The 114611-nt window shown below is 59.0% G+C and carries 117 protein-coding genes, 3 tRNA genes and 1 pseudogene (1 of these 121 cut by a window edge); 31 read left to right on the top strand and 90 right to left on the bottom strand.

Annotated elements, in window-relative coordinates; translation table 11 throughout:
* Positions 1–679: the 5' portion of an IMP dehydrogenase gene (guaB, locus tag EDF61_RS07145; RefSeq protein ID WP_105657608.1), read on the bottom strand. 827 nt of this gene lie to the left of the window's left edge; only the first 679 of its 1506 coding nucleotides appear in the window; its start codon is at positions 677–679; its stop codon lies beyond the left edge, outside the window.
* Positions 680–800: 121 nt separating this feature from the next.
* Positions 801–2954 carry an acyltransferase family protein gene (locus EDF61_RS07140; protein WP_133833649.1) on the bottom strand — a complete coding sequence of 718 codons (2154 nt, stop codon included), beginning with the start codon at positions 2952–2954 and terminating at the stop codon, positions 801–803.
* A 298-nt stretch (positions 2955–3252) separates the two neighbouring features.
* Here EDF61_RS07140 and EDF61_RS07135 point away from each other — a divergent pair, with 298 nt between their 5' ends.
* Positions 3253–3855 carry a TetR/AcrR family transcriptional regulator gene (locus tag EDF61_RS07135; RefSeq protein WP_286172141.1) on the top strand — a complete coding sequence of 201 codons (603 nt, stop codon included), beginning with the start codon at positions 3253–3255 and terminating at the stop codon, positions 3853–3855.
* Between the two features lie 40 nt (positions 3856–3895).
* Here the strand turns inward: EDF61_RS07135 and EDF61_RS07130 are convergent, their stop codons facing one another.
* From EDF61_RS07130 to EDF61_RS07115, 4 genes are all read right to left on the bottom strand, one after another.
* Complete coding sequence (locus tag EDF61_RS07130; RefSeq protein ID WP_133833648.1) at positions 3896–4897, bottom strand: NADP-dependent oxidoreductase; 1002 nt, start codon at positions 4895–4897, stop codon at positions 3896–3898.
* Positions 4898–5104: 207 nt separating this feature from the next.
* The gene (groL, locus tag EDF61_RS07125; RefSeq protein WP_105657612.1) at positions 5105–6706 is read right to left on the bottom strand and encodes a chaperonin GroEL; all 1602 of its coding nucleotides are present in this window, start codon (positions 6704–6706) and stop codon (positions 5105–5107) included.
* A gap of 33 nt (positions 6707–6739) precedes the next feature.
* Positions 6740–7036 (bottom strand): co-chaperone GroES, encoded by a 297-nt coding sequence (gene groES, locus EDF61_RS07120; protein ID WP_133833647.1) that lies wholly within the window; start codon positions 7034–7036, stop codon positions 6740–6742.
* 204 nt (positions 7037–7240) lie between these two features.
* The gene (locus tag EDF61_RS07115; protein ID WP_388022673.1) at positions 7241–8782 is read right to left on the bottom strand and encodes an amino acid permease; all 1542 of its coding nucleotides are present in this window, start codon (positions 8780–8782) and stop codon (positions 7241–7243) included.
* 455 nt (positions 8783–9237) lie between these two features.
* Between EDF61_RS07115 and EDF61_RS07110 the strand changes: the two genes are divergently transcribed.
* Together EDF61_RS07110 and EDF61_RS07105 are read left to right on the top strand one after the other, a co-directional pair.
* Positions 9238–10479, top strand: coding sequence for a class I SAM-dependent methyltransferase (locus EDF61_RS07110; RefSeq protein WP_133833646.1), 1242 nt, complete (start codon positions 9238–9240; stop codon positions 10477–10479).
* 155 nt (positions 10480–10634) lie between these two features.
* Positions 10635–11777 carry a glutamate--cysteine ligase gene (locus EDF61_RS07105; RefSeq protein WP_105657616.1) on the top strand — a complete coding sequence of 381 codons (1143 nt, stop codon included), beginning with the start codon at positions 10635–10637 and terminating at the stop codon, positions 11775–11777.
* Between the two features lie 27 nt (positions 11778–11804).
* Here the strand turns inward: EDF61_RS07105 and EDF61_RS07100 are convergent, their stop codons facing one another.
* From EDF61_RS07100 to EDF61_RS07055, 10 genes are all read right to left on the bottom strand, one after another.
* Positions 11805–12479: a FadR/GntR family transcriptional regulator gene (locus EDF61_RS07100; protein WP_133833645.1), complete on the bottom strand. Its 675-nt coding sequence runs from the start codon at positions 12477–12479 to the stop codon at positions 11805–11807.
* Positions 12476–13747 (bottom strand): MFS transporter, encoded by a 1272-nt coding sequence (locus EDF61_RS07095; protein ID WP_105657618.1) that lies wholly within the window; start codon positions 13745–13747, stop codon positions 12476–12478. Before EDF61_RS07095 ends, EDF61_RS07100 begins: the two co-directional genes overlap by 4 nt.
* A 214-nt stretch (positions 13748–13961) precedes the next feature.
* Positions 13962–15542, bottom strand: a complete 1581-nt coding sequence (locus EDF61_RS07090) for a glycoside hydrolase family 32 protein (RefSeq protein WP_181148848.1) — start codon at positions 15540–15542, stop codon at positions 13962–13964.
* 8 nt (positions 15543–15550) lie between these two features.
* Complete coding sequence (locus EDF61_RS07085; RefSeq protein ID WP_105657619.1) at positions 15551–16498, bottom strand: ABC transporter ATP-binding protein; 948 nt, start codon at positions 16496–16498, stop codon at positions 15551–15553.
* A complete protein-coding gene (locus EDF61_RS07080) occupies positions 16495–17412 on the bottom strand; it encodes an ABC transporter ATP-binding protein (RefSeq protein ID WP_105657620.1) in 918 nt (305 codons plus the stop codon). Before EDF61_RS07080 ends, EDF61_RS07085 begins: the two co-directional genes overlap by 4 nt.
* Complete coding sequence (locus EDF61_RS07075; protein ID WP_105657621.1) at positions 17409–18383, bottom strand: ABC transporter permease; 975 nt, start codon at positions 18381–18383, stop codon at positions 17409–17411. The genes EDF61_RS07080 and EDF61_RS07075 overlap by 4 nt, the downstream gene beginning before the upstream one ends.
* 5 nt (positions 18384–18388) lie before the next feature.
* Complete coding sequence (locus EDF61_RS07070) at positions 18389–19366, bottom strand: ABC transporter permease (RefSeq protein ID WP_105657622.1); 978 nt, start codon at positions 19364–19366, stop codon at positions 18389–18391.
* A 73-nt stretch (positions 19367–19439) separates the two neighbouring features.
* Positions 19440–21116 carry an ABC transporter substrate-binding protein gene (locus EDF61_RS07065; RefSeq protein WP_105657623.1) on the bottom strand — a complete coding sequence of 559 codons (1677 nt, stop codon included), beginning with the start codon at positions 21114–21116 and terminating at the stop codon, positions 19440–19442.
* A gap of 44 nt (positions 21117–21160) precedes the next feature.
* Positions 21161–22186 (bottom strand): LacI family DNA-binding transcriptional regulator, encoded by a 1026-nt coding sequence (locus tag EDF61_RS07060; protein ID WP_105657624.1) that lies wholly within the window; start codon positions 22184–22186, stop codon positions 21161–21163.
* A 370-nt stretch (positions 22187–22556) separates the two neighbouring features.
* Entirely contained in the window at positions 22557–23585 is a 1029-nt protein-coding gene (locus EDF61_RS07055) for a LacI family DNA-binding transcriptional regulator (RefSeq protein ID WP_286134199.1), read from the bottom strand.
* A gap of 122 nt (positions 23586–23707) precedes the next feature.
* Between EDF61_RS07055 and EDF61_RS07050 the strand changes: the two genes are divergently transcribed.
* The 6 genes from EDF61_RS07050 to EDF61_RS07025 all read left to right on the top strand — a co-directional run bounded on the left by EDF61_RS07050 (position 23708) and on the right by EDF61_RS07025 (position 29655).
* The gene (locus tag EDF61_RS07050; protein WP_286134200.1) at positions 23708–25180 is read left to right on the top strand and encodes a glycoside hydrolase family 32 protein; all 1473 of its coding nucleotides are present in this window, start codon (positions 23708–23710) and stop codon (positions 25178–25180) included.
* Positions 25177–26082, top strand: coding sequence for a carbohydrate kinase family protein (locus EDF61_RS07045; protein WP_105657627.1), 906 nt, complete (start codon positions 25177–25179; stop codon positions 26080–26082). Before EDF61_RS07050 ends, EDF61_RS07045 begins: the two co-directional genes overlap by 4 nt.
* 39 nt (positions 26083–26121) lie before the next feature.
* Positions 26122–27420 carry an MFS transporter gene (locus EDF61_RS07040; RefSeq protein ID WP_133833644.1) on the top strand — a complete coding sequence of 433 codons (1299 nt, stop codon included), beginning with the start codon at positions 26122–26124 and terminating at the stop codon, positions 27418–27420.
* Between the two features lie 234 nt (positions 27421–27654).
* The gene (locus EDF61_RS07035) at positions 27655–28827 is read left to right on the top strand and encodes a metallophosphoesterase family protein (protein WP_133833643.1); all 1173 of its coding nucleotides are present in this window, start codon (positions 27655–27657) and stop codon (positions 28825–28827) included.
* 200 nt (positions 28828–29027) lie between these two features.
* On the top strand, positions 29028–29432 hold the full coding sequence (locus EDF61_RS07030) for a hypothetical protein (protein WP_133833642.1): 405 nt from the start codon (positions 29028–29030) through the stop codon (positions 29430–29432).
* Between the two features lie 28 nt (positions 29433–29460).
* A complete protein-coding gene (locus EDF61_RS07025) occupies positions 29461–29655 on the top strand; it encodes a hypothetical protein (protein ID WP_133833641.1) in 195 nt (64 codons plus the stop codon).
* Between the two features lie 397 nt (positions 29656–30052).
* Here the strand turns inward: EDF61_RS07025 and tsaD are convergent, their stop codons facing one another.
* The 7 genes from tsaD to coaA all read right to left on the bottom strand — a co-directional run bounded on the left by tsaD (position 30053) and on the right by coaA (position 35671).
* On the bottom strand, positions 30053–31132 hold the full coding sequence (gene tsaD / locus EDF61_RS07020) for a tRNA (adenosine(37)-N6)-threonylcarbamoyltransferase complex transferase subunit TsaD (protein WP_133833640.1): 1080 nt from the start codon (positions 31130–31132) through the stop codon (positions 30053–30055).
* Positions 31129–31620: a ribosomal protein S18-alanine N-acetyltransferase gene (gene rimI / locus EDF61_RS07015; protein WP_133833639.1), complete on the bottom strand. Its 492-nt coding sequence runs from the start codon at positions 31618–31620 to the stop codon at positions 31129–31131. Before rimI ends, tsaD begins: the two co-directional genes overlap by 4 nt.
* Complete coding sequence (tsaB, locus tag EDF61_RS07010; protein WP_133833638.1) at positions 31617–32294, bottom strand: tRNA (adenosine(37)-N6)-threonylcarbamoyltransferase complex dimerization subunit type 1 TsaB; 678 nt, start codon at positions 32292–32294, stop codon at positions 31617–31619. Before tsaB ends, rimI begins: the two co-directional genes overlap by 4 nt.
* Positions 32287–32865 (bottom strand): tRNA (adenosine(37)-N6)-threonylcarbamoyltransferase complex ATPase subunit type 1 TsaE, encoded by a 579-nt coding sequence (tsaE, locus tag EDF61_RS07005; protein ID WP_133833637.1) that lies wholly within the window; start codon positions 32863–32865, stop codon positions 32287–32289. Before tsaE ends, tsaB begins: the two co-directional genes overlap by 8 nt.
* Positions 32858–34057 (bottom strand): alanine racemase, encoded by a 1200-nt coding sequence (alr, locus tag EDF61_RS07000; RefSeq protein WP_133833636.1) that lies wholly within the window; start codon positions 34055–34057, stop codon positions 32858–32860. Before alr ends, tsaE begins: the two co-directional genes overlap by 8 nt.
* Positions 34058–34202: 145 nt before the next feature.
* Complete coding sequence (gene mscL, locus EDF61_RS06995) at positions 34203–34601, bottom strand: large conductance mechanosensitive channel protein MscL (protein ID WP_105657635.1); 399 nt, start codon at positions 34599–34601, stop codon at positions 34203–34205.
* A gap of 110 nt (positions 34602–34711) precedes the next feature.
* Positions 34712–35671: a type I pantothenate kinase gene (coaA, locus tag EDF61_RS06990; RefSeq protein WP_105657688.1), complete on the bottom strand. Its 960-nt coding sequence runs from the start codon at positions 35669–35671 to the stop codon at positions 34712–34714.
* A gap of 166 nt (positions 35672–35837) precedes the next feature.
* Here coaA and glmS point away from each other — a divergent pair, with 166 nt between their 5' ends.
* The 3 genes from glmS to EDF61_RS06975 all read left to right on the top strand — a co-directional run bounded on the left by glmS (position 35838) and on the right by EDF61_RS06975 (position 39757).
* Positions 35838–37709, top strand: coding sequence for a glutamine--fructose-6-phosphate transaminase (isomerizing) (gene glmS, locus EDF61_RS06985; RefSeq protein WP_133833635.1), 1872 nt, complete (start codon positions 35838–35840; stop codon positions 37707–37709).
* 87 nt (positions 37710–37796) lie between these two features.
* Positions 37797–38147 carry a holo-ACP synthase gene (locus EDF61_RS06980; protein ID WP_105657637.1) on the top strand — a complete coding sequence of 117 codons (351 nt, stop codon included), beginning with the start codon at positions 37797–37799 and terminating at the stop codon, positions 38145–38147.
* A gap of 161 nt (positions 38148–38308) precedes the next feature.
* Positions 38309–39757, top strand: coding sequence for an NAD(P)H-hydrate dehydratase (locus tag EDF61_RS06975; RefSeq protein WP_166650718.1), 1449 nt, complete (start codon positions 38309–38311; stop codon positions 39755–39757).
* A gap of 13 nt (positions 39758–39770) precedes the next feature.
* Here EDF61_RS06975 and EDF61_RS06970 read toward each other — a convergent pair whose 3' ends face one another.
* The 6 genes from EDF61_RS06970 to truA form a co-directional block, all read right to left on the bottom strand.
* The gene (locus tag EDF61_RS06970; RefSeq protein ID WP_133833634.1) at positions 39771–40490 is read right to left on the bottom strand and encodes an SDR family NAD(P)-dependent oxidoreductase; all 720 of its coding nucleotides are present in this window, start codon (positions 40488–40490) and stop codon (positions 39771–39773) included.
* A gap of 46 nt (positions 40491–40536) precedes the next feature.
* The gene (locus EDF61_RS06965) at positions 40537–41910 is read right to left on the bottom strand and encodes a UDP-glucose dehydrogenase family protein (protein ID WP_133833633.1); all 1374 of its coding nucleotides are present in this window, start codon (positions 41908–41910) and stop codon (positions 40537–40539) included.
* A 148-nt stretch (positions 41911–42058) separates the two neighbouring features.
* Entirely contained in the window at positions 42059–43405 is a 1347-nt protein-coding gene (glmM, locus tag EDF61_RS06960; RefSeq protein WP_105657641.1) for a phosphoglucosamine mutase, read from the bottom strand.
* 169 nt (positions 43406–43574) lie between these two features.
* The gene (rpsI, locus tag EDF61_RS06955; protein ID WP_060702200.1) at positions 43575–44075 is read right to left on the bottom strand and encodes a 30S ribosomal protein S9; all 501 of its coding nucleotides are present in this window, start codon (positions 44073–44075) and stop codon (positions 43575–43577) included.
* A gap of 38 nt (positions 44076–44113) precedes the next feature.
* The gene (gene rplM, locus EDF61_RS06950) at positions 44114–44557 is read right to left on the bottom strand and encodes a 50S ribosomal protein L13 (protein ID WP_105657642.1); all 444 of its coding nucleotides are present in this window, start codon (positions 44555–44557) and stop codon (positions 44114–44116) included.
* Between the two features lie 325 nt (positions 44558–44882).
* Positions 44883–45818 (bottom strand): tRNA pseudouridine(38-40) synthase TruA, encoded by a 936-nt coding sequence (gene truA / locus EDF61_RS06945; RefSeq protein ID WP_286172137.1) that lies wholly within the window; start codon positions 45816–45818, stop codon positions 44883–44885.
* A gap of 168 nt (positions 45819–45986) precedes the next feature.
* Here truA and EDF61_RS06940 point away from each other — a divergent pair, with 168 nt between their 5' ends.
* A complete protein-coding gene (locus EDF61_RS06940; RefSeq protein ID WP_133833632.1) occupies positions 45987–46439 on the top strand; it encodes a hypothetical protein in 453 nt (150 codons plus the stop codon).
* Between the two features lie 127 nt (positions 46440–46566).
* Positions 46567–47007 (top strand): hypothetical protein, encoded by a 441-nt coding sequence (locus tag EDF61_RS06935; RefSeq protein WP_133833631.1) that lies wholly within the window; start codon positions 46567–46569, stop codon positions 47005–47007.
* Positions 47008–47172: 165 nt separating this feature from the next.
* Here EDF61_RS06935 and rplQ read toward each other — a convergent pair.
* From rplQ to EDF61_RS06835, 20 genes and pseudogenes are all read right to left on the bottom strand, one after another.
* A pseudogene (gene rplQ / locus EDF61_RS06930) lies at positions 47173–47613 on the bottom strand (50S ribosomal protein L17); the annotation flags it as partial.
* A gap of 82 nt (positions 47614–47695) precedes the next feature.
* Positions 47696–48697, bottom strand: a complete 1002-nt coding sequence (locus EDF61_RS06925) for a DNA-directed RNA polymerase subunit alpha (protein WP_105657647.1) — start codon at positions 48695–48697, stop codon at positions 47696–47698.
* A gap of 170 nt (positions 48698–48867) precedes the next feature.
* Positions 48868–49269: a 30S ribosomal protein S11 gene (gene rpsK, locus EDF61_RS06920; protein ID WP_038992179.1), complete on the bottom strand. Its 402-nt coding sequence runs from the start codon at positions 49267–49269 to the stop codon at positions 48868–48870.
* Positions 49270–49312: 43 nt separating this feature from the next.
* Complete coding sequence (rpsM, locus tag EDF61_RS06915; protein ID WP_105657648.1) at positions 49313–49687, bottom strand: 30S ribosomal protein S13; 375 nt, start codon at positions 49685–49687, stop codon at positions 49313–49315.
* A gap of 148 nt (positions 49688–49835) precedes the next feature.
* Positions 49836–49949 (bottom strand): 50S ribosomal protein L36, encoded by a 114-nt coding sequence (rpmJ, locus tag EDF61_RS06910; protein ID WP_013349661.1) that lies wholly within the window; start codon positions 49947–49949, stop codon positions 49836–49838.
* Positions 49950–50074: 125 nt separating this feature from the next.
* A complete protein-coding gene (gene infA, locus EDF61_RS06905; protein WP_013349662.1) occupies positions 50075–50296 on the bottom strand; it encodes a translation initiation factor IF-1 in 222 nt (73 codons plus the stop codon).
* A gap of 230 nt (positions 50297–50526) precedes the next feature.
* Complete coding sequence (map, locus tag EDF61_RS06900; RefSeq protein ID WP_133833629.1) at positions 50527–51360, bottom strand: type I methionyl aminopeptidase; 834 nt, start codon at positions 51358–51360, stop codon at positions 50527–50529.
* Between the two features lie 145 nt (positions 51361–51505).
* Complete coding sequence (locus EDF61_RS06895) at positions 51506–52078, bottom strand: adenylate kinase (protein WP_105657650.1); 573 nt, start codon at positions 52076–52078, stop codon at positions 51506–51508.
* Positions 52075–53379, bottom strand: a complete 1305-nt coding sequence (secY, locus tag EDF61_RS06890) for a preprotein translocase subunit SecY (protein ID WP_105657651.1) — start codon at positions 53377–53379, stop codon at positions 52075–52077. The genes EDF61_RS06895 and secY overlap by 4 nt, the downstream gene beginning before the upstream one ends.
* Positions 53380–53635: 256 nt before the next feature.
* Positions 53636–54088 carry a 50S ribosomal protein L15 gene (gene rplO, locus EDF61_RS06885; protein WP_105657652.1) on the bottom strand — a complete coding sequence of 151 codons (453 nt, stop codon included), beginning with the start codon at positions 54086–54088 and terminating at the stop codon, positions 53636–53638.
* A 2-nt stretch (positions 54089–54090) separates the two neighbouring features.
* Positions 54091–54297 (bottom strand): 50S ribosomal protein L30, encoded by a 207-nt coding sequence (gene rpmD, locus EDF61_RS06880; RefSeq protein ID WP_073705901.1) that lies wholly within the window; start codon positions 54295–54297, stop codon positions 54091–54093.
* Positions 54298–54300: 3 nt separating this feature from the next.
* Positions 54301–54978 carry a 30S ribosomal protein S5 gene (gene rpsE, locus EDF61_RS06875; RefSeq protein ID WP_181148849.1) on the bottom strand — a complete coding sequence of 226 codons (678 nt, stop codon included), beginning with the start codon at positions 54976–54978 and terminating at the stop codon, positions 54301–54303.
* A 29-nt stretch (positions 54979–55007) separates the two neighbouring features.
* The gene (gene rplR, locus EDF61_RS06870) at positions 55008–55379 is read right to left on the bottom strand and encodes a 50S ribosomal protein L18 (protein WP_105657654.1); all 372 of its coding nucleotides are present in this window, start codon (positions 55377–55379) and stop codon (positions 55008–55010) included.
* Positions 55380–55381: 2 nt separating this feature from the next.
* Positions 55382–55918 (bottom strand): 50S ribosomal protein L6, encoded by a 537-nt coding sequence (rplF, locus tag EDF61_RS06865; RefSeq protein WP_105657655.1) that lies wholly within the window; start codon positions 55916–55918, stop codon positions 55382–55384.
* Between the two features lie 20 nt (positions 55919–55938).
* Positions 55939–56337: a 30S ribosomal protein S8 gene (gene rpsH / locus EDF61_RS06860; RefSeq protein WP_013349671.1), complete on the bottom strand. Its 399-nt coding sequence runs from the start codon at positions 56335–56337 to the stop codon at positions 55939–55941.
* A 57-nt stretch (positions 56338–56394) separates the two neighbouring features.
* Positions 56395–56964 carry a 50S ribosomal protein L5 gene (rplE, locus tag EDF61_RS06855; RefSeq protein WP_038992189.1) on the bottom strand — a complete coding sequence of 190 codons (570 nt, stop codon included), beginning with the start codon at positions 56962–56964 and terminating at the stop codon, positions 56395–56397.
* On the bottom strand, positions 56964–57308 hold the full coding sequence (gene rplX, locus EDF61_RS06850) for a 50S ribosomal protein L24 (protein WP_013349673.1): 345 nt from the start codon (positions 57306–57308) through the stop codon (positions 56964–56966). Before rplX ends, rplE begins: the two co-directional genes overlap by 1 nt.
* Positions 57309–57310: 2 nt before the next feature.
* Positions 57311–57682: a 50S ribosomal protein L14 gene (gene rplN, locus EDF61_RS06845; protein WP_013349674.1), complete on the bottom strand. Its 372-nt coding sequence runs from the start codon at positions 57680–57682 to the stop codon at positions 57311–57313.
* Between the two features lie 512 nt (positions 57683–58194).
* On the bottom strand, positions 58195–59112 hold the full coding sequence (locus EDF61_RS06840; RefSeq protein ID WP_166650717.1) for an endonuclease/exonuclease/phosphatase family protein: 918 nt from the start codon (positions 59110–59112) through the stop codon (positions 58195–58197).
* 145 nt (positions 59113–59257) lie between these two features.
* Complete coding sequence (locus EDF61_RS06835) at positions 59258–59761, bottom strand: VOC family protein (protein ID WP_133833627.1); 504 nt, start codon at positions 59759–59761, stop codon at positions 59258–59260.
* A 72-nt stretch (positions 59762–59833) separates the two neighbouring features.
* Here EDF61_RS06835 and EDF61_RS06830 point away from each other — a divergent pair, with 72 nt between their 5' ends.
* Positions 59834–60622, top strand: a complete 789-nt coding sequence (locus EDF61_RS06830) for a helix-turn-helix domain-containing protein (RefSeq protein ID WP_133833626.1) — start codon at positions 59834–59836, stop codon at positions 60620–60622.
* Here EDF61_RS06830 and EDF61_RS06825 read toward each other — a convergent pair.
* From EDF61_RS06825 to rpoB, 19 genes are all read right to left on the bottom strand, one after another.
* Complete coding sequence (locus EDF61_RS06825) at positions 60619–61038, bottom strand: RidA family protein (RefSeq protein WP_402695896.1); 420 nt, start codon at positions 61036–61038, stop codon at positions 60619–60621. The genes EDF61_RS06830 and EDF61_RS06825 overlap by 4 nt on opposite strands.
* Positions 61039–61137: 99 nt before the next feature.
* Positions 61138–61425, bottom strand: coding sequence for a 30S ribosomal protein S17 (gene rpsQ, locus EDF61_RS06820; RefSeq protein ID WP_105657660.1), 288 nt, complete (start codon positions 61423–61425; stop codon positions 61138–61140).
* Positions 61425–61688 carry a 50S ribosomal protein L29 gene (gene rpmC / locus EDF61_RS06815; protein WP_105657661.1) on the bottom strand — a complete coding sequence of 88 codons (264 nt, stop codon included), beginning with the start codon at positions 61686–61688 and terminating at the stop codon, positions 61425–61427. The genes rpsQ and rpmC overlap by 1 nt, the downstream gene beginning before the upstream one ends.
* Before the next feature lie 2 nt (positions 61689–61690).
* Entirely contained in the window at positions 61691–62107 is a 417-nt protein-coding gene (gene rplP / locus EDF61_RS06810; RefSeq protein WP_105657662.1) for a 50S ribosomal protein L16, read from the bottom strand.
* The gene (gene rpsC / locus EDF61_RS06805; RefSeq protein ID WP_013349682.1) at positions 62108–62890 is read right to left on the bottom strand and encodes a 30S ribosomal protein S3; all 783 of its coding nucleotides are present in this window, start codon (positions 62888–62890) and stop codon (positions 62108–62110) included.
* Complete coding sequence (gene rplV / locus EDF61_RS06800) at positions 62891–63256, bottom strand: 50S ribosomal protein L22 (protein WP_013349683.1); 366 nt, start codon at positions 63254–63256, stop codon at positions 62891–62893.
* Between the two features lie 59 nt (positions 63257–63315).
* Positions 63316–63597 (bottom strand): 30S ribosomal protein S19, encoded by a 282-nt coding sequence (rpsS, locus tag EDF61_RS06795; protein WP_013349684.1) that lies wholly within the window; start codon positions 63595–63597, stop codon positions 63316–63318.
* 12 nt (positions 63598–63609) lie between these two features.
* Positions 63610–64449, bottom strand: a complete 840-nt coding sequence (gene rplB / locus EDF61_RS06790) for a 50S ribosomal protein L2 (protein WP_105657663.1) — start codon at positions 64447–64449, stop codon at positions 63610–63612.
* Between the two features lie 31 nt (positions 64450–64480).
* A complete protein-coding gene (rplW, locus tag EDF61_RS06785) occupies positions 64481–64783 on the bottom strand; it encodes a 50S ribosomal protein L23 (RefSeq protein ID WP_013349686.1) in 303 nt (100 codons plus the stop codon).
* Complete coding sequence (gene rplD / locus EDF61_RS06780; protein WP_105657664.1) at positions 64780–65382, bottom strand: 50S ribosomal protein L4; 603 nt, start codon at positions 65380–65382, stop codon at positions 64780–64782. Before rplD ends, rplW begins: the two co-directional genes overlap by 4 nt.
* Before the next feature lie 4 nt (positions 65383–65386).
* Complete coding sequence (gene rplC, locus EDF61_RS06775) at positions 65387–66037, bottom strand: 50S ribosomal protein L3 (protein WP_013349688.1); 651 nt, start codon at positions 66035–66037, stop codon at positions 65387–65389.
* 20 nt (positions 66038–66057) lie between these two features.
* On the bottom strand, positions 66058–66366 hold the full coding sequence (gene rpsJ / locus EDF61_RS06770) for a 30S ribosomal protein S10 (RefSeq protein ID WP_013349689.1): 309 nt from the start codon (positions 66364–66366) through the stop codon (positions 66058–66060).
* A gap of 398 nt (positions 66367–66764) precedes the next feature.
* Positions 66765–70511 (bottom strand): hypothetical protein, encoded by a 3747-nt coding sequence (locus EDF61_RS06765; RefSeq protein ID WP_133833625.1) that lies wholly within the window; start codon positions 70509–70511, stop codon positions 66765–66767.
* 153 nt (positions 70512–70664) lie between these two features.
* On the bottom strand, positions 70665–71855 hold the full coding sequence (tuf, locus tag EDF61_RS06760; RefSeq protein WP_105657666.1) for an elongation factor Tu: 1191 nt from the start codon (positions 71853–71855) through the stop codon (positions 70665–70667).
* Positions 71856–72097: 242 nt separating this feature from the next.
* The gene (gene fusA / locus EDF61_RS06755) at positions 72098–74212 is read right to left on the bottom strand and encodes an elongation factor G (RefSeq protein WP_133833624.1); all 2115 of its coding nucleotides are present in this window, start codon (positions 74210–74212) and stop codon (positions 72098–72100) included.
* 69 nt (positions 74213–74281) lie between these two features.
* The gene (gene rpsG / locus EDF61_RS06750; protein WP_096256908.1) at positions 74282–74752 is read right to left on the bottom strand and encodes a 30S ribosomal protein S7; all 471 of its coding nucleotides are present in this window, start codon (positions 74750–74752) and stop codon (positions 74282–74284) included.
* Positions 74752–75126, bottom strand: a complete 375-nt coding sequence (gene rpsL, locus EDF61_RS06745; protein WP_013349694.1) for a 30S ribosomal protein S12 — start codon at positions 75124–75126, stop codon at positions 74752–74754. Before rpsL ends, rpsG begins: the two co-directional genes overlap by 1 nt.
* A gap of 592 nt (positions 75127–75718) precedes the next feature.
* Complete coding sequence (locus EDF61_RS06740) at positions 75719–79609, bottom strand: DNA-directed RNA polymerase subunit beta' (RefSeq protein ID WP_105657668.1); 3891 nt, start codon at positions 79607–79609, stop codon at positions 75719–75721.
* A 97-nt stretch (positions 79610–79706) separates the two neighbouring features.
* Positions 79707–83213: a DNA-directed RNA polymerase subunit beta gene (rpoB, locus tag EDF61_RS06735; protein WP_105657689.1), complete on the bottom strand. Its 3507-nt coding sequence runs from the start codon at positions 83211–83213 to the stop codon at positions 79707–79709.
* A gap of 614 nt (positions 83214–83827) precedes the next feature.
* On the opposite strand from rpoB, the gene EDF61_RS06730 reads away from it, so the two are divergent.
* Positions 83828–84325 (top strand): aminoacyl-tRNA deacylase, encoded by a 498-nt coding sequence (locus tag EDF61_RS06730; RefSeq protein WP_133833623.1) that lies wholly within the window; start codon positions 83828–83830, stop codon positions 84323–84325.
* On the opposite strand, the gene EDF61_RS06725 is transcribed toward EDF61_RS06730, so the two are convergent.
* The 8 genes from EDF61_RS06725 to EDF61_RS06690 all read right to left on the bottom strand — a co-directional run bounded on the left by EDF61_RS06725 (position 84279) and on the right by EDF61_RS06690 (position 89902).
* Positions 84279–85448: an acyltransferase family protein gene (locus EDF61_RS06725; RefSeq protein ID WP_133833622.1), complete on the bottom strand. Its 1170-nt coding sequence runs from the start codon at positions 85446–85448 to the stop codon at positions 84279–84281. The two genes, EDF61_RS06730 and EDF61_RS06725, sit on opposite strands and share 47 nt — an antisense overlap.
* 147 nt (positions 85449–85595) lie before the next feature.
* Complete coding sequence (gene rplL, locus EDF61_RS06720; RefSeq protein ID WP_133833621.1) at positions 85596–85970, bottom strand: 50S ribosomal protein L7/L12; 375 nt, start codon at positions 85968–85970, stop codon at positions 85596–85598.
* A gap of 73 nt (positions 85971–86043) precedes the next feature.
* Positions 86044–86565 carry a 50S ribosomal protein L10 gene (gene rplJ / locus EDF61_RS06715; RefSeq protein ID WP_105657672.1) on the bottom strand — a complete coding sequence of 174 codons (522 nt, stop codon included), beginning with the start codon at positions 86563–86565 and terminating at the stop codon, positions 86044–86046.
* A 557-nt stretch (positions 86566–87122) separates the two neighbouring features.
* Positions 87123–87827 (bottom strand): 50S ribosomal protein L1, encoded by a 705-nt coding sequence (rplA, locus tag EDF61_RS06710; RefSeq protein WP_105661540.1) that lies wholly within the window; start codon positions 87825–87827, stop codon positions 87123–87125.
* A 135-nt stretch (positions 87828–87962) separates the two neighbouring features.
* Positions 87963–88394, bottom strand: a complete 432-nt coding sequence (gene rplK / locus EDF61_RS06705) for a 50S ribosomal protein L11 (protein WP_105657674.1) — start codon at positions 88392–88394, stop codon at positions 87963–87965.
* A gap of 130 nt (positions 88395–88524) precedes the next feature.
* Positions 88525–89394 carry a transcription termination/antitermination protein NusG gene (nusG, locus tag EDF61_RS06700; protein WP_208294233.1) on the bottom strand — a complete coding sequence of 290 codons (870 nt, stop codon included), beginning with the start codon at positions 89392–89394 and terminating at the stop codon, positions 88525–88527.
* A 72-nt stretch (positions 89395–89466) separates the two neighbouring features.
* Positions 89467–89715, bottom strand: coding sequence for a preprotein translocase subunit SecE (gene secE, locus EDF61_RS06695; protein WP_038992215.1), 249 nt, complete (start codon positions 89713–89715; stop codon positions 89467–89469).
* A gap of 114 nt (positions 89716–89829) precedes the next feature.
* Positions 89830–89902, bottom strand: a tRNA-Trp gene (locus EDF61_RS06690).
* Positions 89903–90170: 268 nt separating this feature from the next.
* Between EDF61_RS06690 and EDF61_RS06685 the strand changes: the two genes are divergently transcribed.
* Positions 90171–91370, top strand: a complete 1200-nt coding sequence (locus EDF61_RS06685) for a pyridoxal phosphate-dependent aminotransferase (protein WP_105661541.1) — start codon at positions 90171–90173, stop codon at positions 91368–91370.
* Between the two features lie 74 nt (positions 91371–91444).
* Here EDF61_RS06685 and EDF61_RS06680 read toward each other — a convergent pair whose 3' ends face one another.
* The gene (locus EDF61_RS06680; protein WP_133833619.1) at positions 91445–92113 is read right to left on the bottom strand and encodes a LuxR C-terminal-related transcriptional regulator; all 669 of its coding nucleotides are present in this window, start codon (positions 92111–92113) and stop codon (positions 91445–91447) included.
* Positions 92114–92117: 4 nt separating this feature from the next.
* Positions 92118–93371, bottom strand: coding sequence for an ATP-binding protein (locus EDF61_RS06675; protein WP_133833618.1), 1254 nt, complete (start codon positions 93369–93371; stop codon positions 92118–92120).
* A 126-nt stretch (positions 93372–93497) separates the two neighbouring features.
* Here EDF61_RS06675 and EDF61_RS06670 point away from each other — a divergent pair, with 126 nt between their 5' ends.
* From EDF61_RS06670 to EDF61_RS06655, 4 genes are all read left to right on the top strand, one after another.
* Complete coding sequence (locus EDF61_RS06670; protein ID WP_133833617.1) at positions 93498–94820, top strand: PspC domain-containing protein; 1323 nt, start codon at positions 93498–93500, stop codon at positions 94818–94820.
* A gap of 12 nt (positions 94821–94832) precedes the next feature.
* Positions 94833–95081 (top strand): hypothetical protein, encoded by a 249-nt coding sequence (locus EDF61_RS06665; protein ID WP_133833616.1) that lies wholly within the window; start codon positions 94833–94835, stop codon positions 95079–95081.
* 35 nt (positions 95082–95116) lie between these two features.
* The gene (locus EDF61_RS06660) at positions 95117–95359 is read left to right on the top strand and encodes a PspC domain-containing protein (RefSeq protein WP_105656871.1); all 243 of its coding nucleotides are present in this window, start codon (positions 95117–95119) and stop codon (positions 95357–95359) included.
* A 254-nt stretch (positions 95360–95613) separates the two neighbouring features.
* On the top strand, positions 95614–96642 hold the full coding sequence (locus EDF61_RS06655) for a 6-phosphofructokinase (protein ID WP_105656872.1): 1029 nt from the start codon (positions 95614–95616) through the stop codon (positions 96640–96642).
* 74 nt (positions 96643–96716) lie between these two features.
* Here EDF61_RS06655 and ygfZ read toward each other — a convergent pair whose 3' ends face one another.
* From ygfZ to EDF61_RS06640, 3 genes are all read right to left on the bottom strand, one after another.
* Positions 96717–97799 carry a CAF17-like 4Fe-4S cluster assembly/insertion protein YgfZ gene (gene ygfZ / locus EDF61_RS06650; RefSeq protein ID WP_133833615.1) on the bottom strand — a complete coding sequence of 361 codons (1083 nt, stop codon included), beginning with the start codon at positions 97797–97799 and terminating at the stop codon, positions 96717–96719.
* 2 nt (positions 97800–97801) lie between these two features.
* Complete coding sequence (locus EDF61_RS06645) at positions 97802–98416, bottom strand: heme-binding beta-barrel domain-containing protein (RefSeq protein ID WP_133833614.1); 615 nt, start codon at positions 98414–98416, stop codon at positions 97802–97804.
* Positions 98417–98682: 266 nt separating this feature from the next.
* Entirely contained in the window at positions 98683–99351 is a 669-nt protein-coding gene (locus tag EDF61_RS06640; RefSeq protein WP_105661542.1) for a hypothetical protein, read from the bottom strand.
* A 198-nt stretch (positions 99352–99549) separates the two neighbouring features.
* Between EDF61_RS06640 and EDF61_RS06635 the strand changes: the two genes are divergently transcribed.
* The 9 genes from EDF61_RS06635 (at position 99550) to asd (ending at position 107961) form a co-directional block, all read left to right on the top strand.
* On the top strand, positions 99550–100218 hold the full coding sequence (locus EDF61_RS06635; protein ID WP_105656876.1) for a winged helix-turn-helix domain-containing protein: 669 nt from the start codon (positions 99550–99552) through the stop codon (positions 100216–100218).
* A 52-nt stretch (positions 100219–100270) separates the two neighbouring features.
* Positions 100271–101227 carry a mycothiol synthase gene (mshD, locus tag EDF61_RS06630; RefSeq protein ID WP_133833613.1) on the top strand — a complete coding sequence of 319 codons (957 nt, stop codon included), beginning with the start codon at positions 100271–100273 and terminating at the stop codon, positions 101225–101227.
* Between the two features lie 84 nt (positions 101228–101311).
* Positions 101312–103528, top strand: coding sequence for an RNA degradosome polyphosphate kinase (locus tag EDF61_RS06625; RefSeq protein WP_133833612.1), 2217 nt, complete (start codon positions 101312–101314; stop codon positions 103526–103528).
* Positions 103528–104535, top strand: a complete 1008-nt coding sequence (locus EDF61_RS06620; RefSeq protein WP_133833611.1) for an NUDIX hydrolase — start codon at positions 103528–103530, stop codon at positions 104533–104535. Before EDF61_RS06625 ends, EDF61_RS06620 begins: the two co-directional genes overlap by 1 nt.
* A gap of 139 nt (positions 104536–104674) precedes the next feature.
* Positions 104675–105004, top strand: coding sequence for a GNAT family N-acetyltransferase (locus tag EDF61_RS06615; protein ID WP_105656880.1), 330 nt, complete (start codon positions 104675–104677; stop codon positions 105002–105004).
* Positions 105005–105113: 109 nt separating this feature from the next.
* Entirely contained in the window at positions 105114–105923 is an 810-nt protein-coding gene (locus EDF61_RS06610; RefSeq protein WP_105657074.1) for a thymidylate synthase, read from the top strand.
* Positions 105920–106495: a dihydrofolate reductase gene (locus tag EDF61_RS06605; RefSeq protein ID WP_105656881.1), complete on the top strand. Its 576-nt coding sequence runs from the start codon at positions 105920–105922 to the stop codon at positions 106493–106495. The genes EDF61_RS06610 and EDF61_RS06605 overlap by 4 nt, the downstream gene beginning before the upstream one ends.
* Before the next feature lie 7 nt (positions 106496–106502).
* Entirely contained in the window at positions 106503–106730 is a 228-nt protein-coding gene (locus EDF61_RS06600; protein WP_105656882.1) for an NF038396 family protein, read from the top strand.
* A gap of 112 nt (positions 106731–106842) precedes the next feature.
* Positions 106843–107961 (top strand): aspartate-semialdehyde dehydrogenase, encoded by a 1119-nt coding sequence (asd, locus tag EDF61_RS06595; RefSeq protein WP_133833610.1) that lies wholly within the window; start codon positions 106843–106845, stop codon positions 107959–107961.
* An 81-nt stretch (positions 107962–108042) separates the two neighbouring features.
* Here the strand turns inward: asd and EDF61_RS06590 are convergent, their stop codons facing one another.
* The 7 genes from EDF61_RS06590 to EDF61_RS06560 form a co-directional block, all read right to left on the bottom strand.
* Positions 108043–108558: a GNAT family N-acetyltransferase gene (locus EDF61_RS06590; RefSeq protein ID WP_286172136.1), complete on the bottom strand. Its 516-nt coding sequence runs from the start codon at positions 108556–108558 to the stop codon at positions 108043–108045.
* Positions 108559–108610: 52 nt separating this feature from the next.
* Entirely contained in the window at positions 108611–109672 is a 1062-nt protein-coding gene (locus EDF61_RS06585; RefSeq protein WP_133833608.1) for a UDP-N-acetylmuramate dehydrogenase, read from the bottom strand.
* Between the two features lie 52 nt (positions 109673–109724).
* The gene (locus tag EDF61_RS06580) at positions 109725–110924 is read right to left on the bottom strand and encodes an MFS transporter (protein ID WP_105656886.1); all 1200 of its coding nucleotides are present in this window, start codon (positions 110922–110924) and stop codon (positions 109725–109727) included.
* A 2-nt stretch (positions 110925–110926) separates the two neighbouring features.
* A complete protein-coding gene (locus tag EDF61_RS06575; RefSeq protein ID WP_133833607.1) occupies positions 110927–111367 on the bottom strand; it encodes a MaoC family dehydratase in 441 nt (146 codons plus the stop codon).
* 2 nt (positions 111368–111369) lie between these two features.
* On the bottom strand, positions 111370–111816 hold the full coding sequence (locus EDF61_RS06570; protein ID WP_105656888.1) for a MaoC family dehydratase N-terminal domain-containing protein: 447 nt from the start codon (positions 111814–111816) through the stop codon (positions 111370–111372).
* A gap of 101 nt (positions 111817–111917) precedes the next feature.
* On the bottom strand, positions 111918–112193 hold the full coding sequence (locus EDF61_RS06565; RefSeq protein WP_133833606.1) for a hypothetical protein: 276 nt from the start codon (positions 112191–112193) through the stop codon (positions 111918–111920).
* Positions 112194–112280: 87 nt separating this feature from the next.
* Complete coding sequence (locus EDF61_RS06560) at positions 112281–113222, bottom strand: DUF2797 domain-containing protein (protein WP_286172134.1); 942 nt, start codon at positions 113220–113222, stop codon at positions 112281–112283.
* A gap of 241 nt (positions 113223–113463) precedes the next feature.
* Here EDF61_RS06560 and EDF61_RS06555 point away from each other — a divergent pair, with 241 nt between their 5' ends.
* Entirely contained in the window at positions 113464–114240 is a 777-nt protein-coding gene (locus tag EDF61_RS06555; protein ID WP_286134123.1) for a GTP pyrophosphokinase, read from the top strand.
* 82 nt (positions 114241–114322) lie between these two features.
* On the opposite strand, the gene EDF61_RS06550 is transcribed toward EDF61_RS06555, so the two are convergent.
* Both EDF61_RS06550 and EDF61_RS06545 read right to left on the bottom strand, forming a co-directional pair.
* Positions 114323–114399: transfer RNA gene (locus EDF61_RS06550), tRNA-Met, on the bottom strand.
* 47 nt (positions 114400–114446) lie between these two features.
* Positions 114447–114518 (bottom strand) — tRNA-Thr (locus EDF61_RS06545).
* Positions 114519–114611: the final 93 nt, after the last annotated feature.

Raw genomic sequence — 114611 nt, 5'->3', positions numbered from 1 at the left:
CTGCAACACGCAGACGGCCTTCGTCGTCCTTGGTCGCCAGAGGATACTGCTCGGCCTTGTCGAAGTCCTTGACGGTGATCAAGCCGGTGAGCTTGCCGTCGTTATCGATGAGTGGAAGCTTCTCGATGCGGTTCTTGGACAGGAGCTCGATTACCTTCTCTGGAGCTACACCGTCATGAGCGGTCACCAGCGGCATGCCGGTCATCACTTCGTAGACCTTGGTGGTCATGTAGCGTTCGCGAGGAACAAAGCGGGTGTCGCGGTTGGTGATGATGCCCAACAGCTTGCGGTTCTCATCTACCACTGGCAGACCGGAGACGCGGTACTGAGCGCACAGCTCATCCCATTCAGCCAAGGTGGCACCCGGGTGCACAGTGACTGGGTCGGTGATCATGCCCGACTCGCTGCGCTTAACCTGGTCAACCTGCTTGGCCTGGGACTCAATGGAAAGGTTGCGGTGGATCACGCCGATACCGCCCTGGCGTGCCAGCGCGATTGCCATGGGTGCTTCGGTCACCGTGTCCATTGCAGCGGAGCTGATGGGCACCTGGATGTTGATGCGCTTGGTGAAGCGGGTGGTGGTGTCCGCCTCCGAAGGAATCACATCCGTCGGGCCAGGCAACAGCAGAACGTCGTCGTAGGTGAGTCCTTCAAAGGCAAAGGGGTTGAACTCAGTCACGGGGGAACCTTTCGGGGCGACAGCGGAGGTTGATTAAATGGTAGAGCTCTTTTGGCGTTCCGGTTATTCCTTCGTGGCGCACTGTGTTCAACCTCATGCCCCATCCCGCATCAGGGGTGATTTATTCCCAGTTTGTTGCTTCCTTGAAAGAAGAAGCGAACTGGCGCTTGGCACTGAGCACGAAGGTCTTGGACAGGTGCGAATCATCCAGGTACGTCAAGACGTTGCCAATGACAGCTTTGCAGACCCCCTCGGGGCAGAGCAACCCCGTCATGTCCAGGGAAACAACCTGGTCGCCATAATCATTGGAATCCAGGAATTGCTCCACTGGATTCACGCTGTTCAAGACGTAGCCGGCCGAACCATCGCAGTTGGCAGGAAGTCCCTTGTTCGAATCCACGCATTCCGGAATGGAGTAGGTATAGCGCGGGGTATCGCGCATCGCGATGACCCGGCTTCCGGCATCGAGCAGCGGCTGGATCATCTCGGCGTAGTTGTCCACCAGGATCTCCTGCTCCCCCGGGCTGCGAAGCATGTCATCAGGGTCCGCTACGGTCTTGCTGGCCGTGGTCAGCACCATCTGCGGAGCCAGGTCCGCTACATATTCCTGCGCCGCGTCCTGGAAGCCGGAGCAGGCTTCTTCCACGCGGTCCGCATCGGAGCCGTAGCGGCAACCCGGTTCGTACACCAGGATCCAGCTGCCGCCAGCTTCCTCGATCATTGCCGAAGCCGCCGCGGACCAGTGCTGTATGTGCGAATCGCCCAGCAGTACCAGGTCCGGCGCTCCCCCGTCGAAAGTGCCGCCCTGCTCGCAGAAGTGGATGCGCTCGTCATCTGGAGCGTTCGCCCCTTCGCAGACATCGCCGGGAGTCTGCCATTCGCTATCCAGTTCGGTCGCCAGCGGCAGGGTCAAAGCCGCAGGTGACGGATCCCAGTCATCTTCGGCGTTGGCCCCGGGGTTGTCGGTGGCGGTCTGCGCCGCGGCCATGGCCCTGCGGTGCTCGACGTTGTTCTCCCAGGCCATCACCGGAAGGCTGGCTACGCCAAGCCCCACAGCGACCACGGCAAACTGGGCAATGAGCTTGAACCCGGTTTGCGGAATCAGGCGCGAGAAGCTGGCACTGGCTTGCCAGGCGATGGCCGGTTTCTCGACGAACTTGGTGGTGGCCCATGAAGCGAGGATCGAGGCAAGAATCAAGACACTGCCGGCAGCGAAGGAGGCCTTCTCGTTCCCGGAGACCTCAAGGTAGAAGACCAGCAACGGCCAGTGCCACAGGTACATGCCGTAGGACAGGTCGCCCAGCTTTACCAGCGGGGGCAAGGAAAGCAGGCCCGACGGGTTGGCCCAGCTGCGCGGTGCCGGAGCCGAGATCACCAAGGCGGCGGCGACCGTGGGCACCAAAGCCATGAAGCCCGGGAACTGCCCCTGCACATCCAGTACGGCGCCACTGCCTATGACGGTGGCCAGGCCGGCCCAGCCTCCGATGCGGCGGATCTTCTCGGGCAGGCTGGAGAGCCACGGCAATGCCAAGGCGAGCAGCGAACCGAGGGCGAATTCCCATAGGCGCGCGCCCGTGTGGAAGTAGGCCACCTGCTGGTTGGTGGCGGTGATGTGAATGGAATACGCGAGCGAGCCGAGGAAGATGGCTCCGAAGGCGCCGCCTGCTACGGCGGCGAAGCTGTGCCGGGAGAAGAGCTTCTTCCAGAGCAGTGCGCTGCCGGCAAGAACCAGCGGCCAGATGATGAAGATCTGTCCCTGGACAGACAGGGACCAGAAGTGCTGCAGCGGCGAGGCGGCGGCTGTGTTGAAGGCGTAGTAGTCCACCTGGTGATCCGAGAGGTACCAGTTCTGCCAGTAGAACAGCGCGGCATTGGACTGGTCGATCAGCTCCAGCCAGCGCGTACTAGGCAGGATGATCCATGCCGCGATGACCACGCCAATGATGACTACCGCCGCTTGCGGTATCAGGCGCGAGAATCGATGCAGCCAGCCGTCGAGCAGAGGCGGGCGCTGCCCGCGGGCGATGCGCCGTGCGGTGGAAGAAGTGAGGAAGAAGGCGGAGAGCATCAAGAAGATGTCCACACCGCCGGAGACCCGGGAGAACCAGATGTGATAGCACATCACCAGCAGGACTGCGAGGGCGCGAAGTCCCTGCAAATCAACTCGGAAACCGGCACGCTGGGTGCTTGTCCGAGACTGATCCAAGGTATGGCTCACTGGCTGCGCTTTCTTCGGGGACAGGTAATTGTCCTCGGCGTTTTCTACTTGATTCACGTCAGACAACCAACCATCTTATCAATTCGCCATGGCCACACCGTGCGAGTTGACGCTGCTGCCGCTGTAAAGCAGCGTATATAGATTGACCGTATTGGCCTGACCTGCTCAGGATTAGCTGTCGAAATTCGAGAACTGGCGCAAAGTTCCACGGCGGTTTGCCGCCCAGCCATCGTCGGCACGGCGGCAAATTGTTGCTTGGCCAGGTGAGCGAAGTCAATCCGCGCATTCTGAAACAACAGCTTTCTTGATTAGACTCATGAATAACTCTGATCAGTTCTAGCCGAGGGGCTCCCGGGTGACGTCTTCAACTCCTATGCCAGGACGACGCGAACGCAACAAGCAGGCGAAGCTTGAACGGATCATCTCCGCGGCCAGCGAACTCTTCGCGGCACACGGTGTCGATGAGGTCACCACGCAGCAGATCGCCGACGCGGCGGATATCGGAACCGGAACCCTTTTCCTCTACGCCAAGTCCAAATCCGAGCTGCTGCTCATGGTGCAGAACCACCGCTACGAACGCTCCTTGGAGCAAGGCATCGAGGCCTCTAAATCAGCAAAGACCGCGCTGGAGGCAACCATGGCCCTTTTGGTACCGATCATCGACTGCAATCGGAAGCATGTCGACAACGGGCGCTTTTATCTGCGCGAAATGGTTTTTGGCGATTCGGCGGAACCGCATCATGCCGAAGCCCTGCGCATAGCGGCGTTGACCGAACAGGCGATTGCCGAGCTCCTGGGCACGCATAGGAATCTGGAGGCGCCGGAGGCAGCCACGATTGCGCGGGCCATCACTTCCATCCAGTTCCTGGCGATGGCTACTGCTGCGGACCCGGCACTGGCCACAGCTGAAGTCGCCCGGGGCATCCGCGCTCAGATTGCTGCATTCCTCCCCCACTGACGAGCAAAGCGCGCCCACCGCCCAGGCGAACGCGCTCGCTTTACTTCTGCTGCATGGTGATGACGGTCTTGCCGCGCCGGCCACCAGCCTCCATCGATTCAAGGGCCTCTGCAGTTTGCGCAAAACCGAAGACCTGGCCCACCACGGGCGTCAGGACCCCGGAGTCCACCAGTTCGGCAATGCCTCGCAGCTGCTGGCCGCTGGGCTTCATGAAGAGGAACTCGTACCCGACACCCAGCTTCTTGGCCTTCTTGAGAACTGACCGGCTTAGCGCGCGGACCGCCAAGCCCATCACCGGATTCAGCCCTGCTTCCTTGGCGAATGCCGGAGTCGGCGGACCCGAGATGCCGATGACCTTCCCTCCAGGGCGCAGAACTCCCAGCGACTTGGCAAGCGTTTCGCCGCCCAGGCTGTCAAGCACCAGGTCATAGCCCGAGATACTTACCTGGAAATCCTCGGTCTTGTAGTCGATGACTTCATCGGCTCCGAGATCCTGCAAGAATTCGGCGTTCGTCGCCGACGCTGTTGTCGCGACGTAAGCGCCCAGGTGCTTGGCCAGCTGGATGGCGATGGTTCCGACGCCGCCAGCGCCAGCGTGGATGAGTACTCGCTGCCCCGGCTGCAGATTTCCCCGCTCAACTAGTGCCTGCCACGCAGTCAGTGCAACCAGGGGCAGCGAGGCCGCTTGCACCAGGTCGATGGAGACAGGTGCCTTCGCAATATCCATTTCATTCACGGCCATGCGCTGGGCGAAAGCTCCGATCCGATGATCTCGAGGGCGGGCAAAAATCTGGTCCCCTACCGTAAAGCCGCGGACTCCTGAGCCGAGCCCGATCACGGTCCCTGCGACGTCGTGGCCGAGAACCAGCGGCATCTTGTAGGGCAGGATTGCCTTGAATTCGCCTGCGCGGATCTTCTCGTCAAGCTGGTTGACGCCAGCGGCCGCAATCTCGATGAGTACCTCCCGCTCCCCCAACTCAGGTTCAGCGACCTCGGCCTGCACCAGGGCACCCTTGTAGTTTTCGAGAACGAACGCGTGCATGGAAGATCTCCTGTACGGATATGAAATGGGCATCAATCTTTGACTGAGTTCAATTATGAGCGCACTCATTTATCGTGTCAATGAGCTGGGTCACCCCGGGTGGATCGTTTTCTGAGAACAAAAAGCCGCCGCTGGATCCAGGAGATAAATCCTGGATCCAACGGCGGCTTTCGCTCACGAAGCAATGCTTCGGTGACGGGCTAAACCCTAGTGGCCGTGCGCCTCTTCAGCTTCTTCAGCCTTCTCTGCCACCAAGGTCTCGGTGGTCAGAACCAAGGCCGCGATCGATGCTGCGTTGCGCAGTGCCGAGCGGGTTACCTTGACTGGGTCGATGACGCCTGCGTGCAGCAGGTTCTCGTAGACACCGGTCTTGGCGTTGAAGCCTTCGTTGGCTGGGGACTCCGCCACCTTGGAAGCAACTACCGCACCGTCGAAGCCGGCGTTGGTAGCGATCCAGAAGAGCGGCTGCACCAGCGCGCGGCGGACAATCGCAACGCCTGCTGCTACGTCGCCTTCGGTGGCTGCGATGCGGGCATCGGTATCCAGCGAAGCCAGCGCGTCGACCAGGGCGGTACCGCCGCCGGCAACGATGCCCTCTTCCAGGGCAGCACGGGTGGAGGACACAGCATCCTCGATGCGGTGCTTGCGTTCCTTCAGCTCGACCTCGGTGGAAGCGCCCACCTTGATCACGCCGATGCCGCCGGACAGCTTGGCCAGGCGCTCGGACAGCTTCTCGCGGTCCCACTCCGAATCGGTGCGGTTCAGCTCAGCCTTCAGCTGGGCTACGCGCTCTGCGACATCTTCCTCGGTGCCAGCGCCATCAACGATGGTGGTGGAATCCTTGGTGATGGTCACGCGGCGTGCCGAGCCGAGTACCTCGGTGCCAACCTGGTCCAGGGACAGGCCCAGTTCCGGGGAGACAACCTGGGCACCGGTGAGGATAGCCAGATCCTGCATCATTGCCTTGCGGCGGTCGCCGAAGCCTGGAGCCTTGACGGCTACCACGTTCAGCAGGCCGCGCAGCTTGTTGACCACCAGGGTGGAAAGGGCTTCGCCCTCGACATCCTCGGCGATGATCAGCAGCGGCTTCTTCGCTTCCAGGACCTTTTCCAGCAGTGGCAGGAATTCTGCCACGGTGGAGATCTTGGCTGGGTTGATCAGGATCAGTGCGTCTTCCAGGACAACTTCCTGGCGCTCCTGGTCGGTGATGAACTGTGGCGAGAGGTAGCCCTTGTCGAACTGCATGCCTTCGGTCAGGACCAGCTCGGTAGCGGTAGTCGAGGACTCCTCGATGGTGATCACGCCATCGGTGCCCACGGTCTTGAAGGCCTTGGCCAGCAATTCGCCGATTTCATCCGACTGCGCGGAGATCGCGGCTACGTTAGCAACCTTGTCCTCTACGGCAACGGCGTTAGCGGCCAATGCGTCCGAAACGATCTCCACAGCCAGTTCAATGCCCTTGCGGACATCGCCCGGAGCGGCGCCTGCGGCGACGTTCTTCAGGCCTTCCTTGACCAGGGCCTGAGCGAGCACGGTGGCGGTGGTGGTGCCGTCGCCTGCTACGTCATTGGTCTTGGTGGCTACTTCCTTGGCCAGCTGCGCGCCAAGGTTCTCGTATGGATCTTCCAGATCGATCTCACGCGCAATGGTGACACCGTCATTGGTGATGGTCGGGGCGCCCCAGGTCTTGGCAAGCACCACATTGCGGCCGAGTGGGCCGAGGGTGACCTTCACCGTGTTTGCGAGCTTATCAATGCCCGCTTCGAGGGCGCGTCGCGCTTCCTCGTTGAATGCTAGCTGCTTAGCCATGCATTTTCTCCTGAAACTTTAGAGAGGTTGGCGTTACTTTACGACGACTGCCAGTACGTCGCGAGCCGAGAGCACCAGGTACTCTTCGTTGCCGACCTTGACCTCGGTTCCGCCGTACTTCGAGTACAGGACTACGTCGCCTTCTGCAACGTCCAGGGGAATGCGGTTGCCGTTGTCATCGATGCGGCCTGGGCCTACGGCGACTACGGCGCCTTCCTGTGGTTTTTCCTTAGCGGAGTCTGGGATGACCAGGCCCGAAGCGGTGGTGGTTACGGCTTCGACCTGCTTGATGACAATGCGGTCTTCGAGCGGCTTGATGGAGACAGACATGGTCTCTCCTTTTCGTGTATGAACCAATGGTTGTAGGGGTGCGCCCTATGGCATTGGACCAACCGTCGTCGCGGTGCCAGTTGGTGGTATCCAGTCAGGCGGTGTGTAACGCTGCAAGCTGCAGATGCAACTTCCATCGTGACACCCACACATGACTTTAGGACGAGCTTTAGCACTCGGTCAAGGCGAGTGCTAATCATTGCCCTACTTCTTCACACCGGTTCGCGCAGAGCGCACAGCCGCGGACTCTTCGATATCCTCCGGAGCGTCCAGATCCATCTCGGTGAGCTTGACCATCTTGGACTTGGTCACCATGCGGTGCACCAGCCACAGTCCGAGGAACAGCGGCAGCCCGATATAGGCCGAGAGCACTTCCAGCCCGTGGCCGGCCAGCACCGCTTGGTAGTTCTGACCGACGATCACGGCAATCAGCATCAGGAAGGCCACGATGGGTCCTAGCGGGAAGAGCGGGGCCAAGTAGGGCAGGTCCTTCACGCTGTAGCCCTGGGCGAGATAACCGCGGCGGAAGCGGTAGTGGGATACGGCAATACCCACCCAGACGATGAACCCGCACAGCCCCGAGACATTCAGCAGCCAGGTATAGGCCGCACCCTGGCCCACCAGGGCGGTGAGGAACCCGAAGAGGCCTACCGCAGCGGTGGCCAGCAGAGCCATGATCGGCACGCCGCTGGAGTTGGTGCGCCCGAAGATCTTCGGAGCCTTGCCATCGTGGGCCATGGAGTAGAGCATGCGGGTTGAGGCGTAGAGCCCCGAGTTGCCAGCCGAGAGGATGGCGGTGAGAATGACCGCGTTCATGGCAGCAGCGGCAAAAGCGATGCCGGCCCGCTCGAAGACCAGGGTGAAGGGCGAGGAAGCCACGTCGGCTTCGCCGCTGGCCAGCAGGCTCGGGTCGGTGAACGGAATCAGGCAGCCGATGATGAAGATGGCACCGATGTAGAAGAGCATGATGCGCCAGAACACCCGGCGGATGGCCTTGGGCACTTCGCGGCGCGGATCCTTGGCTTCGCCTGCGGCGACACCCACCAGCTCGGTGCCCTGGAAGGAGAATCCGGCAATCATGAAGACCGAGACGATGGACAGCCAGCCGCCATGGAAGACATCCTTGCCTTCGCGCCAGTTGGCCAGCGGATCGGTGTGCGCGCCGAGCACCCCGAAGATCATCAGCACGCCGGCGGCCAGGAAGGCGATGACGGTGACCACCTTGATCATGGCCAGCCAGAACTCGCCTTCGCCGAAGGCCTTGGCGGACAAAGCATTCAAGGCGGTCAAGGCCACCAGGAAAGAGCCGGCCCAGACCCAACCGGGGACATCAGGCAACCAGAAGCTCATCACGATGCCAGCGGCCACCAGTTCCGCTGCAACAGTGATGGCCCAGTTGAACCAGTAGTTCCAGCCGATGGCGAAGCCGAAGGAGGGGGAAACGAAGCGGGTAGCGAAGGTCTGGAAGGATCCGGCCACCGGGATCTTCGCGGTCATCTCGCCCAGGGACTGCATGAGCAGGTACACCATGAGACCCACCGCGGCGTAGGCCAGCAGCGCGCCGCCGGGACCCGCCTGGGCAATAGTGCCGCCGGAGGCCACGAACAGCCCGGTGCCGATGGAACCGCCAATGGCGATCATCTGCAGGTGGCGGCTGCTCATGCCGCGCTTGAGCTGGTTCTGCACCAGGGGTGCGGGATCCACGGCCTTTGGACCGGTTGTCGACGTCACTGTCGTTCGCTGCATAGGTTTCATCACAGGTGCCATACAACACCAGTTCCACAGGGGAATGCGACGTGGATCACTTCAGGTCTTGCGGAGGACATGCAGCCGCTCGCAGCAAGCGGGGCGACTTGGTCCAGCGAACCGCTTCCTAGTGGCGGAGAACTGTAAAACAGCGATAGGGCTACTCGTTAGCCAGATGATCCAATTAGCAACAAGCATTACTCTCTCTAACGAAATCAATGCCTATGAGATAGCGATACTTAGTCTTTTCGTTTCAGGGCTTCACATCTCCCGGCTTCGAACTGCTCTTGGCGCAACTGCTGGGCGGCCGGATCCCGGAGCTTGGCGAAGCCCGCTTGGCGATTCTGTGAATTCTGAATGTGACGCGTTTTTGTCACATAGATCACTGGCCCTGCGGGCTGGGCACACCGAGAGGGCCAGTCTGTTCCAAGACGCATCAACGATAGTCTTGGATCATGGCCCAGGCTTCAAATGACTCTACGCTCAATGAACAATTCGCCGCCCTGCTTTCGGAAGACGGCTGGAAGCTGCTTTCCACCATCGACCCGTCCATGGTGGCCACCAAGGATGCTGCTTGGTCGCTGAATGAGAAGCTGCGCAAGGAAGGCCACGACGCCCAGGTGGTTCGCGCCGTCATGGCGCAGGCCGAGCTGCGTTTCCGGGCGAGGGTGAAATTCGGCCCCTTTGCAGACTCGTTGATCTTGACCCCGGCCGGACTGGAGCAGGCCACGCGCCTGACCATCGCCGGGCTGCATGCCCGCCGCTACACCAATGCCGGTTCCACCCACGTCGCAGACCTCGGATGCGGCATCGGCACCGACTCCATTGCGCTGGCCAGCGCTGGCCTGCAGGTCACCGCAGTAGAGCTGGATGAAACCACCGCGGCAGCCACAACCTTGAACCTGATGCCCTTCGACAATGCCACCGTGATCCACGGCAGCGCCGAGGACACCGATCTGACCGGGATTGACGGCGTCTGGCTGGATCCAGCCCGGCGTACCGACGTGAAGGGAAGCACCCGCCGACTCTTCGACCCCGAGGCGTTTTCCCCGCCCCTGTCTTTCGTGGAGAAGCTGGTGGACTCCGGGCTGGACGTCGGAGTGAAACTCGGTCCGGGCCTGCCCCATGAAGCGATTCCGGCGAACGCCGAGGCTGTCTGGATTTCGGACCACGGCTCGGTCATCGAGGCCTGCCTCTGGTTCGGCAAGCTCAAGCGCAAGGACATCGCCCGTGCCGCGCTGGTCATCGACAAGGACGGCGCCCACGAGTTGGCCAGTGCAGCTGCCGCGGCAAATGATCAGCCAGCCCCGGTAGGCGAATTGGAAGCGCACATCTACGAACCCGATGGCGCAGTGATCCGTTCCCACCTGATCTCGACCTTGCTGGAGCGCACTGGCGGCCACCTGCTCGATGAGCACATCGCCTACTTCACCCATAACCAGCAGATTTCCACGCCGTTTGCCCGCGGATACAAAGTCATGGCAGTGCATGACTACAACGTGAAGAAGCTGCGCAGCTGGGTGAAATCCAACGGCATCGGCACATTGGATATCAAGAAGCGCGGAGTCGACGTCACGCCCGAAGAATTGCGCCGCATTTTGCTGGCAGGCTCCCCCAAGAGCGCCAAGAACAAGGCAACGCTGATCCTGGCTCGCCTCGGCGACAAACGCGTAGCTTTCGAGGTCATCCCGCACTAGTCTGGGGTGACGCAGGTCCCACCGGAGCATTGTCCCGGCAGGAGCGGCGCAATACATACAATGAGTATGGAGAAACATCGAGGAATCGGTGGACGCTCCATCCACTTTGTTCGGCTCCGGAGCATTCCGTCCGAGACGTCATCAATAGGAGCGCCGTGCAGAAAATCGAGTTCGCCCACTCTTCCCAATCCACTATCGGTGTCGAATGGGAAATCGCCTTGGTCAATCGCGAAAGTGCGGACTTGTGCTCGGTTGCCGAGAGTATCCTTGACCAGCTCAAGGATGAGGCCGGTCTTGACCGCGAAGATGAGCATCCGACAGTGAAGCCGGAATTGTTGATGAATACCGTGGAGGTGGTCACCGGTGTCCATACCAACGTGGCAGACGCGGCTGAGGAACTGCGCACCAACGTGCGCATGCTCAACGAGGTCGCCGGAAACCACGGCGTGGACCTGTATTCCGCGGGCTCCCATCCTTTTGCCGCGCCGACCTTGCAGCCGGTGACGGACAAGGACCGCTATGCCAAGCTGATTGACCGCACCCAGTGGTGGGGCCGCCAGATGGTGATCTACGGCGTGCACGTGCACGTGGGCTTGGACGATCGCGAAAAAGCGCTTCCAATCACTGACGGTTTGATCAACTACCAGCCGCATTTCCAAGCACTCAGCGCCTCCTCCCCGTACTGGGGCGGGGAAGACACCGGCTACGCTTCGCAGCGTTCGCTGATGTTCCAGCAGCTGCCAGCTGCCGGGATCCCCTTCCACTTCGATTCATGGTCCGAATACGAATCCCACGTTGCAGACATGCTGCATACCGGGGTTATTGATGATGTCTCCGAGATCCGCTGGGATGTGCGTCCGGTACCTCGTTTGGGCACCGTGGAAATGCGCATCTGCGATGGCGTGAGCTCTCTGGATGACATTGCCGCTTTTACCGCACTGACCCAGTGCCTGGTGCACGACATGTCGCTATCCATCGAAGCCGGCTACAAGATTCCTGTTATGCCGGCCTGGTTCCGAGTGGAGAACAAGTGGCGCGCCGCCCGCTACGGGCTGGATGCCATCATCATCCTCAACGCCCAAGGCGACGAGATGCTGGTGACCGACCACCTGCGCTCAGAGGTCAAGCGCCTGGCACCGATTGCCGAGCAGCTGGGATGCGCCGAGGAACTGCAGGGCATAATCCGTTTGATCGAACGCGGGGCGGAATACCAGTTGCAGCGCAATACCTTTGCGGCTTCGGGCGGGGACTTCAAGGCAGTGGTGCAGGAAAACGTCCGGCGCATGAAGGCTGTTTAGTCCGGGCAGCGCCCTCGAAGTCAGGAATTAAGGCATCCAGCTCATGCAGTAATCAAGATTCTTGATAACAGTTCGAGCTGCTGCTTCGGGATCGCCTGCTTCGATTGCGTCTACCAGTGATTCGTGGCCCTCGTGCAGGCAGCCATCGAATCCGTCGGAAAGCCTCTGGACCATCTTGGTTCCGTGGAAAACATCCCCGAAGCTCTCATAGATCTCATGCATCAGCGGAACACGGGAAGCCCGCGCCACTTCCAGATGGAATTTCCAGTCGGCTTTCGCCCACGCAGGATAATCCCGGTTTCCCCATGCTTCGCTTCGCTGGCCCAGCAACGCGCGCAACTGTTCGACTACTTTTGCATCAGCGGCTTTGGCAGCGAGCCGGGCCGACTGGGTATCCAGGGCGAATCGCACCTGGAGCACGTCCTGGTCGGAGTGGTCTCGGTACACCCGTTGGGCGGTGCCGCTGATCTCGCTGGTCGCGCGCACGTAGGTGCCATCTCCACGGCGGACCTCGAAGATCCCCGTGCTGGCCAGCGCCTTGATGGCTTCGCGCAAGGTCCCGCGGGAGACGCCCATTTCCGCCATCAGCTCGGGTTCAGCCGGAACGCGGTCCCCCACCTTCCAGCGGCCCTTCGCTACGGCGCTCTGCAGCTTCGCCACAACCTCTTCGGACAAGGGCGGACGCAATGGGGTCTTGCTCATGGCCGCTCCGCTTCAGCCGAGCCGTCCACTTCGATCAACGGATGCGAATCGGCTTCGGTACGCAGGCCGCCCAGCTTGTAGCAGAACAGAAGCTGCACCACAGCGAAGGCGAGGATGATCACCAAGCCAACCGTCCAAGATCCCAATGCGCCCTGCATGAGCCCCAGGGCGAAGGGTCCAATGGCTGCAATCAGGTAGCCGACAGATTGGGCCACCGTGGACATTGCTGTCGTTTCTTCTGCGCTGCCGCCACTGCGGCTGAGCATGAGCATCACCAGCGGGAACACCCCGAAGCCCAGGCCAATGAAGACCGAGCTGATCAAGGACAGTTCTACCGGCAAGAGCAGCAGAGCGATAAAACCGAGTACCGAGCAGCTGGTAGTCAGCACGAAGGCACTGCGCAGCAGGGCCGGCTTCGAAGCCATCCAGAGCATGATCATGACTGCCGGGATGCTGACTCCCTGCACGATGCCCAGCATCAAGCCGGCATCAACTGGCTCCAGCCCGCGCGAAATGAGGATATGCGGCAACCAGCTGACCACGGTATAGACCAGCAGCGACTGGATGCCGAAAACAGTGGTGAACAGCAAGCCCTTGCGCGTGGCCAGTAGCGGCCATGGAGAAACATGCGTGCCCTTCTGAACAGCGGAACGCTTCCCGGAGATGGACAGCGGCACAAAGACCAGCAAAGCCAGGCCGGCGGGAATCGCCCACAAAGCCAATGCCGTCGTCGGCGAACCCGCCTTCACCGCCAGCGGGACGCTGATTGCGGAGGCCAGCGTCGCGCCGATGGACATGGTGGTCGTGTAGGCCGCGGTCATCGACGCGGCGCGGTTCCCGTGGTGCTCTCGAATAAATGAGGGCATGGCCACATTGCAGATGGCCAAGCCGCACATGCCTACCACGGTGCCGGCCAGCAAGGCCCAAGTTGAATCGACAATGCGCAAGGCCAGCCCAGCGGTGAGCAGCAGCAAGGACAGGGCGATGCCCAGTTCCAGTCCGGTCCTGCCGATCACCAAGCTCGTTGCCGCGCCAGCCACGGCAAAGCACAAAACTGGGATCGTCGGCAGCAGCGAAGCGATGAACGTGCCGTACCCCATCATCTCCTGCAGGTCATGGAAGAGCGGAGATGCCGAGGCAATACCCATGCGCAGGTTCAGCCCGACGAGGATCACCGCCGCAACTGCCAGTGCGCTTGCCCGCCAGGGATGCTTGGCGGCTTTGCTGGCAGGAGGCGGGGCCGCGGATTCTGATGCGTTGTCGATCACGTTTAAACATTAGACGTTTGATGTTTCACGCGGCGAATCCTGTGATCCAGCGCACCAGAACCTCGCGGCGTGCCCGCTTCTGTCCGCCAAGTACTGCTGCTCGGGGCCGAACTCCGGCTACGTCGTGCACTTGGCAAGCACCGCAGGATGGCCCGCGACCCGATTTACCCCAAGCCACCCTCGGGCTTCCTGGATCCTGGCAGCAGCCAGCCTCCTATGCGAAGCCCAGCTCGCGCGCCGTGAGATTCTTGTATGACGCTTTCCCGCCGGAGACAAAGAGCTTGATCCCGGCATCAGTGGACAGCGGGAACACGCGATGAGAGTGGACGAGCCGCCCGTCGCCGAAGAACACCTCGACGCTAGAGCGATCCACCAGGATGCGCACGTCGAGTTTCCCGCTCGGTACCTCCAATGGGCTCTTGGATTCGCCCTTATCCCCCGGATGGAAGCCCGGCTTGCGATTCACATAGGCGAACCCGCCGGCCAAATAGAGCCCGGTTGCCACATGGCGCGTTCCGGATACGGCCCGGCACAGCTCGAAACCGATGTTTTCCGGCGGGTTGGCCGGGTCCCACTGCAATTCGCACTGCAGCACATAAGCACTGCTGGAGAACGGGAGAATCTTCTCCCCCGAAACCACAGGGCTGCCGAACTTGGTGGTTGCACGGGCTAGCCTGTCCAGCTGCGCCACCGGAACAGAAGCGAGGTAATTGCCATTCGGTCCGGCAACCATCCGCACCTCGCGCACAATCATGTCGTCTCCGTTGTAGCCATCGGTGGCCATGCTCGGAGCATTATGCGGATAATCCCAGAAGTTGTTCCAGCCAATGGCGCGGCGCATTCCGGGATTTTCGCTGCCATCGGCGTGGTGGTCCGGATAGGTCACCGCGCCGTAGAAGTCGAAGCCCCAATCCAGCCATTGCGGCTCGGCTTGCGAAGCAGTGAAGGCCTTTCCGTCGAAGTCGCCAATCCAGTAGGCGTAGGTAGCGGGCAAATCGCGGGGCTTGCCGTTAGCGCTGGTTCCCAGCACCCAATGCCTGGAGCCATCCGAAGCCTGGATCTGGAAGAGATCTGGGCATTCAAGAATGCCCAGAGTGGTGCGCACGAATTCGCTGGTTCTCGTCCACTGCTTCAGATCCGCCGAAGCATAGATTCCGATGCGGTCTCCCTCGGCATTGAGCAGGACCCACTGAGAGCTCTGCTCATGCCAGATCACCTTCGGGTCGCGGAAGGCATCGGTGCCCGGGTTGGCCAGAACCGGTTCGGTCCCTCCGGGTTTGAAGCTGCGTCCCTTGTCGGTGGAGTACCAGAGGTACTGGGCCTGCACGCCATTGGGGGCTTGGGTGACCAAAGCAATCAACGTGCCCTTCCCGTATCCTGCGGTGTTTTGCTGGTCGATGACAATTGATCCGGACCAGCAGTCCCCGTTGGGGCTCTCATGCTTGCTGATAGCTACGCCGCGGTCAGTGAAATTGACGTGGTCAGTGGTACTCGCCATGCGCCAGCTGGTCCCAATGCCGCCGAGAATGTAGTCCTCGTTGTAGAGGTAGTAGTACAGGTATTCGCCATCAAGATACACCGGACGCTGCGGGTCGTTCTTCCAATTGTCGGGGACGCTGAAGTGGTAGCTGGGACGGTAGCTCATGGCCGGGGAAACGCCCTTCTTGGTCTTGGAGCTGCCTGCGGGAGCGGCATGGGCTGCATCTGGGCCAACCCCGGCCAGCCCCAAAGCGGTGGCTGCAGCCAGGGTTTTGACAACATTTCTCCGGGAGGCGCTGCCGTAGGCGGCATTCATATCCAGATTCAATTCATTTCGCTTTCGCCGGCCAGCACCCAGTGCTGGCGTGATTCATCGATCATGTGCTTTTTCAGGGTGGTGCTGGCCGACCAGCGGTGGATCTGTTCACGCAGGGCCGCGCGCTTCGACGCATCCTGGCTGCTGTCGCGGTCCGGGTCGGGTACCGCGCCCACCAGCAGCCGGGTGTATGGATGCCGGGGATTGTCCAGCAGCTGCACGGACTCGCCCGACTCGACTATTCGCCCCTCGTTAAGTACCGCGATCCGGTCCGAGAGATAGCGGGCGGATGCCAAGTCGTGGGTGACATAGAGGATGCAGATCCCATGCTCATCGCGCAGCTTGTGCAGCAGATTCAGCACGCCGATCCGCACCGAGACATCCAGCATGGAGGTCGGCTCATCGGCCAGGATGACTTTCGGCTTGGCTGCCAGCACGCGGGCGATTGCAATGCGCTGGCGCTGTCCGCCGGAGAGCTCGTGCGGGAATGAGGACAACACATCCGGGCTCAGCCCGACGGTGGACACCAGCTTGGCCATTTCTGCGCGCTTGGACTTGATGCTTGGCTGGTGCAGCGCCAAGGCGCGTTCCAGGATGTGCTCCACTCGGAAGGCCGGGTTCAACGAACCGAAAGGGTCTTGGAACACCATTTGCACTTCGCTGCGGTAGTTCCGGGCCGCTGATCCCTTGAGCCCGGATATGTCCTTTCCATTGACCAGCATTTCCCCGGAATCCGGTGCCTCAAGCAATGCCAAGCAGCGGGCCAACGTCGATTTACCGGAACCTGATTCGCCCACCAGCGCCACGATTTCACCGCGGTGCAGATCCAGGTCGATACCCCTCAGGGCCGGAACCTTCGTGCGACGGAACAGTGCGGTGCTGGTGAAAGATTTGCTCAGCGAACGGATACGCACCACTGGCACCATAGAGGCATGCTTGGCAGCTGTCGAGGTCATGGCAGTTCTCCTTGAGTGAGGACCGGGGCTTGGGTCGGGGCGACCCAATGGCCTTCGCCTACCTGCCTAAGGTCCTTGATGTTGGTGAATCTGGTGCCTTCGGCCAAGCCGGTGAGCTTGACTTTCGGTCCGTGCAGGGGCGGGAACGCCCCGAGCAGCGCCTGCGTATAGGGGTGCTTCGAACCATGGCGCAACGACGGCGCCGGTGCCAGCTCCACGATGCGCCCTCCGTACATGATGCCAATGCGATCGGAGAGCTCAAGCATCAGCGACATGTCATGGGTGATGAACAGGATGGCGAATCCGAGTTCGCTTTGCAGTTCCCTGATCTGCTCCAGGATTTCTTGCTGAACCACTACGTCCAGCGCCGTGGTGGGCTCATCCAGGATCAGCAACCGCGGGTTCAGCGCACAGGCCATGGCAATGACAATGCGCTGGCGCTGTCCGCCTGAAAGCTGGTGCGGATAGGCCCGCAATCGCGCCGGATCGATGCGCACCATGGTGAGCAGCTCTTCGGCGCGCTGCACCGCGGCAGCACGGGTGCCGCCACGGTGCGTGCGGATCACGTCGACAAACTGCTCGCCAATTCGGGTGACCGGGTTCAATGAGTTCATCGCCGACTGGAATACCATGGCGACGTTGTTCCAGCGCCAGGCGCGCAGTTCCGCTTCGTCCATGCCCAGCACATCTTGGCCTTCAAAGAGGATCTTGCCGTGGGTGATCCGCGCAGGATCTTTCAGCAAGCGCATGATCGAGTTGGCAATGGTGGACTTGCCGCAGCCGGACTCCCCCGCCAAACCGAAGATTTCACCGGAGTGGATGGCGAAGCTGACCCGGTCAGCGCCGCGCACAGCTCTCTCGTCGCTGACGTACTCGACGGTCAGGTCCTGGACTTCCAATACCGGGACGCTCATTTTTCTTCCTTTCGCACCACGGTAGTCGCCGCGGTGCTTTTCGTTGCATGCTTCGGGCGGCGCAGGCGCGGATTGGTGATTTCATCCACCGCGTAGTTGCACAGGGCCAAGGCGAAGGCGACCAAGGCGATGGCCAGGCCCGATGGCACGAAAATCCACCATTGGCCCAGCATCAGCGATCCGTCGCTGGTCGCCCAGAACAGGTTGGTACCCCAGGAGATGGTGTTCACGTCGCCCAAGCCCAGGAATTCAAGCCCAGCCTGTGCGCCGATGGAGCCGATGATGCAGCCAAGCAGCGTGGTCATGACGACCGAGGCCATATTGGGGAGCATTTCGCGGACCATGATGCGCAGCGGGCGCTCGCCCGATACCAAAGCCGCGGCAACATAGTCTTTTCCGCGGATGGACATGGCCTGGGAACGCATGACGCGTGCGCTGCCTGCCCATCCGGTAATCATCAGCACCACGATCACCGTGCCAAGACCAGGCGGCATGAATGCCGCCAGGATCACCAGCAACGGCAGGCCGGGCACCAGCAGGAAGACGTTGGTAACCAGGGAGAGCACCTCGTCCAGGCCGCGGCCGAAGTAGGCCCCGCTCAACCCGACCAGCACGCCGACAATGGTGGAGAGGATGCCGGCGGCGAAGCCGACGAAGAGCGACGAGCGGGCACCCCACAGGGTCAGCCCCAAAACGTCTTGGCCCTTGCTGGTGGTACCCAGCCAATGCTCCATGCTTGGTGCGCTGGCACCGGCCGAGGTAATCCGCGACGGATCCCCGGGGAAGAGCGCCGGGGCAAGCAAGGCCAGGATGATAAAGGCAAGCAGGATGCTGAGCCCAGCCACGGCCTTGCCGTTGCGGAGCAAAGTCCGCAGCAACCGGGTAGCACTGACTCTGGCACGCGCGGAGCCGCTTTCCTCCGCTGGTTGCGAGGCAGCCAGAGTCTGTGGATCTGTAGCATTCTGGGTCATGGCGATCAGCCTTTCCGCACGCGAGGGTCGAGTCGGACGTAGACAAGGTCTACGAGGAAGTTGGCTATCAGCACCGCGGCAGTAATGGTCAGGAACATGCCCTGCATCAGCGGGTAGTCAAGGCCTTGGACAGCGCCGAGCAGCTGGTAGCCGACGCCTGGGTAGGCGAATACCACTTCGGTCAGCAGTGCGCCGCCGACGATGAAGCCGATGCTCATGCCCATGCTGGTGACCGATGGCAGCATCGCGTTGCGTGCCGCGTAGTTCAGCATGATGCGGTGCGGTCGCAGCCCCTTGGCCTCGGCCATCAAAATATAGTCTTCGGAGTTGGTGGCAATCATGGTGTTGCGCATGCCCAGCATCCAGCCGCCCAGGGAAACCAGCACGATGGTCAGCGCGGGCAGGACCAGGTGCGCTGCAACGTCCAGGATGAATTCGAGATTGAATCCGGGAACCAGGCCTACGGAGAAGGCATGGCGCATCGGGGCGACGCCCATGTTGATGCCGAAGATGTACAAGGCCCCCATGGCTAGCCAGAAATACGGGAAAGAACCGATGAACACCAGCAGCGGTGGAGCAACCGAGTCCAAGAAGCCGCCACGGCGCCAGGCGGCAAGGATGCCCAGGAGGTTTCCGAGGATCACGGCGAAAATCAATGAAGTCAGTCCCAGCAGCAAGGTCCACGGCAGCTGCGAGGCGATGACCTCGGAGACTGGAGTGGGGAAACGGGAAATCGACATCCCAAAGTCGCCGGTCAAGACACGGCTAAGATAGCCAAAGTATTCGGGGATGATGGGGCCGCCGTCCACTCCCATCAGGGTTCGAAGTGCTTCGACTTGTTGTGGCTCAAGCCGTTGCTGCGAGCGGGACAGCATGCGGGTGACGGGATCGCCTGGCATCAGCCGCGGTAGAAGGAAATTCAGGGTGATTGACGCCCAGAAGGCTAGGAGATAAAAGCCCAAGCGCCGTAGGAGGAAACTCATGTTGTGTGTCCTTGGCTAAGGATCGCAACGCAGCGGGCGGACGGTATCCGCCCGCTGCGAAGGGAAAATGTTGCTAGTTCGCTGGTTCCAGGCTGGTGAGCACCAGAACGGTGGTCGGGGCCCGGTTGCTCAACGTGGCATACGGGTTATCTTCGGTTGGCCAACCCACGAAGTTCTCAGTGGTGTAGGCACCCCATTCCGGGCCGGCGAATAGCGGTACTACCGGTGCCAGTTCGCTGTAGCGAGCCTGCAGGTCGTTAACGATCTGCTTCTGTTCTCCCTCATCGCCGGCAGCCACGAACTTGTTCAACAGCTCATCTGCTTTTTTATCGCTGAACCGGTGGTAGTTGTCAAAGGTCTGCTTGCCCACGGGCTTGACGTTCTGGCTGCCCATGAGGTTGAGGTAGTACTGGTAAGGAGTCGGAGCGTTAGCGGTCCAAACGATTCCGGTGTCGAATTCACCGGTTTCGTAGCTTGCGGTCACCGCGGCCCAATCCGGCGAATCAACAGTGGCCTTGATGCCCACGTCCTGGAGGTTTTGGGCGATGATATTCGCTACCGAAAGCCAATCCGAGGAGGTTGAACCCACGGAGATATCGAAGGTGAATGGCTTGCCAGCGGCGGTGGTGCGCTGCCCCTGTGCATTCTCCTTGAAGCCTGCTTCATCAAGAAGCTTCTTTGCGCCTTCCACATCCCGCGTGGTCCAGTCGCACTGTTCGACGACCGCAGTGTCGCGCCACTTGTCATAGTTGCCGGACAGTCCGGTGCAGTCCGCTGGTTTGGCGTAGTCGGACATGCCGACCTTGACAACCTGTTCGCGGTCTACGGCCATGCTCAACGCCTTGCGTACGCGAACATCCGAGAATTCTTTCTTGGTAGTGTTCAGCTGCCAGTTGATTTCGGCGCCAGTGGTCGGGAACCAGAAATGACGGTGCTCCGGATCCTTGTCCACGTAGGTCGATTGGATATCCGGCATGTAGGTTTGCGTCCAGTCAACATCGCCGGAGATGGCGGCGAGGTTGGCTCCGTCGTTGCCGGCGAAAGCGAGCATGCGGATGCCGCCGATATTCTGCTTCTCGGGTTGCCAATAGTATGGGTTCTTGCCCAATTCGAAGGACTGCGCCTGGAAATTGGCTACTTCGGTGTATGGTCCGGTGCCTACCGGTTTCGGGTTCTCTTCATTTCCGGGCTTGTCGAACTTGGACCAGATGTGGGCCGGGACAATCACCTGCTGGCCCAGTTCGTAGAGGGCCGGGGTGAATGCCTGCTTGAAGTGGAACTCGATGGTCGAGTCATCGAGAGTCTTGATGGACTTCAGGTAGTCATAGCCGCCGAGCAGTTCCTTTTGCAGTTCAACTGAGAGCTTGACGTCCTTGGACGTCAGCGGGGTGCCATCGGAGAATCTAACGCCCGGACGCAGATTGAAGGCCAGCGACTTTCCGTCTTTGCCTGCACTCCACTCCGTGGCCAGCCAAGGCACGGTGTCGCCGCCTGCCGGGTTGTAGACCAGCATGGATTCGTAAATGGACTGCCCGGTCATTGGCGCAGCATTGGGCGAGAAGGGGTTGAAGTTTTTTGAGAAGGTTCCCATGTCCTCGCGCGGAATGGTCAGGAACGCGGCGTTGGCTGATCCGTCGCCCCCTTCAGTTCCGCCTGGATTCGATGCGACGCATCCGCTCAAGGCGAGGGTGCCGGCCACAGCGGTCGCGGCCACGGCAAGGTGCGCGCGACGTAAGTATTTGATTATCATTGAAGTTCCTCATCCATTCATGTGATGTGTAGCGGAGGGGAAGTTCATCTGCGGCCGTGCATGGCCACAGACGAACGAATGCGTGGGGGGCAGCCGATGGTAATTTGGCGATTCTCGATCGGCGAGCCCTCTACCATTTGATTCAATAGGGACACCCCCGCCATGCCCAGTTCTTCGAAGGGCAAGGCAATGGTTGTCAGCTTTGGCCGCATATGCGGTGCCAGAATTTCCTGATCATCGAATCCGACGATTGAAATGTCTTTTCCCACCTGCAATCCGCGTTCCTTGATTGCGTCATAGGCGCCCATGGCGATCCGGTCATTTCCGCAAAAAATTGCGGTAGGCGGATCCAGTTGGCTTAGCAGCGTTTGCGTACCGTGGTACCCGCTGTCGGCAGTTCCATCACCAGGCACGATCCGGGAATCATCGAATTCAATTCCGTGATCGCGCAGGGCCTGCTTCATACCGGCTTGGCGTCCGATTTGCGCAGGAATTCCTGTTTTGAGAGTGATGTGCCCGATGCTGGTGTGCCCGGCCTTGGCCAGGATTTCAGCGGCAGCGTATCCGCCGCCGAATTCATCCGGAACAATTGATGGCAATTGGCCTCCGGCGTCGAAGCAGTTGACCAGTACGCAGGGAACTGATTTTGCATTTTCCGGCACCGTGATTTGGCGGTGCCAGGAAGTCGCGATGATCAATCCGCCAACCTGCTGTTCAAGCAGCTTCTCAACGGCGAGGTTGTCCATGCCTGGATCATCGTCGCTGGGTGCGATAAGGAGGAAGTTGCCGTCTTTCCATGCTGCCTGCTGCGCTCCCTTGATCACGTCAGTGGCAAAGGGCGAGGTGGCAATTTCGGTCACCAGCCCGAACCAGGAGCTGCGTTTGCTGGCCAAGGTTCGTGCGGCTGCGTTGGGGCGGTAGCCCAGTTCGCGCGCCGTTTGGTTGATTCGTTCTCTTGTGGTTTCGGGGATGCTTGATTCCATCCGGCCGTTGAGTACGAATGAGACGGTTGTTCGGCTCACCCCGGCTGCTTTGGCAACGTCGGCCATGGTCACTGACTGCTGAGACATGCCCCTCCTCCCCTTCGAGATCAGTGCGTTTCGCGTCGTGCCAACGGTTTGCTAACACGATTCAGTAACGCGCGTTACTACGCTGTGAAATAAGGTAACCTACATCACTTACGGCTGTCAAGGAAGAAGTTTTGCGGCAGTGAAAATCATTGACAGGATCGATTCCTGACCGTCAAGGCCATGGATCCAAGACATGGGAATCCCTTGCTTCATTCAGCTGAGTAGGGCAAATGGGGCACGATGCCACAGGGCAGAGGCGTAATCAGCACCCCGAAGCATGGCAGCCATTCCCCGAAATGGCACTGGTAGACACAAAGGAAATCGTGGAAATCAGGTTCGCGGAACCGGCCGGCTCGGTTGCGCCCGCGAGTCAGCGGGATTTCATGGACTCGCGCTCGATGAGCGGCATGTCGATCTGATGCTCCCCGGGCTCCAGCTTTCCATCGAGCAGAAGCTCAACGGCCAGAGCACCCATCCCCTCATATGGAAGTCGAATAGAGGTCAATTGCGGGCGAAGGTAGCTGGCAATGATCTCGTCATCGAAAGACAGCACGGACAGGTCCGTTCCTGGCTTCAGGCCATTTTCGGCGAGCGCTTGGAAGACACCCATGGCCACGCGGTCATTGGCGCAAATGATGGCGTCAGGGTTGTACCCGTCGGCTAGCATCCGGATTGTTGCTTCATATCCGTCGGTGGGGTTCCAGTCGTCGAGCACCCAGTGGCCCAGTACTTCGAGGTTTGATTCCGCCAAGGCTCTGCGCAGGGAGCCGAAGCGGCGAGAGATACTTGGATAGGTTCGCGGATCCTTTTCGGCGTTTTCAAGTTCACCGATGACCGCAACACTCTTCGCCCCGGATTCGATAACCCTCTGCACGGCTTTAGCCCCCGAATCCATCTCATTGGGAAGCACTGCGACGCAAGGGCTGTCGTCAATGCCGTTGACCAGCACGGTGGGCAATCCAGTTTTCGGGATCTTCAAATCACGTTGGCGAGAATCCATGAACCCAAGAATCAGCCCGTCAACGTCCCGGTGGGTCATCTGCGTTATTGCTTCAGCCATTTGTTCTGGCTTGCCGAAGGTCTCAGCAATGAGCACCGTATGGTCTCGCTCTTCCGCTGCGCGCAGGATGCCGGTGATCATTTCGGAAGCAAAACGAGTCACGGTAACTTGATCAGAGATGAACCCCAGGGTGCGCGTCTTCCCGCTTCGCAAGGATTGGGCTGCCGCATTTGGCCGGTAACCCAGTTTCTTGGCGGCCGCGCGCACTCGTTCCGTGGCTTCGGCGGACAGTCGCGTGCCCGGCTTATTGTTCAGGATCATGCTGACGGCAGCCTTGGACATCCCCGAAGCTTCTGAAACGTCAGCAATTGTTATCCGCTTGGCTTTAGGCGATTCCACATTTCCCTCTTGAGACAGTTCGAATGCAATTATTCGACCCTAGCCTATTGCAGTGATTCGGCCACGCTGTTAGAGTCTTGTGCTAAATCCATTTAGCCAACTCATATCGAAGGATGGCAGCGTTGCCCGAAACTCAACAGGTCGCGGTGAAGCGACCACAGCTACATTTCACTGCGAAGAAAAACTGGATCAATGACCCCAATGGATTGTTCTTTGACGGAAAGCAATACCACCTGTACTTCCAGCACAATCCTCACGGCGTAGGCCACGGATTCATGTCTTGGGGCCACGCGGTCAGCACCGATCTGGTGAACTGGGAAGAACTTCCTATCGCGATTCTGCACGGCGACATGGCTGATATCTTCTCCGGCTCCATCGTGGTGGACCACGAAAATACCAGCGGCTTCGGCGACGGCACGGTTGCGCCGGTCGTTGCCATCTACACCGCGGCAGCCAAGGATGAGACCAACCAGTCCCAAGCCATCGCCTACTCGCTGGATGGTGGAATCACTTTCACCAAATACGGGCAGAATCCAGTTCTGGATCGAGGGTCCAAGGACTTCCGCGACCCAAAGGTCATCCGATACGAATCCGAGCAGGGTTCCTTCTGGGTCATGGTTGCTGTTGAAGCCATTGATCGCCGAGTGATGATCTACCGTTCTGAGAACCTCAAGGACTGGACCGAGCTCTCCAGCTTCGGACCCCAGGCTGCTGTTGCCGGAATCTGGGAATGCCCAGATCTATTCCAGCTACCAGTTGCCGGCACAGACCAGCTGAAGTGGGTTCTAATTGTTTCGCTGAACCCAGGCGGCGTGGCCGGCGGCTCAGGTACCCAGTACTTCATTGGTGAATTCAACGGCACCACCTTCACTCCTGATGAGACTCAGGAAACTTGGGATAGCTTCGGATACGAATCCTTGAAGCAGGGCGACTGGCTGGACTGGGGACGCGACTTCTATGCAGGTGTCAGCTTCCACGGCTTGCCACTAGACGAGCAAACTCTCATTGCCTGGATGAGCAACTGGGACTACGCCCGCGAGCTCCCCCACGACGGATGGCGCGGATCCATGAGCGCCGCACGCCGGCTGGATTTGGTGAAAGACTCCAACGGCAAGTTGGACATTCGCCAGCGCATTCTCGGATTGCCAAAAGCCGACGTTGCATCAAGCAAGGCCAACGCTGGCGAAAATCGTATTGAGCTGGGCTCCCCCGCTCTGGTTGAACTGACGTTTGCTACCAGCCCAACCGAACCAGCAGTCCTTTCCTTATTCCGCGCCGATGACACTCTTATCAGCGAACTCACCGTTGAATCCGCATTGATTCAGCACCGCCGCGAAGCAGGCAAGGTAGACCACGAGCTCTACGCCTCCAACCAGCGCATGCCTCTGCCCGCTGGTTCGGATGAACTAGATGTGAAAGTTCTCGTGGATCACGGATCTATCGAAATCCTAGCTGCTGGTGGTCGACGTTCCCTTACGGATCAGCTCACCGGTGAGGCAGCGCTGGCCTACGCGACCTTGCGCGTCGCAACTGGTGCGAATGCGTCTTTCAAAGTTCAAGAACTCTCTGATAACGCACTGGAGCCCAAGGCATGAGCCGCATTAGCGTAATGGGCGAATCCCTCGTCGACGTTGTTGAAGAAACTGCGCATCCTGGCGGATCACCGCTGAATGTCGCCGTCGGGCTTGCCCGGCTGGGACATGATGTTCAGTTCTATACGGAATTCGGTCAGGATTCCTACGGCATTCAAATTGCGGAGCACCTGGATCAGGCGGGAGTGCATGTTGCCGCCGGCTCAGTAACTGGGCATCCCACGTCCGTAGCCCAGGTAGTGATGGATGAGCACTTCAATGCTCGTTACACCTTCGACATCCACCAGCAGATTCCTGCTGTCCCCGCTGATGATTCCAGCGAATTGCTGCACACCGGTTCCATCGCTGCTTGGATTGAACCCTCGGGTCAAATCATTGTCGATGCTTTCAAGAATGCATCAGACGATTCACTTCGAAGCTATGACCCTAACCTCCGTCCGGATCTTGTCGAGGACAGGGACTCGGCTTTGCAACGCATTGAGCTGCTGATGGGCCTGAGCCACATCGTGAAGCTCAGCGACGTTGATGGTCAGTGGCTATACCCAGGCCTAGAGCCATGGGAGGTTCTGAAGCACGTAGCCAGCCTCGGCCCAGCCTTGGCGGTGATGACTCAGGGCGGCGATGGTTGCGTGGCGCTTTCCTCGGGACGGCAATTTGATGTCGCTGCCTCTCCCACCAATCTTGTGGACACCATAGGTGCCGGGGACGCCTTCATGTCCGGGCTGCTCTTTGGAGTGCTGGCTAATCCAGAATTCGCTCAAGCTCTTCGTCACGGCGCAACGGCTAAGTCTCAAGATGTTGAAGAGGCACTTCGTCAGGCCTTAACCTCAGCTGCACTGACAGTGGCACAAGCCGGAGCCAATCCCCCGTGGATTAAAGACTTCTCCCTCGCAATCGCTCAGTAACTACGCTTCGCAGCGTTCACGAAAGAATCCAGGACAAAGATGGCTGGCATTACGACTACTTACAAGAATCCTATTTACCTCCAGAGTTCCTTCTCGATGCTCCTGTTCTTCGCATCGTGGGGCATCTGGTGGTCCTTCTTCCAGATCTGGCTCACCAGCGAATCAGCAGGTCTAGGGCTCACCGGGGCACAGGTCGGCACGCTCTACTCGGTAAACTCGCTGGCAACGCTGATCCTGATGTTTGCCTACGGGGCCATTCAGGATCGGCTTGGCGACAGAAAGCATCTGGCCACCATTCTTGCCTCGGTGACCGCCCTGATCGGGCCATTCTGCACGTGGGTCTACCAGCCACTATTGCAGTCCCAGTTCATGGCCGGCGTGCTCATTGGCGCCATTGTCTTGTCAACTGGTTTCCTAGCCGGAGTTGGGCTATTTGAAGCCTTGACCGAACGCTACAGCCGCCGTTTCAACTTTGAATACGGGCAGGCCCGCATGTGGGGGTCCTTTGGCTACGCTCTGGTCGCATTGGCGGCCGGCTTCCTGTTCACTATCAACCCCATGCTGAACTTCTGGATCGGGTCCGTTCTGGGCCTGGCCCATCTCCTGCTGCTGGTGCTGGGCCGTACCAATAGACAGCCAGTGATCGCCGCCGGTTCCGGCAGGAAAATTCTTTCCCCCGCAACTACACCGACAATTCGTGAAATGTTCAGGCTATTCCGGCTGCCGAGTCTCTGGCTGATCATCTTGTTCGTCATGCTCTCTTGGACGTTCTACACCGTCTTCGACCAGCAGATGTTCCCCGAGTTCTACACCGGCCTATTTGAATCACCCGAGACCGGACAGCGGGTATACGGAATCTTGAACTCAGTTCAGGTGTTCGTTGAAGCGGCCATGCTTGGCATCATCCCCCTGGTCATGCGCCGGATAGGCATTCGTTCAGCATTGCTACTGGGAGTGGCCATCATGTTTGTCCGCATCATCGGCTGCGCTCTGGTTGACGATCCGGTGCTGGTCTCGGCAATCAAGATGTTGCATGCCATTGAGACACCGCTATTCATCTTGCCGATCTTCCGTTACTTCACGCTGCACTTCAATCCGGCACTGTCGGCAACCCTATACATGGTTGGGTTCCAAGTATCGGCACAGATTGGCAACGTCATTCTGTCCACTCCCCTCGGTGCGCTCCATGACCGTATGGGCTACCAGCAGACCTTCATCGTGATTTCTCTAGTTGTGCTATTAGCTGGGATCTACGGATTCTTCGCTCTCAAAAAAGATGATCAGCAGGTAGATGGTGACCCGTTCATGCGTCATTCAAAAGCTGCCATGAACTCATAGCTGACTATTAGGCGAAGCGGGGTGGGATGTTGTCGAATTCGACGACATCCCACCCCGCTCTCGTTTGAGTAAGGAATGTCAAAAATGCGCAACTTCTGCATTGGGTTTATTTATGTTGCACACCTATTGTCGATGACTTAATTTCATCATTTCGTCACTCTGGATTCCTACGATCTAAACATTGTCGCCACGATAATTACACGGCGAATCACAGAATCATTTTGAAAGGTCTCCATGAAAACATCGTCTTCTGTTCCACGTCGCGGGATATTGGTTGCCGGCACCGCAGCCGCTATCACCGGACTCTTCGCCGCCAACAGCGCCACTGCATCCCCAGCACCGGCTGAGAATCCGGGAACGGCTCCCAGGCCAAAACTGAAATTCGCGGCAGATGGCAAGTTCAAGATCGTTCAGTTCAATGACACCCAGGATGGACCGCGCACCGATCGTCGCACCATTGAGCTGATGGAGAAGGTTCTGGATGCCGAGAAGCCCGGCTTCGCCCTGATCAACGGCGATGTAATCAATGGCTCCTCTCAAACAGTTACCGAAGTCAAGCAGGCTATCAACAACGTCGTGCAGCCGATGGAGTCCCGCGGTATCCCTTGGGCACTTACCTTCGGCAATCACGATGAAGATTCAATGCCCAATGGCACAGGCATGGACGAGGCAAAGATCCTGAACTTCATCCGAGGCTATGAGTTCAATGCCAACTCGAAGAATGACAAGATTGTTGGCGAATCGAATTCCCAGTTGCTGATCGCTTCCTCGAAGAGCGCCAAACCTGTCTTTGGCATCTGGCTGCTTGATTCGAACCGCTACGCTCCAAAGACTGTTGGCGGCCAGGACTTCGAGGGCCTCATGTCCTACGACTGGATCCGTCCCGAGCAGATCGCTTGGTATCGCGAGGCTTCCATAGCCACCGAAAACCGCTACGGCAAGGTTCAGTCGCTAATGTTCTTCCACATACCACTGTGGGAGCACAACCACATGTGGTACGGCGCCCAGTTCACCTCGAACGACGCTGACCACGAGAAGGCCATCAAGAAGCACTCTATCGTCGGAGTGAAGAACGAGGGCGTCTACACCGGCGCATTCAATTCCGGCATGTTCGCCGCGCTGCAGGAACGCGGAGATGTCCGGGGCGTGTACTGCGGCCACGACCACATCAACACCTACATGGGTGACTACTACGGCATCGAGCTCGGCTACGGTCCAGGTACCGGTTTCGGCACCTACGGCCTCGGTGGGACCGAGAACCATCACCTACGCGGCGCCCGGGTCTTCGAACTCGACGAGAACAAGAACAGCGTTTACGCCGGAACCCGCACCGTGTTCGCCAAGGATCTGGGTATCGACATGGGTACTCAGGGACAACCGATCGAAGGGCCACTGCCGCTTCCATAGCCAAGACAAGTTCTGAGCAAGACGAAACCGACCGACGAATGAGCGATTTCGTCTTGCCCAGACTTTTTTACCGCAGCGAAACTGGTAACGGCAAATTATCGAACAGCTGGAAACCATGGCTGGCGTATTTGTAAAGCGTTCCAGACCTTCTACGAAGACGCCTCCATCCACGAGGAATCCAACCCGGCATCATCTTCGACATGATCATGAAACCGGACTCGATGGGGAGCTACAGCGACAAGGACGTGGACCAGGTCGCCATGAAGTGGGTAGCCCAACACAACCACAAGGGCTCGGACTCACACCTGCAACCTCCCATCGACGTATTCCACGACCGCCGCAGGAATGCCACGCAGGATAACAACACTCTGGAACCGGAACAACCAGTCGAATTCCGCAAAACCGCGGGCGCCTTCAACAAGTCCTACGACTTCTTCTCGCAGGTCATCGACTACGGCAGCACCCGAATCGAGAAATTCGCGATCTACCTGAAGCTACTGGCCAAGGCACTGCAGACCACAGCCACCGGCAACAGCTTGGACCTTTCCGATGCGGCGCTCACCCACTATGCCCTGAGGTGCAAGAAGCACAGGACCTGGAGCTAGTGGGTGGGCAAGGCAAGGGAATCGAGAGGTGACTGCAGCCGATTCGGGCGTTGTGCGGGAGACGACCCTACGCACTTTCGACGGACAGATTAAGCAGATCAACGAGCTATTCGAAGACACCGGAATCAGCGACGACGACCAAATCAATGCCGTCGAATCGATCATGTGCACGCCGAACCACACGAGCAGTTACAACGTGAAGCGATTGCAAATGGACCGATAGATTTCAGTTCATCGCCAAGTCTTCCCGAGACTATTGACAAGATCACCTACACCTCGGGAGAAGGACGCAAAAGGCAATCAATGCCTAGCTAGAGGTGGATGCCCCGGACGAGATAGTTCATTTTCTTCTTGCGACTGGTTTGCAAGATCGGGCTAGGAAGCCTTCGCAACGTGATGCTATGACGAATCATTACCCTGAGACACATAGACGTACATAGGTGCAAGAGGTCTTGCTGTTCGCTTTTCCACTCAGTGGCTCATGACCCCGTTAGGAGTTTTGTTTAGTCTTGGACCGACAGATCTTGACTACGAATGCCGATTAGGATGGACAACCCTAGAAATTAGTTTGGGGTCCACCGCCTGTACGTGGTGGCCCCAAACTGAGGTTGCCCAGGTGTCTAGCTTCGAGAATTCAAAACGATGTTCGTTACCGGCTGCGAAGAGTCGGTTGCGAATTCCAGCCCAGACGGAGAAACGCCATCAGCAACCAGCTGCGCGCCGAGAGCTGCAACCATTCCGCCGTTGTCCGTGCACAAGCTAAACGGAGGAACCACCAAGGCTATGCCCGCAGAAGCACATCGGGCCGCCAGAAGTTCACGCAGTCGAGTATTCGCCGCCACTCCCCCGCCCAGAAGCAGAGTCTTCAGTCCCTGTTCCTGCATCGCCCGGACTGCCTTCGACGTGATCACGTCAACGACTGCTTCCTGGAATGACGCAGCAATATCAGCGACAGGAATTTCTTCTCCGTTGGCCTCGAAGTGCTCGACGCAGCGGGCTACAGCAGTCTTCAGTCCTGAGAACGAGAAGTTGTTGCGGTGCTTGCCAGGATTCTCGGCACTGCCCACGAACTTCGGCAGCGACAAGCCGCGAGGGAATCGGAATGCCTTTCGGTCTCCATCCTTAGCCGCCTTGTCGATAGCCGGACCACCTGGATACCCGAGACCCAGCAAACGAGCAGTCTTGTCATAGGCTTCACCGGCTGCATCATCAATCGTGGAGCCCAACAGCTGCACGTCGTTAGTCAGCGAAGTGACCTTCAAGATTTCGGTGTGCCCCCCTGAGACCAGCAGTGCCCCGAAAGTTGGCGGCAATACGGTTCCTTCGAGAACGCCAACACCTACGTGAGCAACCAAGTGGTTGATCCCGTACAACGGCTTCCCTGTAGCCAACGCCAGAGCCTTGGCTGCCGAAACTCCAACCATCAGAGCACCGGCCAGGCCTGGACCGCTGGTCACGGCAATGGCGTCAATGTCATCAAGAGTCAGTTCCGCGGTGTCCAGAGCTGACTGCAGGGTGGGCACAAAGGCTTCCAGGTGTGCACGCGCTGCGATCTCTGGAATCACTCCTCCAAAGCGTACGTGCTCATCCATGGAACTGGAGACAGCGTTAGCAAGCAGCCTATTGCCGCGCACGATGCCCACGCCGGTTTCATCGCAGGAAGACTCGATGCCCAGTACTACGGGTTCTGTGTTGCTCATGCGTTGCGTTCTTCCTCTTGTCCTTGCTGGACATCCAGCGGCAGTCTCATAATAAGCGCGTCTACCCCGCCCTTGTAGTAGCCCTTGCGACGGTGAATGGTAGTGAATCCCATGGATTCATACAGACCAATGGCACCGGGGTTATCAAAGCGAACTTCGAGCATCACATCCAATGCATTCTTCTCGCCTGCGGTCTGGATGAGCAATGCCAAAAGCTTGCGTCCCAAGCCTCGCCCTTGGTAGTCCGGGTGCATGGCAATAGTTTGCACATCGGCAATCGGCAAGACCACGCAGAGGCCGGCATAGCCGACAACTCGACCAGCGTCCGCATAGACCCAGTAGGTGCGGGTATCACTCTGAGCTAGCTCGGATTCAAAACCTGCCAGCGGCCACGCGTCTTCTGGAAACAGCTGCTGTTCCAGCTCGTGGACAGCCGGCAGATCTTCTGCGGCCATGCGGCGCAAAGTGATCTGATTTGCTTCACTCATGATTTGGTCTGCTTCATGAATGCCGGAACCTGCGCGTCGGATTCACGCAGGTACTGTGGCGAAGTATCAGAAAGATCCTTGCCCGCTGCCAGTTCATTCATGCCACGGCGGGCAAGATGGCCGGCGTTTGCAATCCATTCAAAGGACTCAGGCATTGGCTGGGAGCCTGCCTCTTCAAGTTGTTCAGCGTAGATCCCGGCACCAACGCCGTAGACCGGCAATGCCGGAAGCGCTGAAGCTGCGGAAACGTGCGGGCCATCCACCATGGTGCCGTCTTGGTCATATCGAGCCCAGTACACTTCCTTGCGACGTGCATCGGAAGCCACAACGAATTCAGCCGGAACCTGACTTGAGTCAAGCGCCTGTTCGGCGAGCGCGTGCAATGACATCACACCGTACACGGGGATTTGCCATACGAAGCCGAAGGTTCGTGCGGCAACCAGTCCCACGCGCAGGCCAGTGAATGGGCCTGGGCCTACGCCGACAATAATGCCGGCGAGGTCTTGGCCTTTCTGTCCATGAGCGTCCAAGAGTTCCTTGACGTATGCCGACAGGGTTTCGGTCTGGTCGTTCCCCTTGGATGAAACCCGCTGGTCGACAACTGAACAGGTGGCTTTGTCAACCAGTGCCACCGATGCGTTGGCGGAGGTGTCGATAGCTAAGTAGTTAGGCATGCTTCTCTTCCGTGTGCTGCGCAGTTACTGCAGACAGCAAAGTGTCTTTCAACTGGGCAAAGGTGTCCTCGTCCCAGCGCGGGCCGATCCCCTTCAGGCTGAACAACCGCGGCTCGTCCAGCTCTTCCTCCGATTCTTCCCACGGGTTGGCACTCGGTGCGGCCAGGGCTTCGCGGTCCAGCTGGATTTCCAGACGCGAGTCCGTGAGATGTTCCACCTTGCCCAGCCCCCACTCCACAACGGTGACTGAATCAGCCAGCGTTGATTCGAGATCCAGGGTGTCCACGTCGTCGTGGCCCTTCAAGCGGTAGGCATCCACGTGGATCAGTCCGGGGCCATCGCCTAGCGCCGGGTGCTGGCGGGCCAAAACGAATGTAGGCGAGATGATTCCCTCGCGTACATTCAGTCCCACGCCCAGCGACTGAGTCAGAGTCGTCTTACCAGCGCCCAAGGCCCCTGTAAGAATCACCAAGTCTCCGGCTTTGAGCTGGGTACCAAGAGCTTCCCCCAGCGCTTCGGTAACAGTGAGGTCATCTAGTTGGCAGGAGAATTCCCGCACCGGGTTACTCACCGGCTTCACCCCAGCTGCCTTCGATGTAGTAGCGGGGCACGCGCGGAGAAATGCGGGTTACCACTTCGTAGTTGATGGTGTTCGCCGCATAGGCCCAAGTGTTCACCGACTGCCCGCCTTTACCGAAGATAATCGCCTCGGCGCCGAGGAAGTCCTCAGGCTTGATGTCCGCGCCCAGATCAATGACGCACTGGTCCATGGCGATGCGTCCGCGTACCGGGTAGGTGCGTCCGTTAACTGTTACCGGCGCACCTGTTGCGATGCGCGGCAAACCGTCTGCATAGCCCATGGGGATCAGCCCGAGGTAGGTCTCCGCTTCAGTCTTGTAATTCAGGCCGTAGGACACGCCCTGCCCCGGATGGACCTTCTTGACGTTAGCCACGCGGGTCTTCACTGTCATGGCTGGACGCAGGCCGAAACTTTCTGGCGAGTCGGTTTCAAAGGGGCTCAGGCCATACAGGCCCAACCCCAAGCGCACCATGTCGTGGTGCGAATCAGGTCGCGAAAGGATACCCGGCGTATTGGCGATATGGCGCACTTCAAGATCGAAGCCGGCTGCTTCTACCAGTTCTATGGCCTTGTTGAAGATTTCCAGCTGCTCGTCCGTTTCGGGCCGCTCTGGCTCATCTGCGACCGCGAGGTGGGAGAAGATGCCAACTACGCGCAGCAGTCCTTCTTCTTGGAAGTCGCTGGCGCGGTTCAACAGATCAGGCAGGGCATCCATAGTGGAGCCATTGCGGCCAAGTCCTGTGTCCACCTTGATGTGGATACGTGCCGGTGTCTGCACGGCACGTGCTGCGGCGGCAACGTATTCCAGCTCCCAGCCTGAGACTCCCAGATCAAGACCGGCATCAATGGCGGCCTCGAATGGGGTGTCCTCGGTGTGCAGCCAGGCCATCATGGGAGCATCGATGCCCGCTTCACGCAGGGCGAGAGCTTCCGTGGCATGGGCGCACCCGATCCAGCGGGCGCCGCCCTCCAAGGCGGCCTTGGCTACGGGGATAGCTCCATGGCCGTAGGCGTCTGCTTTGACGACGGCCATAACTGCAGCTGGGGCTACAACATCAGAAATCTGCTTGACGTTGTTGCGGATGGCCGACAAGTCAATGACTGCACGACGTTCAAATCCGATAGCCTGTGCACCGCTGGTGCTGTTTGTCAGGTTGCTTTCTTCAAGCGCTTCAGAGTTCACCTAATCATCTTCGCACTTTTCGGTTCCGCTTGCCTTGTCCACCCGTGCGCAGTTCGGCACATAGCGCGAGTTAAAGTCGGAAGGGGCGGACCCAAGCAACTGTGTTGCTTGGGTCCGCCCCTTGGAGACGGATATTTGTCAGGGCTTAGCGCAGAGTCTTCAGCTCGTCGCGGATCTGGGCGAGCAGCTCCAGCTGTGGATCTACTTCTTCCTCTGGCTCTTCTGCACCGGCAGCGCGGCGTGCAGCCAGTCGCTCGTTGAGCTTGGTCATTGGCAGAACCAGCGCGAAGTAGACAGCTGCAGCAATCAACAGGAAGTTGACCAGTGCAGTCAGGAAGACACCGAACTTGATGTCAACGCCGTCAATGGTTAGCAACAAGAAGCTGTCGAAGTTTGGAGATCCAACCAGGGCGGCGATCAATGGCATCAGCACATTATCGACCAAGGCGGTGACTACGGCGCCGAAGGCAGCGCCGATAACAACAGCAACGGCCAGATCGACAACGTTGCCCTTCATAATAAAATCGCGGAAACCTTTTAGCATGGTTAGAGCATACACAGGAAAATCACAGCACGACTACGAATTTGGGCTCCGATCTGCAATAGTTCGGCAAACTCACAGAAATCGTTTGCTTAAATATCAGCTGAAGAAGCCTAGATTTTCCTCAATAGCATCCTGCGCACCGAGTGATCCGCCGCCTTGCGCAGTACTAATTGCGCCCGCCCACGCGTAGGCAAGACGTTTTCCCTGAGGTTCGGCTCGTTAATGCGCTTCCAGATACCGTGAGCAGTTTCCCGTGCCTCGACATCAGTGAGCTGGGCATAGCGGTGGAAATAGCTGGCAGGGTCGGAGAAGGCACCGGAGCGCAGACGCATGAACCGCTTGATGTACCACTCTTCGATATCCGCGGTACGCGCATCCACGTAGACGGAGAAGTCGAAGAAGTCGCTCAGGGCCAGGCCCACGGTCCCATCGGAACGGGTTCGAGCAGGCTGCAATACGTTCAGTCCCTCGACAATCAATACCTGCGGTGAGCGGATTACGTTGCGCTCCCCCGGGATGATGTCGTAGGTCAGGTGCGAGTAGACCGGAGCACTTACTTCTGGGGCACCAGACTTTACCGCCGAGACAAAGCGCAGCAGCGCCCGCCGGTCATAGGATTCGGGGAACCCTTTGCGGTGCATGATCCCGCGGCGCTCAAGCTCGGCATTCGGGTACAAGAAGCCATCAGTGGTTATGAGCTGGACATCAGGCGTATGCGGCCAGCGGCGCAGCATTTCCTGCAGTACACGAGCAGTTGTGGACTTTCCCACGGCAACCGAGCCGGCGACGCCGATGACAAAAGGCGTGCGGCTGGTCTGCTCGCCCAAGAAGGTAGTGGTTGCCTGATGCGTCGCGCCGGCACCCTCGACATAAAGCGACAGCAGGCGGCTCAGTGGCAGGTAGACGTCCCGGACCTCTTGCAAGTCCAGCTGGTCGCCGAGGCCGCGTAGCCGCTCAATGTCCGAATAATTCAGCGGCTGTTCCATTTGATTGGACAGGCGCGCCCATGTCTCGCGCTCCAGTTCAACGAAAGGCGAGATAGGCGTTTCAAGTGTTCCGTGTGGTTCCACGAGGGTAAATTCTGCCAAGAATATGCTCCACATCCCAATTAACAACATCAACAAGGCAATTGGATTAGTCAAAAAACAGCCGACTGGTGATCTAAGACATAGGTAATTTTGAGTGCTCCGACACGATTATTCCCATCGATAGGCATTGAACCGGTAGGATTTTCCCATGTGCGGAATTGTTGGATATGCAGGAACCTCGAGCCAGGTCGCCGATCATGGCGCCCTCGACGTTCTAATTGAAGGTTTGCGTCGGTTGGAATACCGCGGCTACGACTCGGCTGGTGTCGCTGTTGTTGCCGATGGCGCCATTCATTCTCGTAAGAAGGCCGGCAAGCTGGTCAATCTGGAAAATGAAATTGCCGAGTCCCCATTGCCTAAGTCGATGACCGGCATTGGGCATACCCGTTGGGCAACCCACGGTGGTCCGAGCGATCAGAACGCTCACCCACACCTGGCCGATGGTGGCAAGCTTGCCATGATCCACAACGGAATTATTGAAAACTTCGCCGGCATCAAGGCCGGCTTGGCAGCCGAGGGCGTTGAATTCCTCTCGGATACCGATACCGAGGTTGCCGCAGCTCTGCTGGGTAAGCTCTACAGCTCCGAGGCCGAAGGCGATTTGACCCGCGCCATGCAGCTTGCTGTTCAGCAGCTCGAAGGTGCTTTCACCCTCTTGGCAGTTCACCAGGACCACCCAGGTGTTGTCGTTGCGGCTCGCCGCAACTCCCCTCTGGTTCTCGGTCTGGGCGATGGCGAAAACTTCCTGGGTTCGGATGTCTCCGGCTTCATCGACTTCACCCGTCGTGCCGTAGAGCTGGGCCAGGACCAGATCGTAACCATCACCCCGGATAACCATTCCATCACCGACTTCGACGGCAACCCGGCCGAAGGCAATGAATTCACCGTTGACTGGGATGCAGCCAGCGCTGAAAAGGGCGGCTTCCCATCCTTCATGGAGAAGGAAATCTTCGACCAGCCTGCAGCTGTTGCCGACACCCTGCTGGGCCGCTCGGACGCTGATGGCCGACTGACCCTGGACGAACTGCGTATCGCTCCAGAGGAACTGGCCGAAATCTCCAAGATTGTTGTTCTTGCTTGCGGCACCTCGGCATATGCCGGCTCCGTGGCCAAGTACGCTATCGAGTCCTGGTGCCGTATCCCGGTAGAAGTTGAGCTCTCCCACGAGTTCCGCTACCGCGAGCCAATCGTGGACGAAAAGACCCTGATCGTTTCGATCTCCCAGTCCGGCGAAACCATGGACACCTTGATGGCTGTGCGTTACGCCAAGGAGCAGGGCGCCAAGACCATGTCGATCTGCAACACCAACGGATCGACCATCCCACGCGAATCGGATGCGGTGCTGTACACCCACGCTGGTCCGGAAATTGCTGTGGCTTCCACCAAGGCATTCCTGGCACAGATCACCGCAACCTACCTGCTGGGCCTGTACCTGGCGCAGCTGCGCGGCAACCTGTTCCAGGGCCAGATCAAGGACATCCTTGCCGACCTGGGCAAGATCCCTTCCAAGATCCAGGACGTCCTGGACCGCGCGGAAGAGATCAAGGATCTGGCACGCAACATGTCAGATGCCAACTCCGTGCTGTTCCTGGGCCGCCACGTAGGCTACCCGGTAGCAATGGAAGGCGCCTTGAAGCTCAAGGAAATCGCCTACATCCATGCTGAAGGCTTCGCCGCTGGCGAGCTGAAGCACGGCCCTATCGCCCTGATCGACGATGGCCAGCCAGTGTTCGTCGTAGTTCCTTCCCCTCGTGGTCGCGACTCGCTGCACTCCAAGGTTGTCTCCAATATCCAGGAAGTGCGCGCCCGTGGCGCTAAGACCCTGGTTATTGCCGAAGATGGCGATGCTGCGGTCAAGGACTTCTCCGAGTGGGTCTTCTACGTGCCAGAAACCCCAACCCTGCTGATGCCTCTGCTGGCCACCGTGCCACTGCAAATCTTCGCTTGCGAACTGGCATCCGCCAAGGGCTTCGATGTCGACCAGCCACGCAACTTGGCCAAGTCGGTGACCGTGGAGTAATCCACCGAGCACCAGAATTGCGGGCATTCCCTTTCCGAGAATGCCCGCAATTTTTATGCCCTGCAAGCACTGGATAAACTGATAGGCATGATTGCAGGAATTGGAGTGGACATCGTTGATGTGCCGCGTTTTGGCCGCCAGCTCGAGAAGACTCCACGCTTGCGTGAACGGCTCTTCACCGAAGAAGAGCGGGGCCTGCCCCTGCGATCCCTGGCGGCCCGCTTCGCGGCCAAGGAAGCCATCGCCAAGGCACTGGGAGCTCCTGCGGGCATGAACTGGCAGGACTGCACTATCCGCAAAGATGAAGCCGGTGATCCCCAGGTTCACAACACTGGTTCAGTGGCCGCTGCCAGCGAGCTGCGTGGCATCAAATCATGGCATCTGACCATGTCCCACGATGGAGATATGGCTATCGCAATGGTGGTTGCAGAACGCTAGGCACCAACGCCACGACGAAAGAATAACGACACGCATCTCATTAAATAGGGCATCGCACAGGTGCCTTGAGTATTGTTTGTCTTATGATTCCTGTCTACAGTGTTGCGCAAATTCGTGCGGTTGAAGCCCAGGAGAACTCCAAGCGGGGCGAGACCAGCTTAATGAAGCAAGCAGCCGCCCATTTGGCTTCAACGGCAGTCGCCATGCTAACCGAGAATTCCAGCGCCGATCCGGCTTTCGTGGTGGCGCTTATCGGCCCGGGCAACAACGGTGGAGATGGCTTGTATGCACTGGCAGAGCTCCAACTGCAGAAGATTTCCACTCTGGCTCTGCAGTGCCACGAACAGATCCATGCCGAAGGTGCTGCAGCATATCAAGCTGCCGGCGGTACCGTGCTGGACCTCTCCGACGGTCAAGGCGAATTAGCTAATGCCTCGCTCATTATTGACGCCATCTACGGCCTTGGATACCGTGCCGGCTCTGATTTGCCGAAGCTTCCTGCTGGCGCACGGGTGCTGGCATGCGATATTCCTTCAGGCCTGGATCCTGAAACGGGCGTTGCGCAGGACTCTGTTCTTCGCGCAGAACGCACGGTAACTTTCGGTGCCATGAAATCCGGTCTTCTGTCTGTAGACGGACCGCTGGTTACCGGTGACATTACCGTGGCAGATCTCGAATTCGACTTTTCTTCCGTCCAAGCTGGAACGCAGCTTGTGGACGAGGTGGCCACTCGCGAGCTGCTGGACCAGCACCGCTCTTGGAGGGATGCCGGACGGCACAAGTACCAGCGTGGAGTCCTGGGACTCATCGCCGGTTCCGGCCTTTATCCCGGAGCTGCTCAGCTGACCGCCAAGGCCGCTGTAGCCTGCGGCGTCGGATTGCTTCGCACCCACGTGCCAGAATCCATTCAGCCGCTCATGGCCGTCGCCGTGCCGGAGTCCGTGCCACTGGATGATGAGCAGATCAAGGAAGCGCTGTCTTCCTCCCGCCGTCAGATTCACGGCAAGGGCGCCAAGATCAAGGCTTGGGCCATTGGCCCGGGCTTGGATGGACGCACTCCCCCGACTGGCGCCATCGCTGATGTCTTTGCCAGCCCGCAGCCGGCCGTAATTGACGCGTCCGGATTGGAAGTCGTTCCTGCCGGCCCAAGCGAGCAGCCTCGCGTGCTGACGCCTCATGCCAAGGAACTGCGCATGCTGCTCAGCCGCGCTGGAGTGAAGATCACTCCCGATGAGATTTCCCAAGACCCGATTCGCTGGACCCGGTGGGCCGCCCTGGCATACAACGCCGTGGTCCTGCTCAAGGGACCAACCAGCTACATTGTGGCCCCCAATGGCGACAGCCTGATGGTGAGCCACTCGGCACCAGAATTGGCCACTGCAGGCAGCGGCGATGTCCTGACCGGCATCCTGGGCTACATGCTCTCCGACAGCTCGCTCACGGGCACCGAAGGCCTGCGAACCGTGCCTAACCGCCGCATGATGGAACTGACCGCGTGTGCCGCTTACATTCATGGCCACCTGGGCCGGGTGACCGCTTCAGAGGGAACTGTCAATGCTTCGCGCCTGATCGAGAACCTGCCTAAGGTCATGAAGCAGTTCGGCTTCTAGGCTCTGGGTCCCTCTAGAGGCCGCCAGAAACTTTGAGAACGCTGCCGGTGGTGTAGGCGGCTTCGCTAGACAATAGCCAAGCCACCGCACCGGCTACTTCTGTCGGCTTGCCTGCGCGTCCCATCGGGATCGTCTCGGCGATTTGCGCAGGGCGCTGTGGATCCTTATGGAATTCAGTCCAAAGCGTTCCCGGGCTAACCGCATTCACTCGGATGCCGTCCTTAGCCAGTTCCTTGGACAGTCCCACTGTCAAGGCTTCTACTCCGGCCTTGGCTGCAGCGTAATGCACGTACGTGAAGGGGCTTCCGGATTCAGCCGCCACCGATGAAATGTTCACGATTGCACCACCGCCATGTGACTGGAGCAGGGGCAGCGCATATTTAATGCAGGTAATTGGGCCCAGAAGATTCACGTTCAGATCCGCGGCGATATCGGTCAACTCGTTGTCTGCCAGATTTCCGATGGCCGTCGCTGATCCCGCGTTGTTTACCAGTCCTTCAAGTTCACCAATGTCCTTCACTCGGGCGAAGAACCTTGCCACTGATTCTTCATTGGCGCAGTCGATCTGCAGGACATGGCAAATAGCGCCGAGCTCACGGACTTTATCTGCCACTGCCTGCGCCGATTTCTCATCCTGCCTGTAGCCGATGATCAAGTTGCGGTCGGTGGCTAGACGCACCGCAATCGCGGCTCCTAAGCCACGACCACCGCCGGTGACCACAGTGTATGCCATGCGGCTCCCCCTCTCTTGCAGTTGCGGTCGCGTACCGCAGCTAGCTTCAGGAAGCCTGTACCGGAATCGAGGTAGTTGCCGGAGCCATGTTGCCCAGCTCGAAGTATTCACCCGGACCGGTAACAGTCCAGCCCTGATTCCGCCATTCAGGGCGGTCCAGGACGTTGCGCCCGTCAATCAGCTGCTTGTTGGCCACTACGTCTTCCAGATCCGACGGATTCAGTTCGCGGAATTCATTCCATTCGGTCAGCACCAAGGTCAGGTCCGCATCCTTCGCCGCTTCCTTGAAGGAATCAACGTAGTTCAAGCGCGGGAAGCGGCCGGCAGCGTTGGCGTTGCCTTCTGGGTCGTAGACCGAGACTTCAGCGCCCTCGTTGTACAGGCGGACGGCGATATCCAGTGCTGGCGAGTCCCGCACATCATCGCTGTTCGGCTTGAAGGTCACGCCAAGTACGCAAACATGCTTGCCTGCCAGCTCATTGCCCAGCATGTGCGAGGCCAGCGAGACCACGCGGTCACGGCGGCGCAAATTGATCTGGTCGACTTCAGCCAAGAAGCCCATGGTCTGGCTCAGGCCAAGTTCGCTGACGCGTGCTTGGAGGGCTCGAATGTCCTTGGGCAGGCAACCGCCGCCGAAGCCCACTCCAGCGTTCAGGAAGCGGCGTCCAATGCGCTTATCGTGGCCAATGGCGTCGGCAAGGACCTTGATGTCGCCGCCTACGGTTTCAGTCACCTCGGCAAAGGCGTTGATGAAAGAAATCTTGGTAGCCAGGAAGGCGTTGGCTGCAACCTTGACCAGTTCTGCAGTCTCCAGGTCCGTGGCGATCTCCGGAGTATCCAAGGCAAGGATCGGTGCATAGACTTTGCGCAGCAGTTCCAGTCCGCGTTCATGCTCCAGGCCGTAGACCAGGCGATCGGGGCGCAGGGTATCCTGGACGGCGAAGCCTTCTCGAAGGAACTCCGGATTCCATGCCAGCGCGATGCTGCTTCCGTTCTTGGCGTCTTGGGCAATTTTCTCGCTCAGCCGGCGTGCGGTGCATACCGGCACGGTGGACTTGCCGACAATCAGCGCTTCGCCGGTGATGTGCTCCAGCAGCGAATCCACGGCACCGTCTACGTAGGACATGTCTGCGGATTGCGAGTCGGCGCGCTGCGGGGTGCCCACGGTGATGAAGTGGATATCCGCGCCGGCAGCGACTTCTGCGTAGCTGTCGGTGAAGCGCAGGCGTCCGGAGGCCACATGCTTGCGCAGCAGTTCTGGCAGGCCTGGCTCGTGGAAGGGCAGAACGCCAGCGGCCAGTGCTTCCAGCTTGGCTTTGTCTACGTCCAGTCCAATGACTTCATAGCCCAGTTCAGCCATGCAGGCGGCATGGGTTGCACCGAGGTAGCCGGTGCCGATCACGCTGATGCGTAAAGTCACGAAAGTCCTTCTCTCCGAGAACGCGAACCGATATCAGTTTCTATTAGTTAGCATGCCACACCCCCGCAGCGTGTTCCGGCGTGGAACGCGCTGCGGGGGTGTGAGTTTTCTTGATATTTACGTGTTGGTTGCTGGGAAGCCACTGGGCCTAGAGGGCCAGATGCTCCTTGACCGATCCTGCCAGGGCTTCGGCTTCGGCCTGGGCCTGCTCGTGGGTAGCTGCCTCGACCATGACGCGAACTACTGGCTCGGTCCCCGATGGACGCAGCAGCACACGGCCGGTGGTGCCCAAGCGTGCCTCAGCAGCGGCAATTGCCCGCTGCAGCGGTTCGCATTCTGGAACGCTGGCCTTGTCTACGCCGCGTACGTTGATCAGGACCTGTGGCAGGACGGTCAGCACGGCAGCAAGTTCCTTCAGGGTCTTGCCGGTAGCCTTCACGCGGGCCGCAATCATCAGGCCGGTCAGCACGCCGTCGCCGGTGGTGGCGTGCTTGGAGAAGATCACGTGGCCGGATTGCTCGCCACCCAGGGAGTAATCGCCTTCGCGCATGCCTTCGAGCACGTAGCGGTCACCCACGCCGGTCTGCTTAACAGTGATGCCTGCTGCTTCCATGGCCAGGGTCAGGCCGAGGTTGCTCATCACGGTGGCAACCAGGGTGTTGTCCTTGAGTTCGCCGCGGTCCTTCATGTCCAGTGCCATGACGGCCATGATCTGGTCACCGTCGACGACGGTGCCTTCATGGTCTACTGCAAGACAGCGGTCAGCGTCGCCGTCGTGCGCGATGCCCAGGTCCGCGCCGTGCTCCAGCACAGCGGCCTGCAGCTTCTCCAGGTGGGTGGAGCCGTAGCCGTCATTGATGTTGATGCCGTCTGGATCTGCGCCAATCACGACGATCTCGGCGCCGGCAGCCTTGAACACCTCTGGGGAGCAGCCCGAAGCAGCGCCGTGGGCGCAGTCCAGAACTACCTTCATGCCATCCAGCCGGTTGGGCAGGGCCTGCAGCAGGTGCATGATGTAGCGGTCCTCAGCGTCGGCGAAACGCGAGACTCGACCTACCTCACCGCCGGTTGGGCGTGGCTTTGGCATCTTCAAGCAGGCTTCGATGGCATCTTCCAGCGCATCGTCCAGCTTCTTGCCGCCACGGGCTAAGAACTTAATACCGTTATCCGGAGCCGCGTTGTGCGAGGCGGAGATCATGACACCGAAATCGGCGTTCAGGTCCCCTACCAGGAATGCCGCCGCAGGAGTCGGCAGCGTGCCGGCATCCATGACGTCTACGCCGGAGGCGGCCAGGCCGGCCTCAATTGCGGCAGACAGGAAGTCACCACTGATGCGCGGGTCCTTGGCAACCACAGCGACCGGCTTGTAGCCGTCCTCTGGCTGGCTCAAGCCCAGCACCACCGATGCCGCCTGCGCCAGTTCCAGCGCGAGCTCGGGAGTTAACAGTTCGTTTGCTTTTCCTCGGACCCCATCGGTCCCAAATAACCTTGCCATCGCCTTCAATCATATGCCCTCTGCATTGATTTATACGGCTTAAAGTCCCGCATTGGCAGTGAGATGAGAAAAGATTACTGGGATCTTGCAGTCTTCGGCGTTAAAAGGCCAAAGGCCCCGGCGTCCTTTGCAGGATGCCAGGGCCTTTGGAAAGACCTTGAAGCAAGGTTTAGCGCTTCGAGAACTGCGAAGCCTTACGTGCCTTCTTCAGACCAGCCTTCTTGCGCTCGATGACGCGTGCGTCACGAGTCAAGTAGCCAGCCTTCTTCAGGGTGGCGCGGTTTGCATCGCGATCGATCTCGTTCAGCGAGCGAGCGATACCCAAACGCAGTGCACCGGCCTGGCCGGAAATGCCGCCACCGTTGATACGAGCGATAACGTCGTAAGCACCCTCAAGACCAAGGATCTTGAAAGGCTCGTTGACGTCCTGCTGGTGCAGCTTGTTAGGGAAGAAGTTCTCCAGGGTGCGACCGTTAACGGTCCACTTGCCGGTGCCTGGTACCAGGCGAACGCGGGCGATAGCCTGCTTGCGACGGCCAACTGCTGCACCTGGAACGGTAAGCGGAGCGCGCTCGGTTTCGGCAACTACAGCCGAAGCAGAGGTCTCGGTGGTGTAAGTCGAAGGGGTCTCGCCTTCGAATTCAGTGGTTTCTTCAGCGTTCTGAGCCACGATAATCTCCTATTAAGTATTTCTTCTCGGGGCCAGGACTACTGAGCGACCTGGGTGATTTCCAGTGCCTTTGGCGACTGAGCAGCGTGTGGGTGCTCGGCGCCGCGGTAGACCTTCAGCTTCGACAGCTGGGCATCGGAAAGCTTGTTCTTAGGCAGCATGCCCTTGATGGCCTTCTCAACAGCCAGTACTGGGTTCTTTTCCAGCAGGTCTGCGTAGTTGATGCTCTTCAGGCCACCTGGGAAACCGGAGTGGCGGTAAGCGCGCTTGTTCAGCAGCTTCTTACCGGTCAGTGCAACCTTGTCTGCATTGATGATGATGACATGGTCGCCCATGTCCATGTGTGCAGCATAGGTTGGCTTGTGCTTGCCGCGCAGCAGGGTTGCGGCCTGGACGGCGAGACGGCCGAGTACTACGTCGGTGGCGTCAATGACAAACCACTGACGAGTCTGGTCAGCCGGCTTTGGGGTGTACGTACGCACAGTAATTGCCTTACGTTGATTCGTTTCTGGTCAAACAGTCGCTTGGCTGAAGGCGGTGAGATCCCCCAGTGACAGGCACTGTCGTGTTGTTCTTGTGTTTAGACCAGTACGCCAGGTGAGGACTGATGATAACCGGCCGTCCATATATTGTTCGCACACCCAGCAGACCAGCGACTATGCAACTAAGCCGTCACGCTTGGGCGTGTAGTGTCGAACGTGGACATACACAACTCATAAAAGTTTAGCGGATTAAAGTGTTTCCGGCCAAAAAAGCATGTACGTCGTGAGCAACAACACCCTTAAGATCCCGGGGATTATCGGCTAATCAGCTTTCCATGCAGGCTTCGTCAACCTCAGCTTCGGTTCGCCGTGCGCGGGTCAGGAGTGCTCGTTCCGCCAGTTCTTCAACCTCTGGGTAGTAGACCTCTTCGAGGACCAGGGCCCGCGGGTGCGAAAGCTTGGTCTTGGAGTCGCGGACCATCTGTTCCAGCCGCTGGGCCAGGAACCCCGGTTGCTCACGCCCGTCCCCCACCATCATCGCGGCACCGATTAGCGCACGGACCATGTTGTGGCAGAAGGCATCGGCCTTCAAATGGGCCAGTACCAAGCCGTCGGCTCCACGGGTGAAGGTGAATTCCTGCAGGGTACGAATGGTCGTGGCATGCGGACGGGGCTTGCAGTAGGTCAAGAAGTCGTGGCGGCCCAGCACGCTTTGCGCCTCGCGATTCATCGCCTCGACATCCAGCTCTTCACGGTGCCACGTGGTCAGGTGCCGGGTCAGTGGATCCCAGCGCTGCTGCCCATCGGCAATCCGGTAGGAGTAGCGGCGGGCCAGCGCGGAGAAGCGGGCATCGAAGCCTTCTGGTGCGCGTTCGGCTTCATGCACCCAAACGGCACCATCTTGACGGCCAAGGATGCCGTTGATGCGGCGTACGAGCGCAGGACCGGGAGCCAAGGGCGCCTTGCGTGGCAGTCCCGCGTATTCTTCCTCGGTCAAATCGAAGTGCACCACCTGGTGGCGGGCATGCACACCTGCATCGGTGCGTCCGGCAACAACCACGCGCACGCGGCGCCGGATCATCATTTCCAGGGCCTCTTCAACCAGCTGCTGCACGCCCAAGACATTGGGCTGGCGAGCCCAACCGCTATAGGCGGCACCGTCGTATCCGAGCACCATGCGCATGCGGATCCATGCTGGTGCTGCAGTGGCCCCCAATGCGGTGGTGCCCATTGGATCGATGCTTTCTGGCTGAGTACTCATGTATTCAATTATGCGTAAGCAGACGTGCAACCGTCGAATCAAGTGCCCGCCTTCACGCCGTTATCCACAGGCGCCAAAACGAGAGCTGCTGCCGGGAGTAGCCTATGTGCATTCCACGGACCTGCCGCGCAGGCGGCTGGTTCACTAGCAACGTTCTAAGGTCTCGCCATGTTCAGGAATGCAGTTAGCTTTATCGCGATATCCGCTGCTGTCCCGCTCTGCTTAAGTGGTTGCAGTTCGGGACAGCTGAGCACAAAGCAATCATGCGCCCTCATTAATGAACCGGCCGTAGAGCATTTCATCGAGGAAAAGTGGGCGCTGGCATATATGGGAATTCTTGCGCAGAATTCACAACCTGCGATTGAGGCTTTGGAAACAGCCATCGGCATCTACCGGGAAGTCTCCGAGCAAACTGGCAATAGGCACTTGCGCACTGCATTGCGGTCCGAAATCGAAAACTACCAAGACTTCATTGACCTCATTGCCAATCGCTCCTTTGACGATCCAACGCTCGCGTCAGACGTTGAGGCAGCCGAGGGCGGACTGCAAGATCGATACACCGACTATGTGCGTGAAACGTGCCCAGCTTCCGCTTCTGAACCTGATCCGTCCGCTTCTTAGGAAACCGCTGCTTGCCGATCCGCTCATGTCATACACTGCCTGCAATAACTCCTGATTATAGAATAAACAGGTACTTATCGGTGCCTCACGTGCTGGGCCATCGGATCATCATCGTCTAAGGATCTCCATGTTGAAAAAGTTCGCGGCATCTGCCGCTGCGCTCACCCTTGCATCTGTCATGCTCACTGGTTGCAGTGCAGGCAAACTGTCCACCGAGGAAACCTGCGTTTACATCAACGACCAGGTGGCTGAACGCGGACTGCAGAAGAAGGCGGAGGACTCCAGCGCTGAGCTCTTGGCTGGCGATACATCGGCTTATGCCGAGATCATGAACGAGTTTGATTCCATCCTGGGCGAAGCCGCTGAGAACACGAAGGACAACAAGCTTGCCACGTCCTTGAATGCGGCATCGGAGCAGACCAAGAAAATGGCTGGCCTGATGGCTGAGGGCAACAGCAGCAACATGATGGAAATTTCGCAGAAGATCGCCGAACTGGATACGGCTGAGGCTTCCGAGGCTACCGAATACCTGAATACGGCTTGCCCGGACATGGATTCGTTCAGCTAGGCAATTCCAAGATGCGGATGCCCCTGCCCTCCAACTGACGGGCAAGATCACCCGCGTCTTCACGCAAACAGGCATAAAAAAGATTCCCGTTGGTTCCTTGCGGATCCAACGGGAATCTTTTTCGCCTTTGCAGGCGAGAGAGCATTAGCTCGAAGGGGCTTAGGCCTCTTCGGTCTCAGCAGCCTTCTCGGTAGCCTTGGTGGCTTCCTTGACGACAGCCTGCTTTGGCGAAACTGGCTCCATCACGAGCTCGATAACAGCCATAGGAGCGTTGTCGCCCTTGCGGTTACCGATCTTGGTGATGCGGGTGTAGCCACCCTCGCGGTTTGCCATTGCTGGTGCGATGTTCTCGAACAGTTCGTGAACGATCGACTTGTTGGTGCGCGAACGCGAAGCGATGACGGCCTGGACGCGGCGACGCGAAGCCAGGTCTCCGCGCTTAGCGAAGGTGATCAGGCGCTCTGCGTGTGGACGCAGACGCTTGGCACGGGTCAGGGTGGTGGTGATCTTCTTGTTCTCGAAGAGCTGTGCCGACATGTTAGCGAAAATCAATCGCTCATGTGCTGCACTGCCGCCGAGACGCGGACCCTTGGTAGGGGTAGGCATTGTGGTTCTCCTAGATGAATAACCCGTACTGGACGAATATTTCGTTCAGTCGGATGAAGTAGTGTGTCGCTAGACGCGGGTCTTACAGACCTTCGTCGTATTCGTCGCCATCGTCGATGGCGCTACGAGCGGCCAGATCGAAGCCTGGAGGGGAATCCTTCAGGGCCAGACCCAGTTCAACCAGCTTGGCCTTGACTTCGTCAATGGACTTCGCACCGAAGTTGCGGATGTCCATCAAGTCGGCCTCGGAGCGGGTTACGAGTTCACCCACAGAGTGGATGCCCTCACGCTTCAAGCAGTTGTACGAACGAACGGTGAGTTCCAGATCCTCGATCGGCAGCGCCATGTCAGCAGCCATAGCTGCATCGGTTGGCGATGGACCGATTTCGATACCTTCAGCCTGAGTGTTCAGTTCGCGGAACAAACCGAACAGCTCAACCAGGGTGGTACCTGCGGATGCAACTGCATCGCGCGGGGTGATCGATTCCTTGGTCTCCACGTCAACGATCAAACGATCGAAGTCGGTGCGCTGCTCGACACGGGTTGCTTCCACGCGGAAGGTCACCTTCAACACTGGGGAGTAGATCGAATCAACTGGGATTCGACCGATCTCGCCATCAATGTTCTTGTTCTGAGCGGCAGACACATAGCCACGGCCGCGCTCAATGGTCAGTTCCATGTCGAACTTGCCATTGGCGTTGAGGGTGGCGATGTGCAGATCAGGGTTGTGGAACTCCACACCTGCTGGAGGGGTGATGTCCGCTGCAGTAACGATGCCCGGGCCCTGCTTGCGCAGGTAGGCAACGACTGGCTCGTCGTGCTCGGAAGATACTGACAGGTTCTTGATGTTCAAGACCAGTTCGGTGACATCTTCCTTGACACCGGCTACGGTGGTGAACTCATGCAGTACACCGTCAATTCGAACACTGGTGACAGAAGCACCAGGAATCGAAGAGAGCAGGGTACGGCGGAGCGAGTTACCAAGGGTGTAGCCAAAGCCTGGCTCCAGTGGTTCGATAACGAACCGGGAGCGGTTTTCGGCAACTACTTCTTCGGTCAGGGTTGGGCGCTGCGTAATGAGCACTTACATTTCCTTTCAGCGAGCGTCCGCTATATGACGCCTCACGGGGGTGGAAACGACGGTAGCCTGAGGTGGCCGTTCGTCTTTTTGCAGGCTAATAAGTCCAAGACAGTCACCGGAGCACCCACGAGTGAATGCTTCGGTGACTTCTTAGGCTAAGCCTAGCGAATCAATTAGACGCGGCGACGCTTCGATGGGCGGCAACCGTTGTGAGCGCTTGGGGAAACATCCTGGATGGATCCAACCTCAAGGCCAGCAGCCTGCAGCGAACGGATCGCGGTTTCGCGTCCCGAGCCTGGGCCCTTGACGAAAACGTCAACCTTGCGCATGCCGTGCTCCTGAGCGCGCTTTGCAGCGGACTCAGCAGCCATCTGGGCAGCGTATGGGGTCGACTTGCGCGAACCCTTCATGCCTACCTCGCCGGCCGAAGCCCACGAGATAACAGCGCCAGTCGGATCGGTGATCGATACGATGGTGTTGTTGAAGGTGCTCTTGATATGCGCCTGTCCCTGCGCAATATTCTTTTTGTCCTTGCGACGCGGCTTACGTACCGCTCCACGAGTCTTTGGGGGCATTTCTTCTCCTACGAAAAAAGTATTTGAACTAGATCGCTAAGATTTAGCGAGTCTTCTTCTTACCTGCGACGGTACGCTTCGGGCCCTTACGGGTACGTGCGTTGGTCTTGGTGCGCTGACCGCGGACCGGCAGGCCCTTACGGTGACGAATACCTTCGTAGGATCCGATCTCAACCTTGCGGCGAATGTCAGCCTGAACCTCACGGCGCAGGTCACCTTCAACCTTGTAGGTGCCTTCGACGAAGTCGCGCAGCTGCACGAGCTGGTCATCGGTGAGATCCTTGACGCGAGTGTCCGGGCTGATGCCGGTCGCTGCGATGGTCTCTTCTGCACGGGTCTTGCCCACGCCGTAGATGTAAGTCAGCGCGATAATTACGCGCTTCTCGCGTGGAATGTCCACGCCTGCTAAACGAGCCAAGTGGCTACCTTTCAACGAACGGAGGTCTGGAGCAGTACCTTCCGTGATTGCTCACGGCCCCGGCCTCCGAATCCGGGGGTACACCAGGACTTTCGTCCTAGCTGATACTGCCTAATTGACTACGCGTGGGAATCCCGTAAAAACGGAATTAGCCCTGACGCTGCTTGTGGCGTGGGTTCTCGCAGATCACCATGACCACGCCGTTACGACGGATCACCTTGCACTTGTCGCAGATCGGCTTCACGCTAGGGTTAACCTTCAAGGCTTTGTCCTTTTGCGGTTGCAGTTAAATGTGGAGCAGTAAAAAGCTTTGCCCAAGAACATCATTCAGCGGCCGTAGCACAAGATTGCGCTGCGCACGCTGGGAAAGTCTTGGATTCTGCAGATTTACTTGTAGCGGTAAACGATGCGACCTCGGTTGAGGTCGTATGGGCTCATTTCAACCTGCACTCGGTCCTCTGGGAGGATTCGAATGTAGTGCTGACGCATCTTACCCGAGATAGTGGCGAGCACTACGTGTCCATTCGGCAGCTCCACGCGGAACATCGCGTTCGGCAGTGCTTCCGAGACGGTGCCCTCTACCTGGATGACGCCTTCCTTCTTGCCCATTTTCCCCGCTAACTTTTTTTGTTGGCAATTTCCACCAACAAGTAATTGGTTCTGGTCCTTGATCCCTGTACCGAAAACCCGAGGGTTTTAGGCGCAATTAAATCAGGAACCAACAAACAACGATACGGCATTAGTCCACACAGTGCCAATCGTTCATTGACATTTAAAATGTTAGATCCAGCACGCCACAGCCATGTGGCGTACTGGATCCGATGATTTCCAGGCTGGTGCTAGCCCTGGATCGGCGATGGGGTCACGCCGAATGGGGCCAGTCCGGCCGCTCCCCCATCGTGCGCGGTCAATACCCAGATGCCGCCCATGTGGAATGCCACGGTGTGCTCCCACTGCGAGGCGTTGGACTTGTCGTTGGTGACAACAGTCCAGTCGTCTTCCAGCACGGAGGTTTCGATGCCACCGCGAACCAGCATTGGCTCGATGGCCAAGCACATGCCCGGCTTGATGCGTGGGCCGCGGTGCCCCGAGTTGTAGTTCAGCACATCCGGTGCCATGTGCATCTGCGAACCGATGCCATGGCCGCAGTAATCCTCGAGGATGCCCAGCTCGTCGCCTGGCTGGCTGGTGACGAAGTCATCGATGGCCTGGCCGATCTGGCCGATGAAGCGTGCGTTGGCCGCCGCGGCGATGCCGGCCCACATGGCCTGCTCGGTGATGTCGCTCAGGCGCTGGTCAGCTGGGTCGATGTTCTCGCCCACCAGCACGGTGCGTGCCGAGTCGGAGTGCCAGCCGTCGATGATGGCGCCGCCATCGATCTTCAGCACGTCGCCGTCCCTCAGCTCGTAGTCCGATGGGAAGCCGTGGACTACCTCGTGATTGACCGAAGCGCAGATGTTCGCTGGGAAGCCATGGTAGCCAAGGAAGTTGCTGGTCGCGTTGTGGCGTTCGAGCACCTTGCCAAAGGCCTGGTTGATCTCTTCGGTCCGCACCCCGGGCCGAGCCATCGCAACGGCTTCGTCCAGCGCTTCAGCCAGCACCAATCCGGCCTGGCGCATCTTCAGGATCTCGGAGTTGGATTTGTACTCGATTTTCGGCTGTCCTAAAGCCAATGTGATTCCCCTGCCTCAAAGTGTGATGTCCTTGCCGTGTGCCGCTGCCGGCAACCGCAAGGTCCATCAATGCAAAAAGTGCGCAGGGACCGGGCTGCAACATCCATTGTTGCTGCACGGTCCCTGCGCGTTGTAACGCTTGTGTCTAGGCGTTGACGTTCAACGCTGCAAGAACACGCTCGGTGACTTCGTCGATAGCGCCCAGGCCGTCGACCTTGCGCACGATGCCGCGTTCCTCGTAGCGCTCCACAACGACGCGGGTCTCGTCGTTGTACAGGCCCAGGCGGTGGCGGATGACCTCTTCGGTGTCATCGGCGCGGCCTTCGATCTGCGCACGCTTCAGCAGACGGGCTACCAGCTCGTCGTCATCAGCGGTCAGCTGCAGCACTGCGTCCAGGGCGATGCCCTTGTTGGCCAGCATCGCATCCAGCGCGTCCACCTGCGCACTGGTGCGCGGGTAGCCATCGAGCAGGAAGCCCTTGGCGACGTCGTCCTGGTTCAGGCGGTCTTCAACCATGTTGTTGGTGACCGAATCAGGGACAAAGTCTCCGTTGTCAATGTACTTGCTGGCTTCGAGACCCAGCGGGGTTCCGCCCTTGACGTTGGCACGGAAGATGTCGCCGGTCGAGATGGCGACAATGTCCAAGCGCTCGGAGATCTTTACGGCCTGGGTGCCTTTGCCGGCACCGGGTGGTCCAATAATAAGCAGTCGACTCATCGCAGAAGCCCTTCATAGTTCCGTTGCTGCATTTGAGCATTGATTTGCTTGACGGTTTCCAAACCCACACCAACCATAATCAGGATCGATGTACCGCCAAATGGGAAGCTTTGGTCAGCGTTGAACAGCACGAAGGCAATCAGCGGGATCAACGCAACGAACGCAAGGTACAACGCGCCCGGGAAGGTAATACGGGAAATCACGTACTGCAGGTAATCGGCGGTCGGACGACCAGCACGAATGCCCGGAATGAATCCGCCGTACTTCTTCATGTTGTCGGCGACCTCTTCAGGGTTGAAGGTAATCGCAACATAGAAGTAGGTGAAGCCGATGATCATCAAGGTGTACACCAGCATGTACCACGGCGATGAAGTTGCCGAGTGCTCCTGCAGCCACATCGCCCACTGGGGCAAGGTGCCGTCATCGTTCTGGTTGAACTGAACGATCATCTGCGGCAAAGCCAGGATGGAGCTGGCGAAGATCACTGGGATCACGTTCGCCATATTCAGCTTCAATGGAATATAGGTGGAGGTGCCGCCCACGGTGCGGCGTCCCACGGTGCGCTTGGCGTACTGCACCGGAACACGTCGCTGGGACTGCTCGACGAAGACCACCAGGGCTACAATCAACAAGCCCACCAGCAGCACGCCAATGAAGGTCATGATGCCCTGCGCCTGGAAGATGGCGCCCATCGAGGATGGGAAGCCCGAAGCGATGGAGATGAAGATCAGGATGGACATGCCGTTGCCGATGCCGCGCTCGGTGATCAACTCGCCCATCCACATGATCAGGCCGGTGCCTGCGGTAAGGGTGATGATCATCAGCAGGATGACAATCAACGAGTCATCCGGGACCAGCGGAAGGGTGCAGCTTGGGAACAGGCTGCCGGTACGGGCCAGGGTGACCAAGGTGGTTCCCTGAAGCAGTGCCAAGGCGATGGTCAGGTAACGCGTGTATTGCGTCATCTTGGCCTGGCCGGCCTGGCCTTCCTTGTGCAGGGCCTCGAAGTGCGGGATCACCACACGCAGCAACTGGACGATAATTGCCGCAGTAATGTACGGCATGATTCCCATTGCGAAAACCGAGACCTGCAACAGGGCGCCGCCGCTGAACAGGTTCACGAATGAATAAAGTCCACCGGTGGTTTCACCCATTGCCAGACACTGCTGAACGTTGCTGTAATCAATGCCCGGAGCGGGAATGAATACACCGACACGATAGATCGCAATGATCCCAAGCGTGAACAGCAACTTGTTGCGCAGATCAGGCGTCCGAAAAACTCGGGCTATGGCGCTGAACAAGCGTCCTCCTGAAGTAAGTGCTTGAGCCTGAGGAAGAGATTCTTCCCAGACCTAACGATTCTAGCGGTCTGTTAGGCAATCCTGCCAAATGCGCCACACGAAATGCACACAAATGTTTGCAGGAATGATCCTAAACCGACTAATCAGCCAAGCAATTATAAGAAATCTTAGAATGTTTCGCCGAGAGAAAAAGAAAGTCCCGGTTCACGTTGATTGCTCAACGCGAACCGGGACCATTCAAAGGCTTGACCCTGTATTAGAGGGTGTTTGCCGAGCCGCCAGCAGCAGCGATCTTCTCGGAAGCGGAAGTCGAGAAGGCGTTAACCTTCACGTCAACCTTAACCGTGATGTCGCCGGTGCCCAGCACCTTGACAGGCTGGTTCTTGCGAACGGCGCCCTTGGCAACCAGTGCCTCGACGGTGACTTCGCCACCTTCTGGGAACAGTTCCGAGATCTTGTCCAGGTTTACAACCTGGAACTCGACGCGGAATGGGTTCTTGAAGCCGCGCAGCTTTGGCAGACGCATGTGCAGCGGAAGCTGACCACCTGCGAAGCCTGCCTTCACCTGGTAACGAGCCTTGGTACCCTTGGTACCGCGACCTGCGGTCTTACCCTTGGAGCCCTCACCGCGACCCACGCGGGTCTTAGCGGTCTTGGCACCCTCAGCTGGGCGCAGGTGGTGAACCTTAAGTGCTTTTTCTTCAGCCATCTCTACTTCGCCTCCTCGACCTTCAGCAGGTGTGGGACCTTGTTGACCATGCCAACAGTCACAGGATCGGCGGTGCGAACAACGGTGTGACCGATGCGCTTCAGACCCAGCGAGCGAACAACGTCGCGCTGGCTCTGGTTTCCACCAATGATGGACTTGACCTGGGTGATTGCCAGCTTGGCATCGCTTGGAACAATGTTCTTAGCCATTGATTAAGCACCTGCCTTCTGGGCCTGGATGTGACGCAGCATTGCTGCTGGTGCAACCTCGTCCAGCGGAAGACCGCGGCGAGCTGCAACAGCTTCAGGCTCTTCCAGAGCCTTCAGTGCAGCAATGGTGCCCTGAACGATGTTGATCTGGTTCTGCGAACCCATCGACTTCGACAGGATGTCGTGGATGCCTGCGCACTCCAACACGGCGCGCACTGGGCCACCGGCGATAACACCGGTACCAGGAGCTGCTGGACGGAGCAAGACAACGCCAGCGGCGGCCTCACCCTTGACCAGGTGTGGAATGGTGGTGCCAACGCGTGGAACGCGGAAGAAGGACTTCTTGGCCTCTTCTACGCCCTTTGCGATAGCAGCAGGAACTTCCTTGGCCTTACCGTAGCCAACGCCGACCATACCGTTGCCGTCGCCAACGACCACAAGTGCGGTGAAGCTGAAGCGACGACCACCCTTGACGACCTTGGAGACGCGGTTGATAGCTACAACGCGCTCAAGGAACTTGTCCTTGTCTTCGTTGCGGCTATCCTTCTGGTCACGACCACGACCGCGGCCTTCGCCACGTCCACGGCCTTCACCACGACCGCGGCCTTCGCCGCGACGGGATCCTGCGTTCTCGGTAGCGGGAGCCGATGCAGTCTCGACTGCTTCAGTAGCTTCAGACACCTGAGTTTCCTTCTTGTTAGTTGCTTCGCTCACAGTGCCAGCCCACCTTCACGTGCGCCGTCAGCAACAGCAGCCACGCGACCGTGGTACTTGTTGCCACCGCGGTCGAAGACAACTGCTTCGATGCCAGCAGCCTTGGCGCGCTCTGCAACGAGCTCACCAATGCGCTTGGACTTTGCGGTCTTGTCGGCATCGCTTGCGCGAAGATCTGCTTCCATGGTCGATGCGCTGGCCAGGGTGATACCCTGCGAGTCGTCTACGATCTGTACGAAGATGTGACGAGCCGAGCGGTTGACAACCAGGCGTGGACGAACGGAGGTACCAACGATGTGCTTGCGCAAACGCTGATGACGACGACCGCGCTGAGCGGACTTGCTCTTGCCCTTGATTCCGATAGCCATGATTACTTACCAGCCTTTCCGACCTTGCGGCGGATGATCTCGCCAGCGTAGCGAATGCCCTTGCCCTTGTAAGGCTCGGTCTTGCGCAGCTTGCGGATGTTAGCGGCAACTTCACCGACGTGCTGCTTGTCGATACCGGCAACGGTGATCTTGTTGTTGCCCTCGACCGAGAAGGTGATGCCTTCAACGGCAGCAACCTTCACTGGGTGCGAGTAGCCCAGAGCAAGCTCCAGCTCGGCACCCTTAGCCTGTACGCGGTAACCGGTACCGTGGATTTCGAGCTTCTTCTCGTAACCATCGGTTACACCAGTGATCATGTTGCTGATCAAGGTACGGGTCAGACCGTGCAGCGAACGAGCCTCGCGGGAGTCGTTCGGGCGGCTGACGGTAACAGTGTTCTCGTCCTTGGCAACGGTGATTGGAGCCTTAACGGTGATCGAAAGTTCACCCTTAGGACCCTTGACGGCGACCAGCTGGCCGTCGACGTTCAACTCAACGTTGGCAGGTACGGAAATCGGAAGACGTCCAATACGTGACATTGTATGTTTCCCCTTTCCCGTTACCAGACGTAGGCGAGGACTTCCCCACCCACGCCCTTCTTTGCAGCCTGACGGTCAGTAAGCAGACCGGAGGAGGTGGACAGGATAGCGATACCAAGACCACCGAGCACGTGAGGCAGGTTGGTGGACTTTGCGTAAACGCGAAGACCTGGCTTGGAGATACGGCGTACGCCAGCGATCGAACGCTCGCGCGATGGGCCGTACTTCAAAGTGATAGTCAGAGTCTTGCCGACTTCTGCTGCAACTTCCTCGAACGAGGCGATGTAGCCCTGTTCCTTGAGGATGTTAGCAATGCGCACTTTCAGCTTGCTCGACGGCATCGACACAGTGTCGTGGTAAGCCGAGTTGGCGTTGCGCAGACGAGTCAGCATATCTGCGACTGGATCTGTCATAGACATGTGGGCTTCAGCCCTTCCTCGTTACGGTTTCCTTAGCGGACCTGTAACGTAGTGAGATTAGTTGTTGGTCTTGAATGGGAAGCCCAGAGCCTTAAGCAAGGCACGGCCTTCGTCATCAGTCTTGGCGGTGGTAACGACAGTGATGTCCATACCACGTACGCGGTCAACCTTGTCCACATCGATTTCATGGAACATCGACTGTTCGGTCAGACCGAAAGTGTAGTTGCCATTGCCATCGAACTGGCGGTCGCTCAAGCCGCGGAAGTCGCGGATACGAGGCAGTGCCAGGGTGATCAGGCGGTCGACGAATTCCCACATGCGATCGTTACGCAGGGTGGTGTGGGTACCGATTGGCATGCCTTCGCGCAGCTTGAACTGTGCGATCGACTTGCGGGCCTTGGTAACCACTGGCTTCTGACCGGTAATTGCGGTCAGGTCGCGTACGGCGCCTTCAATGAGCTTCGAGTCCTTGGCTGCTTCGCCAACACCCATGTTCACGACAACCTTGGTCAGGGATGGTACCTGCATTGGGTTGGCGTAGTTGAACTGCTCCTGCAGGGCAGGGCGGATGTCAGCTGCGTACTTAGCCTTCAGACGTGGCTGGATCTTGGTGGCTGCTTCAGTCATTACAGATCCTTTCCGGAAGCCTTGGCGTAACGAACGCGTACAGTCTTGGACACGCCGTTCTTTTCTACGGTTTCCTCGCGGAAGCCGACGCGGGTTGGCTTCTTGGTCTCTGGGTCAACCACTGCAACGTTGGAAACGTGCACTGGAGCCTCAACAACCTCGATGCCGCCGGTGGTCGAACCGGATTCGGTCTGACCTGCCTTGGTGTGCTTGGTGACGCGGTTAACGCCTTCGACCAGCACGCGGTTGGACTCGGTAATGACCTTCAGGACCTTGCCCTGCAAGCCACGTTCCTTGCCAGCGATGACCTGAACCAGGTCACCCTTCTTGATCTTTGCGCCCATGGTTACAGCACCTCCGGAGCCAGCGAAACGATCTTCATGAACTTCTTGTCACGAAGCTCGCGGCCCACTGGGCCGAAAATACGAGTACCACGAGGATCGGCAGCGTCACCCTTGAGGATAACTGCAGCGTTCTCGTCGAACTTGATGTAGGAACCGTCTGCACGACGGATTTCCTTCTTGGTGCGAACGACGACTGCCTTTACGACGTCGCCCTTCTTTACGTTGCCGCCAGGAATTGCATCCTTGACGGTAGCGACAATGGTGTCGCCAATGCTTGCGTAGCGACGCTTCGAGCCACCAAGAACACGAATGGTAAGGATTTCCTTAGCACCAGTGTTATCGGCAACCTTAAGTCGCGACTCCTGCTGAATCACTTCTTACTCCTGTCGTCTCGCTGGTTCTCATGAATGAGCCTTGCGGAACGGATATGGTCTCCACGATACGTATCGCTTACCCCCACTGGCGCGGGCGCACCGAATGCTGATCCCAAATGCCGGCAGGGCCGAGGCGTAAAATATCGAGGCTGCACTTGCGCGGCCAAACGGATTTGGACCGCACTGCATTATGTCGAAGGTGGATAGTCCCCGGGCATGATGCGCACAGATTCTTAAGTCTAGCCTAGAGTGGCGCGAATCCGAAATGGTGTGGTAAGAGAAAAGCGAGCGTCGTTCGTCACACCTTGGACACCGCAGATTCGCTGAATTTCGGGGTTTTGGTGCTGCCATCCAGTTGGGCAACTGGTCGCTTGCGGCGGCATCAGGGTGCCATTCGAGGTCGCCCATGCGCCGCCGTGGATGAAAAGCGGCTGAATCGCCAAAAGTGAAATTATTTTTCGGTCAGCCCTGGGCAGCTCCAGCATCCGGCCGTCACCGGCAGGAATCATTGCTCAGCGACGGAATTCGACCGTGGCGCTCACCGCAAGATGATCCGAGCCGTCGATGATGTGAGAAGAAGAGCCCGTGATGGACAGGCCCTTCGCCACGATATGGTCAATGCCGATCAATGGCGGGAAGCTTCGGCCGGCTGGCCAGGTCGCGCGGGGCCAGACTCCATCAGCCTGCGCATACCCGTCCCCCAGGGCACGGAATCCTGGATGGGAGCGAACGGAGTTGAAGTCGCCAGCAAGGATAACGGGATGATCCCGCTGCTGATTCGACCAGTCGATGACTGCTTCCAAGCCCTGGCTCCATCGTTGCGCATCGCCAACCGGCGGATAGACATGGATGCCGGCCACTCGCACGACCCCACCGGGTGCCTGCACATCGGCAACCGGCAAGGAGTACCAACCGGTGTCCGCTGAATCCAGATCGGTGGAGCGTTCCTGCAATGGGTACTTTGAGAAAATCACGGTATCCCGTTCTCCCCCGGCGGGTGCCTCTTGGCTCCGATAGCCAAATCCATCCAGCGCGTCCAGCGCTGCGAGCTGCTGGTGCATTGGTTCGCTGGTTTCAACAAGGACGAGAATCTGCGGATCCGTGTCCCTGATCAGTTCAGCTAGCTGCGCCGGGTTCGCTCCTGCCTTCAAGGCATTGAACGATAGGAGAACCAGCTCGGAGCTGCCGTTTCCGGTCTGGCCAGCGGGAGAGCTCCATTGCACGTTGGGCAGTGCACCGCAGAGCAGGAACACCAGCACGAACCCGCTGATGAGCCATTGCTTGCGCAGTAGCCCGATAACCAGAACCACTGCCGGGAAGAACAACAGATATGGTTGGAATGCCTGAACCTTGGGAATCAATCCTGCACCGGGGAAACCCAGATACGGGAGAATGCCAATAGCTAGGGAAGCAACAAGAAGCGTACCCATAGGCCATCCCAGGGATGGTTTTCGGGCACGCGTCATCGTCATCATCATCCGAGCCTATTCGAAGCAGACGACAATTCCGGCAAGGACACTTCCGCCTAGGTACGATAGCGGCTCGATGCGATTGCGACTGCCCTTGGCTTCTTCATCACTGCTGCGAGGCCCACTGCGCGACGCGCTGGGCGCTCTCTTCCAGCGACAGGTCTTCCACCCTGGACATGATGGACCAGCGCACACCGAAGGGATCCAGAATCGAAGCGAAGCGGTCACCCGAGACGAAGTTGCCCAGTGGTTCTCGGATACTGGAACCGGCAGCCTCGGCCCTGGCCACCACCTCATCTGCGTTTTCGCAGTAGAAACCCAAGGAATAGCAGGCATTCGGCGCAGCTGGCGGGCTGACTAGTCCGTAGGCCGGCGAAGGTTCCCCGATCTGCAAACGGCCATTGCCGAATGCAATTTCTGCATGCACGACAACGCCTCCCATTTCGGTGGAATCTACCACTGTCGCACCGAATACTTCTTCATAGAATCCCAGCGCTGCCCTTGTGTTGGGCACAGTCAAGAATGGCGTCAGACTGGTGAATCCATGAGGGACACCGGCAGTTGTATGCATTCCCGTCACACCTTGCGTGACTTCATCTTGATTTTCCATGTCCCTAGGCTAAGCCTGTGTGGCACGCTGGTTCTTGTAGATATGCGACAACCCGCACGGGTGGTAGAGGCCATGGAATCAGCACCGGATCCGCGAGGCGTTCTCTATCCTGCCCGGCTATCGGCAATCGAGCGATTCTCCCCCGGTCCAGGACTGCAGGAATTGGTCTCCTGGTTTTGGCTGGTGGATTGGAACATCGCGCCCGGACGTACCTCACGGCAACAACTCCTGCCCTTTCCGCAAATGAATCTGGTCATTGAGCCAGAAGGCATTACGCTATCCGGCCCGGCCAGCGGCGCTTCGCACCGCGACCTGTCCGGGAGCAGTTGGGCAGTCTCCGCCTTGTTGCGCCCAGCGGCTGCGCAGGCTCTCAATGTGTCCCCCGCAGAGTTGCTGGACCAGGAAATCCAGTTCAGCGCACCTGGGCTGCTGGCCTCGATAACAAGGATGAAGACTCAACCAGGCCACGGGAACTCCGGTTCGGCCTGTGCCGAGCTCTTCGATTCGTGGCTCACCGCTCACCTTCCAGCAGCCACAAGTTCTGGCCTCCAAGCTAATAAGCTGCTCGACACCGTCGCAGCGGAGCGCGGAATCGTAAGGGTCTCCCAACTGGCCCATCGCTTGTCGCTCAGTACACGCAGTCTGCAACGGATTTCGGAAAGGTATTTGGGACTGGCTCCGCTGGCGGTGATTCGGCGGTACCGTTTGCAAGAGGCTGCTCATCGGCTGCGCGCAGACACTGCAGTTTCTATCGCTGGCATCGCAGCGGAAATGGGGTATGCGGATCAAGCCCATCTAGCGGCAGACTTCCGCAAAGTCTTGGGCTACTCCCCTGTTACCTATCGAAAGGGCAGAGCCTAGTCTGGCAGTACTGCCGCCACGGCACTGATTTCAACCAGCGCACCTGGCACACCGAGCTTCGCGACGAAGGCTGCAGACACCAGGGGTGGTTCAGTGGCTGCCAACTGTTCACCTATGGCTCCATAGACGCTGTTGACGTCGGTTCCTTCCACCAGCAGCACGTTCCACTGCACTACATCCTGGAATCCCGCGCTGGCCGCCGCCAGTGCGAGCTTGGAGTTTCCCAGTGCCTTGGTCGCCTGCGTTGCGGCATCCCCGGCTCCGATCAGCTGCCCTGTGCCGTCTACGGCGTTCTGCCCGCCAACATAGATAGTCGTGGCACCCGGCGGGACGATGGCTACGTGGCTGAAAGCTGGAGAGTTGACAAGGCCAGCGGGACGCAGTTTCCTGATCTGTTCCATAGTCCAGTGTGGCATTTTATTCACTGCTTTTTAAGACAGAAATGCCCCGAACTCTTCTTGCGAAGTGTTCGGGGCATTCTCCAATCACGAGATCCGTGAAATCGGAGCGAAAGCTTACTTAGCCTTCTCCACGATCTCAACGAGACGCCAGCGCTTGTCAGCAGACAGCGGGCGGGTCTCAGCGATGACAACCAAGTCGCCGATGCCGGCGTCGTTGTTCTCGTCGTGAGCCTTCACGTTCTTGTTGCGACGCATGACCTTGCCGTAAAGGGCGTGCTTAACACGGTCCTCAACGTCTACGACGATGGTCTTCTGCATCTTGTCAGATACCACGTAACCACGGAGGGTCTTGCGGTCGTTACGCTCGGTAGCGTTATCCACACCGTTCTCCTTCTCGCTCATTACTTGGAATCCTTCTTGGTTTCTTCAACCGGAACAACGACATCCTGACGAATGCCCAGCTCGCGCTCGCGCAGCACAGTGTAAATGCGTGCAATATCGCGCTTGATGGTCTTCAGGTTCCCGTGGGAATCCAGCTGGCCGGTAGCCGACTGGAAACGCAGGTTGAACAGTTCTGCCTTGGCCTTCTTCAATTCCTCGTTCAAACGAGCGGTATCGAAGCCGTCCAGGGACTCAATGCTAAGGTCTTTCGAGCCGATAGACATCCCTATTCACCACCTTCACGACGCACGATGCGTGCCTTCATTGGCAGCTTGTGGATTGCAAGACGCAATGCCTCTTTAGCTACCTCTTCACTGACGCCACCGAGTTCAAACATGACTCGTCCTGGCTTTACGTTGGCGACCCACCACTCCGGCGAACCCTTACCGGAACCCATGCGGGTTTCGGCAGGCTTCTTGGTAAGCGGACGGTCTGGGTAGATGTTGATCCAGACCTTACCGCCACGCTTGATGTAACGGGTCATGGCGATACGAGCGGCTTCGATCTGACGGTTAGTCACGTAAGCCGGGGTCAACGCCTGGATGCCGTACTCACCGAAAGCAACGGTGGTACCGCCCTTGGCAGCACCCGAACGCTTTGGGTGGTGCTGCTTGCGGAACTTCACACGACGTGGGATAAGCATTTAAGCCTGTCCTCCTTCCGCAGCCGGAGCTGCAGCGCCCTTGCGATCGTTACGACGACGGCGTTCGCCGCCACGTGGACGGTCGTTGCCGCCACCGCGGCCGCCACGAGCTGGAGCAGCAGCTTGCTGTGCAGCCAGTTCCTTGGCGGTTACGTCACCCTTGTAGATCCAGACCTTCACGCCGATACGGCCGAAGGTGGTCTTGGCTTCGAACTTGCCGAAGTCGATGTTCGCGCGCAGGGTGTGCAGTGGCACACGGCCTTCGCGGTAGAACTCCTTGCGGGACATTTCTGCGCCGCCAAGTCGACCGGAGCACTGAACGCGGATGCCCTTGGCACCAGCGCGCATTGCCGACTGCATTGCCTTCTTCATCGCACGGCGGAAAGCCACGCGGGAAGCAAGCTGCTCGGCGATGCCCTGGGCGACCAGCATGGCCTCCATGTCAGGGTTCTTGACCTCGAGGATGTTCAGCTGAACCTGCTTCTTGGTGAGCTTTTCCAGCTCGCCACGAATACGGTCAGCTTCTGCACCGCGACGACCAATGACGATACCTGGACGTGCAGTGTGGATATCCACACGTACGCGGTCACGGGTACGCTCGATCTCGACGCGGGCGATGCCAGCGCGATCCATGCCGTTAGACAGCAGGGCGCGGATCTGGACATCTTCCTTCACGTAGTCAGCGTAACGCTGGCCTGGCTTGCTGGAATCAGCGAACCAGTGGGAAACGTGATCGGTGGTGATGCCGAGACGGAAACCGTTCGGGTTAATCTTCTGTCCCATTTAGTTCTCCCCACCCTTCTGCGTGGTTGAAACAACCACAGTCACGTGGCTGGTGCGCTTCTTGATCTGGAATGCGCGACCCTGTGCACGCGGCTGGAACCGCTTCATGGTCGGACCTTCGTCAACAAACGCTTCGCTGATAAACAGCTCGTCCTCATTGAATGCTTCACCTGCGCGGTCCGCGGCGGCACGGGCGTTAGCCACTGCCGATGCGACAACCTTGTATACCGGCTCCGAAGCTGCCTGTGGGGCAAACTTCAAGATGGCCAGTGCTTCGTTGGTCTGCAGACCACGAACAAGGTTGACGACGCGCCGGGCCTTCATAGGCGTTACGCGGATGTGACGCGCAATTGCCTTGGCTTCCATTGCTATCCTTCTCTCGTCTATCGAAGAAGTGCTAAGCGATACTAGTACCCTTGCGGGGCCTAGCGGCGCTTGCCCTTCTTGTCGTCCTTCACGTGGCCACGGAACGTACGGGTTGGGGCAAACTCTCCGAGCTTGTGTCCAACCATCGATTCGGTTACGAACACAGGAATGTGCTTGCGACCGTCGTGTACGGCGATGGTGTGTCCCAGCATGTCCGGGATGATCATCGAACGGCGGGACCACGTCTTGATGACGTTCTTGGTGCCCTTATCGTTTTCAGCAACGACCTTTAGGAACAGGTGCTGATCGACGAAGGGGCCTTTCTTCAGGCTGCGTGGCATGTTTCCAGGCTCCTATCGCTTGTTCTTGCCGGTCTTGCGGCGACGCACAATGAGCTTGTCGCTTTCCTTGTTTGGACGACGGGTGCGTCCCTCACGCTTACCGTTAGGGTTGACCGGGTGACGACCACCGGAGGTCTTGCCCTCACCGCCACCATGTGGGTGGTCAACTGGGTTCATGACAACACCGCGAACGGTTGGGCGTACGCCCTTCCAGCGCATACGGCCGGCCTTGCCCCAGTTGATGTTGATCTGCTCAGCGTTGCCAACTTCGCCGATGGTTGCGCGGCAGCGCACATCAACGTTGCGGATTTCACCCGAAGGCAAACGCAGCTGGGCGTAGCGGCCCTCACGGGCTACCAGCTGGATCGATGCACCAGCGGAACGAGCCATCTTAGCGCCGCCGCCTGGGCGAAGCTCAACAGCGTGAATCACGGTACCAACCGGGATGTTACGCAGTGGCAGGTTGTTGCCTGGCTTGATGTCGGCGCTTGCGCCGGCCTCAATTGGGTCACCCTGCTTGAGGTTGTTCGGTGCGATGATGTAGCGCTTGGTGCCGTCCACGTAGTGGAGCAGTGCGATACGAGCGGTACGGTTCGGGTCGTACTCGATGTGAGCGACCTTTGCCGGAACGCCGTCCTTGTCGTGACGACGGAAGTCGATAACACGGTAGGCGCGCTTGTGTCCGCCACCCTTGTGACGGGTGGTGATCTTACCGGTGTTGTTACGGCCGCCTGACTTGGTCAGGGGACGAACCAACGACTTTTCCGGAGTCGATCGGGTGATTTCTGCGAAGTCGGCTACCGACGAGCCGCGAAGGCCCGGGGTAGTCGGCTTGTACTTACGAATTCCCATTATTAATATTCCTCGTTAAAGTGGTCTCCGCTTAGGAAAGCGGACCGCCGAAGATGTCAATCGAGCCGTCCTTCAAGGTGATGATGGCGCGCTTGGTGCTCTTGCGCGATCCCCACCCGAAGCGGGTGCGCTTGCGCTTACCAGCTCGGTTGATGGTGTTTACGGAGTCAACCTTGACGTTGAAGATCGCTTCAACGGCGTACTTGATTTCCGACTTGTTGGAGCTTGGTGCCACCTCGAAGGTGTACTGACCTTGATCGATCAGACCGTAGCTCTTTTCCGATACGACAGGTGCGATGACCACGTCGTGTGGAGCCTTTGAGAACGCGCTCACTTGGCTTCCTCCTTCTGGACCAGGGCATCGAAGGCAGCCTTGGTGAAGACTACGTCATCCGAAACCAGAACATCGTAGGTGTTCAGCTGGTCGACGTACAGAACGTGCACATTGACGAGGTTGCGAACCGAAAGGGCTGCAACATCGTTGGCGCGATCGATGACGACAAGCAGGTTCTTGCGCTCGGTGAGCGAACGCAAGGTAGCCAGAGCATCCTTGGTCGAAGGCGTTTCGCCAGCAACCAAGTTCTCAATCACGTGAACGCGATCGAAGCGTGCGCGATCAGACAGGGCGCCGCGCAGTGCAGCAGCCTTCATCTTCTTCGGGGTACGCTGCGAGTAATCACGTGGGGTTGGACCGTGGACAATGCCACCGCCGGTCATGTGCGGAGCACGGATCGAACCCTGACGGGCGCGGCCGGTACCCTTCTGCTTGAACGGCTTGCGACCTGCACCCGAAACCTCGGAGCGGTCCTTGGTCTTGTGGGTACCCTGGCGGGCAGCAGCAAGCTGTGCAACGACAACCTGGTGCAGCAGCGGGACGTTGGTCTGTACGTCGAAGATCTCTGCAGGCAGTTCGACGTTAAGTGCCTTAGTCATTTACTTATGCTCCCTTCACGGCGTTGCGTACGAGAACGACGCGGCCGCGGGCGCCTGGAACGGCACCCTTGATCAGCAGGAGGTTCTTCTCAGCGTCGATAGCGTGAATGGTCAGGTTCTGAGTGGTAACACGCTCAGCACCCATGCGACCAGCCATCTTCTGTCCACGGAAAACGCGACCTGGGGTCGATGCGCCGCCGATGGAACCTGGCTTACGGTGGTTCTTGTGAGCACCGTGCGATGCGCCAACACCGTGGAAGTTGTGACGCTTCATAACGCCGGCGAAGCCCTTACCCTTCGAGGTGCCTACGACGTCGACCTTCTGGCCGGCTTCGAAGACCTCTACGGAAAGTTCCTGGCCTGCGGTGTACTCGGCAGCGTCTGCAGTGCGCAGTTCTACCAAGTGGCGACGTGGGGTGACGCCAGCAGCCTCGAAGTGACCAGCCAGTGGCTTGGTGACCTTGCGAGGATCGATCTGGCCGTAGCCGATCTGAACTGCGGTGTAGCCATCGCGCTCTTCGTTGATGAGCTTGGTGACAACGTTGCTATCAGCCTGCACGACGGTGACAGGGATCAGGTTGTTGTTCGAATCCCAAACCTGGGTCATGCCGAGCTTCGTGCCCAGCAGGCCCTTGAAATTACGGGTTGCGGTCATAGTTTTCTCGCCACCTCCCCTTAAAGCTTGATTTCGATGTTGACATCCGCTGGCAGGTCGAGACGCATCAGCGAATCAACAGCCTTCGGGGTCGGATCAACGATGTCGATCAGACGCTTGTGCGTGCGCATTTCGAAGTGCTCACGGCTGTCCTTGTACTTGTGTGGCGAACGGATAACGCAGTACACGTTCTTCTCCGTTGGCAGCGGCACTGGGCCGACTACGGTTGCGCCTGCGCGCGTGACCGTCTCAACGATCTTCCGGGCCGAAACGTCAATGACCTCGTGGTCATACGACTTCAGCCGGATGCGGATTTTCTGTCCCGCCATGGCGTCATGCCTCTTTCTGTTAGCACTATCTAAAGTTTCTGTGCCTATATACGGGTCCTTGCAGACCGGCACGCCTTGCTCTGCGGCTGAATCCGGATCAGATCCGGGTTCCTCACCCGCAGGAGGCTCCGACCCCCGCGTTCGGGCGTGTCGTGAAATTTTCAGTCACAACACTCCCACAAAGTTTTCACTTTATCGAAGGGCCTTATAGTTTGAAGCAGTCGTATCGATCCCGAACCCCAGGCATTATCCTGCGTGAGAGTCGATCCCGGTCGTTCAAACCAGACCGGTTACCCCATAAATGGGGACCGGGTTGCATTGAAGCAACTTATTTAGTCTGACAGGTCGGCAACGATCGCGCAAATCTTTTATGCCTATCCGCGCCCGTGATCTTGCCCTCACACCTGGCGCGGCCCGTCCTGCCCGGACGGCTCCTGCCCCGCGGGGATCGGTGGATCAACAGGGTTTTGCGGCCTCACCGGCAGCGAATTCTGCTTGTCGACCTTCACCAGCTTGAAGACCGCGGCCGCAATCAGCCCCAAGCCAATGACCACCAGCCAGAGGAATGCCAAATCGCGCAGGAACCACAAGACTGCCAAGGTGATAGCCGCCGCACCCCACCAAATGAACAGCCGCTCCCCCAGCTTCAAGCCCCAGGCCACCAATCCACCGAAGAAGACCAGGCCGATCGCCTGCGCAACACCATTGGATTGGACCAGTGCGGCGAGCAAGGCCAGGCTGCCGGCCACCGAGGCGGCCAGCAGGTATGTCCTCTCCAATCGCGCGTTGGCCCTGATGTTGCGCCACGCGACCAGCACTACTGCAACAATGCAGGCGTAGGCCGCCAGGTTGCTGGCCCGCGGTGTGCCAAGGATCTGGGCATAGCTGCCCAGCGCCAGCAGCGCTCCCACGAGGATGAAGCCGTCCACCGCGTAGGGCACCAGCCGCCGCGGAAGTTCAAAGAGCCGCACCAGCACCGTAACGCCGAAGACCAGCAGCGCTCCGCCGGCCACCTGCCAAATCGCACCGCCATCCAGATGGGCGATGCCACCGGCCAGCAACAGGGCCAGGAGCATTGCCGCGAAGTACAAGCGCGAGGCGCTGCCGGGCGGATCGGCATGGAGGTAGCCGAATTCCGGATAGCCGGGATTTGGGTCCTTCATTCGCCCGTGGAAGATTGCGAGCAGGTACAGCGCGAGGCCCGCGCCAACCAGCGCCCATGCGGCATCCATCGGTGCTAGCACCACTGCCCCACCGGCTTGCCGCACCTCGAAGACTGCACGCAGGATAGCGACGCACAGCATGATGGCGGCTCCGGCCGCGTACCAGGCGCTCTTTCGCGTGTGCACCAGCAGGATGAAGCCGAGGGCCAGCAGCAGGTGCGCACCCACTGCCCACCACGACCCCGCCTGCCACGCGGCGGCCCACGCCGCCGGAAGGAAGATGGCCAGGCCCAGGGCTATCGAGTACGACTTGTTGGCGCGCAACCGCCATTCAAGCACGAGTGCCGCCAGGCTCAGGGCCAGCAGCATGGCGCAAGCAACCTGGGAACTCCACCACGTAGAGCGGACCCATCCGGTCGCATCTTCCATGGCCAGTGCCGGAATGCTGATCAGCAGGATCAGTGCCAGGATCGGGGCAAATAGATAGAGCTGTCGCTTGGCCACCGTCAAGCTGGTCTCGGCCTTGAACGCGGCCAGCCCGTGCAGCCCGAAAAATAAGCAGGCCAAGAGGATCGTTCCCCGATCCATGCCGCCCGCGAACTGCCCGTAGGCCAGCGTCGCCAGTGGAATGCCAGCCAGCAGTCCCACTGCCATCCAGCGCAATTCCCGGCGCAGTGCTTTGCCGTCGCGGATGCTAGCCAGCAAGCGGAGCAGCTGCGGGACGGCTATCGAAACCAGCAGCAGGCAGAACCGGCCGTGGATGTCGAATTCCATGCTGTAGGCAATCCACCACACCATGGAACTGAAGAGCACTTGGGCCAACGCTGCATAGAGGATCTTCCACCGCGTATTTGTGCTGCGGCGCAAGCTCCAGATGAAATAGCCCAAGGTTGCCGCCCCGATGAGGATTGCCAGCGGCCAGATCTCCTTGCCGAAGCTGAGCGCATAAAGCCCCATCAGCAGGCAGGCCGCAACGACATTGATCGGCTGTTCCAGCTCGGGGCGCTGTGCAGGAATATCGCGAAGCCGCCAACCCGAGGCAATGACCAGGCCAACTGCGAGCACAAGGCCAGTGATGAACCACGCCAGCCCGCCGATACCCAGGAACACCACGGTGCTTTCGCTGGCGTAGGAATAGTCGCCAGCGGTTGTCAGCAGGCGCAGGCTGAAGAGCAGCACCACGCCAAGCAAAGCCGAAGCGCCCACCCGTCCCAGCCGGTGCCCCTGCGCCATGCCGGAATCCAGCACGGCACGGCTCGCCAGATTCGCCGCCCACAAGATGAACAGCACGAAGAGCACCGCAATCAACGGGGCTGAGCCGTCAGGATTTCCATAGTCCCCAGCCGTGAGCTCATCAAGCGCAGCACCAAGCACGCCTGCGCCAACCAGGGTAAGGAGCCAGTGCGAATGGAGCGTCATTTCCCTGCGCAGGTTCCGGGCGTTGCGCTGAGCCAGCGAAAGCCCGAGCAGGGCCAGGGCGAATACCACCAGCGGGCGCCAACTGTGGTTCTGCATATCTACCAGCGTCACCAGGGGAAGAACCGCGATGACTCCAACTTCCAGCTTGGCGCTGCGCAGCAAGCCGGGAATGCCCAGCGCCATGAAGATCGGAACCGCGATGTAGCTGAGCACGAAGGCCTCGAAGCCCTGCGCGTAGAGAAACGCGCCGATCACCGAAGCCACCGCTAAGCACCACAGCACCGCACGTTCACTTTGCAGGTGCCTGCGCGCCAATCCCAGCCTCTGCTGGTAGCCGGTGGAGCAGAGCAATACCGCTACGGCTTGGAGCCCGAAGGCGAAGGCGAGCACCAGCCAGCTGCTCGTTGCGGAGAAACCGAGGTAGTTGCAGCCGGCCACGAGCATCGCCATGAAAGCAGCGCGGGCAGCGTAGGTGCGCAGCAGCCGCAGGTTGGGCAACAGCCTGACGCTGAGCAGCAACTGGACGGTGAGCAACGCGAAGATCCAGAACAAATCCCGGCTGGCGAGCATCTCCAAGAGGATCACCGACAACGCAAAGACAAACGCAGGCAGCAGCTGCGCGGTGCCGTGCAGGGCCCGGAAGAAGATTGAGTGGCGGATCCTTTCGCTGCGTACCGCCAAGAGCATCAGCGCAATAGAGAGCACCAGCAGGATCAGCATGTAGTACAGGACGCCACGCTGCATCGCGGCCGCGCCGGCCATGGCGGTGCTGACCAGAATCAGCACGGCAACCCACGCCAGAACACGGGACTTGAACGTCAGTGTTGCGTAGCCCACGGCTAATGTGCCGATGGCTGAGAAAACCAGCCAGGTCGCCGGGCCGGATATGTTCACCGTGCTGTAGGTAGCGATGGCGCACAGCGGCAACAAAGCCAGCCCGGTGCCGGCAAAGGCGGCTCCTGCCGGACGCAAGGACGGTTTCACTGCGAAGGTGACCAGGCCTCCGCCGTAGAAAGCGGCAGACAGCAGGAATAAGGCGATGAGCTTTGACAGTGGCGGAAGCGCGAAGCTCAGGAAGAGTGCGCCGGCGGCAACGATCATCAGGGCCGCGACGTACAGCGTGATGTTGATGTTGCGCAGTTCGCGCTCGCGTTTGGTGAGCACCTTGATTGGCTTAACCGGTGCAGCAGGCTGGAGGGTGGCCGTGGGGAGCGGCGCGCGGTACGCGGGGGCAGCACCGGCCGCCGCTGGCTGGAGGTATGGCTGGCTGGAAGGTGCCATCGATGCGGCCGGCGCTGCATCTTTGCGGCTTGCAGGCTGCGCTTCGAGCGGCTGTGCGGGGACCCCCGGCGCTTGGGCAGCAGCCGGTGCCGAGGCACCCGGCGGCCCGGGTTGCCCCAGGTACTTCACTGCCTCGTCGTAGCCTTGCTGCCACGCTTCGCCCAGCGCATCAAGCTGCTGCTGGCTTTGCGATTTATCCCGACTCCCCTGGCGCCGGCCGAGGCCGAAAGCCAACAGAACCAAGATGATAGAAACGATGATCCAGCCCATCATTGATGCCACTCCCCCACTTAGCGAATTGTCGCGCCCTCCAATTAGACCACCTTCTAGATATATTCACTAGCTGGGGCTCGTATTTAACGAAAAAATCCCCCAGCACAAAAGTGCTGGGGGATTCTTTTCAGTTCACTAGGGAACTACCTCATCAAGTAGAGACTACTTGGTGATGGTGGTTACCTTGCCCGAACCAACGGTGCGGCCGCCTTCGCGAATTGCGAAGCCGAGGCCCTCTTCCATGGCGATTGGCTGGATCAGCTCAACCGACATTTCGGTGTTGTCGCCAGGCATAACCATTTCGGTGCCCTCTGGGAGGGTGATAACGCCGGTTACGTCGGTGGTGCGGAAGTAGAACTGCGGACGGTAGTTCGAGTAGAACGGGTTGTGACGTCCGCCTTCGTCCTTCGACAGGATGTAGACGTTAGCTTCGAAGTTGGTGTGTGGGGTGATCGAGCCTGGGGCTACGATAACCTGGCCACGCTCAACATCGTCGCGCTTCAGACCGCGAAGCAGCAGACCACAGTTCTCGCCAGCCCATGCTTCGTCGAGCTGCTTGTGGAACATCTCGATACCGGTAACGGTAGTCTTCTGGATTGGGCGGATGCCAACAATCTCAACTTCCGAGTTGATAGCCAGGGTGCCACGCTCGGCGCGACCGGTAACAACGGTACCGCGGCCGGTGATGGTGAAGACGTCTTCAATTGGCATCAGGAATGGCTTGTCGCGGTCGCGAACTGGGTCTGGAATGAAGCTGTCAGCTGCATCCATCAGTTCCTCGATAGCTGCAACCCACTTTGCGTCGCCTTCCAGAGCCTTCAGGCCCGAAACGCGGATCACTGGAGCGTCATCGCCATCGAAGCCCTGCGAGGACAGAAGTTCGCGAACTTCCATCTCCACGAGCTCGAGCAGCTCTTCGTCATCAACCATGTCCGACTTGTTCAGTGCAACCATCAGGGTTGGAACACCAACCTGGCGGGCCAGCAGAACGTGCTCGCGGGTCTGAGCCATCGGGCCATCGGTAGCGGCAACAACGAGGATTGCGCCGTCCATCTGAGCAGCACCGGTGATCATGTTCTTGACATAGTCAGCGTGACCTGGAGCGTCTACGTGTGCGTAGTGGCGCTTCTCGGTCTGGTACTCGATGTGCGAGATGTTGATGGTAATACCGCGCTGGCGCTCTTCCGGTGCCGAGTCGATGTTAGCGAAGTCGCGCTGTTCGTTCAGGTCTGGGTACTTGTCAGCCAGAACCTTGGAGATTGCCGCGGTCAGAGTGGTCTTACCGTGGTCAACGTGACCGATGGTACCAATGTTGACGTGCGGCTTGTTGCGCTCGAACTTTGCCTTTGCCACAAGTTCCTCCTAGAAACATTTACAGAAGACATTCTTCGTCTGCGCGGTTCGCAAACGAACTAGAAATAGTCTACTGGGGGCTTGGATAATTTAGGAAATTCCGGTCCTCTGCGGGGCCTGCATTGTGATGCAAATCCCTCGTTGGCCGTTTGCGGTGCCGGCTCCGTTTTTCAACGGAACCGGCCCGCGATCGGCCACTTCCCCGCTAAGGGGGTCACGGCCAGGTTTTTATACCGAGACGATTACTCGCCGCGGGACTTCTGGATGATCTCGTCGGCAACTGCCTTCGGGACCTCAGAGTAGCTGTCGAAGGTCATCGAGTAAACTGCGCGACCCTGGGTCTTCGAACGCAGGTCACCAATGTAACCGAACATTTCCGACAGTGGCACACCAGCGCGGATGACCTTGACGCCAGCAGCGTCGGACATCTCGCTGATCGAACCACGACGGGAGTTCAGGTCGCCGATAACGTCGCCCATGTACTCTTCCGGGGTACGGACTTCAACAGCCATCAGCGGTTCAAGCAAAACAGGGTTAGCGCGGCGTGCGCCTTCCTTGAATACCTGCGAACCAGCGATCTTGAAGGCCATTTCCGAGGAGTCGACATCGTGGTAAGCACCATCGATGAGGGTAGCCTTGACACCGACCAGTGGGTAGCCTGCGAGGATACCGTACTGCATTGCGTCCTGGATACCAGCGTCAACGGATGGGATGTACTCACGAGGAACACGACCACCGGTCACGGCGTTCTTGAACTCGTAGGTGACGCCGTCAACAACTTCCAGAGGCTCGAACGAGACCTGGACCTTTGCGAACTGACCCGAACCACCGGTCTGCTTCTTGTGGGTGAAGTCAACCTTCTCCACAGCCTTCTTGATGGTTTCGCGGTATGCAACCTGTGGCTTGCCAACGTTTGCTTCCACACGGAATTCGCGCTTCATGCGGTCAACCAGAATGTCCAGGTGAAGCTCACCCATACCGCCAATGACGGTCTGGCCGGTGTCTTCATTCAGGGACACGGTGAAGGTTGGATCTTCCGCCGACAGCTTCTGGATAGCGGTCGACAGCTTTTCCTGGTCACCCTTGGTCTTTGGTTCGATGGCCACAGAGATCACTGGATCCGGGAAGCTCATCGATTCGAGAACGATTGGGTGGGCTGGATCACATAGGGTGTCACCGGTGGTGGTGGCCTTCAGGCCGATCACAGCGTAGATGTGACCTGCGTGGATCTCGTCTACCGGATTCTCCTTGTTGGAGTGCATCTGGAAGAGCTTGCCTACGCGTTCCTTCTTGCCCTTGGTGGAGTTCAGCAGCTGTGCGCCGGACTCTGCCTTGCCGGAGTAAACGCGGATGAAGTTCAACTGGCCGAAGAACGGGTGAGCGGCGATCTTGAACGCAAGTGCCGAGAACGGTGCGTCCTCCGAAGGCTCGCGGGTCAGCTCAACTTCTTCGTCCTTCGGATCGTGACCGATGGTGGCGCCAACGTCCAGTGGGTTCGGCAGGAAGTCGATGACTGCATCCAGCATTGGCTGAACGCCGCGGTTCTTGAAGGCCGAACCACAGAATACTGGGTAAGCTTCCGAGTTCACGGTCAGCTTGCGGATGCCAGCCTTGAGTTCCTCAAGGGAGATTTCTTCACCTTCGAGGTACTTCTCCATGAGCTCTTCGGATGCCTCAGCGACATCTTCAACCAGCTTGGCGCGGTACTCTTCAGCACGCTCAACCAAGTCGGCAGGGATTTCGCGGGTTTCGTAAGCAGCGCCCATGGTGACGTCACCCTTGGAGTCGCCTTCCCAAACGAATGCCTTCATGGACAGCAGGTCAACGACACCGGTGAACTCGGACTCGGAGCCGATTGGCAGCTGCATAACCAGCGGCTTGGCACCAAGGCGCTGGATGATGGTATCTACGGTGAAGTAGAAGTCAGCGCCCAGCTTGTCCATCTTGTTGACGAAGCAGATACGTGGAACGTCGTACTTGTCAGCCTGGCGCCAAACGGTCTCGGACTGAGGCTCAACGCCTTCCTTGCCATCGAAGACGGCAACGGCGCCATCGAGCACGCGCAGCGAGCGCTCCACCTCAACGGTGAAGTCAACGTGGCCCGGGGTGTCGATGATGTTGATCTGGTTCTTGTTCCAGAAGCAGGTAACAGCAGCGGAGGTAATGGTGATACCGCGCTCTTTTTCCTGTTCCATCCAGTCGGTGGTCGAAGCACCGTCGTGGGTTTCACCGAGCTTGTGGTTCACACCCGTGTAGAAAAGGATGCGCTCAGTAGTAGTGGTCTTACCGGCATCGATGTGAGCCATGATGCCGATATTGCGGACCTTGTTAAGGTCAGTAAGCACGTCCTGTGCCACGTTGTCTCCCTATAAGGTGAGGCCGGAATTGCTGGGCATCGGTTGATGCCCAGCTTTTCCGAGCGGTTCTTACCAGCGGTAGTGTGCGAAGGCCTTGTTGGACTCGGCCATCTTGTGAGTGTCTTCGCGACGCTTCACAGCGGCACCCAGACCGTTCGATGCGTCCAGGATCTCGTTCATCAAACGCTCGATCATGGTCTTCTCGCGGCGAGCCTTCGAGTAGCCAACCAGCCAGCGCAGAGCCAGTGCGGTTGCACGGCCTGGCTTGACCTCAACAGGAACCTGGTAGGTAGCGCCACCGACGCGGCGGGAACGAACCTCGAGGGCTGGACGGATGTTGTCCATAGCCTTCTTGAGGGTCGAAACAGCGTCGGCGCCGGACTTTGCTGCGGCACCTTCGAGTGCACCGTAAACAATGCGCTCTGCAGTGGACTTCTTGCCGTCTACGAGAACCTTGTTGATCAGCTGGGTGACCAATGGGGATTCGAAGACTGGATCAGAAACTAGTGGGCGCTTTGGCGCCGGACCCTTACGAGGCATTACTTACCATCCTTCTTTGCACCGTAGCGGGAACGAGCCTGCTTACGATCCTTCACACCCTGGGTATCCAGAGCACCACGAACAATCTTGTAGCGAACACCTGGAAGGTCCTTTACACGACCACCGCGAACGAGCACGATGGAGTGTTCCTGCAGGTTGTGTCCGACACCTGGAATGTAAGCGGTCACTTCGACGCCACCGGCAAGGCGCACACGTGCGACCTTACGCAGAGCCGAGTTTGGCTTCTTCGGGGTGGTGGTGTACACACGGGTGCACACGCCACGGCGCATTGGGTTGCCCTTAAGGGCAGGGGCCTTGGTCTTGACGACCTTAGGCGAGCGGCCCTTGCGGACCAGCTGCTGAATAGTAGGCACTTTCGTGTCCTTCCATTGTCTAAGTTCTTCGGCAACACGACGAAAACGCCTAAGCCTAGAAAAGTTTTAGCGCTTCGCAATGTAGCTAGCTGCTTGCTTTACCGCGCACTCAGAATCAAAAGTCCCTAGGCGTGCGAAAGTGTGGCATTCGTTGCGCAACCTACCCGCAACCCGGACGGAGTCCATTTTGCCACACATAAAACAATTGACCTCAGTCTAGCATTAATCCACCGAGCCACCATGTACAGTAAGCTATCTCACCGACCAGGCCACTCTTGGCCCCCGCCGCCATCGAGACGGTTTGGGTAGTGACTACGATATCGACCCCAGCTGAACGCCACGGGACCGCCAGATGAAAACCACCCGAATCCGCGGATGTCCGCTGCCGGCTTGCCAGCGGATCCGCATCAAGGCGAATACTAGTTCCTAAATCTCCCAGTGGATTCATCGACTACTATTTCCACCCCGTGTTGCGCGCAGGCCCCGGAACGCAGACCACTGGGAACTGTGGCGGTTAAACGCCCAATGCCTGCCCGCACAGTGTGCGGGCAGGCATTGGGTCAAACTACCTTACGGTGACAGTGCTCCCGGTTTAGCGGAAGTCCGAGCCGTGGTCGTAGTCGTCCATCGAGATGGCACGGAATTCAGGCGACAGCCCGCCTTCCAGCGCATCGTCGTACAGGCCCGAAGAGAAGGCCGAGGTGCCGGTGAACAAAGTTGCCTTTGCTTCATCGGTTGGCTCGACGTTGACCTGGGTGTAGCGATCCAGACCGGTACCGGCCGGGATCAGCTTACCGATGATCACGTTTTCCTTCAGACCGCGCAGTGGATCTTCCTTGCCTTCCATCGCAGCCTGGGTCAGGACGCGAGTGGTTTCCTGGAAGGAAGCAGCCGACAGCCACGAATCGGTGGCCAGCGATGCCTTGGTGATGCCCATCAGCTCGTCACGGCCGGCAGCTGGACGCTGGCCTTCCGAAACGGCCTTGCGGTTCGCCGCGGTGAAGCGCGAACGATCGGCCAACTCGCCTGGTAGCAAGTCGGTCTCGCCGGACTCGATGACGGTGACGCGGCGCAGCATCTGGCGGACGATGACTTCCACGTGCTTATCGTGGATGCCTACACCCTGGGACTGGTACACATCCTGGACCTCGCGGACCAGGAACTTCTGTGCCTCACGTGGGCCGAGGACTCGAAGAACCTGCTTCGGATCCAAGGTACCGCTGGTGAGCTGGGTGCCGGCAACGATGCTTTCGCCCTCTTCAACCAACAGGCGAGCACGGCGCAGAACCGGGTAGGCCTGCTTCTCGTCGCCGTTGTCTGGAGTAACTACAACACGCAGCTGCTTCTCGTCGTCTTCAATCGACACGCGACCGGCAACCTCGGACATCGGAGCCACACCCTTAGGGGTACGGGCTTCGAACAGTTCCTGGATACGAGGCAGACCCTGGGTGATATCGTCAGCAGACGCTACACCACCGGTGTGGAAGGTACGCATGGTCAGCTGGGTACCAGGCTCGCCGATGGACTGCGCGGCGATAATGCCAACAGCCTCGCCGATGTCCACGGTCTTGCCGCTGGCCAGCGAACGCCCGTAGCACAGAGCACAGGTTCCAACAGCCGAGTCGCAGGTCAGCACGGAGCGAACGCGGATTTCATCCACGCCTGCAGCGTACAGCTCGTCGATCAGCACGTCGCCGACATCCGAACCGGCGGTAGCCAGCACGGTGCCTTCAGCGTTCTTGACGTCGGTAGCCAGCGTACGGGTGTATGCCGAGTTCTCCACGGTCTCGTGCTTGACGCGGATGCCGGCAGAGTTATCTGCAATGGCAACGGTCAAGCCGCGCTTGGTGCCGCAGTCCTCTTCGCGAACGATAACATCCTGCGAAACGTCCACCAGACGACGGGTCAGGTAACCCGAGTTAGCGGTCTTCAGCGCGGTATCCGCCAGGCCCTTACGGGCACCGTGGGTCGCGATGAAGTACTCCAGAACCGACAGGCCTTCACGGTAGGAAGACTTGATCGGGCGAGGAATAATTTCACCCTTAGGGTTGGACACCAGACCACGGATACCCGCGATCTGACGCAATTGCAGGTAGTTACCACGAGCCTTGGAAGTCACCATTCGGTTAATGGTGTTCAGCTCTTCCATGCCGTTCTTCATCGCCTCGGCAACCTCGTCGGTAGCCTTGGTCCAGATGTCGATCAGGTCCTGGCGGCGCTCGGTATCTGCAATCAGGCCCTTGTCGTAGGAAGCCTGGACCTTGGCGGCCTTCACCTCGTAAGGAGCCAAGATGGCTGCCTTATCCATGTTCGAGGTAATGTCCGAGATCGCCACGGTGACACCCGAGCGGGTCGACCAGTAGAAACCGGCGTCCTTCAGGTTATCCAGGGTAGCTGCGGCAATGATCTTCGGGTAGCGCTCTGCCAGATCGTTGACGATCTCCGAGAGCGCATCCTTGCCCGCTACGGTGGCTACCCATGGGTAGTCCGCAGGCAGGGTGTCGTTGAACAGCACCTGGCCAAGCGAGGTATCCAGCAATGCCGGGGTACCTGGCTCCCAGCCCTCAGGGGCTGGCTGGTCTGCGGAAGGAACGAAGTTCTCCACGCGGACCTTGATCGGTGCGTTCAGGTGCAGTTCGCCCAGATCCTTGGCCATGATGGCCTCGGATACGGTAGCGAACACGCGGCCGGCGCCCTTTTCGGTTGCACGCTTGGTGGTCAAGTGGTGCAAGCCGATGATCATATCCTGCGAAGGCTGTGCCACTGGGCGGCCATCGGAAGGCTTCAAGATGTTGTGCGAGGACAGCATCAAGATACGGGCTTCAGCCTGTGCTTCTGGGCTCAGCGGCAGGTGGACTGCCATCTGGTCACCGTCGAAGTCAGCGTTGAACGCGCCGCAAACCAATGGGTGCAGCTGCAGGGCCTTGCCTTCGATCAGCTGTGGTTCGAAGGCCTGGATACCCAAGCGGTGCAGGGTAGGTGCACGGTTGAGCAGTACCGGGTGCTCGGTGATGATCTCTTCGAGAACATCCCAAACCTGCGGGCGGTAACGCTCGACCATGCGCTTAGCCGACTTGATGTTCTGTGCGTGGTTGAGGTCAACCAGGCGCTTCATCACGAAAGGCTTGAACAGCTCCAGGGCCATCTGCTTTGGCAGACCGCACTGGTGCAGCTTCAGCTGCGGGCCGACAACGATGACCGAACGGCCCGAGTAGTCAACGCGCTTGCCCAGCAGGTTCTGGCGGAAACGACCCTGCTTGCCCTTGAGCATGTCGCTCAGGGACTTCAGCGGGCGGTTGCCTGGACCGGTCACCGGACGGCCACGACGGCCGTTATCGAACAGCGAGTCAACAGCTTCCTGCATCATGCGCTTTTCGTTGTTCACGATGATCTCTGGCGCACCGAGATCAAGCAGGCGCTTGAGGCGGTTGTTGCGGTTGATCACGCGGCGGTACAGGTCGTTCAGATCCGAGGTAGCGAAACGGCCACCGTCGAGCTGGACCATCGGGCGCAGTTCTGGCGGGATCACCGGAACGGCGTCAAGGACCATGCCCTTAGGCGAGTTGCCGTTGACAAGGAACGCGTTGACGACCTTCAGGCGCTTGAGCGCACGAGCCTTCTTCTGGCCCTTGCCGTTTTCGATGATGGTCTTCAGCTCTTCAGCTTCAGCCGCCAGATCGAAGTTCTCAAGGCGCTTCTGGATAGCTTCTGCACCCATGGAGCCTTCGAAGAACAGTCCGTACTTCTCACGCATGGTGCGGTACAGGCCTTCGTCGCCTTCGAGGTCGGCGACCTTCAGGTTCTTGAAGCGCTCCCAGACCGCACGCAGGCGCTCGGCTTCGGCCTTGGCGCGCTTGTCGATCTGCAGAACAGTCTTCTCGGCCAAGGTGCGGGCCTTGTTCAGCTCGGCATTCTTGGCGCCGTCAGCTTCCATGCGCTCCAGCTCGGCTTCCAGGTCGGCTGCAACAGCCTTCTTGTCAGCTTCCGAGTTGTTCGCAAGGTTTCGCAGTTCCAGGTCGTGCTGGGCCTGCAGGTTAGGCATTTCGGCGTGGCGGCGTGCTTCGTCGACACCGGTGATCATGTAGGCAGCGAAGTAGATGACCTTTTCGAGGTCCTTCGGAGCCAGATCGAGCAGGTAGCCCAAGCGCGATGGAACGCCCTTGAAGTACCAGATGTGGGTCACAGGAGCTGCCAGCTCGATGTGGCCCATGCGCTCACGGCGTACGTTCGCGCGGGTCACCTCGACGCCGCAACGCTCGCAGATGATGCCCTTGAAGCGCACGCGCTTGTACTTGCCGCAGTAGCATTCCCAGTCGCGGGAAGGGCCGAAGATCTTTTCGCAGAAAAGACCGTCCTTCTCCGGCTTCAGGGTGCGGTAGTTAATGGTTTCCGGCTTCTTGACCTCGCCGTAGCTCCATCCACGGATTTCATCCGCGGTGGCAAGGTTGATTCGCATGAGGCCGAATGAGGAATCGCTGGACATATGGTCCTTTTCTCTCTTCTGTGGTGTCTGAAGTCGATACGAATGAGGGTGGGAATTTGCCGCCGCTGCCTGCAGGTCCTGCAGGCAGGGCGCCAGATTACACTTCCTCTACGGAGTTCGGCTCCGACCGTGAAAGGTCGATGCCCAGCTCTTCAGCGGCGCGGAACGATTCCTCGTCCGACTCACGCATTTCGATAGTGTTGCCGTCGGTACCGAGTACCTCGACGTTCAAGCACAGCGACTGCATTTCCTTGATGAGCACCTTGAACGATTCTGGAACACCAGGCTCTGGAACGTTCTCGCCCTTGACGATAGCTTCGTAGACCTTCACGCGGCCGTGGATATCATCCGACTTGATGGTCAGGATTTCCTGCAGTGTGTAAGCGGCACCGTATGCTTCCAGTGCCCAAACTTCCATCTCGCCGAAGCGCTGGCCACCGAACTGGGCCTTACCGCCCAGTGGCTGCTGGGTGATCATGGAGTATGGACCGGTGGAACGGGCGTGGATCTTGTCGTCCACCAGGTGGTGGAGCTTCAAGATGTACATGTAGCCCACGGAAACCGGATCCGGCAGCGGGTCGCCGGAGCGGCCGTCGAACAGCTTCGCCTTGCCGGAGTTGCCAATCAGGCGCACACCGTCACGGGTCTTGCTGGTCGAATCCAGGATGCCGCGGATTTCCTCTTCGGAAGCGCCATCGAAGACCGGGGTTGCCACGGTGGTGGAACCGGACTCGCGTGGCAGGTTCGGCAGATCGCGGACCCATTCAGGCTCGCCTTCGATCTTCCAGCCCTGCTTGGCAGCCCAACCCAGGTGGATTTCCATAACCTGGCCGACGTTCATACGACCTGGCACACCTAGCGGGTTCAGGATGACATCCAGCGGGGTGCCGTCTTCCAGGAATGGCATGTCTTCCAGCGGCATGATGCGCGAGATGACACCCTTGTTACCGTGGCGACCTGCGAGCTTGTCGCCGATCGAGATCTTGCGCTTCTGGGCAACGTAGACGCGGACCAGCTGGTTGACACCAGGGGAAAGGTCATCGTCGTTGTCGCGGTCGAAGATGCGAACACCAATGACGGTGCCGGACTCGCCGTGCGGAACCTTCAGCGAGGTGTCGCGCACTTCGCGCGACTTCTCACCGAAGATGGCACGCAGCAGGCGCTCTTCCGGGGTCAGTTCGGTCTCGCCCTTAGGGGTGACACGGCCTACCAGCACGTCGCCGGCCTCGACCTCGGCACCGATGTAGACGATGCCGCGGTCATCGAGCTGGGAGAGGATGTCTTCCGAGACATTCGGGATGTCGCGGGTGATTTCCTCGGCACCGAGCTTGGTGTCGCGGGCATCGACTTCGTGCTCTTCGATGTGAATCGAGGTGAGTACGTCGTCGAAGATCATGCGCTGGGAGAGGATGATCGCATCCTCGTAGTTGTAGCCTTCCCAGGACATGAATGCCACGAGCAGGTTCTTGCCCAGCGAGAGCTCGCCGGAGTCGGTCGAAGGACCGTCAGCGATGATCGACTGGTATTCCAGGCGGTCGCCTTCGGACACGCGAACGCGCTGGTTGTAGGCGTTGCCCTGGTTCGAGCGGGCGAACTTCATGATCGGGTACATCGACTCGGTGCCGTCATCGTTCATGACGACAACCAGGTCAGCAGATACCTCGGTGACCACGCCTGGCTTGGCGGCGACAACGGAGTCGCCGGCGTCAACCGCGGCGAACTTCTCCATGCCGGTACCCACCAGCGGACGCTCGGACTTCAGCAGCGGCACAGCCTGGCGCTGCATGTTGGCGCCCATCAGTGCGCGGTTGGCATCGTCGTGCTCGAGGAATGGAATCAGCGCGGTTGCCACCGAAACCATCTGGCGCGGCGAAACGTCCATGAAGGTCACTTCAGCGGAATCGACGATGACAGGCTCGCCGCCACCGCCCTTTTCGCGAACCAGAACGGTCTCTTCAACGAAGCGGCCGTTCTCATCCAGAGGCGCGTTGGCCTGTGCGATGTAGTGCTGCAGCTCGTCATCGGCGGTCAGGTAGTCGACCTCGTTGGACACGACGCCATTGGCGACGCGGCGGTACGGGGTTTCGATGAAGCCGAAGGAGTTGATGCGTCCGTAGGTAGCCAACGAACCGATCAGGCCGATGTTCGGGCCTTCCGGGGTTTCAATTGGGCACATGCGTCCGTAGTGGGACGGGTGGACGTCTCGTACTTCCATGCCTGCGCGGTCACGGGACAGGCCGCCCGGGCCCAGAGCCGACAAGCGGCGCTTGTGGGTCAGGCCGGCCAGCGGGTTGTTCTGGTCCATGAACTGCGAAAGCTGCGAGGTTCCGAAGAACTCCTTGATGGCAGCCACAACAGGGCGGATGTTGATCAGGGTCTGCGGGGTGATCGCCTCGACGTCCTGGGTGGTCATGCGCTCGCGCACAACACGCTCCATGCGGGACAGGCCGGTGCGGACCTGGTTCTCGATCAGTTCGCCCACGGCGCGGATGCGGCGGTTGCCGAAGTGGTCGATGTCGTCGACGTTGACAGGAACGTCAACGATCTCGCCCTTGCGGGTGCCCTGAACAGTCTTCTCGCCTGCGTGCAGCGCAACGAGGTAGCGGATCATCGCTACCAGGTCGTCCAGCGAGAGCACCGAAGCGTTCTCGGCGTTGACCGGAGTCTCCACGCCCAGCTTGCGGTTGATCTTGTAGCGGCCAACCTTTGCCAGGTCGTAGCGCTTAGGCTCGAAGTACATGTTCTTCAGCAGTGCCTGGGCGGCCTCAACCGTAGGAGGCTCGCCTGGACGCAGCTTGCGGTAGATGTCCAGCAAGGCTTCGTTCTGATCCTTGATGCTGTCCTTTTCCAAGGTTGCGCGCATCGAATCGTACTGGCCGAACTCGGACAGGATCTGCTCTTCGCTCCAGCCAAGGGCCTTGAGCAAGACGGTGACCGACTGCTTGCGCTTGCGATCAAGGCGTACGCCGATCTGGTCGCGCTTGTCGATTTCCAGCTCGAACCATGCACCACGCGATGGGATGATACGTGCCGAGAAGATCGTCTTGTCACTGGTCTTGTCCGGCGTGGACTCGAAGTACGCACCTGGGGAGCGAACCAGCTGGGACACAACGACACGCTCGGTGCCGTTGATGATGAAGGTGCCCTTTTCGCTCATCAGCGGGAAATCGCCCATGAACACGGTCTGCTGCTTGATTTCGCCGGTTTCATTGTTCATGAATTCGGCCTTGACATACAGCGGTGCCGCGTAGGTGGCGTCGCGGTCCTTGCACTCTGCGATCGAGTACTTAGGATCAGCGAACTCCGGATCCGAGAAGCTCAAGGACATGGTGTCCTGGAAGTCCTCGATTGGGGAGATTTCCTCGAAGATTTCTGCCAGGCCCGAGGTGTTGGGCACGCTGAAGTCACCAGCGGCTTCTGCCTTGGCCAGGCGCTCTACCCAGTTCTGGTTGCCGACGAGGCGGTCAAAGCTCTCGGTCTGCAATGCCAGCAGGTTAGGCACTTCAAGGGGTTCGTGAATCTTTGCAAAAGAAAGTCGGCCAGCGTATGCAGCATCGCGAGCCGAACTAGCGGTTTGGTTGTTAGGGTTGCTCGAGGCGACCAAGATGGATCCTTCCAAAGACCGTCAGGTTTCCGAACGCTTACCGTGCTAAGGTTCCTGCCATAGGACAGTTCCTCTTTTTTCGTCCGCACGAACCCACCGCTATATGAAGGCCGCGCGCGCAAACAGCAAGGCGCAAATTTCTACTCTACCGGAGGAAAATCCGGTTGTCGATACTCGGTGCAGAAATTCGTGCTATAGTTTTCGCCCCCACTTTCGCGCGGGCTGCCACTCAGGTTTCCAAGCACCGCGCCAGCGCGCAACCCGGTCGTACCGCGCACCGAAAAGTGCATGCATTTTCCCAACTGATACCCTTGTTTTCGCGGATTCTTGCGAATTGCCAAAGGTCTTGGCCCGCTGAACGCAGACTCCGGATTCCGGGCATCAGGCAACGTTATGCTTTCTGTCACATTCTCCTCAGCAGGCATCAGAAACCCCAATTTTTCTCCGCTTCAGCCGCATGGCGAACGTTCTTGGAGATTTTTTTCCGGGTATCCGGGAGGCTTGAAGCTACACGCTCGCCCAGCAGATATAAGCCTTTGCGACCTCGTGTGTCCGGTGGCTTCTTCTTTCGCCACTAGCTATGATCGAGCAAACATCCACGGTTAGGAGACGAAGTGAATAAGCTGCAGTCAGATGAAGCACTGACCCGAGTTACCCTGGACGCCTCGCGCCGGAACATCCCAATCGAGATTGTGCCGCGCGACAAGGTCCGCTCGCTGGAAGAGGCTGCGGACGCCTTGGGAATCTCGGCCTCGGCCTTGCTCAAGACGCTGGTTATCAAACGCACAGACGGCACCTTCGTCTTCGCGCTGATCCCCGGCGGGCGGAAACTTGACTGGGCGAAGCTGCGCGGAGTCATGGGCGTCAATAAGCTCTCCCTGCCATCTTCAGATATCGCTTGGGATGTCACGCACTACGAGACCGGAACCATTACGCCTTTTGGCTCGCACACGGTACTGCCTGTCTACATCGATGCCAGCGTCTTCGAAGAGCCCGTATCGGAACAGATAGGACTGGGCAGCGGGGACCGAGCCCATGGACTGCTGGTTCGCGCCAAGGATTTGGTTAGCGGATTTGATGCCACGATTGCTGATATTTCGACTCCGGAATAAACAGCCCTGGCTTAGCCAATGCCTTCTTGGCCCAGGCCTGCGACTTGGTCAATCCCTTGATCGTCGCGTTGCGCAGCGGCAGACCCAGCGGCTGCTCGACGAAGCGTGCCACCAGGTAGGCAATTCCTAGCATCAGCACCAGCAAACCGGCCAGCAGCACGTACTTGTTCACGAAACCGTGCAGCTGGTTGATTAGCCACCAACCCCACAACTGGTGCACCAGGTACAGCGGGTAAGTCAATGAACCGGCCACAGCCAGCCATTTGCCCTGGACGTTCTTGAGCGGAGTCAGGGTGCACACCGCCAGCAGAACTACGCACAGGACGGTCAGCAGCTGGAAATGCCAGGCGGGGATATCCATCCCGGAGAGCAAGTCCGCGTCACTGCGCCCCTTGATGCCGGTGAAAAATGCGGCGATGGCAGTATTGCCTGCGAGCATGGACCACCGCAGAATGCTGTGGCCGCTTTGATAGATCAAGAAGAGCACCATGCCGGCTGCGAACAGGGCCGCATACTGCCCGGCAATCCATTCCTGCAGCTTGTCCAAGCTTGTGAAATGCAGATACAGGCCCAGAGCGGGCCAAATGGCAGAGAGCAAGAGGATGTGCTTGTTCTTCACGAAGCCCATGGACAAGAGCACTGCGAGCAACACATAGAAACGCAACTCGACCCAAAGTGTCCAATAGACACCGTCCATATCGGTGACGCCGAATCCAGCCTGCATCATGCTCAGATTGGGCAGAATATCACTGGCCGAGCGTCCCTCATTGCCGGAGGGCCAGATCCCAAGCGAGAGTACTGTTGCTGCGAGTACCGCGAGCCAGTAGGCCGGGTAGAGGCGGCCCACACGCGAGCCGATGAAACCAATGACGTTCTTTCCCTGGAGGGACATCAGGATAACGAAGCCCGAGATGAGGAAGAATAGCTGTACACCCAGCTGTCCGTAACGGGTGAATTCGGAGAGTACTGGCCAGAACTCTGCGGCCTGCCTCCCCCAGTGATCATGTCCCCATGCGGTGTAGTGGTACAGGACGACAATTAGCGCAGCTGTAATCCTCAATGCGTCTAGGAGCCCTAGCCGCGGTGCTGGTTTCTGGTTCTGGGTAGCTACGGTTTTTGACACATTTTCACTGTAAACAATGAACTTGAATAAACGCTGTTAATAGAAACGTTATAAAACAATTGCTATGGACTTCCCAGCTTAACGACCAAAGGCCCACAGACTTTCGTCTGTGGACCTTTGGCAATAAGTTGCGAGTGACCGCTGTACTTACTTAACGGTGACGGTAGCGCCGGCAGCTTCCAGAGCTTCCTTAGCCTTCTCGGCAGCGTCCTTTGCAACACCCTCAAGCAGAGCCTTTGGAGCAGCGTCAACGAGCTCCTTAGCTTCCTTCAGGCCCAGGGAAGTCAGTGCGCGAACTTCCTTGATAACTGCGATCTTCTTGTCGCCAGCCGACTCGAGGACTACGTCGAATTCGGTCTTCTCTTCAGCAGCAGCTTCGCCGCCTGCAGCTGGACCAGCAACTGCAACAGCAGCAGCGGTTACGTCGAAGGTCTCTTCGAATTCCTTAACGAACTCGGACAGTTCGATGATGGTCATTTCCTTGAATGCGGAAAGCAGCTCTTCGTTGCTGAGCTTCGCCATGGTGGGCGTCCTTTCGGTTTTTGGCCTTGAGGGCCGATGAATTTGGGTTTACGTTGCGAGAGAACTCGAAAGCTTAGGCTTCTGCCGGAGCTTCCTCGGCAGCTTCGCCACCGTTCTCGTCGAGCTTTGCACGCAGAGCTTCGACAGCGCGGGCAGCAGCGGAAGCTGGAGCCAGCAGCACTGCTGCAACGCGGGCGAGCTGAGTTTCGCGGGATTCCAGCGCAGCCAAAGCAGCGATGCCGCTCTGGTCCAGTGCCTTACCTTCGAACCAACCGGTCTTGATGACCAGCTTTTCGTTAGTCTTGGCGAATTCCGTGAGGCTCTTAGCGGCAGCAACTGCATCGCCCTTAATGAAGGCGATTGCGGTTGGACCAGAAAGCTGTTCATCGAAAGCATCGATGCCAGCGTTCTTCGCTGCGATTGCGGTCAAGGTGTTCTTTACGACTGCGTACTTGGTCTCCTGACCAAGCGAGCGGCGCAGATCCTTGAGCTGTGCAACGGTAAGCCCACGGTATTCGGTCAAGACAGCCGCCGACGAATCATTGAATTCCGCGGTGATTTCTTCAATCGCTGCAGTCTTGCTTGGGGTTGCCATAACACTCCTTCCGGGGATTTGTTCGGTACCGTTTCAAAACCGGCGAGGCCATAAAAATAGCCCCGCGCAGGAGCACAGGGCGTTTCAACTTATTCAAAGTCAAAAAATCTATGTAACCTGCGTTGGTCATCCTTGCGGATCATTAGGAGCAGTTGGAAACCAAATGCTCGACCGACGGTCTTCGGTATTTCTAGTTTATATGAGCATTCCAGCCCACAGCAAATCGAAGCCGGAGCCAATCTCATGATCCTGGTCACTAGGGGAATTAAATTAGAATGGCGGGACTCACTTACCAACGCTTGGGGAACGCTAGTAGTAAGTCCCGCCGATACAAAAGTTTTGGGGAAACTTTCGTATCTCATCCGCGTAGGGCCTTGGGGGATCCATACGCGGATGACCGAGATACTCGGTAGTCAAAGCTTATCATCGGCTACCGGCTGGTACGAAACATGAATACGCTTGCCAGCAGCCGTGGCCATCGCGCAGATTCCTCGTTTAAAAAGGAAGGGAGCATGCCGATTATCGGCATGCTCCCCCAAGCTAGTTAGCTACTAGACTTAGGCCTCAACGCGGGTTACGTTCGCGTCAACAGGAATACCTGGACCGAAGGTGGTAGCGATGGTTGCCTTCGAGATGTAGCGACCCTTCGAAGCCGAAGGCTTCAGGCGCATAACCTCTTCCAGAGCTGCTGCGTAGTTCTCGGTCAGCTGCTTTGCGTCGAACGAAACCTTGCCAATGATGAAGTGCAGGTTCGAGTGCTTGTCGACGCGGAAGTCGATCTTGCCGCCCTTGATGTCGGTTACAGCCTTGGCCACATCCATGGTCACGGTGCCGGTCTTAGGGTTTGGCATCAGGTTACGAGGACCCAGTACCTTACCCAAGCGGCCAACCTTGCCCATCAGGTCAGGGGTTGCAACTGCTGCGTCGAAGTCGGTCCAGCCGCCCTGGATCTTTTCGATCAGGTCGTCCGAGCCAACGAAGTCGGCGCCAGCTTCGCGAGCTGCTTCTGCCTTGTCACCGTTAGCGAAAACAACCACGCGGGCGGTCTTGCCGGTGCCGTGTGGAAGGTTTACGGTACCGCGAACCATCTGGTCAGCCTTACGTGGGTCAACACCCAGGCGGAAAGCAACCTCAACGGTCGAGTTGGTCTTATCGCCTGCGGTCTCCTTAGCCAGGGCAATTGCCTCGGCTGGAGCGTAGACGTTGTTGTCGGCATCGATCTTAGCCGCGGCGGCTACGTATGCTTTGCTGCGCTTTGCCATCTGCGTTTTCTCCTTATGCAGTCGTGGTCATATGGACCGCGCGGGGTCCTGCCACGGGCGAATCGATCAGATGACCGTTTCGCCTTAGATTGAATTCTTGGGTGCTATCCAGCGTGTGAACAGCGGAAGGCGGGATTAGCCTTCTACGGTCACGCCCATGGAGCGGGCGGTGCCGGCGATGATCTTGGCTGCAGCAGCCAGGTCATTTGCGTTCAGGTCAGCCATCTTGGTGGTGGCGATTTCCTCAACCTGAGCCTGGGTCAGGTTAGCAACCTTGTCGGTGTGCGGAACACCCGAACCCTTTGCAATGCCAGCTGCCTTCTTGATCAGCTCAGCTGCAGGAGGAGTCTTGGTGATGAAAGTGAACGAACGGTCTTCGTATACGGTGATCTCAACTGGAACAACGTTACCGCGCTGCGACTCGGTCGCTGCGTTGTAAGCCTTGCAGAATTCCATGATGTTGACGCCGTGCTGACCAAGGGCTGGACCGATTGGAGGAGCTGGGTTAGCAGCACCTGCCTGGATCTGCAGCTTGATGAGTCCGGTGACCTTTTTCTTTGGGGCCATGTCGGGTCCTTCTTACTCTTGCGTTTCCCGTGGCACAGGAGCGTGGCACGGGGATCTGGCTATCGTGGCGCGACAGCCAAGCGTACCCTCGCATCGATAAGCGACCGATGCGGGGCACGAAGACTTAATACTACTGGATCTTGGTGACCTGGTTGAAGTTCAGGGTCACTGGGGTTTCACGTTCGAAGATCGAAACCAGTACGACCAGCTGTGCGGCATCCAGCTTGATCTCCGAGATGGTTGCCGGCATCGTTTCGAACGGTCCGTCATTGACGATAACCGATTCGCCGACTTCGAAGTCCACGGTGACCTCAGTAATTGGAGCACGGCCTGGCTTGGACGCCGATGGCTGCTCTACTGGATCAACGATGGTGTGCTCAAGCATGGAGAACACTTCGTCAAGGCTCAGTGGGTTTGGATCGTGGGCGTTGCCAACGAATCCAGTGACACCTGGAGTGTGTCGAACAACACCCCACGAAGCGTCAGTCAGCTCCATGCGGACCAGGACATAGCCCGGGATGCGCACGCGGCGAACGATCTTGCGCTGAGTGTTCTTGACCTCGACGACCTCTTCCATTGGAACCTGGATATCGAAGATGAACTCATCCATGTCCTGGGTCTGGATACGGGTCTCAAGATTGACCTTCACGCGGTTTTCGTAACCAGCGTAGGTGTGAATGACAAACCAGTCACCTGGAAGACGACGGAGCTTAGCGCGGAATTCTTCCTTGAGCTTGGCTACGTTGTCTTCGCCCTCGGCTTCTTCAGCGTCGGCTTCGTTGTCTTCGCCCTCGGCTTCTTCAGCTTCGGCTTCGTTGTCGTCGCCTTCAGCTTCTTCAGCTGCGCCTTCGATTACCTGAGCGTCTTCAGCGTCCTGTGCTGGTGCTTCGGTTGGGTCGACGTCAGCTTCTACAGCTGGCTCAACCTGATCGCCGGCGGCTTCAACGAACTCGTTTTCGACCTCGTCATTAATCTGCGGTTCGAGTTCCTTGTCGGACACTGCAGCTCCTGCTTTCTTTGACTGAATGACACTAAATTGCCTCGGGGTAATCATACCTCCGAGGCAACAAAATTACTGTTCGACCTTGTTGGTGAACAGGAGGATCGAACCCTGCCCAAAGACGAAGTCCAGGGCCGTCACGATCAGCATCACCACGACCACGAAACCGACAACAACCAGGAAATAATTCACTAGTTCACTGCGGGTCGGGGTGACGACCTTCTTAAGTTCTGCGATTACCTGGCGGAAAAACAAGAAGATCCGGGCAAAGAAACCCAACTTCTGTCCACCCTTACCGGAGCTGAGAGCAGATTCGGTCATGTTCTTCCTCGTTTCAAAAATTTGGCCAGTTGAAACAATCACGGTGTGCCATAGTCTATTCGACTGCAACACACCGTGATGAGATAATTCGCTAAGCGATAAATCGCTATTGCGCAGGGCAGACAGGACTCGAACCTGCAACCTGCGGTTTTGGAGACCGCTGCGCTACCAATTGCGCCACTACCCTTCGGAGCTTTTTACCGCTCCCACCTAGAACATCTTAGCGGATAAAACATTCAGCTTCGTCCGTTGCGATGTCTCGGCAACGAGAAATAACTTTACGCAACGAAATCGGAAATGTCGAACTGACAACCTCCGGTGTGGCGCAGAACGCATTCCCGCGCCCCGTTGCGCACCTTATTGTGTCATTTTCAAAATTGTGATGCTGAAGTGCAAGGTTGCGAACTAAACTGAGGTGTAACAGCTGTCCCCATAGACTTCAGGACGAATCCCCAATGTCTCGCATTTCTCGCCGCATCGGCGCAATTTCCGAATCCGCGACTCTCGCAGTAGATGCCAAGGCGAAGGCTCTTAAAGCAGCAGGTCGACCAGTAATCGGTTTCGGTGCCGGTGAACCCGACTTCCCAACCCCTGGCTACATTGTCGAAGCAGCAGTCAAGGCGGCCCAGGATCCAAAGAACCACCGCTACTCCCCTGCAGCCGGCCTTCCCGAGCTGCGCGAAGCAATCGCCGCCAAAACCATGCGCGATTCGGGCTACGAGCTCAAGGCCAACCAGGTTCTGGTCACCAATGGCGGCAAGCAGGCGGTGTACAACACCTTCGCAACCCTGCTTGATCCAGGTGACGAGGTCATCGTTCCGGCTCCGTACTGGACCACCTATCCCGAAGCCATCCAGCTCGCCGGAGGCAAGGCCGTATCGGTCTTTGCCGGCCCGGAGCAGGGCTACAAGGTTACCGTCGAACAGCTCGAATCCGTACTGACCGAACGCACCAAGGTGCTGCTGTTCGTTTCTCCTTCGAACCCCACCGGTGCCGTATACACCCCGGAGCAGGTCCGCGAGATCGGCCAGTGGGCTGCTTCCAAGGGGCTGTGGGTTGTTACCGATGAGATCTACGAGCACTTGACCTACGGCGATGCAACTTTCAGCTCCATCGCGACCTTGGTCCCAGAGCTCGAAGACCGAGTTGTCATCCTCAACGGCGTGGCAAAGACCTACGCAATGACCGGCTGGCGCGTGGGTTGGATGGCAGGTCCGCTGGATGTCATCAAGGCCGCCACCAACCTGCAGTCCCACGCCACCTCGAACGTTTCCAACGTATCGCAGCGAGCCGCCCTGGCTGCTGTTGCCGGGCCGCTGGATGCCGTGAACGACATGAAGGTTGCCTTCAACCGTCGCCGCTTGGCCATCGTCGAATCACTGAACGCGATTGACGGCCTGCACTGCCCTACTCCGGAAGGCGCGTTCTACGCGTATTCGGATGTTCGAGGCCTGCTGGGTCGCGAAATCCGCGGCGTTGTGAACAACACCAGTGCAGAACTTGCTGCTTTCATCCTGGAACAGGCAGAAGTTGCCGTCGTTCCAGGTGAAGCATTCGGCCCTTCCGGCTATATCCGCATGTCATATGCACTGGGTGATGCTGATCTCGAAGAAGGCGTCGCACGGATGGCCAAGCTGCTGGGCGAAGCCAAGTAGAAAAACCGCGCCGCTAAAGAAGCCGGGCAGTCCATGATGGACTGCCCGGCTTCTGTGCTTTGCCGCAGCGCCGTTTAGAGGATCTTGCGGTCCACAGCCCAACGGGTAAGTTCGTGGCGGTTGGATAGCTGGAGCTTGCGCAGCACATTGGACACATGCGATTCCACGGTCTTTACCGAGATGAACAGTTCCTTGGCTACTTCCTTATAGCTATATCCCCGGGCAATCAAACGCATGACTTGCAATTCGCGGTCAGAGAGCAAATCCAGCTCTTCATCGATTTCTGCCACCGGACCGCTGCTGCCAAAGGCGTCCAGGACGAACCCGGCCAACCGTGGCGAGAACACGGCATCTCCCCCGGCCACGCGACGTACTGCATCGGAAATTTCGGCCCCGGAAATGCTCTTGGTGACATACCCGCGAGCACCGGCACGGATGACCGTCACTACGTCCTGTGCTGCGTCGGAAACGCTCAATGCCAGGAAACGCGTGGATCCCAGCAGCCCGGTGCACCCCTTGAGCACTTCGGCCCCGCCCCCGCCGCGGCCACCGGGCAGATGCACATCCAGGAGCACCACATCCGGTTGCTGTTCGGTGATCACCTCGATGGCTCCTTCCACGGTGCCAGCTTCCCCGACAATCTGGATGTCCTGGGCCAAATCGGCACGTAAACCGGAACGGAAGATGGCGTGGTCATCCACCAGCACTACACGGTAGTTCTCGGTGGTGTTCTCAGCGTTCATGTTTCTATTCTTCCTCCATGTTCAGTGGCATGCTCAGCTGCACCTCGGTTCCGGATTCACCGCTCCGGATATGCGCCATGCCGCCTGCGCGTTCCATGCGGCCAATGATTGATTCCCTGACGCCGTGCCGGTCCGCCGGTATTCCATCTACTTCGAAACCGGTGCCGCGGTCACGCACATACACTTCTACTTGTTCGGCCGAGCATTCGATGAATACCGAAATCTTGCCCTCGGCATGCTTCGCTGCGTTCATCATCGCCTCGCGGCTAGCGGCCACCAGTGCCTGCTGCCCGGCAAAGCCCTGAGCATTGCCTACGGATATGACTTCTACATCACGCAGTAGCAGCTGTTCGATGTGGCTTGCCTCGTGCTGGATCTCAACGATTACATCTTCATCATCAAGGTCATGGTTGCCGTACAGCCATTGGCGCAGTTCACGCTCTTGGACGCGTGCCAAGGTTCTCACCGCCGCTGGGTCTTCACTGCGTTTTTGAATCACTGCCAAGGTCTGCAAGACCGAGTCGTGCAGGTGGGCCGCGAACTCTGCACGTTGGGCCGCCGCCTGGCGCGAGCTCCGTTCAGCGATGAAATCGCGCCAAAGCCGAGTGCCCCAGGGAAGCAACACCACGACTGCGCCGACAATGATCGCCAAGGCCGCCCACAAGCCGCCGAGCAGGTCTGCGGCTCCGACAGTATTGCCCAGCAGGGCCAGCAGACCGCCGATGACCAGGACCAGGCCAAAAGCCAGGCGCAGCAAGAAAGGCAGTGACGGGCGCTTCTTGTGCTCGGTGATACCTTCATCGAACTGGATCCAAGCCAGCACAATACCGGCAATCACGCCCAAGCTAGGCCAGATCAGATCCCAGCGGATATTCCAGCCGGTCCACTGTCCATAAGCCAGGACGGCGAGCGCCAGCAGGCCCGCACCGATCAGCGTGTCACGCCAGGTGGAGTTCCTTTCCCAACCTTCGCGTGGACGGAAGATGCCTTGCTGCACCCGGTTCATTTCTTCAGCAAGGCTGCGTGATCTGGTGCCCCAGGAGCGAAGCTCGTCAGCGTGCGCCTCTTCGGCGCTCGGGACGAATACCCAAAGCCACGCGTAGAGCAGAATGCCGATGCCGCCCAGTGCGGACAATCCCAGGAACCCAATACGCACGTACCCCAGCGGGATGCCCAGGTGCTCCGCGAGGCCGCCGCAGACGCCGGCGATTAGCCGGTTCTCGCTGCGCACCATCAAACGCCGTTCAGGACTTTCCATAGTTCTAAGTCAAGCACGTTCTTGTCGTTTCTTCCCGGTTGATCACCGGATCTAGGGGCACCCCTAGGGGAAGTTCAGGGTATCCCCTCATAGCGCGGGACCCCTGCCACACGAGAACATTGGACTATGAACAACGAAGGCTCTCAACGTCGTCGCGGCTTTTACGACCAGCTGCGCAAATCACCGATCACTCGCCAGGACTCGCAGTGGCTCGGTGGCGTTGCAACTGGTGTCGCCGATTATTTCAAGGTCGATGTAGTGCTGATCCGCGGCATCTTCGTGGTGCTCGGTGTCCTAGGCGGCTTGGGCATGGTGCTCTATGGACTGGCTTGGGCGTTGCTTCCTGATGCGGGAGGCAAAATGCATCTGGAAAGTGCCGTGAACCGGAACTGGACCAGCGGCATGACTGGCGCGGTGATCATCTTTGCGCTGGGCATCTTCCCTGCTCCCTGGTTCTTGGATTCGCTGGCACCGGTCCTGTGGCCCCTGGCTATTGTTGCGGCTATCGCATTCATTATCTTCAGCAGGAAGAACACCCGGTTTGCGCGTCCGGACCAAGCCCGCAATCCGGCAGCGACCGGTGACAGCTCTGCTGCCTCGCCAAGGGCTGCCGAGAAGAGCACCGCGTTGGAGCATCCTTGGCGTGAGGACGGCACCCAGAGTTTCAATGCGAGCGTAGCTAGCGGGTTCGGGACGAACTACCCGGATGCGCCGATGAAGGAGCACCCCATGAATTCAGGTGATTCTGGCCCAGCGGGCCAGTACGAAAATAGCTATTCGCCGGATCCCGCATACACGAAGGCCTACAGTGCCAAGGCGAATCGCAAGCCGATCAGCCGCCCGATTCCGGGTTGGCTTGGCACCACCGTCTTCGGCGTTACCGTGCTGGTGGTCGCCGTGGTCATGCTGGCCGACTACCTGGATATCGTGGCCTTGCCTGGTTCGGGCTGGACCGTGGCCTTGGCTTGCGGCCTGTTGCTTGTTGGCATCACCATTGTCCTAGCGGCCCTCTCCGGGCGAACCAGTGGAGGCCTGTTGGGTTTGGCCATTCCATTGCTGGTCCTGACGGTGATCTTCTCTGCTACGTCTTTCGAGGAATCTGCCCGCGGGTTCGTTCGATCGGCTACCGGCAGCGACAGCCAATACAGCGCTGTTTTCAGCAGCTCAACGGTTGACCTGACCCATCTGGGCAGTATCACCAAACCCACCACGGTGGAGATCGATTCTGTCTTCTCCAGAATGGATCTGCTGCTGCCGGAGAATGTTCCGGTGAAGATCGAGACCGACGGCGCATTCCTTTCCGGAATGGATATGGAACTGCCGCAGGACCGGCGGTCCTTGCCGGGAAATGCACCAATGCTGACCATTGAAGTAGACGGAGTTTTTTCCTCGTTCTCCACGACCGTGGATGATCCCAGCATCCTGAACCCCAGCAACACGGATTTCTAAGGACTGAGCCCCATGAATACTTCTTCTACTCCCGCTAGGAAATTCCCTACCGGAACCTTGGTCTTCGGCCTGATTCTGATCGTTGTCGCCCTGGCATCGCTCAGCCGTCTGGTCTTGCAGTGGAGCTTTGACATGCCGCTGTTCTTCATCGCTATCGTCGCCTTGGCCGGCGTAGCCATGATCTTCTCCGGATTGGCATCGGCCGGCAAGGCCCGCAAATCCGAAGCCGAACCACCGGTTCCCACCGACCCCAATCTCTAAGCCTCCAAGCTTTTCCAACAATTAGGAGTTCTCTGATGGACGCATTCTTCAACTCGCTTCGTTCCATGCCGCTTCGTCGCGGGCCAGGCCGATTGGCCGGTGGCGTCGCCGGGGGCATCGCCGACAAGTTCGGGTGGGATGTCACCTTGGTGCGTATCGCCCTACTGCTTTCGTTCTTGCTTCCGGTAATGGGTGTTGCCGCATATATCCTGGCGTGGATCCTGATCCCAGCGCAGGACAACACCATCATCTTGCAGAACTGGCTTCGCAAATTCTAAATACCGTTCCCGGCTGGCCTGCTCGGGAACGATGCTTGGCATCGCTATCCGGCTAGGGCGAGGCTCGTGCACTTCCGTGACATGAGACTCGCCCTAGTGGCTTTAAGCACGTACAATGGCACGCAGAGTAGATGCTCAATGGCGCGCGGATATTGACTGAAATCCGAATGGAACTCTTTGCTGTTACAGCGTTATCACGGGGCCTGCACGCTCCAGCTGTCGCACAGGGCTTTCCCATTACTAAGCGAGGGCCAATGCGCATTGGAATCATGACCTCAGGCGGCGACTGCCCCGGTCTGAACGCCGTCATCCGCGGTGCGGTACTGAACGGCATCAAAAGCTACGACGACGAATTCGTCGGTTTCCGCGACGGCTGGCGCGGCGTCAAGGAAGGCGACTTCTTCGACCTTCCGCGAACCGCTGTGCGTGGCATCGCCAAGCAAGGCGGCACCATTTTGGGCACCTCACGCACCAATGCGTTTGAAGGGGAACTTGGTGGCGCGGAGAACATTTCCAAGGTTCTCAAATCCAATAGCATCGATGCGCTGATTGCCATCGGCGGGGAAGGCACCTTAGCTGGCGCCCAGCGCCTATGCGAAGCCGGCCTTCCTATCGTTGGCGTTCCCAAGACCATCGATAATGACTTGGACGCCACGGATTACACCTTCGGTTTCGATACCGCTAACCAGATTGCGGTCGAAGCCATTGACCGCCTGCGCACCACCGGCGATTCCCACCACCGCTGCATGGTGGCCGAGGTAATGGGCCGCCACGTAGGCTGGATTGCACTGCACGCGGGGATGGCATCCGGTGCGCACGCGGTGCTCATCCCGGAGGTTTCCACCACCATGGAGCAGATCTGCCAATGGGTGAACGAAGCCCATGAGCGCGGACGCGCCCCGTTGGTGGTTGTGGCCGAAGGCTTTGTGCCAGAAGGCATGGAAGAAGCGTTCTCGGTACGTGGTCTCGATTCCTTCGGACGCGCCCGCCTTGGCGGCATCGGGGAGATGCTCGCCCCGGTCATTGAGGAACGTACCGGCATCGAAACGCGTGCAACCGTGCTGGGACATATTCAGCGCGGCGGCGTCCCCACCGCTTTTGACCGTGTCCTGGCCACCCGTTTGGGAATGGCTGCGGTGGATTCCATCCATGCCGAGGCGTGGGGCACCATGGTGGCGTTGCACGGCACCAAGGTGCTGCGCGTACCGCTGCGTGCCGCACTGAACAACCTCAAGCGTGTCCCCATGGAACGCTACGAAGAGGCCGCCGTGCTCTTCGGCTAGGCCTGGAGATACACCAAGGGCGTGGGTTGGAATGCTGTGAACAGCATTCCAACCCACGCCCTTCTCTTTGGCCTTTAGCCTTGCGGCGGGGTTCTCAGGAACCCGGTAAAGCGCCCAGCGACCTGGCCGGCGTCGGTCGCCACAATGACTTCCTGCGTTGCCGGGTAGCTCGTTTCGCCGTCCACCACGGACAGAACCGCTTCCGGGTCAACGTTGCGCTTGACCACGGCCAAGGCGATTGGCCCGGCTTCATAGTGCAAAGTCGCGGAAGTGATCCGGCCAACCGTGCGCTCCCCCAGCTTCACTTCGGCGCCGGTGGCAGGCAGCGTGTGCATGGAACCGTCGAGGTCCAAGAAAACCATGCGACGAGGCGGGTGGCCGATGTTGTGCACCCGGGCAATTGTTTCCTGGCCTTTATAGCAGCCCTTGTCCATGTGCACCGCGGTACGCAGCCAATCCAACTCGTGGGGAATGGTCTTGTCGTCTATCTCGGCACCGAAGCGCGGCTCCCACGCGGCGATACGCAAGGCCTCGACAGCCATCATGCCTGACAGCTCTTCGTCAGCTACTGCGACGGCAAGCTGCTCCAACTCCACGATATGCAAGAACCACGGACGTTCCTTGCCCGGGTGATCCTCACGGGAATAGGCCCAACCACCGTCGGTGATTCCGGGCCATGGGTTCTCCCAGACCAGGCTCCCGGCAGTGCCAATCTTGCGGGTAGCCGCCAATACGCCGTAGCTCTCGGAAAGATCATTGACCTCAACGCGCAGCATGAAGCGCATTGAGTTCAGGAACTGCGCCAACGCTGCTCCGGCACCAGGTTCAACGATCAGCAGCAAGCGATCTGCGGTGGCCAGCACCTTCATTTCGTGCTCAATGCGTCCTTGAACCGAAAGCAGCAGCGTCTGGGTGCTGTCTCCTGGCTTCAGGCTGGAAATGCGCTGGCTGCTGAGCGTATCGAGCCAACTCTGGCGGTCTTCGCCGCGGATCTCCACGACATCGAAGTGGCTCAGATCGGCAATTGCCTGGCCCTCAGCGAGTTTGCGAGCTTCGCGGGTAGGAGCGCCGTAGTGGGCTGCGACGCCGGCATCTACGCCGCCAGCTTCCACTGCAGCAGCACGGTCCAGCAGGACCGAACGGTATTCAGTGGCCATGATTAGTGCACCGTGCCTTCCGAGGTGACACGCTTGAGCGCCGCCGAGGCGTGCGCTTGAAGATCCATATTGCCCTTGGAAACATCCCAGCGCCAGAACAGCTCGCCATTGACCAGACCGTAGATCCGGGTTGAGGACGCGTAAGCTTGGGCGTTCTTGCTGCGCAGCAAGCTCTCGGTGGCCAGCTGAATGCGTGGTCCATTAATCAGGCCGTAATACAGCTCTGAGATGCCGTCTGGTCGGACAATTTGCGCCTGGATCTTGAAGCCGTCTTCGGTATGCAGCTTCTGCACATCGTCGGCCGAACGCAGTACCGGGAAGATGTCACCGGGTTCCATGCCAGGACCGGCATCGGCTTCCTGCTGTTCACGGTCCAAGGACCAGAAGCCGGTTTCAACGGCTAGGATCCGCAGCTTCGTGCCATCGGCTTCGGTCAGCCAGGCTTCACTGCGGTATTCAAGGTACGGCCCGCCAACGTCGCGGAAGGTGACTTGCTGCCAGAAAAACTCGTCCTCGGCTTCGCCTTCGCCAAGACGGCCAGCACCTTCCCAGGTGCCGATGAGCCATGCGAAAGGTACAAGTTCCGGGGTGAGGTCCGTAGGTAGGTCAAAAGCCATGGACTACTCGCTCCTAAGTCAGTTAGTGATGAAATGAAAACAGCGCACACGTTGTTGTGTGCGCTGTTTCTACTTCTGGCCCTGGAAGAGGCGCTTCACTACCAAGCCTGCGAACCCAGCCATTCCGAGACCGGCGATCACTACAAGTGCCTGGAAGAAAATTTCGATTGCAAGGTAATTTTCATTCATGGCTTCATCTTAGCGCGGGAGGCAGGAGAACTTCGACACGCGTGACGCAGCTAGCATCATATTTGAACCGCTCACCGCTAAATGAAAGCCAGCACTTCCATCGCGTACCAGCTGACCGCACCGCTCATCAGCAAGATGGCGCAGGCAAGGCCAAGGATTCCACTCATGTTTCGTACGCTGCGGCTGACCAAGGCCAATGCCCGTAATGAACCCACCAGCAAGCCGGTCAGCAGTCCCAGGGTCGCCCCTTGGTACCAGAGCATATCGATTGGCAGCGCGCTGGAGGCCGCGCCCAATGCGGCAGCGACCACAGGCGCCAGAATCATGGTCATCCGGTTTGGCAGGCGGGTAACGGCAACCGCACCAGCCCCAAGCAGAGCGACCACGGTTGTGACGGCCAGCCCAAAGCCGTAGGGCACATAAGCACTAGCGGCCCAGGCGGAACCCAGCACGCCCAGGACTATGCCGGTCACGCCAGAAACCACACCGGCCAGCCGGCCTTCGGCTTCTGCCCCGCGCAATACCTGGCTGATAAATACCAGAAGCACGCCAACGGCGATTGCTTCGACACTATGTGACATCACCGACCCGCCTGGCATGAACATGGTCGAAGCCGTAGCCGCCAAAGAGCACAACGCCAAGATGATGGTGATCGGCCATGGCGCATCAGAGCGGACCATTCGTGGCCAGGTATAGGCGAAAATCAGCTGCAAGACCGCGGTGAGCACACCCATCAGCCAGCTCATCGAATCCAGACTTGCAACAACGACAAGCAGTGCCGCTGCAACGAGTCCACTGAATAAAACCTTGATTCTCAAATTCTGATTCCTGACGGTAATGTGTCCGCACTTGCGTGTTCACATGCGTGCTTCAACTGATTCATTCCTTATACTGTGACACGTAAAAGTGATTTTTTCGCAACTATCTGGCAGGAGGAAGACCGATTGGCTCACCTACTGCTATTAAGTAATCATGCCGAAAATGCCGCTGAAGTTCTTCCGGCACTCGAACTGTTATTGCACGAGATTTCTTTCTTCCCTGCAACAACGGAGTCGCTGAGCCAAATCCCTGAGTGCGACGCGGTCATCCTCGATGCCCGTACAGATCTCATTCCGGCGCGCTCCCTGGCGCAGTTATTGCACGCCAATTTGAATCTGCCCTTGCTGCTGGTTGTCAGCGAAGGCGCACTGGGCATTTTGAACTCGGATTGGTTTGCGACTGATTTCCTGTTGCCTTCCGCCATCCCTGCCGAGCTTGATGCACGCATCCGCCTGATGCTCTCCGGAGCCACGGTTCCCGCCCCCGCACCGGTGGCCGCTGAAAGCACTTCGGGCCTGCGCATCGATGAGTTGAGCTACACCGCCCGTATCGATAACCGCATGCTGGACCTGACATACAAAGAGTTCGAACTGCTCAAGTACCTCGCACAGTTCCCCGGCCGAGTCTTCACCCGCGAACAGCTGCTGCATGAAGTGTGGGGATACGACTACTACGGAGGCACCCGTACCGTAGACGTGCATGTGCGACGTTTGCGCGCGAAACTCGGCACCGATCATGAACAGCTCATCGGAACGGTGCGCAACGTCGGCTACCGCTTCCACACCGAATCATAACTTTCAGATAACTCCTACCCACTTCGCACATTTTACGACTATCGTGAAATGCATGAGCGAACTGCCACAGAACACTGTTTCCATCCAGCACGTCCCCGGTGAGCTTGATGAACGGGCGCTATCCGACGTGCGCCAGCTAGCCCTCGATGCGCAGAAAGCCGATGGCAACCCGCCGTTGAGCGACCAGACCCTGGTGGCATTGGCAGCCGATGAGCCTAGCCAGAATCTGCTTGCCCTGCTGGCTGAAGCCGGCGAAGGCGCGGAGTCGACGTTGGCCGGCGTTGCCATCGCGGTTCGGGAATCCCCGGATCAGCCTTGGGTCCTGGAACTGGTAGTCCACCCCGAGCATCGCCGCGCTGGCATTGGCCGGGCCCTGCTGGGCAAGCTCGGTGAGCTGCTGGATCTCTCGAAGATCCAGGCGTGGGCGCACGGCGACCACGATGCAGCCAAGAAGCTGGCCGCAGGTGTGGGCCTGGACCGCGTACGCGAGCTGTTCCGGATGCGCCGCGAAGGCACCGATTACCTTGAAGAGCCTGCGATTGATCGCCGGATTACGGTCCGCACCTTCCGTGTTGGCGAGGACGAGCCGCAATGGCTGGAAGCTAACGCCAAGTCCTTCGTGCATCATCCCGAGCAAGGTTCGCTGACCCTCAATGACCTCGAAGCGCGCATGTCCGAGGACTGGTTCGACCCATCCGGCTTCTTCTTGGCCTTTGACGCGGAGGAGAATCTGCTCGCCTACCACTGGACCAAAATCCATCCTGCTACCGCAGACGCGGTCCGCCCCACCGGCGAGGTTTACGTTGTCGGCGTCGTTCCCGAAGCGCAGGGACTAGGCCTGGGCCGGTCCTTGACCACCACCGGCATCAACTACCTGCTGGAACTGGGCGTCGATGCGGTGATCTTGTACGTGGATGCCGATAATGAAGCTGCAGTTAAGCTCTACCGCTCGCTGGGCTTCACACTTTGGGATGCGGACATTATGTACGGTCCGCAGAAGATAGACTAGGGGTACCGGCAGTCCCTGATTTATCGCGACTGCCGCCAGCGGTGTCTTTAGCGTCCACTTGCAGGAAAGAAGTGAGTTCAGCCGATGAATAGCTACCCCAAGGAAACTGGTACTCAGCTACGTGATGTTCCTTCCTCGAAGGTCAATGAAGATCGTATAGAGCCAGCAGATTCGCTACCGGATCTGCATCCTGATGGCGGATTCAAAAATGAGCGTTTCCTTGACCGTGAGCTCAGCTGGCTGCATTTCAACGCCCGCGTTCTGGAGCTGGCCGAAGACACCGATCTGCCCTTGCTTGAACGGGTGAACTTCCTGTCCATCTTCGCCTCGAACCTTGATGAGTTCTTCATGGTTCGCGTTGCCGGGCTGAAGCGCCGCATCCACGCTGGACTGGCGGTGCCGGCGGCTAACGGAATGAACCCGGTAGACCAGTTGGAGTTGCTGCTATCCTCGGCCCACGCGCTGCAGACCCGCCATGCCAAAGTCTTCGCCGACTCGGTATACCCCGATTTGGCCGAGCAGGGTATCCGCATCACCACCTGGGAAGACCTCTCGGCATCCGAGCGTGACCTGCTTTCCAAGTGGTTCGTTTCCCAGGTATTCCCGGTACTCACTCCGCTGGCGGTTGACCCTGCTCACCCATTCCCGTACATCTCCGGGCTGTCGCTGAATCTGGCTGTGGTGGTCCGCAACCCGCTGACCGGCAAGGAACTCTTTGCCCGCTTGAAGGTGCCAGACACCATCGCCCGCCTGATCAGCATCGACGGCACCCGCGCGGCGCACTCTTCGTTGCGTACGGCCCGGTTCATCCCGCTCGAAGCACTTATTGCGGTGCACTTGGAGCTGTTGTTCCCGGGGATGGAAATCGTCGAGCACCACTTCTTCCGTGTCACCCGCAACGAGGACCTGGAAGTTGAAGAGGACGATGCAGAGAACCTGCTGCAGGCGCTGGAGAAGGAATTGCTGCGCCGCCGCTTCGGTCCTCCCGTTCGCCTGGAAGTCGCCAATGACATCAACCCTGAAATCATGGAGCTGCTCACCCGCGAGCTCGGTGTTGAAGAGGACGAGGTTTTCAAGCTTCCCACCCCATTGGACCTGCGCGGTTTGGGCGTTATCGCGTCGCTGGACCGTTCAGAGCTTCACTACACCAAGCATGTTGGCCATACCTCGAACTACCTGAACGAATCAGAAACTGCCAAAGCCGCCAATGTGTTCGCGGCCGTTCGGCGCCGCGACATCCTGCTTCACCATCCCTATGATTCCTTCTCCACCAGCGTGCAGGCCTTCCTGGAACAGGCCGCAGCTGATCCGAAGGTCATGGCCATCAAGCAGACCCTGTACCGCACCAGCGGCGACTCGCCCATCGTCGATGCGCTGATTGATGCGGCCGAAGCTGGCAAGCAGGTTCTGGCCCTGGTAGAAATCAAGGCCCGCTTCGACGAGCAGGCCAACATCTCTTGGGCGCGCAAGCTGGAACAGGCGGGCGTGCACGTGGTCTACGGCATCGTGGGCCTGAAAACCCACTCCAAGCTCTCCTTGGTGGTTCGCCGCGAAGGCGACAAGCTGCGCCGCTATTGCCACATCGGCACCGGCAACTACCACCCGCGCACCGCGCGGTATTACGAAGACTTCGGCCTGCTCACCTGCGACGACGAAGTTGGCGAGGATATCTCCAAGCTGTTCAATCAGCTTTCGGGCTACGCCCCGCGCTCGACCTACAACCGCCTGCTGGTTGCTCCGCGCTCGGTACGCACCGGCTTGCTGGCGCATATCGAGAAGGAGATAGTCAACGCCGCGGCCGGCAAGCCGGCAAAGGTCGTCATCAAGGTCAATTCCATCGTGGATGAAGCCATCATCGATGCGCTGTACCGGGCCAGCCAGGCAAGGGTCAAGGTGGAAGTCATCGTTCGCGGCATCTGCGCCCTGCGCCCGGGAGTGCCGGGACTGAGCGAGAACATCGAAGTACGTTCCATCTTGGGCCGGTTCCTTGAGCACAGCCGCGTGTTCATGTTTGAAAACGGCGGAGATCCACTGGTGTACATCGGCTCCGCCGACATGATGCACCGCAACCTGGATCGTCGCGTGGAAGCCCTGGTCTCGCTGCGCAACCAGGAGGACATTGATCGCATGATCACCCTGCTGGCCCGCTACATGGACGACAAGACCGCTTCGTGGCACCTGAACTCCGATGGCGACTGGATTCGCCATTACCAGGGCGAGGATGGCAAGGCGCTCTCGGACGTCCAATTCTGGTTAGTTGAAGAACATGCCCGCCGACGAAACAGTGGACGTAATAGCTAGTGACCGAACCAGAGCTGCGCGATACCCGCACCAGGGCTCGTGACATCATCCGTTCTGCAGATGCCGAGGAAATCCGCCTTGGCGAATACGACATCGTGGCCGCCGGGGCAATCCCCTGGCGCGTGAAGGACGGCAAACTCCAAGTTCTCCTGATCCACCGCCCAAAGTACGATGACTGGTCCTGGCCCAAGGGCAAACTGGATCAGGGTGAATCCATCGCCGAGTGTGCGCTGCGCGAGGTCCGCGAGGAAATCGGGTTGCGCATCACCTTGGGCATCCCGCTTTCAGCCACCGCCTACTCCGTGGGCCAGAAAACCAAGGTTGTCTACTATTGGGCAGCCAAGACCGATGCGCAGACGGTAATTGAGCCTGATGGCGCGGAATGCGACGAGGCTCTTTGGACCAGTCCCAAGAAGGCTGCCAAAATGCTGTCCATTGCCACGGACAACCAGCCGCTGTCCGATCTGCTCCTGGCCTATGAAGCCGGCGTGCTCGATACGCACCCGGTGCTCATTGTCCGCCATGCCAAGGCCAAGCCTCGTGGCAACTGGACTCGTGCCGAAGGAGACCGCCCGCTGGCGGCGACGGGGCGACGCCAGGCGCAGGCAGTTTCCCGGATGCTCGAAGCATGGAAGCCGATGCACGTGGCCTCTTCCCCGTGGATGCGGTGCGTCCAGACGATCACTCCCTATGCCGCCTTGCACGCCTTGAAGCTCAAGAGCATTAAAGCCCTGACCGAACATGCGGCGACACGCAATCCGGAGCGGGCACGCAAGGCCGTGCAGAAACTCTTCGACAAGTACCGTTCCCAGGTGATTTGCACCCATCGCCCGGTGCTGCCCTTCGTGCTGGAGGTTCTTGCCCAGAACTCCACTGACGAACTGGCCATGGCCCTGCCGGACCAGGATCCCTATTTGGAACCGGGGTCCCTGATCGTTGCGCAGCAGGTCCAATCCGGCAGCCCGCGAATTGTCTCCTTTGAGATTCATACGCCGTACCACGATTAGCCTGATGCGGCTGAAGCCCGGCATTGCATGCCGGGCTTCAGTGTTCTCTCAGGGCGTGGCACCAGCCGTTGCATCTGCCTCCGATTAGGGATAAGACTATGAATAGGAGACACGTCACAGCCAAGAATGAGGTAATGCCATGACTGCCCAGCAACCGAACCAGCCAGTCGAGAAGATTGTGCACCATGGACTGCGTTTGGATCACGATGCCAGCCGCGGCCGCTATTCGCTGTGGCACGGTTCCACTTTTGTCGGTTTCCTCGGCTACTACGAAGAAGATGGCATCGCCACCATCCAGCACACCATAGTCAATGAGGAATTCGGCCGTCGCGGATACGCTCGCGCGCTGGTGACCTTGGTTCTGGACAAGTTCCGCGACAAGGGGCTGAAGATCATTCCGGAGTGCAGCTACGTCCAGGACTACCTGCGCCGCTACCCGGAGTATAACGACATGGTGGCTGCGAGCTAGGCACGAGTGCGAGCAGCATCATCAATGCGCTTAGTTCCAGGAGCTTTCCGTTTGATCTAAACTGGGACGTGTGAATATGCCAGCGCCGACCACCAGCACGACAGGTAAGATGACGACTCCAATCGCAACCCCTTATGAAGATCTGCTTCGAGACGTGCTGGAGAACGGCGCCTCCAAGGAAGACCGCACCGGAACTGGAACGCTGTCGGTATTCGGCCGCCAGATCCGCTTCGATCTGAAGGATTCTTTCCCGCTGGTCACCACCAAACGCGTGCACTTCAAATCCGTGGCAGCAGAACTCTTGTGGTTCCTGCGCGGCGAATCCAATGTGAAGTGGCTGCAGGACCAGGGCGTGCGCATCTGGAATGAATGGGCTGACGAAGCCGGCGAACTCGGACCGGTCTATGGTGTCCAGTGGCGCAGCTGGCCAACTCCCGATGGCGGCCACATTGACCAGATCTCCCAGCTGGTTGACTCGCTGCGGAACAATCCGGACTCCCGCCGCCACATCGTCTCGGCGTGGAATGTCGCAGAGATCCAGAATATGGCGTTGCCTCCATGCCACGTGTTCTTCCAGTTCTACGTGGCCGAGGGCAAGCTCTCCTGCCAGCTCTACCAGCGCAGTGCAGACATGTTCCTGGGCGTACCGTTCAACATCGCTTCCTACGCACTGCTCACGCGCATGCTTGCCCACCAGCTCGATCTGGAGCCAGGCGAGTTCATCTGGACTGGTGGCGACGTGCATATCTACACCAACCACTTGGAACAGGTCAAGGAGCAGCTCTCCCGCGATCCTTACCCATACCCGACGCTCAGCTTCAATTCCAAGCCCGAGTCGATCTTCGACTACACGCTGGAAGATTTCAGCATCAACGACTACCAGCACCACCCGACGATCAAGGGAGCCGTAGCGGTATGACTCCCAAGCCTCGCCACGCACACGACGTTGAACCGCTGGTTGGCGCCATTTGGGCCCAAGCCGAGAACGGCATTATTGGCGCTGACGGCGCCATGCCATGGCACGTTCCCGAGGACCTGGCCCATTTCAAGCGCACGACCGCTGGCCATCCAGTGATCATGGGTCGTGCCACATGGAATTCCTTCCCGGCGAAGTTCCGTCCATTGCCAGGACGCACCAACATCGTGCTGACCACGCAGGCTGATGCCCACGCGCAGCTGCGCAAGGATGGCGCACTCCCCGTCTCCAGCTTGGAAGAAGCCATCGCGTTGGCACAGCGCAGCGCCGGCGGCGAAGAAGTATGGATCATTGGCGGCGGAAAGGTCTATGCCCAGGCACTGGCGCTGCTGGACGTCGCGGTGATTACCAAGCTCGATGCCTCCCCTGCTGGAGATACCTCCGCACCGAAGCTCACCGCTGGCTTCGCTCTGGGCGCATCCGATCCGTCCCTAGATTCGGAAGCTGCCCACTGGCACACTTCCTCCACCGGTACCCGCTACCGCTTTGAAACCTGGCTTCGTCAAAAGGATTAGAACGACCATGAAAAAATACATCGGAGAGCTCAAGCAGCACCCCGAAGCACTCTTCATTCTCGGATACATGCTCTTCCCGCTGCTGGCCTTGGTGGTGGCCGTACTCGGCTTCTTCATGGTTCTCGGCGGCCACAAGGTATTCGGCCTGATCATGCTGCTGGTCCCGACGCAGATCTTTATCTTCTCCGCCATGTGGGCGATCAAGAACCGCAAGCTGCTGCTTGAGGAAAAGTAAAACTTTCGCTGCACCGAGTCACACCTGAACCCTGCTGGGGCTTGGGTGTGATTCTGCTTTAACTGGTGTAACGAACCGGGCTCTGCCGGATAAACGCCCCTACCATGGATACATGACTTCATCTGTTGGTTTTGTAGGTTACCGAGGCATGGTTGGTTCCGTGCTGATGCAGCGCATGCTCGACGAGGGCGATTTCGCCCAGATTGACCCGGTATTTTTCTCGACTTCCAATGCCGGCGGCAACGCCCCGGCATTCGCTGAGGGTGCTGGGCCGCTGCAGGACGCGTTCGATATTGAAACGCTGTCCAAGTTGCCGATCATCGTCACTGCCCAGGGCGGGGACTACACGACCAAGGTCCACACCGAGCTTCGCAAGTCCGGCTGGGACGGCCTGTGGATCGATGCGGCGTCCTCGCTGCGCATGAATGATGATTCGGTCATCGTTTTGGACCCGGTCAACCGAGCCGTGATCGATGAATCCCTGGCCTCTCGCGTCAAGGACTACATCGGCGGCAACTGCACCGTCTCGTGCATGCTCATGGGCTTGGGCGGGCTATTCAAGAACAACTTAGTCGAGTGGGGCACCGCGATGACCTACCAGGCCGCTTCCGGCGGCGGCGCACGCCATATGCGCGAACTGCTCACCCAGTTCGGCGACATCAATGCGTCGGTGGGCAGCGAGTTGGCTGATCCAGCCAGCGCCATCCTGGAAATCGACCGCAAGGTCCTGGAAACCCAGCGCGGAAACCTGGATGCCGCGCAATTCGGCGTACCACTGGGCGGCTCGCTGATCCCATGGATCGACGCTGATTTGGGCAACGGCCAGTCCCGCGAAGAGTGGAAGGCAGGCGTTGAGACCAACAAGATCCTGCAGACCCCCGGCGACAAGCAGATCATCATGGACGGCCTGTGCGTCCGCATCGGTGCCATGCGCTCGCACTCGCAGGCACTGACGCTGAAGCTGAAGGAAGACCTGCCGGTCTCCGAAATCGAGTCGCTGCTCTCAGCAGACAACCAGTGGGCCAAGGTCGTTCCCAACGAGAAGGAAGCCACCATGGACGAGCTGACTCCGGTCGCGGCGTCCGGTACCTTGGATATCCCGGTCGGCCGTATCCGCAAGCTGGAAATGGGTCCTGAGTACATCTCGGCCTTTACCGTTGGAGACCAGCTGCTGTGGGGCGCTGCCGAGCCGCTGCGCCGCATGCTCGCTATCGCCCAGGGCCGCCTCTAGGCACCTCCGAGGCAAAGCCATGGCCAAGCCCAGAACAGAAATTTCTGTTCTGGGCTTGGCCATTTCCCCTGCGGATGAGCTCTAGTGGGCCCACTCATCCCGGAGTACTGAATAGATCAGCTGGTCATGCCACGCACCGGCGCGCCACTGCGCTTGGCGGATGACACCCTCGCGGGTGAACCCCAGCTTCTCCAGGCACTTTTGCTCAGCCGCATTTTCTGCGGCTGTCGTAGCCTGGATCCGATGACGGGGGTAGTGGGTGAACAAGTAGTCGACGAGCATCTTCTGCGCCTGCGTGCCATGGCCCTGGCCGCGGTACTGGGCAAAGATGCCGATAGCGACTTCCCAGCAGGCCGAGGTGTTGGCCCGGCCCCACGACGAAACGGTGAACCAATCGACTTTGCCGATTACCTGCTCCCCCAAGCAGACCGCCAGCGCGCCATCGGCGTTGCCGATCAACTGGTCCTGGCCGACACGGGCGCGCAGCTTGTTCGTATCCCAGAAGCCGAACCACTGGGCTTCACCGGCGCCCTGCACGGATTGGAAGTTCGCTTCCAGCAGGTCGATATCCTCCAGCGCGAGCTTTCGCAATGACAAGTGCACCCTTGTTTTCCTCCCGTGTTCCGGCGATGGCTGGCATGCTGCTCGCTTAGAGAGCTAGGCCGATCAGCAGCGGCTCATTGACCAGTTCAATGCCAAAACGCTGCTGCACGCCGGCACGAACTGCCCGCGCAATGGCCACAATGTCCTGGGCGGTGGCTTCCCCGCGGTTGGTGATGGCCAGTGTGTGCTTGGTGGACAGGGACGCTCGGCCGCCAGCGAGCGCGAACCCCTCGGTCCCCTCCAAGCCGTAGCCCTTGCCGAAACCGGCCTGGTCGATGAGCCACGCGGCGGACAGCTTGAGGAAGCCAGCTTGTTCCGCCGGGTAGCTCGGAGCGTTCTCGGGAAGCTTGCCCATGACGCTGGATTCAACGATGGGGTTGGTGAAGAAGGAACCCGTGGAGTGCGAGTCGGCATCCCTGGCATCAAAGACCATCCCCTTGGAACGACGCAAGTCCAGAACGGTCTGGCGCACTTCGAGCGCGTCGGCGCGTTCGCCAGCTTCAACTCCGAGCCGGCGGGCCAGCTCTGCATAGCGGATAGGAGCCGATTCATTTTCACGGGTCAGCAGGAAGGCCACTTCCAGGACCACGTAGCGTGGGGATCCGTTGGTGCTCGTGCGCTTGATGACCGAATCGCGGTAGGCGAAACCAAGCTCGGAGTTATCCAGCTTGAGTACCTGGTTGCTCTGGCGGTCGTAGGCACGCACCCACGCCAGGGTCTGGGAAATGTCTGCCCCGTAGGCCCCGACGTTCTGCACCGGAGTGGCACCGGTGCACCCGGGGATGCCCGAGAGCGCTTCCAGTCCGCTCAGGCCCTCAGCCAGGCTGTATTCAACGGTCGTGTCCCAGTTCTCGCCGGCGGCAGCGCGCAGCAGCACCTTGCCATTAGGCTGCTCGTCCAGGTGCAGTCCGCGGGTGGCGATCTGCACTGCGACGCCCGGGTACCCCTCGTCGGAGATCACCAGGTTGGAACCCCCGCCAATGAGCAGAACGTCGTGCCCTGCGGTGTCTGCTGCCGCAACGGCTTGAGCCAGTTCAGCTTCGCTGGTAGCGGTCACCAATTGCTGGGCTGGCCCACCAACGTGGGTCGTGGTCAGATTCTTCAGCATTGCTTCAGTTTACTTTCCGTATGGGAACGAATAGGTGCGGCCGGCCGGCGTTCTACGCTTTGCCTGCGCCGCCGGTACGGTTTCCGGCGGCATTAGAGGACAAGCAGAAGGCCACGACCACCAGGATGGAAATGGAACCCAAAGCAGGTAGCAGGCCGATGACTTCAGCCAGCAGTCCCAAAAGCGGCGGGCCACCGAGGAAGGCGCCGTAGCCGATGGTGGACACTACCGAGACGCGGGTCGCGGCATGAACAGGATCATCCGATGCCGCGCTCATGGCCAGCGGGAAGGTCAGGGCCACGCCCATGCCCCAGATGGCCAAGGCCACGAAGGCCAGCGGCAGGTTGTTGCCAAAGGCGAAGAGCAGTACCCCGACCAGGGCGCTGATGGCGCTGGCCCGGATCATGACGACACGGCCCAGGCGCAAGATCAGATCGCCGGACAGCAGCCGGGTCAGGGTCATGGCGGTAACGAAGACGCCGTAGCCGATGGCTCCCACGCCTTCCTTCGTGTGGTATCCATCCACCAGTGCCATGGCCACCCAGTCGCCGGCTGCGCCTTCAGCCAGGGCCATGCCCAGAACCAGAACGCCCAAGAGGACGGTCTGCGGTTCGGTCCATGCCTTCTTCAGCGAGGTCCCGCTGCTGGTGCGCGGGGTCCGGCTGTAGTCTTCTCCGTAGAATCGGGCACTGTAGAGCACGGTGAAGACGATAACCAGGCCCATGAAGCCGTAGTGGTACTGCAACGGGATCTGCAGTCGGGCACCTAGCGCACCAGCGCCGGCACCGATCACGGTGCCGATGGAGAAGAAACCGTGCAGGGCGGGCATGATGCTCTTGCCCAAGGCGCGCTCCATGGCCGCGCCTTGGACATTGGAGGCGACATTCCATGATGCGGTCCCCAGGCCCTGGGCGAAGAGGAAGATGCCGCAGATCAGGGCGCTGCCAAAGATTCCTGCGCCCACGCCTACAAGAATGAGTGAACAGCCGGCTATTGTCGCGGCGATGCGCATGACGCGGGTGGCCCCAAGGCGCAGAACCAGTTGTCCTGAGACCGAGACGGACAGGAAGGATCCTGCACTCATGCACAGCAGCAGCAGTCCAACGCTGGCGTGGTCCAGCTGCAGGGCATCACGCACTGCGGGCAAGCGCGAAACCAGGGCCGAGATCAGCAGGCCGCTGGCCAGGTAGGCGGCCATCAGCGCGTTGCGCCACTGGGTTACAGGCCTCTGCGCTTCACCGGGAAGTTGCATGCCTAGAGCTGCACCACGGCTTGGCACTTGAGCAGTACCTTGCTGTCATGGGCCGAGACTGCCAAATCGATGCGGGCGGTGCGGGCTTCGGAGTCCAAGGCGCCGACCTTGCCCTCCACCGAAATGGTGGTACCTTCGTGATTCGCCGGGTTGGTTCCTTCGGGATCTTCGACGACTACCGGCTTGGTGAAGCGGGTCTGGTAGTCGATGATGGCTCCCGGGTTGCCGACCCACTGGGAGACCAGGTCGATGACCGATCCCATGGTGAACATGCCGTGGGCGATCACCGATGGCAGTTCCACTTCCTTGGCGAAGCGCTCATTCCAGTGAATCGGGTTGAAGTCGCCCGAGGCACCTGCATAGCGGACGAGGTCCGCGCGGTTGACCTGCACCGTGTGCGAGCCAATGACCTGGCCCTTTTCGAGGCTTTCGAATTCAATCATGCTTAGTCCTCAGCTCGTACCAGTAGCGATGAAACGGTGGTTGCGATCTTCTCGCCAGCCACGGTGGTTATTTCCGCGCGGGTGGTGATCATGGCACCGGCACCCATTTCACGGACCTGGTCCACGTAGAGCTCGGCAAGCAGTTCATCGCCGGCAACGATCGGACGGTGATGGGTGAAGCGCTGGTCGGCGTGCACCACGCGGGAGAAGTCGATGCCGCTGGCAGGGTCGGCAATCAGCTGCGCGTCAGCGCGCTGGGCGATGATGATCGCGAAGGTCGGAGGGGCAACGACATCGCTATAGCCCAGCTCGCGAGCGGCCTGCACATCGTAGTGCGCCTGGTTGGCGGCCTTGGTGGCCTTGGCGAATTCGCGGATCTTTTCGCGGCCTACCTGGTAGGACTCGCCGGCAGGGTAGATGCGCCCTACCAGGTCGGGGTTGATGCCCATGGATTCTCCTGAACGTTGTTGGAAGTGGCCAGGCGAGGCTGCTGCCGGATACGGGACCCGGGCGCAGCCAAGCGGTCACACGGTGGAATTCTTGCGGAGCCCTAGTCCTGCCCGTCGGCCGGGCGCTTCTTGGCTCGTGGGGCCGCCAGGCCATTGGCAATGCGCCACTGGCGCGCATCCTTGGCGCGGACAACCAGGCTGGCGATGTGGCAGAGCATGCCGATGACCATGATGCCGATTGCTGTGTAGACCGTTGGCAGCGATGGAATGTTGGCGCCGATGATGGCCAAGATGATGCCTGCGCCCATGATGCCCATGGCAGCGAAGACGAGCTTCTTATAGCGTGATGAGGCCGATTCCCAAGGAGTGTTGGTCATGGTTCAAGTCTAGTTCAGCTCCGGCTGTGTCCGCTCATTGAGGCCGGGGCATTTCCCCGTGACTCCCCCGACAACGCTGGGCCTGATTCAGAACAGGGCGGATTGCTCTTCCCTGAAATCTCCGAAGTTCTCCACGATGGCGACCTCGCGGGTCTTCAACTCGGCGGCATCCAGCAGGCGCACGGTGGTGCCTTCGCCGCTGTCTGCGAGGATGCTTTGCCCCAGCACGCCGCGGATGCGCAGATTCACGGTGTTCCCGCCCAGTGCCGTATTCCAGGCATGCAGCGCATGGGTATCCCAGGCGTCAACGACCGGGCGGGCGAAGGCCGGTTGTTTCCATAGCTCGTCGCGCAGCTGCACGCCGTAGGTCTCCAGACCCCGCTGGGCGCCAAGGAAGGCCCGGGTCCGGCTTGCCGCTTCGGAGTTGATCTGGTCCAGCTGGGCGTAGTCCAGTTCCCAGCTGGCCAGTCCCTTGATCTTGGACTTCTGCCGGACTTGCTGGCTCAGGCCCACGTGTTCAGTGACCAGGTCTTCGAGCACTCGAATAGCGGCGCCATCAGCGGCGCGGGCAACATAGCGGGCAATGACCGCTCCCTGCTGCGCCAAGCGAGTCCATTTGCTCTGGGTCGAGGTGGTACCGACCTTGGTCGCCCCATGGGCGAAGCTTGCGACATACAAGAAGTGCGGCTGCTCCAGGTACTTGCGCATGCCCTCCGGGGCTTCGCCGGTCTTGTGGAAATGATGCATGAACTTTGAATGATCCAGCCGGCGGCAGCGTTCGCACTGGGTTCCGGTACGCAGCGCTTTGTTCTTCGGGCAAGGCAAGGTGTTGCGAGAGCCATCGCTGTTCATCGTGATGTAGCCCAGGCAGAATTTCAGTTCGCCGATGCGCAGGCTTAGCGAACGGTTGGCTTCCAGGTATTCGGTGCTCCATTTTTCCGCTTGCCGAAGCCGGAGCATGGGGGCGTATTCATGCTCTGAGAAGCTGATGCCGTGGCAGAGCTGCCGGTGGTCGCTGGCGAATTCCATCGATGCCTTCCTCGAAGTTACCTCTTCAACGATAGTTCACCGGACATGGCCAGCTCCTGCAAGGCAGGTTGGCCGGCGCCTGCAGCCCGAAAGTTTGCTGGACGAATTCCCGATTCGTTCTGGCCTAATTCCTAGGAGAAGCCCTTAGGCTGGAACTGCACCGGAACCGTACCGCGGGCCGGACCATAATCTGCTGAGGTGATCCAGGATTTCTGTCCCATTTGATGACAAGACTCGTGCAGTGGCCATCGCAGCTGCCGAGACCGCCCCTTCGCCGGCCGAGCTGCAGCGATTGACGCAGGCTTTCCGCCATGATTTCCAGCGTTTCATGATGGAATACCAGTTTGCGGTGGACGAGGTGCTGACCAAGGTCTCGATCTTGCGTGAAGAGTTCTTGTATTTGCACAATTACAACCCAATTGAGCACGTCACTTCCCGGGTGAAAACTCCGGAGAGCATCATGCGCAAGGTCTCCCGCCGGAACATCTCCCCGTCCCTGCCTGCCATTCGCGAGAACATCAGCGACATTGCCGGCGTGCGCATTACCTGCAGTTTCGTCAAGGACATCTACAAGGTCCTGAACACGTTAACCTCGCAGAATGACCTGAAGGTCCTCCAAATCAAGGACTACATCAAGAACCCGAAGCCCAACGGCTATAAAAGTGTCCATGCGATCGTGCAGATCCCGGTCTACTTGTCCGATGGCCCGGTCGATGTCGTGGTGGAGCTGCAGATCCGTACCATTGCCCAGGATTTCTGGGCAAGCCTGGAACATAAGATCTTCTACAAGTACGAGGGCGAAGTTCCAGAACATCTAGTGCAAGAGCTTGCCGACGCGGCGGCCATGGCGACGAAACTCGACATGCAGATGCAGCGCTTGCATACCGAAGTCCACGGCCATGATGCCAATCAGGCACCGAGCCAAGAGGCGGATTTCGATACGACAGCGATCCAGGGGCTGCTGTCGCTGGCTCAGCAAGCCAAGGACGGGAACCAGGAGAAGGACTTGGATCACTAGCCGTTCATGGCCTCGAACGACAATGCTGCTTCGGGGCCGGAAACCAAAAAAGATCCTCGGCCGAAGCCGAGGATCTTTGATTTGGTAGCGGCGCCGGGACTCGATCCCGGGACCTCACGATTATGAGTCGTGCGCTCTAACCAGCTGAGCTACGCCGCCACAAGTGAGAAGCAATCCAGTAGAAGCCAAGAAAGCTTCTCACTCAGAGCCCCCTGCCGGAATCGATCCGGCGACCTCGTTCTTACCAAGAACGCGCTCTACCACTGAGCTAAGGGGGCAACGAGTAAATACTCTACACGGATTTCCCGGCAAAGAAAAATCGGCGGATCGCCCCGGAAAAGACCCGGAGAACTCTGCAAAACCACTAGTCA

It is taken from the genome of Arthrobacter sp. JUb115, assembly GCF_004365035.1.
GTDB lineage: Bacteria > Actinomycetota > Actinomycetes > Actinomycetales > Micrococcaceae > Glutamicibacter.
The sequence above is the reverse complement of the archived record's forward strand: the minus strand, read 5'-3'. Positions and strand labels throughout refer to the sequence as shown.

Bases quoted from the DNA above. Each gene is read 5' to 3' on its own strand.
- EDF61_RS07100 (WP_133833645.1), bottom strand. From the start codon at position 12,479: ATGAGCAAGACCCCATTGCGTCCGCCCTTGTCCGAAGAGGTTGTGGCG.
- EDF61_RS06970 (WP_133833634.1), bottom strand. From the start codon at position 40,490: ATGGCATACACTGTGGTCACCGGCGGTGGTCGTGGCTTAGGAGCCGCG.
- EDF61_RS07130 (WP_133833648.1), bottom strand. From the start codon at position 4,897: ATGCACGCGTTCGTTCTCGAAAACTACAAGGGTGCCCTGGTGCAGGCC.
- EDF61_RS06830 (WP_133833626.1), top strand. From the start codon at position 59,834: ATGGAATCAGCACCGGATCCGCGAGGCGTTCTCTATCCTGCCCGGCTA.
- EDF61_RS06940 (WP_133833632.1), top strand. From the start codon at position 45,987: ATGTTCAGGAATGCAGTTAGCTTTATCGCGATATCCGCTGCTGTCCCG.
- mshD (WP_133833613.1), top strand. From the start codon at position 100,271: ATGAGCGAACTGCCACAGAACACTGTTTCCATCCAGCACGTCCCCGGT.
- glmS (WP_133833635.1), top strand. From the start codon at position 35,838: ATGTGCGGAATTGTTGGATATGCAGGAACCTCGAGCCAGGTCGCCGAT.
- rplE (WP_038992189.1), bottom strand. From the start codon at position 56,964: ATGACTGAAGCAGCCACCAAGATCCAGCCACGTCTGAAGGCTAAGTAC.
- EDF61_RS07040 (WP_133833644.1), top strand. From the start codon at position 26,122: ATGGCTGGCATTACGACTACTTACAAGAATCCTATTTACCTCCAGAGT.
- EDF61_RS06665 (WP_133833616.1), top strand. From the start codon at position 94,833: ATGAATACTTCTTCTACTCCCGCTAGGAAATTCCCTACCGGAACCTTG.
- EDF61_RS07110 (WP_133833646.1), top strand. From the start codon at position 9,238: ATGGCCCAGGCTTCAAATGACTCTACGCTCAATGAACAATTCGCCGCC.
- EDF61_RS06655 (WP_105656872.1), top strand. From the start codon at position 95,614: ATGCGCATTGGAATCATGACCTCAGGCGGCGACTGCCCCGGTCTGAAC.
- EDF61_RS07035 (WP_133833643.1), top strand. From the start codon at position 27,655: ATGAAAACATCGTCTTCTGTTCCACGTCGCGGGATATTGGTTGCCGGC.
- EDF61_RS06835 (WP_133833627.1), bottom strand. From the start codon at position 59,761: ATGGAAAATCAAGATGAAGTCACGCAAGGTGTGACGGGAATGCATACA.
- EDF61_RS06600 (WP_105656882.1), top strand. From the start codon at position 106,503: ATGAAAAAATACATCGGAGAGCTCAAGCAGCACCCCGAAGCACTCTTC.
- tsaD (WP_133833640.1), bottom strand. From the start codon at position 31,132: ATGAGCAACACAGAACCCGTAGTACTGGGCATCGAGTCTTCCTGCGAT.
- rplF (WP_105657655.1), bottom strand. From the start codon at position 55,918: ATGTCACGTATTGGACGTCTTCCGATTTCCGTACCTGCCAACGTTGAG.
- EDF61_RS06895 (WP_105657650.1), bottom strand. From the start codon at position 52,078: ATGAGTCGACTGCTTATTATTGGACCACCCGGTGCCGGCAAAGGCACC.
- rplO (WP_105657652.1), bottom strand. From the start codon at position 54,088: ATGGCTGAAGAAAAAGCACTTAAGGTTCACCACCTGCGCCCAGCTGAG.
- EDF61_RS06740 (WP_105657668.1), bottom strand. From the start codon at position 79,609: ATGTCCAGCGATTCCTCATTCGGCCTCATGCGAATCAACCTTGCCACC.
- groES (WP_133833647.1), bottom strand. From the start codon at position 7,036: ATGTCTGTCTCCATCAAGCCGCTCGAAGACCGCATTGTCATCAAGCAG.
- rplB (WP_105657663.1), bottom strand. From the start codon at position 64,449: ATGGGAATTCGTAAGTACAAGCCGACTACCCCGGGCCTTCGCGGCTCG.
- EDF61_RS06680 (WP_133833619.1), bottom strand. From the start codon at position 92,113: ATGAACGCTGAGAACACCACCGAGAACTACCGTGTAGTGCTGGTGGAT.
- EDF61_RS07060 (WP_105657624.1), bottom strand. From the start codon at position 22,186: ATGTCTCAGCAGTCAGTGACCATGGCCGACGTTGCCAAAGCAGCCGGG.
- infA (WP_013349662.1), bottom strand. From the start codon at position 50,296: ATGGGCAAGAAGGAAGGCGTCATCCAGGTAGAGGGCACCGTCTCGGAA.
- rpmD (WP_073705901.1), bottom strand. From the start codon at position 54,297: ATGGCTAAGAACATTGTTCCAAGCGATGCCAAGCTGGCAATCACCCAG.
- rpsK (WP_038992179.1), bottom strand. From the start codon at position 49,269: ATGCCCCCAAAGACTCGTGGAGCGGTACGTAAGCCGCGTCGCAAGGAC.
- tsaB (WP_133833638.1), bottom strand. From the start codon at position 32,294: ATGCCTAACTACTTAGCTATCGACACCTCCGCCAACGCATCGGTGGCA.
- ygfZ (WP_133833615.1), bottom strand. From the start codon at position 97,799: ATGGCCACTGAATACCGTTCGGTCCTGCTGGACCGTGCTGCTGCAGTG.
- EDF61_RS06675 (WP_133833618.1), bottom strand. From the start codon at position 93,371: ATGGAAAGTCCTGAACGGCGTTTGATGGTGCGCAGCGAGAACCGGCTA.
- EDF61_RS07075 (WP_105657621.1), bottom strand. From the start codon at position 18,383: ATGACCCAGAATGCTACAGATCCACAGACTCTGGCTGCCTCGCAACCA.
- rplD (WP_105657664.1), bottom strand. From the start codon at position 65,382: ATGACTAAGGCACTTAACGTCGAACTGCCTGCAGAGATCTTCGACGTA.
- rpsG (WP_096256908.1), bottom strand. From the start codon at position 74,752: ATGCCTCGTAAGGGTCCGGCGCCAAAGCGCCCACTAGTTTCTGATCCA.
- EDF61_RS06565 (WP_133833606.1), bottom strand. From the start codon at position 112,193: ATGACCAACACTCCTTGGGAATCGGCCTCATCACGCTATAAGAAGCTC.
- EDF61_RS06560 (WP_286172134.1), bottom strand. From the start codon at position 113,222: ATGGAATTCGCCAGCGACCACCGGCAGCTCTGCCACGGCATCAGCTTC.
- EDF61_RS06610 (WP_105657074.1), top strand. From the start codon at position 105,114: ATGACGACTCCAATCGCAACCCCTTATGAAGATCTGCTTCGAGACGTG.
- EDF61_RS06625 (WP_133833612.1), top strand. From the start codon at position 101,312: ATGAATAGCTACCCCAAGGAAACTGGTACTCAGCTACGTGATGTTCCT.
- rplR (WP_105657654.1), bottom strand. From the start codon at position 55,379: ATGGCTATCGGAATCAAGGGCAAGAGCAAGTCCGCTCAGCGCGGTCGT.
- rpsQ (WP_105657660.1), bottom strand. From the start codon at position 61,425: ATGAGCGAGAAGGAGAACGGTGTGGATAACGCTACCGAGCGTAACGAC.
- truA (WP_286172137.1), bottom strand. From the start codon at position 45,818: ATGAGTACTCAGCCAGAAAGCATCGATCCAATGGGCACCACCGCATTG.
- EDF61_RS06640 (WP_105661542.1), bottom strand. From the start codon at position 99,351: ATGAGCTGGCTGATGGGTGTGCTCACCGCGGTCTTGCAGCTGATTTTC.
- rimI (WP_133833639.1), bottom strand. From the start codon at position 31,620: ATGAGTGAAGCAAATCAGATCACTTTGCGCCGCATGGCCGCAGAAGAT.
- EDF61_RS06645 (WP_133833614.1), bottom strand. From the start codon at position 98,416: ATGGCTTTTGACCTACCTACGGACCTCACCCCGGAACTTGTACCTTTC.
- rplJ (WP_105657672.1), bottom strand. From the start codon at position 86,565: ATGGCAACCCCAAGCAAGACTGCAGCGATTGAAGAAATCACCGCGGAA.
- EDF61_RS06935 (WP_133833631.1), top strand. From the start codon at position 46,567: ATGTTGAAAAAGTTCGCGGCATCTGCCGCTGCGCTCACCCTTGCATCT.
- rplA (WP_105661540.1), bottom strand. From the start codon at position 87,827: ATGGCAAAGCGCAGCAAAGCATACGTAGCCGCCGCGGCTAAGATCGAT.
- rpsH (WP_013349671.1), bottom strand. From the start codon at position 56,337: ATGTCTATGACAGATCCAGTCGCAGATATGCTGACTCGTCTGCGCAAC.
- mscL (WP_105657635.1), bottom strand. From the start codon at position 34,601: ATGCTAAAAGGTTTCCGCGATTTTATTATGAAGGGCAACGTTGTCGAT.
- rplX (WP_013349673.1), bottom strand. From the start codon at position 57,308: ATGGGCGCAAAGATCAAGAAGGGTGACCTGGTTCAGGTCATCGCTGGC.
- rpsC (WP_013349682.1), bottom strand. From the start codon at position 62,890: ATGGGACAGAAGATTAACCCGAACGGTTTCCGTCTCGGCATCACCACC.
- EDF61_RS06575 (WP_133833607.1), bottom strand. From the start codon at position 111,367: ATGATTGAATTCGAAAGCCTCGAAAAGGGCCAGGTCATTGGCTCGCAC.
- rplP (WP_105657662.1), bottom strand. From the start codon at position 62,107: ATGCTTATCCCACGTCGTGTGAAGTTCCGCAAGCAGCACCACCCAAAG.
- rplC (WP_013349688.1), bottom strand. From the start codon at position 66,037: ATGACCGCAACCCGTAATTTCAAGGGCCTGCTGGGCACGAAGCTCGGC.
- EDF61_RS07080 (WP_105657620.1), bottom strand. From the start codon at position 17,412: ATGAGCGTCCCGGTATTGGAAGTCCAGGACCTGACCGTCGAGTACGTC.
- rplK (WP_105657674.1), bottom strand. From the start codon at position 88,394: ATGGCCCCAAAGAAAAAGGTCACCGGACTCATCAAGCTGCAGATCCAG.
- EDF61_RS06660 (WP_105656871.1), top strand. From the start codon at position 95,117: ATGGACGCATTCTTCAACTCGCTTCGTTCCATGCCGCTTCGTCGCGGG.
- EDF61_RS06840 (WP_166650717.1), bottom strand. From the start codon at position 59,112: ATGGGTACGCTTCTTGTTGCTTCCCTAGCTATTGGCATTCTCCCGTAT.
- EDF61_RS06570 (WP_105656888.1), bottom strand. From the start codon at position 111,816: ATGGGCATCAACCCCGACCTGGTAGGGCGCATCTACCCTGCCGGCGAG.
- rplL (WP_133833621.1), bottom strand. From the start codon at position 85,970: ATGGCGAAGCTCAGCAACGAAGAGCTGCTTTCCGCATTCAAGGAAATG.
- EDF61_RS06825 (WP_402695896.1), bottom strand. From the start codon at position 61,038: ATGCCACACTGGACTATGGAACAGATCAGGAAACTGCGTCCCGCTGGC.
- rplV (WP_013349683.1), bottom strand. From the start codon at position 63,256: ATGGAAGCCAAGGCAATTGCGCGTCACATCCGCGTAACGCCTATGAAG.
- glmM (WP_105657641.1), bottom strand. From the start codon at position 43,405: ATGGCAAGGTTATTTGGGACCGATGGGGTCCGAGGAAAAGCAAACGAA.
- EDF61_RS07115 (WP_388022673.1), bottom strand. From the start codon at position 8,782: ATGCAGCGAACGACAGTGACGTCGACAACCGGTCCAAAGGCCGTGGAT.
- EDF61_RS07030 (WP_133833642.1), top strand. From the start codon at position 29,028: ATGATCATGAAACCGGACTCGATGGGGAGCTACAGCGACAAGGACGTG.
- rpsJ (WP_013349689.1), bottom strand. From the start codon at position 66,366: ATGGCGGGACAGAAAATCCGCATCCGGCTGAAGTCGTATGACCACGAG.
- EDF61_RS06670 (WP_133833617.1), top strand. From the start codon at position 93,498: ATGAACAACGAAGGCTCTCAACGTCGTCGCGGCTTTTACGACCAGCTG.
- EDF61_RS07065 (WP_105657623.1), bottom strand. From the start codon at position 21,116: ATGATAATCAAATACTTACGTCGCGCGCACCTTGCCGTGGCCGCGACC.
- EDF61_RS06580 (WP_105656886.1), bottom strand. From the start codon at position 110,924: ATGCAACTTCCCGGTGAAGCGCAGAGGCCTGTAACCCAGTGGCGCAAC.
- EDF61_RS06605 (WP_105656881.1), top strand. From the start codon at position 105,920: ATGACTCCCAAGCCTCGCCACGCACACGACGTTGAACCGCTGGTTGGC.
- EDF61_RS06975 (WP_166650718.1), top strand. From the start codon at position 38,309: ATGAAGCAAGCAGCCGCCCATTTGGCTTCAACGGCAGTCGCCATGCTA.
- asd (WP_133833610.1), top strand. From the start codon at position 106,843: ATGACTTCATCTGTTGGTTTTGTAGGTTACCGAGGCATGGTTGGTTCC.
- rpmC (WP_105657661.1), bottom strand. From the start codon at position 61,688: ATGTCTATCGGCTCGAAAGACCTTAGCATTGAGTCCCTGGACGGCTTC.
- EDF61_RS06585 (WP_133833608.1), bottom strand. From the start codon at position 109,672: ATGCTGAAGAATCTGACCACGACCCACGTTGGTGGGCCAGCCCAGCAA.
- secE (WP_038992215.1), bottom strand. From the start codon at position 89,715: ATGACCGAATCTGCTCTCAGCTCCGGTAAGGGTGGACAGAAGTTGGGT.
- EDF61_RS06615 (WP_105656880.1), top strand. From the start codon at position 104,675: ATGACTGCCCAGCAACCGAACCAGCCAGTCGAGAAGATTGTGCACCAT.
- EDF61_RS06685 (WP_105661541.1), top strand. From the start codon at position 90,171: ATGTCTCGCATTTCTCGCCGCATCGGCGCAATTTCCGAATCCGCGACT.
- EDF61_RS07070 (WP_105657622.1), bottom strand. From the start codon at position 19,366: ATGAGTTTCCTCCTACGGCGCTTGGGCTTTTATCTCCTAGCCTTCTGG.
- groL (WP_105657612.1), bottom strand. From the start codon at position 6,706: ATGGCTAAGCAGCTAGCATTCAACGAGGAAGCGCGACGCGCCCTCGAA.
- EDF61_RS07045 (WP_105657627.1), top strand. From the start codon at position 25,177: ATGAGCCGCATTAGCGTAATGGGCGAATCCCTCGTCGACGTTGTTGAA.
- EDF61_RS06980 (WP_105657637.1), top strand. From the start codon at position 37,797: ATGATTGCAGGAATTGGAGTGGACATCGTTGATGTGCCGCGTTTTGGC.
- EDF61_RS07090 (WP_181148848.1), bottom strand. From the start codon at position 15,542: ATGAATGCCGCCTACGGCAGCGCCTCCCGGAGAAATGTTGTCAAAACC.
- EDF61_RS07085 (WP_105657619.1), bottom strand. From the start codon at position 16,498: ATGACCTCGACAGCTGCCAAGCATGCCTCTATGGTGCCAGTGGTGCGT.
- rpsS (WP_013349684.1), bottom strand. From the start codon at position 63,597: ATGCCACGCAGCCTGAAGAAAGGCCCCTTCGTCGATCAGCACCTGTTC.